The sequence below is a fragment of the Erwinia psidii genome (assembly GCF_003846135.1).
In the GTDB taxonomy this organism is placed as follows: Bacteria; Pseudomonadota; Gammaproteobacteria; order Enterobacterales; family Enterobacteriaceae; genus Erwinia; species Erwinia psidii.
Window position 1 is genome coordinate 1 of record NZ_RHHM01000013.1, and the last position, 113,948, is coordinate 113,948.

Genomic DNA, 113,948 nt, shown 5'->3' on the forward strand with positions numbered 1-113,948 from the left:
TGCTGAACCTCTTAACCCGGCGACCCGTAAGCCGTTGTTCCGTGTCAGTGGTGGCGCATTATAGGGAGTTTGTGACGACTGACAAGTGTTTATTATAAAAAATCTGGCAACCGCTGTTTTTTTACTCACAAACGTACTAAAGAGTCAGTTTTTCAAGCCTTTCGAAGCCATAGCGTTCTAAAACGGGCATTAATTGTACTGTTTGTTCGGTAATATCCATACAAAAAGCCAGATTATTGTCTCTCGACATCGCTTCTGGTGATGCATTTTCCAGTAGCCAGGCAGTACGGCGAGCGATTGCTGCGCCGGAGTCAACTAAACGAGTACCCGACGGTAATACCTGCTGCAGCTCTTCATTGAGCAGAGGAAAATGTGTGCACCCAAGCACAACCGTATCAGGCGGCTCTTTCATGCGCAGCCATGGCTGTAGGATACGTTTCACCTCATCCAACGGCACCGGCTTGCCTTGCAGTTTTGCTTCCGCCATCTCGACCAGCTCCGACGAACCCAGCATTTCGGTTTGACATTCACTGGCGAAACGCGACACAAGCTCGTGGGTATAAGCCCGCTTCACCGTACCACGAGTCGCCAACAGGCCTACTTTGCCGTTACGGGTCAGGCGGGCAGCAGGCTTAATAGCAGGCACCACGCCAACAACGGGGAAACCGAAGCGCTCACGCAGTGCTGGCAGCGTAACGGTACTGGCAGAATTACAGGCAATCACCACCAGCGCCAACGGGTAATGACGGGTTATAGCAGTAACGATCCCGACAACACGATCAACAATGAACGTTTCGCTTTTCTCTCCATAAGGGAAAGCGACGTTATCGAAGGCATAGATATAATGCAGATCCGGCAGTAGCTGCCGGATTTCGTCATAGACCGAAAGTCCACCAACACCGGAGTCAAAGACCAGTATGGTCGGACGTTTCTCAGAAGATGTAACTGCCGCTGAAGTAACACTTCCTTCGTGGAGTTTGATAGCCATAAACTGTCTCGTAATCATTATCAAACAGATTGACGATTCTACCACGAACGACCAGCCGGGATGTGAGCGAATAAGTAATGGCAGGATCACACAGGCTGACGCCGCGAGGTTTACGGTGCGGAAGGTAAAACCCTTATCGTAACGCTCCCCCAGATACTGGTAGCTGACACACCAGTCAAAACTAAAGGTGACATAATCCGACTGTTGCTTCACCTGCTGTTTTACACGACACAAGAGGATTATTTGGTAAGTACCATCAGGGGCAACGTGGCCATAAGAAACGGTATGGCTAACCGGGCAGTAGCGAATGCAACTGGCGCTTCCATGCCTTTAATGGTCGCTTTATTGATATTGTGATAACAGAATGTCGTCAGACCGCTGTCGATGAGGTCTGCAATATCATTACGATAAGCGGATAAACGCCAGCTAACCAGTCCTGTCAGGCCTCCCCCATACTGCCTGCTTTTCTCCGGTTTGAAATTGCGATTGCCGTTATCCTCACGCCACACTCGCACAGGTTCGGGGCTTGAAAGGCCGCCCAGGAAGCAAAGACGCTGTAGTTATCAATAAACTCCCATGCCACACTGGTTTACCAGATATAGCGGAAGCATTGCTGTCATTGCCACGCACGGTTCCTTCTGGCGTTACGCCAGCAAATACGTAATCTGTGGCAAAAACACCAGTAGTGTGCTGTTGATGACCTCCACTAGATAACCGCTCCTGATACCGCAACACTTTACAAAAGCCCTGTGGCACAAGGGATTGCCCGCCTTCCACAACAAAAGCCGATGCTATCAACGCTTCAAAGTTGTCGTCAGGATTAATGAAGCAATCACCACTTGTTACCCAGTGATCTAATTTAGCGTAATGGATGTTTGTCCCGGAAGTGTACTACTGCCAGTCAACGCCAACACGTAACGAGCCATAGCAACAGTATTTACTCTCTTGCAGTTTGTATTGCTGCACATCATCAAACGTGGTTCGAAGGCAAAACGCCCCAAACGCGGGTCATCATTCCAATCCCTGATGTGGCTGGCAATCAGCTGCATTGGATAAATATCACGGTTGAAAAGCAGCCCGACTGTAAAGCTGACGGGTATCAACCAGTCCACCAGGAATGCTTAAGCGTAGCGTACCTCGTCACAGGCCGTCCGATGCCCCCGAACAAAACCGCCGCGCCGTCATTGAACTGATGTTCGACCGCGTCATAAGGCGTCTTGCTCATAAAATGGCAACAACGTAGTCGCCTTTATACTGCGTTGTTTGACCGGTGGTCTGCTGTGTAGAACCCTACCATGGCGGGCAACTATTTGTTCCCCATCCGCGGTTAGCACAGCAGCCGGTTTATTCTGGCCAGTAATGCTGTTCGCATGCAGATCATACATGGCAGAGCGCGCGCCACAGGCATAATTGATACGTTGCGGGGCCTGCCGATCTCAGCACTATTCAGGCGGCTACCGTCAATCAGGGTAAGCAAACAGCGCGCATTGTTGTCCTGAGCGATGTCCGCACCAGATAAACGACGCATCACATCCGGCACGCTTTTGAATTGCCAGCGTTCAATCTCTTCACACGTAACAATAAAGGTCAGTGCCAACACGGAGGAGACAGGTTGAGCAAAGCGCTTAGCTGAAGAAACCAACGTGTTATCAGTATGCTGAGCGAAGCCGTTCTGCTCTTAAAAGGAAATTGCCGTTGCGCCGAACGCTAACAGTTTTATTTTGAACACACCGTCAAAAAGTGACGCAGCACGCACACAATAATCGTAAGGAATACGACCTCATATCGGCAATGCTTTGGACCTGAAATAACGCACGGTGCCAGAGCTGCCGCCATGCAAGCATCTGTAAAACCATCACCATGACATTTCACGTCGAGCCACGTCAGCCCAGCATTGCTATGGATCCCCTTCTGGTTTAACGGAATGTAGGACATCGATCTTATATTTAAAACTGACATAAATCCGGGGAGCAAATGTCCACAACACGCCACGGCGGGACAATGCTGGACATTGAGTGCTGAACACCTACAATGCGCCGGGCATAAAGGCCATCAACCTGAGGAATGATCATGACGCCCGAACAGCTGCCGACTGAAAAATACGACGCACAACTGATGCAAAAAGTCGCCCGTCTTGAGACCCTGATGACGCCATTTGCCGCGCCACAGGTTGAGGTATTTCGTTCACCCGTCAGCCACTATCGTATGCGGGCAGAATTTCGGATCTGGCACGATGGCGATGACCTTTACCACATTATTTTCGACCAGCAAACGCGCCAGCGGATTCGCGTGGACAGCTTCCCTGCTGCCAGCGAATTAATTAACCGTCTGATGCCCATACTGATTAATGCGTTACGCGATAATCATTTGCTGCGCCACAAGCTGTTCCAGATTGACTACCTTTCCACGATGAGCAACCAGGTGGTGGTGTCACTGCTTTATCACCGTCAGCTAACGGAAGAGTGGCAACAAGCCGCTGCTGCCCTGCGTAAAGAGCTTCGTGCACAGGGGTTTGATCTGCATCTGATTGGCCGTGCCACCAAAACCAAAATCTGTCTGGATCGGGATTTTGTCGAGGAATGCCTGCCGGTTGCCGGAAAGAATATTATCTATCGCCAGGTGGAAAACAGCTTTACCCAGCCAAATGCAGCAATGAATATTCAGATGCTGGAGTGGGCGCTGGAGGTAACAAAAAACGCCAGCGGCGATTTGCTGGAGCTTTATTGCGGCAACGGGAATTTTTCGTTGGCACTGGCGCGAAACTTCAGGCGCGTACTGGCTACAGAAATCGCCAAGCCTTCTGTTGCTTCAGCACAGTACAATATCGCCGTTAATAATATTGAAAACGTGCAGATTATCAGGATGGCAGCAGAGGAATTCACGCAGGCGATGAACGGCGAACGCACCTTCAACCGGCTGGAAGGAATCGATCTTAGCGCTTATGAATGTGAGACGATTTTTGTCGATCCCCCACGAAGCGGCCTGGATGCTGAAACGGTAAAGATGGTGCAGGCTTATCCACGCATACTTTATGTATCCTGCAACCCCCAAACGCTTTGTGAGAATCTGGCCACGCTATCAGAAACACATCAGATTTCGCGTCTGGCCCTGTTCGACCAGTTCCCCTATACCCATCATATGGAATGCGGTGTGTTATTGACGCGACGTTAATTGTTCGGGGGCGACGGCCATCGCCCCCGGACTACTCGCCTTTACGTGAACGCAGCTTCAGCCCGATCCAAAATACCAGCGCTACCATTAAAATGGTGGGTATAAAGTTCGAACCAAGGTCGGGATACTCAGCGCGAACAATCGCGCTGTAAAGCAGAATGCCTAACAGAAAAAATGCGGCCGCGACAGAAGGCATTCCTTCAGGCATGGAACGGTTAAGGTAGCGCTGATGCAGACACCATGCAGATAGCCCAAGCGCAATCATCGGAAACACAGAAAACGGCACCAGGGTACTAAAAAACACCGAAAACGTTCCGTTAATCGACAACCCGGTCAGAAATGCCAGTAACAGCGTACCTCTGTCACGGCCAGTAGCTAAATTCATATCACTGCCCTTTTATCATGGGATCCCAGCGTTACCGCCAGTCTCTCCTGTTCACGTCGATACCAGTAATAAGCCCCTTTTGAAATCATCCGTAGCTGTAACACAAGGCGTTCTTCCAGCTGGCGGCGCTGATCGGCATCAATATCCAGCGCTTCCGCACCGGCGTTAAAGACGATAATGACCATTGCTTCCGCCTGCGCTTCAGTAAAACTACGCGGCATACGGTTTTCAATTTCGAGGTAATCCGCCAGTTCGGCGATAAAATGTTGGATCTCACGGGCAACGGCGGCACGAAACGCGGCGGAAGTACCAGAACGCTCGCGAAGTAACAGACGGAAAACATTGGGATTGTCGCCAATAAACTCCATAAAGGTGGACACCGAAGTGCGAATAACGCTACCACCTTTAGCAATGCGCTGGCGGGCCTGACGCATCAATTGACGGAGCATCAACCCACCTTCATCCACCATCGTCAGTCCTAATTCATCCATATCACGAAAGTGACGATAAAATGATGTGGGCGCGATCCCCGCTTCCCTGGCAACTTCTCGCAGGCTGAGACTGGCAAAGCTCCGATCAGCACTTAACTGACTGAAGGCCGCTTCAATCAGCGAACGCCTTGTTCGTTCTTTTTGCTGCGCTCTGACGCCCATGTTTGTGCCTGTTTTGCCTGCCATAGTGGCACTATATCAAAAATTTCAGCGTACAGTGTCATCATCTTTGTGACGGCCTGTTAATCCTGGAATTTGATAAATGATAACAAAATAGACGGTTAGAATTGGGAAGTATCCGCCGAGATGTTAGAATAAAGTTGTGAAATTGTATAATAACCAGGACGTATTAGCATGCAACAGTCTTATGATTACGATGCTATTGTGATAGGTTCAGGCCCTGGCGGTGAAGGAGCTGCGATGGGCCTGGTGAAACAGGGAGCGCGCATCGCCGTAATTGAGCGTTATCACAATATCGGCGGCGGTTGTACCCACTGGGGAACTATCCCATCAAAAGCACTCCGTCACGCCGTTAGCCGCATCATTGAGTTCAATCAAAACCCTCTCTACAGCGATCACACGCATCTGCTACGCTCCTCTTTCGCAGACATTCTCAACCACACAGAAAATGTGATAAGCCAGCAGACCCGAATGCGCCAGGGCTTTTATGAGCGCAACCGCTGTGAGCTGTATCAGGGGGATGCGCGTTTTGTTGATGCGAATACCATTGAGGTTGAAACGCACGACGGCACCATTGAACGCCTGACCGCAGAAAAATTCGTGATCGCCTGTGGCTCCCGTCCCTATCGTCCCGTTGATGTGGATTTTACGCATCCACGCATTTACGACAGCGACTCAATCCTTAATCTACATCATGAGCCGGGCCATGTGATTATTTACGGTGCCGGTGTCATTGGCTGTGAGTATGCGTCCATTTTTCGGGGGTTGAACGTCAAGGTTGATTTAATCAACACCCGCGATCATCTGCTGGCCTTTCTTGATCAGGAGATTTCAGACTCGCTTTCATATCATTTCTGGAACAGCGGCGTGGTTATTCGCCATAACGAAGAGTATGAAAAAATTGAAGGCGTCAGCGATGGCGTGATCATGCATTTGAAATCCGGTAAGAAAGTGAAAGCCGACTGCCTGCTTTACGCCAATGGCCGTACCGGAAATACCGATTCACTCTCGCTGGAAAACGTCGGCCTGGAAGCAGACAGTCGGGGGCTGTTGAAGGTTAACAGCATGTACCAAACCGCACAGCCGCATATCTACGCGGTGGGCGACGTTATTGGTTATCCGAGCCTCGCTTCAGCCGCTTACGATCAGGGCCGCATCGCTGCTCAGGCGCTCATTAAAGGTGAGGCAAGCGCCCATCTTATCGAGGATATCCCGACCGGCATTTATACCATCCCTGAAATCAGCTCCGTCGGCAAAACCGAGCAGCAACTGACGGCAATGAAAGTGCCTTATGAGGTGGGACGCGCCCAGTTCAAGCATCTGGCTCGCGCACAAATTGTCGGCATGAACGTGGGAAGCCTGAAGATCCTTTTCCATCGCGAAACCAGGGAAATTCTGGGGATCCATTGCTTTGGCGAACGCGCGGCGGAGATCATTCACATTGGTCAGGCGATCATGGAGCAGAAAAATGGTGGTAACACGATTGAATATTTCGTTAATACCACCTTTAACTATCCAACCATGGCCGAAGCCTACCGTGTTGCCGCGTTAAACGGCCTAAACCGTCTGTTTTAGGCGGTTGGCCATGTAGTTTTGCATATGGTCACGAATGGCCTCTGCCAATTGCTCATAGCGGCTGCGTAGGGGCGAGCCAGGGCGATAAACCAGCGCGATGGTTCTCTGTGGTACCGGTTTGTAACACGGCAAATAGCAGATGCCATCGCGTACCCGCTCTTTTGGCACGGCCAACGCGGGTAACAGGGTGATACCACTCCCTGCCGCAACCATGTTACGCAGCGTTTCAAGGCTTGTTGCACGGAAATGCGTATCTTCATCCGCACCCGCCTGGAAGCAAAAGCCCATCGCCTGATCGCGCAGGCAGTGACCATCTTCCAACATGAGCAATTTTTCTCCGGCCAGGTCAGACATCGCTACGCGGTCGCGTTCGTGCCAGGGATGATCCTGGTAAATCGCCAGCTGCATCGGTTCATCGAACAATGGAACCTCAATAAACGATTCGGACTCTTTCACCAGCGCCAGAATGGCGCAGTCCAGCTTACCGCTGTCCAGTTGCGCCAACAGTTGCAGGGTCTGTGCTTCATGCAGATACATTTCCAGTTTGGGGAAAGTCTGGTGGAGCATTGGCACAATCTGCGGCAGCAGATAGGGCCCGACCGTTGGGATCAAACCTATATGCAATGGCCCGGACATGGCTTCGCCCTGCTGACTGGCCATCTCTTTGAGCACCTTAACTTCACGCAATATAGTACGGGCCTGGTCCACCAGCAGCAATCCCGCCTGAGTAAACAACACCTTGCGGCTGGTTCGCTCCAGCAACATCACACCCAGTTCATCTTCCAGTTTGCGGATCTGACCACTCAGTGTAGGCTGGCTGACATGGCAGGCATCCGCTGCCCGGCGGAAATGTCGATGTTCAGCCAGTGAAACCAGATACTCAAGATCACGAATGTTCATTTTATTCCTCCAAACCACGATAGTTCGTGGCGATAGATAGGATAGCAACCAACGATTATCCCTATCAAGCCTGGATAAAACTAACGCTTTTCGGGGAAAGCATCGTTTTGTGCATATTAACGGATATTTAATATTGAAAATTCAGTCAGATAAAACTGTCGTAACGACGCCCGTTTATACGCAGTAATGACATATGTTCACTCTGAGAAGGCATTCAAATAAACTTTTCACTGCTTTTGAGCATCTGATAGTGGCTGCAATGGTTGGAGAAATAAGCATTGTGGCCGTGCCAATGAGGATTGACGTCAAAACAAAAAGGGCTCATGAAAATCATGAACCCTGTGACTCATCACTGCATCAGCAACTGCATACAAAAGCGCGTTCCGCTTTTGTCACGCCAGACGTTTTTTCGCCTCGGTGATTGCCAGCCCAACCTGATGAGGTGATACGCCGCCTTTGGCGTTACGCTTATCAAGGCAGGACTGCAATGAAAGGAAGGGATAAACATCTTCATCGATGACGCTGCTAAACGTCTTCAGTACATCCAGCTCCAACGCTTCCAGCGCCACGCCCTGCTTAATGGCAGCCACCACCACTTCACCAACGATATGATGGGCCTCACGAAACGGAACACCTTTCGCGACCAGATAGTCAGCAAGCTCAGTGGCATTAGCATAACCTTGCTCTGCTGCTTCCTGGCAACGTGGGCGTTTCACCTGAATATCGTCAAGCACCAGCATCGCCATATGCAGGCAGTCGGACCAGCTATCCAGGGCATCAAACAGCCCTTCTTTGTCTTCCTGCATATCCTTGTTGTAGGCCAGCGGTAATCCTTTCAACGTCATCATCATACCGGTCAGCGCACCCTGTACGCGTCCACATTTACCCCGAATCAATTCCAGCGCATCCGGGTTTTTCTTCTGTGGCATAAGCGAAGAACCGGAAGTCACTCGATCGGACAGCTCAATAAAGCCTGACTCGCCGGTATTAAAGAAAATCAGGTCTTCGGCAAAGCGGGAGAGATGCACCATGCTGATAGCGGCAGCAGAGAGCAGTTCCAGTACATGGTCACGATCGGAAACGGTATCCAGGCTGTTACGGGTGGCAGTGGCAAAGCCAAGCCAGCCAGCCAGCTGCTCACGGTCAATTTCATAGGCTGTACCCGCCAGGGCTCCACAGCCCAACGGGCTGACGTCAAGACGCTTCAGTGCGTCCTCAAGACGACTTTCATCACGTGCCAGCATCTCAACATAGGCCAGACACCAATGGGCAAAGGTCACTGGCTGAGCACGTTGCAGGTGCGTATACCCCGGCATTACCGCATCCTGATTCGCTTCGGCGGTGGCAACCAGTGCCTGCTGAAGCTGACGCAATGCGATGAGCAGTTCGCTAACCTGAGCTTTACACCAGAGTTTAAGATCGGTCGCCACCTGATCGTTACGGCTACGGCCTGTATGCAATTTTTTACCCAGCGCACCGACTTTTTCAATCAGGCGGCTTTCAACATAGCTGTGAATATCCTCTGCATCACTTTCCAGAATCTGCTGTGGGTTGGCCCGCACATCTTCGAGCAGCACGTTCAATGCGCTTTCCAGCTGCTGCTGCTCCTCACTGGTCAGAACCTTGACCGTCACCAGCGCTTTGGACCAGGCGACAGACCCGACGATATCCTGCTCTGCCAGACGATAATCAAAGCGCAGCGAGTCGTTAAATTGTTTGAAACGTTGATCTGCTGCCTGAGTAAACCGTCCACCCCAAAGTGCCATGTCAGTGCTCCATTCGTTACAGAAAATAGTATTGATATTGTTGCGCAACTGGCAGGACGACACATCGCCGCCCTGCGTGACAGTTTATTTCTTTTCGTTCAGCGCGCGGATACGTGAAGAGAGGGAGAACAGACGGATAAAGCCGCCTGCATGGCGATGATCGTAAACGTCGTCTTCACCAAAGGTAGCAAACTCTTCAGAGTAAAGGCTGTTGGCTGATTTCTTCTGAATGGCGGTGACCTGGCCTTTATACAGTTGCAACACCACTTCGCCATTCACTTCAGTCGCCAGCGATTCAGCCGCTGCCTGTAGTGATTTACGCAACGGCGCAAACCAGCGACCGTCGTAAACCACATAGGACATCTCATGGCCAAGCTGCTCACGCCATTTGAAGCTGTCACGATCCAGAACCAGCTGCTCAACGGCACGTAATGCGTTAACCATGATGGTGCCGCCAGGGGTTTCGTAGCAGCCGCGGGACTTGATCCCCACCAGACGGTTTTCAACAATATCCACGCGGCCCACACCATGTTTTGCGCCGATCACGTTCAGTTTTTCCAGACACTGGAATGGGCTCAATTTCTCGCCGTTCACACCGACCACGCGACCTTTCTCCACGGAAACGGTCACCTGCTCAGGCTGATCCGGTGCTTCCAGTGGATCAACGGTCCACACCCAGCAATCTTTGTTTGGTGCGTTCCACGGGCTTTCCAGCACGCCACCTTCGGTGGAGATGTGCCAGGCGTTTTCATCACGGCTGTAGATTTTCTCAAGCGAGGCGGTGGTCGGAATATTGCGCTCTTTCAGGTAAGCCAATAACGCTTCACGGGAACGCAGGTTCCACTCACGCCACGGAGCCACCACTTTGAGCTGTGGAGCCAGCGCCGTGTAGGTGGTTTCGAAACGTACCTGATCGTTACCTTTACCGGTTGCGCCGTGGCACAGCGCATCAGCGCCCACTTTCAGCGCCAGCTCAACCTGGGCTTTAGCGATTACCGGACGTGCCATTGAGGTACCCAGCAGGTAAGTGCCTTCATACAGTGCGCCAGTTTGCAGCACCGGATAAACATACTCACTGATGAACTCTTCACGCAGATCAACCACGTGGCATTCAGATGCACCCGACTGAAGTGCTTTCTGCTCAACGCCTTCCAGATCGCTACGTTCCTGACCGATATCGGCCACAAAGGCAACCACGTCACAGCCACCGTAGTTCTCTTTCAGCCACGGGATAATCGCCGACGTATCCAGACCGCCGGAGTAAGCCAGAACGATTTTTTTGATGCTTTTGTCTTGCATTGTCTTTTCCTTGAACCGGTTAAGCGAGGATCCGGGTGCCAATCGACACACCGTTAAAAAGGGTTGGTAGCTGTTCTGCATGACGCCAGCTGGCGATATCCACCGGGCGTCCCAATGTACGGGCAGCGTCGAGGGCGGCATTCACTTTAACAATCATACCGTCGGTAATAATGCCCTGGGCGATCAGCTGCTCAGCTTTTGTTGCCGTCATCTCTTCGATGCGCTGACCTTTGCCATCAAGGATCCCACTGACATCTGACAGCAGGATCAAATCCGCCCCCAGAGTTGAAGCCAGTGCCGTTGCTGCCTGATCGGCATTCACGTTCATCAGCTTACCATCCTGCGTAATGCCAATGGAGCTGATCACCGGCAGAAAACCGGCCGTCAACAACGTGGTAATCAGCAGCGGAGAACCCGGAGTGGCCAGGCCAACATGGCCCAATTCTTCATCAAATTGCTCAACGTTAACGCTGCTGCCATCGCCAAGACACAAACCGACAGCATCGATACCATGTTTTTTCGACCAGGCCAGCAGTGTTTTATTCGCCGTGCCTGCCAGCGCACCGGTGATGATCTCGATCTGGTCGGCTGGCGTGACGCGCAGGCCATTTTTCTTTTTCACTGGCAGTGACAACTTTTTCATCAGTTCATCCACCAGGCAACCGCCGCCGTGGACAATCAGCAGCGGGCGCTGATGGGATTCACGCCAGGTGACCAGCGCGCCGAACAGTTTCTCCAGCGCCTCTTCACTGTCCAGCAGAACGCCACCGAGTTTAATAATTAATGGATTAGTCATTTGATTACTCGCTGATTATAAAAGTGACTGGGTTTCAGGGAAGCCAAAACGAATATTCAGACACTGTACGGCCTGCGACGACGCACCTTTCAACAGGTTATCTTCCGCAGAGACGACAATCAAATGCTCACCTTTCACCGCAAAGCCAATGTCGCAGAACGGCAGGCCCGCCACGCCCTTGATCGATGGCACACCGTTGTCATACACCCGCACCAGCGGTTTGTCGTGATAAGCGTTATGGAACGCCTCTGCGACGTCATCACAGGTAATACCCGCTTTCAGTCGGCAGGTGGTGGTCGCCAGAATACCGCGCGGGAAGTTACCGAGATGCGGAGTGAAGATCACCGGGATACCCAGGTGAGCGACAATTTCCGGCTGATGACGATGGGTGAAAATGCCGTAAGGTTGCAAGCTGACTTCGCAAAAACTGGTGGTCACAGAGGCTTTACGCCCTGCTCCGCTCACGCCACTGGTGGCGTTAATCACTGGCCACTGTGCTTCATTGAGCAGGTTCGCTTCAATCAACGGCCTGATCGCCAGCTGAGCCGCGGTAGGATAACAACCCGGAACGGCAATCAGCTGAGCATCTTTAATTTTTTCATGTTGCCATTCAGCCAGGCCATAAACGGCTTTTTCCAGCCACTCAGGATGCTGATGCGGAAAACCATAATAGTCAGTGAAGAAACGTTGTTCGTTGACACGAAAAGCACCTGACAGGTCGAACACCACACAGCCCGCCGCAAGAAATTCCGGGGCCAGATCGTGGCTAACCTCGTGCGCCGTTGCCAGAAAGACCACGTCCACTTTATCCGCGAAATCTGCCGCCTTACTCAGCGGTTGCAGGGGCAGATCGATGACCCCTTTCAGCTGGGGATGAAGATCAGAAAGTAATTTTCCTGCATCCGGGCTTTGCGCTGAAACAGCCAAAGCGGTTATGTTCACCTGTGGATGACGATTCAGGTAAGTGGCAAGCTCGACACCAGCATAGCCACTGGCACCAACAATCAGGGTATTCAACATCAGACTGACTACCTTATGACGGTCTTAAAGTATCGGGCCACAGCAATTTTGCTGGCCCTCACGTTGGGCGCTAAACTTGCCGGTCAGTTTCCGGTTTCCATCCTCACGCCGCTAATGTATTTTTATTCACTAATAATGCATGAATATCGATACTATCCTAACGCAAGGACTGTCAACAGTGAAGACAAAATTACCGCCTTTTATCGAGCTTTATCGTGAATTGATTGCGATACCATCCATCAGCGCAACCGATGTCTCTCTCGATCAGAGTAATGAAACTTTAATCAGTTTACTGGCTGGCTGGTTCCGCGATCTGGGCTTCACCGTGGAGGTGCAGCCTGTCCCCGGCACGCGCCATAAATTTAATATGCTTGCCAGAACCGGCAGCGGTGTCGGTGGCCTGCTGCTGGCCGGCCATACGGACACAGTGCCATTTGATGATGGTCGCTGGACGCGCGATCCCTTCATGCTGACCGAACATGACAACAAGTTGTACGGGCTTGGTACAGCCGACATGAAAGGCTTCTTCGCCTTCATTTTAGATTCCCTGCGCAATATTGACATTGAAAAGCTCTCCCGGCCGCTCTACATTCTGGCAACGGCAGATGAAGAAACAACAATGGCGGGGGCCAGATATTTCGCAGAAAGCACCGCCATTCGTCCTGATTGTGCGATCATTGGTGAACCCACTTCGTTAAAACCCGTCCGGGCGCACAAAGGACATCTGTCCAACGCCATCCGTATTCAGGGGCAGTCAGGCCACTCCAGCGATCCTTCGCGTGGTGTCAACGCGATTGAACTGATGCATGAATCAATCAGCGAGTTGATGGGCTTACGCAACACGCTAAAAGAACGTTATCACCATCCAGGCTTCGCTATCCCTTATCCAACCATGAACTTTGGCCATATTCACGGCGGCGACGCGGCTAACCGTATCTGCGCCTGCTGTGAACTGCATATGGATATTCGTCCGCTGCCGGGGCTGACGTTGAACGATCTGGATGGCTTACTACAGGAAGCGTTGGCACCGGTCAGCGCACGCTGGCCCGGCCGACTGACGGTCAGTCCGTTGCACCCGCCAATTCCCGGTTATGAATGCCCACCGGACCATCAACTGGTGAAAGTAGTTGAGAAACTGCTGGGGACGGAAACAGAGGTGGTGAACTACTGTACTGAGGCTCCCTTTATTCAGGCGCTGTGTCCCACATTGGTTTTAGGGCCAGGATCGATCGATCAGGCACACCAGCCTGATGAATATATTGATACTGCGTTCATTAAGCCAACGCGTAAGCTGATCGATCAAGTCGTGCAACATTTCTGCGGGAATTAGAAATATCCGGGGTGTTCTGCTATGAAAAAGCAGATTACCCCAACTTTTTCCCTTTCTTATTATAAGAAAAACTTATCCAAATTATGGATTTTTAAATTTCATAAATTCCCGTCAGTTAGCTGCAAGATAATGCAAACTTAAGTCATTTGACGAATCTAACCGAACGTGGCTTGATAAAAAGCAACGTTATGCCATTAACGGCACAATAAATTGACATACTCAGGAAATTTAATGATACAGGACAGTGCCAACTGCGGTGTTTCAATGAAAACTTACTGAATGTAAGTAAATAATGGCTAAGCAGTCGGCCCGTCGCCTGTAATCTGAAATGAAAAGAACATCAACAGGAAGGGTATCAGGGGCCATATGAACGAACAGTATTCCGCAATGCGAAGTAACGTCAGTATGCTTGGTAAACTACTGGGAGAGACCATCAAGAATGCACTGGGAGAAAACATTCTTGATCGGGTCGAAACCATCCGTAAACTTTCTAAATCATCACGTGCGGGAAATGACGCTCACCGCAAGGAGTTGCTGTCAACCCTGCAAAATCTTTCTAATGATGAGCTGCTACCAGTGGCACGTGCCTTTAGCCAGTTTCTTAACCTGACCAATGTTGCGGAGCAGTACCATACTATTTCACCTAAAGGTGAAGGTGCTAACCACCCTGAAATGCTGACCAGGACTTTTGAACGCCTTAAACAGCACCCCAATCTGACGGAAGAGAAAATCCGCGACGCCATCGCTTCTCTCTCACTTGAGCTGGTACTGACAGCACACCCGACAGAGATCACCCGCCGCACCCTGATCCACAAACTGGTTGAAGTAAACACGTGTTTAAAGCAACTCGATCACAACGATCTGTCGGATTACGATCGTTCGCTGATTATGCGCCGTCTGCGCCAGCTGGTGGCACAGGCATGGCATACTGATGAAATCCGTAAATACCGCCCGTCTCCGATTGACGAAGCCAAGTGGGGATTTGCGGTGGTGGAAAACAGCCTGTGGGAAGGGGTGCCGCACTTTCTGCGTGAGCTGAACGAGCAGGTTGAAACGTCATTTGGCGTCAAATTGCCCGTCGATTTTGTGCCCGTGCAATTCACCTCATGGATGGGTGGCGACCGTGATGGGAATCCAAACGTAACGGCAAAAATAACGCGTCATGTCATGCAACTGAGCCGCTGGAAGGCTACCGACCTGTTCCTGCGTGATATCGCTGTGCTGGTGTCGGAACTGTCAATGTCAGAATGTACCCCGGAAGTATGGGAACTCTGTGGCAATCCCGAAGCACAAGAGCCTTATCGTGAAATCATGAAAAAACTGCGAACGCAGTTGATGAACACCCAGACCTACCTGGAACAACGTCTGAAGGGTAAACACCCTTCCCGGCCAGCCGACCTGCTGATCGATAACGCTCAGCTATGGGATCCACTTTATGCCTGCTATCAGTCGCTACAGGCCTGTGGAATGGATATCATCGCCAACGGTCAGTTGCTCGACACACTGCGCCGCGTGAAGTGCTTTGGCGTACCGCTGGTGCGCATTGATATTCGTCAGGAAAGCACCCGGCACACGGAAGCTATCGCTGAAGTGACCCGCTACCTTGGGCTGGGCGATTACGCCAGCTGGGCGGAAGCCGATAAACAGGCTTTCCTGATCAGCGAACTGACCTCAAAAAGACCGCTATTACCGCGTAACTGGCAACCCAGTGCCGATACCCAGGAAGTGCTGGATACCTGCCGCGTTGCGGCTGAAGCACCAAAAGGATCGGTGGCGGCCTACGTGATATCAATGGCAAAAACGCCGTCCGATGTACTGGCGGTACATCTGTTGCTGAAGGAGGCAGGGATCACATTTGCCATGCCGGTTGTACCGCTGTTCGAAACCCTGGATGACCTCAACAACGCCAACGACGTAATGAGCCAGTTGCTCGGCATTGACTGGTATCGCGGCTTTATCCAGGGCAAGCAGATGGTGATGATTGGCTATTCTGATTCCGCCAAGGATGCCGGCGTCATGGCCGCCAGCTGGGCGCAATATCAGGCCCAGGACGCACTGATCAAAACCTGTGAGAAAGCCGGGATCGCATTGACGCTGTTCCACGGACGCGGCGGCACCATTGGTCGGGGTGGCGCGCCGGCGCATGCAGCGTTACTGTCTCAACCGCCAGGGAGCCTGAAAGGCGGCCTGCGTGTTACCGAGCAGGGCGAAATGATCCGCTTTAAATATGGCCTGCCGGAAGTGACGATCAGAAGCCTGTCGCTGTATACCGGTGCAATTCTTGAAGCAAACCTGTTGCCGCCGCCGGAGCCAAAGCCACAATGGCGTGACATTATGGACCAGCTGTCGACAGACTCCTGTGAGATGTACCGCGGATACGTGCGCGAACATAAAGACTTCGTGCCTTACTTCAGGTCGGCCACCCCGGAACAGGAGCTGGGCAAACTGCCGCTTGGCTCCCGACCGGCTAAACGTCGCCCAACCGGCGGTGTCGAGTCACTCCGCGCCATTCCGTGGATCTTTGCGTGGACACAGAACCGCCTGATGCTCCCCGCCTGGCTCGGCGCTGGTGCCGCATTACAGAAAGCGATGACGGCTGGTCATCAGGTTCAACTGGAAGCAATGTGTCACGACTGGCCGTTTTTCTCCACTCGTCTGGGAATGCTGGAGATGGTGTTCTCAAAGGCGGATATGTGGCTGGCGGAATATTACGATCAGCGGCTGGTTGATCCTTCATTGTGGCCGTTGGGCAAGCAGCTGCGCGACCAGCTGGATTCCGACATCAAGGCGGTACTGACTATCGCTAACGATTCGCATCTGATGGCAGACCAGCCGTGGATTGCAGAGTCTATCGCCCTGCGTAACGTCTATACCGATCCACTCAATGTTCTGCAGGCAGAACTACTGCACCGCTCCCGCCAGCAGGAAGCCAGCGGCAGTGAACCGGATGCCCGTGTCGAACAGGCGCTGATGGTAACCATTGCCGGCGTTGCGGCAGGGATGCGTAATACGGGTTAACAGATAAGCATTCGCCGCCACAGGCGATTTCATCAACACCAGGAAGGCCTCATCTGAGGCCTTCCTGGTTATCGCTAAACAACCTGCCGCGCACCGGACTCTCCTGCAATATGAATCAGTGAGACACCGCCGGACGAACGCCCAGTGTATGACAAATAGCGTAACTTAGTTCGGCGCGATTAAGCGTGTAAAAATGAAAGTCCTTCACCCCTTCCCGACTGAGGATTTTCACCATATCCATCGCCACATTAGCTCCCACCATTTTGCGGGTTTCAGGATCGTCATCCAGACCTTCGAACATACTGTTCATCCACCCCGGCACACGCACATTGGTCAGTGCGGCAAAACGCTGTAACTGCTTAAAATTTGACACCGGCAAAATGCCGGGCACAATTTCCACGTCAATTCCGGCGTTCACGCAGCGATCGCGGAAACGGAGATAGCCCTCAACATCAAAAAAGAACTGGGTAATGGCATGGTTAGCGCCGGCATCAATTTTGCGCCTGAGGTTGATCAGGTCAGCCTGAGCGCTTTTTGCCTCCGGGTGTACTTCAGGATAGGCCGCGACAGAAATGTCAAAGTCGCCCACCTCACGCAGCAGTGCGACCAGATCGGCACCATACATTCCGGGCTTACCTCCGTCTGAAGGCAGATCGCCGCGTAACGCCACAATGTGACGAATTCCGTTGTTCCAGTAATCCTGAGCAATAGCGCGCAATTCATCGCGAGTGGCATCAATGCAGGTCAGATGCGGCGCTGCTTCCAGCCCTGTACGATCTTTGATTCCTTTGATAATGCTGTGAGTACGATCACGCTCACCAGAGTTGGCGCCGTAGGTCACCGATACAAACTTCGGTTTCAGACTGCTGAGACGATCAATAGAAGCCCACAGGGTCTGTTCCATTTCGCTGGTACGGGGCGGAAAAAACTCAAAAGAAACGTTAATTTGCCCGTTCAGCTCGGCCAGACTTTGATTCAGCGCCTCGCGCTGGTTGGCATGGAAAAAACTCATGGCTTCCCTCCTCAATCGCACAGTGAATGACAGTCCAAAATGAACATCCATACGTTTAGACGTCCAGACATTCAAAGTGCAGGATGGCGGCTTTTTAGTCAATCGATAAATGATTAATGGCCGTGACAAATTCTCAACGAAGTTGAAATAAATTCACATGACGGGATGTTTTGTGAAGAGAAGAAACGGGCCGAAGGATCCCGGCCCTGAAAGACTTACAGTAAATGCGCCAGGCGATTAATATCCGACTGGATAGCACCGGCAGTGACGTCGCGCCCTGCTCCCGGCCCGCGGATCACCAGCGGGTTATCACGATACCAGCGGCTTTCAATGGCAAAAACATTATCACAAGGCAACAGAGAAGCCAGAGGATGATCATCACGGACCGCTTCCACACCTACACGGGCTTTGCCATTGGCATCAAACCGCGCCACATAGCGAAGCAACAGTCCCATTTCCTGCGCCGCTTCATAACGCTGCTTCATCTGTTCATTCAGCGCGTCGCTGTTTTCAAAGAAGTGATCGATGGATTCACCTTCACAATTTTTCGGCACCAACGATTCAACGCGCACCTGGCCGGGTTCAATGTCATAACCTGCTTCACGCGCCAGAATCACCAGCTTGCGCATCACATCCTGTCCCATCAGATCGACACGAGGATCGGGTTCTGTCAGGCCCTGCTGCCACGCCTGATCCACCAGTTCGGTGAAGGGCACCGTGCCGTCATATTGTAAAAACAGCCAGGAGAGCGTGCCGGAAAACACCCCGCTGATCGACAGGATACTGTCCCCGCTTTCACGCAGATCGCGTACCGTGTGATTTACCGGTAGCCCGGCACCCACGGTAGCGTTATAGAGCCACTGCCGGTTCGTTTTCGCGAAAGCATCCCTGATCTGTCGGTAGCGATCGCCACTGGCGGCACCGGCCAGTTTATTTGCGCCAATGACATGAAAACCGTGGCTGGCAAAATCCAGGTATTGCGCCGCCAGCTGCTCGCTGGCGGTAACATCCAACACCACCAGATCATCAAATGGGTGAGCACGCATCCACAGAAACAGGGTTTCTTCATCCCGTTCCTGCGCTTCATCTTCAAAAAAGGCCAGCGCCCGGCTGGCATCCAGCCCATCATAACTCAACAGACTACGGCGGCTGTCCACCACACCTGCCAGGATAAATTCAAAACCAGTGCGTGCAGAAAGCGAGCCCTGTTCGCGGGCAAACAGTTCCAGCCAGCGCGAACCGATATTTCCTTTGCCGAACAACACCAGACCAACCTGTTTCTCTGCACGGAATAGCGACTGATGCAGGCCACGCACCAGATGTTCTGTCGGACCGACGCGCAATACTGCGACCAGGCTTATCCCCTCTTCCGACTGCCAGATAAATTCTACGGGCTGATCCTGCAACTGCTGCCAGAAACGGTGACTGTGCAGCGGATTACGACAAACGCCTGCACCTACCAACGCCACCAGCGCCATCCCCTGACGCAGCTGCACACGACCCGGCATAGCCGCGTCCTGTAATAACGTCAGCGCGCTGCTAACCACTTCAGAGGTGTAGCAAAGCTGCAACAGATTGCGGTCAGGATGCACGCCGGTTGCCAGCGGGCGGATTTGCGCCCGTTTCAACAGATGATCGATTTCTTTGTACAACGCCGCGAAATCATGCTGCGGCGGAACCTGGAACTCAATCAGGCAGACATCATCATGACTGGTCACAATCCGCGCGCCGGTGCCTGAGGCCAATACACGTTCAATCCGGGTGGAGCCCTGTTCTGGCTGATAGCTACACCGTAGCTGCAAATCAATATCGCTAACTGAAACAGGTTGCAGTGTACGGGTGTGTAACACCGGTGCTGCCAGACGCGCCAGTTCGCTGGCTTCATCCAGACGCAGCAAAGGCAGCAGGCAGGCATCTTTGACCTTACGAGGATCCGCGCTGTAAACTCCGGCCACGTCGCTCCAGATGGTGACACGCGACACCCCCGCCAGTGCGCCGATCTGGGTTGCCGAGTAGTCGCTGCCATTTCGTCCCAACAACACCGTTTCACCCAGCACGTTCCGGCTGATAAAGCCGGTGACAACCAGACGCCGTCCCGGATATTGTGCCATTAACTGGTGTAGCAGCGGCCGGGATTGCTCCTCATCGACCTGCGGCTGGGCAGCCCGCTCAGCACACAGGAAATCACGCGCATCGAGCCAGCTTGCCGCGATATCCTGAGCGTTGAGCACCGCCGACATCAATCGTGCTGACCAGATTTCTCCGTGCCCCACCACGTCGGCATAGACCGCTTCAGTGATTTTGCCATCCAGTAGCGCCGCCAGTTTTTCAAGATCGTGGATAAAGGTGGTAATCAGCACTTCCGCCACATCAGCCAGCAGCAGACTGTTAATCAACTCACTGTGGTAGCGTCGCAGCGCCTGTTGGACCTGATGGGCAGAGAGCCGATCGCTCTGGCTCAGCTTCAACCAACTAATTAACTGATTGGTAGTGCTGCCAGCCGCTGAAACCACCATTACATCCCCAGGATGGCTGTATTCCGCCATAATTCCGGCGACACGAAGATAACATTTGGCGTCAGCAAGACTGCTGCCACCGAACTTATGCAACTGACGTGTTACTGCTACCGCTGCTGAGTGACTCATCCTTACCCCTCGGCCGCGATCCGAAATGCGTTATCCAGATCGGCGATCAAATCTTCGTGGTCTTCAATACCGACAGAAATGCGCAACAGCGTTTCTGAAATACCTGCCGCCGCACGCGCTTCAGCCGACATCCCTGCATGGGTCATGGTTGCCGTGTGAGAAATCAGGCTTTCCACTCCGCCCAGAGATTCGGCAAGGGTGAACAGTTGCAGCGCCTTCAGGAAGCAGCGTAATCGTTGCTCATCCCCATCCAGTTCAAAACTCAACATCGCACCAAAACCTTTTTGCTGTCGCAGCGCAAACTGATGGCCTGCGTTTTCCGGCAGAGAAGGATGATACAACTTTTTCACCATAGGCTGTTGCCTGAGATAGTCAACAATGGCCAGCGCGTTGCGTTGCGCCGCTGCCATGCGCGGTACCAGTGTTCGTAAGCCGCGAAGCAACAGATAGCTGTCGAAGGCCGCACCGGTCACACCAATATTGTTTGCCCACCATGCCAGTTCAGTGACCAGCGCCGGATCTTTCGCGATTACCGCGCCTGCCACCACATCAGAGTGACCATTCAGATATTTGGTGCAGGAATGCACAACCAGATCGGCACCCAGCGCCAGCGGATTTTGCAGTGCCGGACTGAGAAAGGTGTTATCCACCACGCTCAGCGCTCCGGCGTCACTGGCTGCCTGACAGATTGTCGCAATATCCACCACACGCAGCAGTGGATTGCTGGGGCTTTCGATCAGCACCAGCGCTGGTTTTTCTGCCAGTGCGTCTTTTAGCGCCGCCTCGTCGCCCTGGTCAACAAACTTCACCCGGTAAGCGCCGCGTTTGCTCAGACTGTCAAACAGACGATAGCTGCCACCATAGCAGTCGTGCGGCGCGATCAGCAGGTCACCCGGCTTCAGGAACACGGTACACACCAGGTGAATCGCAGACATACCGGTATTGGTCATCACCGCCCCGGCTCCCCCTTCCAGTGCAGCAAGCGCGCGCTGAACGACATCACGGGTAGGATTACCTCGCCGGGAATAGTCGTGTGCACGGGGCTGGTTGAAATCAGTGAAGTTATAAGTGCTGGAGAGATGGATGGGAGGGACAACGCAGCCATACTGTTCGTCATCATTCAAACCGCTGCGAACAGCGATTGTTGCCTGTTTACGCGTCATGGTGCATAAATTCCTGAAAGGGGATAATGAGAGTGTGTAAGCATATCAGCGCAAAAACAGACGTCAATACATCTGGACATCTAAATGTCTTTGCGTACAGATTGAGCAAACCGCCAATAAACGTTAATATTGTACCGTCAAAGCCAGCGGAAAGTACTGCGTGGCCAGTGTGAACAGCGCAAACGTCAGGCATAATTAGCTAAATTTTGGCATTTTCAATTTTAATGATAATTAAGGTAACCCATGGCTGAATGGAACGGCGAATATATCAGCCCTTACGCCGAACACGGTAAAAAGAGCGAGCAGGTCAAAAAAATCACGGTATCCATTCCGTTAAAGGTTCTGAAAATTCTGACCGATGAGCGCACCCGCCGACAGGTGAATAATTTGCGACATGCCACTAACAGTGAATTGCTGTGTGAAGCCTTTCTGCACGCCTTCACCGGACAACCTTTACCGGACGATGTTGATCTGCGCAAAGAACGTAGCGATGAAATACCAGAAGACGCAAAGGCAATTATGCGCCAGATGGGCGTAGACCCGGATACCTGGGAATACTGACGTGCAGAAAGCCGTCTGTTGAATATACGACAGCATAAAAAAACCCAGCCTGCGCTGGGTTTTTTTATCACATCCGAAACGTAAACCGTTTCTGACTGGCAGCTTACTTTTTGCCACCAGGGATGCTGAAACGCTTGTTGAAGCGATCAACACGACCGCCGGTAGCAACATCACGCTGCTTGCCGGTATAGAACGGGTGGCAGCTACCGCACACGTCCAGGTTCAGGTCACGACCCACCGTTGAGCGGGTTTTGATTTCGTTACCGCATGAACATTTAGCAGTAACTTCAACGTAATTTGGGTGAATACCTTTTTTCATGGGAAACCTCAGTAAAGGCCGTGTCGCTCTCCCGTGCCAGGAACAACCTGCACAGGCACCACACGAAGATTAAAATTCAGGTGTATGTGATACCACAACTAATAAGGTATCAACGGCGGCGAACTATACAGAAATTAACCGCCCACTGCAATCGAATCCGCACATTCCGGGCGACACGGTGTACACTGTGCCGCTTATCTTTTTATACGGATGAATTCATGCCCGTTGTTCAGGTCGCACTGCCCATCCCTCTTGCACGCAGCTTTGATTATCTGTTGCCATCACATCTGTCTGTCACCGGCCCAGGTGTACGCGTCAGTGTGCCTTTCGGCAACCGCAAAGCTATTGGCGTCGTCGTCGGACTTGCAGAGAACAGCGATCTGCCGCCCGAACAGCTAAAAACCGTATACGATGTGCTGGACGTCCGCTCACTTTATCCCCCCTCACTCTGGCGCATCCTGATATGGGCCGCTGATTATTATCATTATCCGCTGGGGGAAGTGCTGTTTCATGCCATTCCTGTTCTGCTTCGCCAGGGCAAACCGGCACAGGAAGCACCACTCTGGCAATGGGCTATCAGCGAAGCAGGAAAGGCAACCGCACTGGAAGAACTGAAGCGCACACCAAAACAGCAAAAAGCGCTGGCCGCACTGCGTCAGAAAAACCTCTATCGCCACGAAATTCGCCAGCATGATATCAGTGACGCAGTACTACAGGCGCTGCGAGCCAGAGGACTGTGTGATTTGCAGGCCGCCAACATCACTCGTGAAGACTGGCGCAACGGCTATACCGTGCAAGGAGAACGGCTGCGGCTCAATACGGAGCAAGCCACCGCGGTAGGTGCAATCCGCAGTGAGGACGACCATTTTGCTGCATGGTTACTTGCAGGCATCACCGGTTCAGGTAAAACAGAGGTCTACCTCAGCGTGCTGGAAAATGTTCTGGCAAAGGGAAATCAGGCATTGGTGCTGGTGCCAGAAATAGGGCTTACGCCACAGACCATTGCCCGTTTTCGCGAACGCTTCAACGCGCCAATTGATGTTCTGCATTCTGCGCTTAATGACAGTGAGCGACTGACGGTATGGCTACGCGCCTACCACGGCGAAACGGCCATCGTTATCGGTACACGCTCGGCACTGTTTACTCCCTTTGTGCGTCTGGGCGTCATTATCATTGATGAAGAGCACGACAGCTCTTATAAGCAGCAGGAAGGCTGGCGTTACCAGGCACGCGATCTGGCGGTGTTTCGGGCACAGCAGGAAGATATTCCTGTCGTCATGGGCACCGCAACACCTTCGCTTGAAACGCTGCACAATGTGCAGCGGGGCAAATACCGGCAGTTGAATCTGAGCAGGCGCGCCGGCAATGCGCGTATGGCAACCCAACAGCTTATCGATCTCAAAGGTGTCCGGCTACAGGGGGGCCTTTCTCCTGCTCTGCTAAAAAAAATGGACCAACATCTGAACGCGGACAATCAGGTGCTACTGTTTCTCAACCGCCGTGGTTTTTCCCCCGCCATGCTGTGCCATGAATGCGGCTGGATTGCAGAATGCCAGCGCTGCGATCGCTATTACACCCTCCATCAGCATCAACAGCAGTTGCGCTGTCATCATTGCGACAGCCAGCGGCCCATTCCGCATCAGTGTCCGCAATGTGGTTCGACACATCTTATGCCGGTTGGACTGGGAACAGAACAGCTGGAACAGAACCTGAACCAGCAGTTTCCCGGCGTGCCACTGACGCGTATTGACCGTGATACCACCAGCCGCAAAGGCGCACTTGAACAGCAACTGGCAGAGATTAACCGTGGTGGTGCACGTATTCTGGTGGGTACACAGATGTTGGCTAAGGGACACCATTTTCCCGACGTTACGTTGGTATCGTTGCTGGATGTGGATGGCGCGCTCTTTTCTGCTGATTTCCGATCTGCAGAACGTTTTGCCCAGCTTTATACCCAGGTCGCGGGGCGCGCTGGCAGGGCGGGCAAACAGGGTGACGTTGCGTTACAAACCCATCACCCGGAACACCCGCTACTGCAAACATTACTGCATCAGGGTTATGACGCCTTTGCTCAGCAGGCACTGGTTGAGCGCAACACCGTCTTCCTTCCTCCCTTTACCAGCCATGCGCTGTTTCGTTCGGAAGATCATGATAATCAGCAGTCGTCACGATTCCTGCAACAATTGCGAAACCTGCTGGAAGCCAGCCCAATGAAAGACGACACTTTCTGGTTGATGGGGCCGGTTCCCGCACTCCAGCCCAAACGCAGCGGACGTTATCGCTGGCAATTACTTCTCCAACACCCTTCGCGCGGACATTTGCAGCGCCTGATAAAATCGATGCTGCCCCTTATTGGGACGCTGCCACAGGCCAAAAAAGTCAAATGGACGCTGGATATCGATCCAACTGAAAGTTGAGACGCTTTTTTGTTGCAAAAAATCGCTGCGAGTGTGATCGAAAAAAGTCGCACTGGTCACAATTTTTATGCAAATTAAATTATGCCATCCGTTAGCATCCTTTCACTGTGTGAGGAGGGTCAACAGTAGTTTGTCAACAGCACTGTTGTTATCAGAATAATGATTGTCAGGTCAGCATTAGCTGGCGTCAGGAGAAAAGCGTTGGAGCAGAAGCAAGAGAGTGTGGGTGCCACCATGAGGGATGTGGCGGAAAAAGCGGGCGTATCTACGGCAACCGTTTCACGCACATTGATGAACCCGGATAAAGTCTCAGCTTCCACACGAAAAAAAGTAGAAGCAGCAGTTATTGCGGTTGGTTACTCTCCCCACAGCATGACGCGCAATGCCAGACGCAACGAGTCACGGGTGGTTCTGGTGATTGTCCCCGATATCTGCGATCCTTTTTTCAGTGAGATAATCCGGGGGATTGAACTGGTTGCAGCCGAACGAGGCTACCTGGTACTGATTGGCGATTGCGCCCATCAGAGACCTCATGAGCACGCCTTTCTGAACCTGATGACAAGCCGCCAGATTGACGGAGTGATAATCCTGGGTTCACAACTGCCTTTTGAAAGTAGTGTGGAAGCACGGCAAAATATGCCGCCAATGGTCATGGCGCACGAGTTCGCCCCGGAACTTGAGCTGCCGTCCGTGCATATTGACAATCTGACCGCAGCGTTTGAAGCGGTTAACCACCTGCTGAAGCTGGGCCACAGCCGCATTGCCTGCATTGCTGGCCCGCATCATATGCCGCTGTGTCATTATCGTCTGCAAGGGTATATTCAGGCGCTGCAACGCCATGGCATTGCGCTGGAACCACGCTATATTGTGCGGGGCGACTTCACTTTCGATGCCGGCTCCACCGCAATGAAACAACTGATGGCGCTACCTGCACCACCGGACGCCCTGTTTTGTCACAGCGACATCATGGCGCTGGGTGCAATGTCCCAGGCAAAAAATATGGGCTTGCGTGTGCCTCAGGATCTGTCTCTGATTGGTTTTGATGATATTGAACTGTCTCGCTACAGCGATCCGCAGTTGACCACCATCGTCCAACCAAGATTTAACATAGGCCGCGAGGCAATGAATCTGCTGCTTGAACAGTTGCAGGGGAAAATGGTCAGTACTGGCTCACGTCTGTTAGATTTTGAACTGAAAGTGCGTGGCAGTACGGCACCTTCGTTTCATGAGAGAGATTAACAGTATAAAAACAGACGCGGTTGCTCTGAAATTGACATTCAGCAGATTCTTAATGGCATCGCTGCTGGTCAAAGTTCCGGCCCTTGAGTAACATGGCGAACTGGCCGCCGGTACGCCAGCACTGATTTACTCTCCGGCCTCACTTTTTTCACTGTTTATTAGCGGAACGATAGTGGCACAAAAAGATTATGTAAGCCGCGGGCGTTCGACAGGGACGCAGCGTAAGAAAACCAAAGGTCGCACTAAAAAGCGTAGTGGTGGTTCAGGTGTATCAAAGATAATGGTGGTGCTTGCCGTAGCAGTGCTGGTGACCTTTGTCGGAGGATTGTGGTTTATCGCCCACCATAAAAAAGAAGAAACGGCGGTAATCCCGGATCACAAAACGCCAGGAAACGGCTTACCGCCTAAACCAGAAGAACGCTGGCGCTACATAAAAGAGCTGGAGAACCGCCAGATGGCGGTGCCAACCCCAACCGAGCCTTCTGCTGGGGGAGAAGTACATTCACAAACTCAACTTACCGACGAGCAGCGCCAGTTGCTGGAGCAGATGCAGGCGGATATGCGCCAGCAGCCTACGCAACTGAATGAAGTGCCGTGGAACGAACAGACGCCGGCACAGCGTCAGCAGACACTGCAACGTCAGCAAACGCTGCAACACCAGCAGCAACAAAGCGAGTTACAGCGCCAGTCGCGGCAACAACAACCCCATAGCCAGGCTCAGGCTCAGGCTCAGGCTCAGGCTCAGGCTCAGGCTCAGGCTCAGGCTCAGGCTCAGGCTCAGCAGACGCATATACTGCCGCAAAACCGAACGCAACAGGCAGCGCCAATCACGCGAGAGCCGACACATCAGCCCGTAGCCCAGCCGCACGCAGCGCCACAGCCAAAAGCAGAAACGCAACCGAAAGCAGAAATGCAACCGAAAGAGGTGGCAAAAGAGAAAATCTCACGCTGGATGGTACAATGTGGCTCGTTCAAAGGCACCGATCAGGCAGAATCTGTCCGTGCGCAGTTGGCCTTCGAAGGCTTTGAAAGTCGTATTACCACCGGTGGCGGCTGGAATCGTGTGGTCATCGGACCACTGAATAACCGCCCTGCCGCCGACAGCACGCTGAAAAGGCTGCGCGGTTCAGGCCACACAAATTGCATTCCCCTTGCTACCGGGGGTTGAAACCTCCCAAATCTGCCCCACATCTGTTGGCATAAACAAATCCCCGTAGCCATGCTGCGGGGAAATTTTTCTGACTGCAACAAGGGGTCTGCCCGTGACAACAATTGTAAGTGTACGACGCAACGGCCAGGTAGTAATTGGCGGTGATGGCCAGGCTACCCTCGGCAACACCGTAATGAAAGGCAACGTCAAAAAAGTGCGCCGTCTCTATAATGACAAAGTCATTGCCGGTTTTGCTGGCGGTACCGCAGATGCTTTTACCCTGTTTGAACTGTTTGAACGTAAGCTGGAAATGCATCAGGGCCATCTGGTAAAAGCAGCGGTTGAACTGGCGAAGGACTGGCGTACCGACCGCATGCTGCGCAAACTGGAGGCCCTTTTGGCCGTAGCCGACGAAAACGCGTCCCTGATCATCACCGGTAATGGCGACGTTATTCAGCCTGAAAACGACCTGATTGCCATCGGTTCCGGTGGGCCTTACGCACAGGCTGCGGCCCGTGCGCTACTGGAAAACACCGAAATCGGTGCGCGCGATATTGTCAAAAAAGCGCTGGGTATTGCAGGCGATATCTGCATCTATACCAACAACAATCTCACCATCGAAGAATTATCGTCTAAAGCATAAGGACTTAACTATGTCTGAAATGACTCCGCGCGAAATCGTCAGCGAGCTGAACAAATTTATCATTGGTCAGGATGGGGCCAAGCGCGCTGTCGCCATCGCCCTTCGCAACCGCTGGCGTCGTATGCAGCTGGATGAAGAATTGCGTCATGAGGTCACCCCTAAAAATATTTTGATGATTGGTCCGACAGGGGTGGGTAAAACCGAAATTGCCCGCCGTCTGGCAAAACTGGCTAACGCGCCTTTTATCAAAGTCGAAGCGACAAAGTTCACTGAAGTGGGCTATGTCGGTAAAGAAGTGGATTCGATCATCCGCGATTTGACGGACTCTGCGGTGAAAATGGTACGTTCTCAGGCCATTGAGAAAAATCGCTATCGCGCCGAAGAGATGGCCGAAGAGCGCATTCTTGACGCACTGATCCCACCGGCAAAAAACAACTGGGGCCAGGCTGAATCTCAGGCTGAGCCTTCTGCGGCCCGCCAGTCTTTCCGCAAAAAGCTGCGTGAAGGGGAACTGGACGATAAAGAGATTGAGATCGACCTGGCTGCCTCCCCTGTGGGGGTGGAAATCATGGCCCCTCCAGGTATGGAAGAGATGACCAGCCAGTTGCAATCGATGTTTCAGAATCTGGGCGGTCAGAAACAGAAGCCTCGCAAGCTTAAAATCAAAGATGCAATGAAGATACTGGTGGAAGAAGAAGCCGCCAAGCTGGTCAACCCTGAAGAACTTAAGCAGGAAGCGATCGATGCTGTTGAACAGCACGGTATCGTATTTATTGATGAGATCGATAAAGTCTGTAAGCGTGGTGAAAGCTCAGGTCCCGACGTTTCCCGTGAAGGCGTACAACGTGACCTGCTGCCGCTGGTGGAAGGATGCACCGTTTCCACCAAGCACGGTATGGTGAAAACTGACCATATTCTGTTTATCGCCTCCGGCGCATTCCAGGTCGCCAGCCCTTCCGACCTCATCCCGGAACTGCAGGGACGTCTGCCGATCCGTGTCGAGTTGCAGGCGTTGACCACTCACGACTTCGAACGCATTCTTATTGAGCCAAATGCCTCCGTTACCGTGCAATACAAAGCGCTGATGAAAACCGAAGGGGTGGATATTCACTTTACCGATAACGGTATCAGCAAGATTGCCGCAGCGGCATGGCAGGTTAATGAAACGGCTGAAAATATCGGTGCCCGCCGCCTGCATACGGTGCTTGAACGTCTGATGGAAGAGATTTCCTACGATGCCAGTGACCGTAACGGCGAGTCGATCACCATTGATGCGGACTACGTTGGTAAGCATCTGGATGAACTGGTCGCTGACGAAGATCTCAGCCGTTTTATCCTGTAATTTTTAGCCACATATGCCGGTCAATCACATGACCGGCGATATTTTCAAGCCACGACGTGCGACAACGGGTAATATACCGTGTTCCGCTCTACCGCTGTGTAGCCCGAAGCCATTGCATATTAAAGCAATCTCCTGTTGCACAAAATCATCGCTCTCTTTTTAGCTCTCCCAGCGCATTCAGGCCGCGGCTGGCTACAAATCGTTGCATTCATTAAGTGGTTTACGCTTATTCTCCGCACCAGCAACCGCTGTGATGACCACCACTACTGCCGGTATTAAGATCCTTGACGTGGATTAAGGCTTTATAAGGCACAGCGAGTATACTTTCCGGCATTCACCACGCTTATCATCTTCAGCCGGGGGACAACTTTATGACAGAAAATATCTACCCCATTACGGCTATCTCACCGTTTCGCGCCTGGCTGGAAAGTCTGCGGTTGCGTACGCTGCCTCTGGCCTGTGCTTCGGTGATCACAGGTTCAGCTCTGGCATGGTGGAGTGGACATTTCACGCTGTCCGTGGCCATCCTTGTTCTGCTCACTACTGCGCTGCTACAAATCCTGTCGAATCTTGCTAATGATTATGGCGATGCGCTGAAAGGTAGCGACACGCCGACGCGCATCGGTCCCTTGCGCGGGATGCAGAAAGGCGCAATCAGTCAGAAACAGATGCGCTTTGCCCTCGTAATTACAGCTGCACTGACCGTTGTGTCAGGCGTATCGCTGGTGGCTCGTTCCTGTCAGTCACTTAACGATATTCTGGGCTTTCTGGCAATGGGTGCGCTGGCTATCCTCGCCGCTATTACCTATACGGTGGGGAAGAAACCTTACGGCTATCTTGGACTTGGTGATGCGTCGGTGCTTATTTTTTTTGGCTGGCTGGGCGTGCTGGGCAGCTATTACTTGCAGACACACAGCTTCCAGACGGCGTTATTGTGGCCAGCCAGTGGTTGTGGACTACTGGCGGTTGCTGTCCTCAACGCCAATAATATGCGTGATATCGAAAATGACCGCCAGAACGGCAAATTCACGCTCGCGGTTCGGTTAGGGGCAACCAGAGCCCGCTACTATCATCTGCTGCTTCTGGCAGGCGCAATGCTGTGCTTCGCGCTGTTTGCTATAGTGAACTCACTAAACATGGCTGGCTGGTTATTCCTGCTGGCCGCTCCGTGGCTGTTCCGCCAGGGCCGTTATGTGCTGGAGCAACCCAGCGCGGTCGCCATGCGCCCCCTGCTGGTAACCACCGTCAAGACTGCCCTGCTGGTTAATGTGCTTTTTGCTGTCGGCCTTGTCGTCAACTAAACACAATCTACTTGACCCATCGCAATTTTTAGCAATTGATGGTTTTGCCAACAGCCAGCAGAAAGCGATATACTCCCACTTCCTGCGGCAAACAGACGAACCACTTATGAAATATGACACTTCCGAACTCTGCGACATCTATCATGAAGATGTAAACGTCGTTGAACCGCTCTTCTCAAACTTCGGGGGTCGCACCTCGTTTGGAGGGCAGATCATCACGGTAAAATGTTTCGAAGATAACGGGCTTCTCTACGATTTACTGGAGGAAAACGGGCGTGGTCGTGTTCTGTTAATCGACGGCGGTGGCTCGGTTCGCCGCGCGCTGGTCGATGCGTCACTGGCAAGGCTGGCGCTGCAAAATGAGTGGGAAGGTATCGTCGTGTACGGTTCAGTACGTCAGGTTGACGATCTGGAAGAGCTGGATATTGGCATTCAGGCCATTGCCGCAATTCCGGTAGGCGCCGCCGGTGAAGGTATTGGCGAAAGCGACATCAGGGTCAACTTTGGCGGCGTGACCTTTTTCTCCGGGGACCATCTCTACGCCGATAACACGGGAATTATCCTCTCCGAAGACCCCCTCGACATCGAATAAATTAAAACGGGTGCCGTGGGCACCCGCTTTTTTTCAGTCTGAATGACTCAGACCTCTTCCATTTTCCCCAACAGCGCACGCAAACGCTCCTGCCAGACATGCTGCTCTTCTTTCAGAGACTGGTTTTCACGCACCAGCGACTCACTGTTGCCTGCTGCCTGCTGTACCTGGTTATTCAGATTATTGTTCTGCTCTTTCAGCTCTTCAATTTCCATCTGCAGCAGAGTGATGGTATCAATCGCCTGCTGTACTTTCGCTTCCAGTTTTTCAAATACTTCAAATGACATGGTTGTAACCTCTTTCTAATCGCAAGCGTTGATGCTGTTACCCGCAACCCTGGGGGATTGACCAGTCTCTCACGGGTAACAACGATGCCCCGATTGTAAGTACCCCAGCACGGCAAGTCCAGCATCGAACCGACAGGGGGTGCAGTCTGTAACACTTTTCAGTCAAGACCTGGTGAATGTAACATTTGACCACAATCAAAGTGAGTTTATTGTTAATAAAAAGATAAAAAATTAAACAGGAAAATCAGAACGACCTTTTCCAAACTGGTAAAAGACGCGAAAACGCTCATTTTTTTGACGCAGAGCACAAGTTTTGATTTCGCTATTTCTCGTTTATGCTCGTTAACGATAAATTCACAACAAGCCTACAAATAATCAGGGCCACTCAGGGAATGAGATAAAACGCAGTTCAACATTTAACCTCGCCTTCAGGAAACGCCAACATGACTCAAATAACAAGCACGCTCAAAGGGCAGTGCATCGCAGAATTCCTGGGAGTCGGTACCATTATTTTCTTTGGTGCTGGCTGTGTCGCCGCAACAAAACTGGCCGGGGCGGTTCTCGGACTGTGGGAGATTAGCATCATCTGGGGGATTGCCGTTGCTATGGCTATCTATCTCAGTGCTGCCATTTCCGGTGCGCATTTAAACCCAGCCGTCACTATCGCACTTTGTATTTTCGCTAATTTCGAAGCCCGTAAAGTCGTACCCTATATTCTGGCGCAAATTGCCGGTGCCTTCTGTTCAGCCGCTTTGGTTTACGGACTCTATCATAACCTGTTTCTGGATTACGAACAGGCGCATCACATTGTTCGTGGCAGCGTGGAAAGTCTTGAACTTGCTGGGGTTTTCTCGACTTATCCTAACGCGCACATCAGCGTCGGCCAGGCTTTCCTGGTTGAAGCAGTCATCACCGCCGTGATGCTGGGGCTGATTATGGCCCTGACTGATGACGGTAACGGCTTGCCGCGTGGCCCGATGGCCCCTCTGCTTGTCGGCCTGTTAATTGCCATCATCGGTGGCGCCACCGGCCCACTGACTGGTTTCGCACTGAACCCTGCCCGTGATTTTGGACCTAAACTCTTTGAATGGCTGGCTGGCTGGGGCAATGTTGCTTTCACCGGTGGCCGTGACATTCCGTATTTCCTTGTGCCAATTTTTGGCCCAATCGTCGGTGCCAGCGTTGGTGCGTTCGGCTACCGCATGTTGATTTCCCGCAACCTGCCAGGTGCGGTTGCAGTAGTAGAGAAAGAAGATAAGACGATAGCGCGTGCTGAGCAGCATAAAGCGTAAAGGCTAACCTTTTGAATCATCAGGAAGGATTTATGACCACAGAAAAAAAATATATAGTCGCGCTCGATCAGGGTACAACCAGCTCCCGTGCTGTTGTACTGGATCATGATTCCAATATTGTGGCAGTTTCACAGCGTGAATTTCAGCAAATCTATCCCAAACCAGGCTGGGTCGAGCATGACCCAATGGACATCTGGGCATCACAGAGTTCCACGCTGGTCGAAGTGCTGGCGCATGCCGATATCCGTTCCGACGAAATCGCCGCGCTCGGCATCACTAACCAACGTGAGACCGCCATCGTCTGGGACAAAGAAACCGGTAAACCTGTATATAACGCTATCGTCTGGCAGGATCCACGTACCGCTGATTACTGTGCAAAACTGAAAAAAGAGGGACTCGAAGAATATATTCAGAGCACCACGGGGTTAGTTATCAACCCTTACTTCTCTGGAACCAAGGTGAAGTGGATCCTCGATAACGTCGAAGGCGCCCGCGAGCGTGCTAAACGTGGCGAACTGCTGTTTGGTACCGTTGACTGCTGGCTGGTGTGGAAAATGACCCAGGGGCGTGTTCATATCACAGATTATACCAACGCCTCGCGTACCATGATGTTCAATATCCACAAGCTGGAATGGGATCAGCGTATGCTGGATATCCTGGATATCCCACGCGAAATGTTGCCAGAAGTGAAGTCGTCTTCTGAAGTATATGGTCAGACTAACATCGGTGGCAAAGGTGGTACGCGCATACCTATCTCAGGTATTGCAGGGGATCAGCAGGCGGCACTTTATGGTCAGATGTGTGTTCAGCCCGGCATGGCGAAGAATACCTACGGTACCGGCTGCTTTATGTTGATGAATACCGGGACTGAAGCGGTAGCATCAACTCATGGCCTGCTGACCACTATCGCCTGTGGTCCACGTGGTGAAGTAAACTATGCGCTCGAAGGGGCTGTGTTTATCGGTGGGGCATCCATTCAGTGGTTACGTGATGAGATGAAATTGATTGGTGATTCCACCGATTCTGAATACTTCGCGATGAAAGTGAAAGACAGCAACGGCGTATATGTGGTTCCTGCGTTCACGGGTTTAGGTGCACCTTACTGGGACCCGTATGCGCGCGGTGCGATTTTCGGCCTGACACGCGGTGCAAATGCTAACCACATTATTCGCGCCACCCTGGAGTCGATTGCCTATCAGACGCGTGATGTACTGGAAGCGATGCAGAATGATGCTGATACCCGCCTGCAATCGCTGCGCGTGGACGGCGGTGCGGTCGCCAACAACTTCCTGATGCAGTTCCAGTCCGATATCCTTGGCACCCGCGTTGAACGTCCTGAAGTCCGCGAAGTAACGGCATTAGGTGCAGCTTACCTCGCTGGTTTGGCCGTTGGCTTCTGGAAAGATCTGGACGAAGTGCGTGAGAAAGCCGTTATCGAGCGTGAGTTCCGCCCTGGCATCGAAAGCTCAGAACGTAACTTCCGCTATGCCGGCTGGAAAAAAGCCGTTGCCCGTGCCCAGGCATGGGAAGAGCAGGACGACGCATAAACGATGTACCCCGCCCGTGATGATGGTCATCACGGGCGTTTTCCTCCCTTTTGGCTCCTGTGATAAACTCCCCCGCCCAATCTCCTCTCCAGGGCAAACCATGAAAAGAGAACTCGCCATTGAATTTTCACGCGTCACAGAAGCTGCGGCGCTGGCAGGGTATAAGTGGCTGGGACGCGGTGATAAAAATGCCGCCGACGATGCAGCTGTTCACGCCATGCGTATCATGCTTAATAAAGTGGATATCAACGGCCAGATCGTTATTGGCGAGGGGGAAATTGATGAAGCCCCAATGCTGTATATCGGTGAAAAGGTCGGCACGGGCAAAGGTGACAATGTGGATATTGCCGTTGACCCGATTGAAGGCACAAGAATGACCGCCATGGGACAGGCGAATGCATTAGCCGTACTGGCCGTGGGTGATAAAGGAAGTTTCCTGAATGCGCCTGATATGTACATGGAGAAGCTGATTGTCGGACCTGGCGCAAAAGGCGTCATCGATCTGACTCAACCATTGGATAAAAATCTGCAACGGATCGCTAAAGCGTTGCAAAAACCACTCACGGAATTAACGGTTACCCTGTTGGCAAAACCCCGCCACGATCTGGTTATCGCGCAACTGAAGCAGTTAGGCGTTCGCATTTTTGCTATTCCAGATGGCGATGTGGCCGCCTCCCTGCTGACCAGTATGCCAGACAGTGAAGTGGATGTACTTTACGGCATCGGTGGTGCGCCAGAAGGGGTGATTTCAGCTGCGGCAATCCGCGCACTGGATGGCGATATGCAGGGGCGGCTGTTAGCACGTCACGACGTAAAAGGTGACACACCTGAAAATCGGGCGATGGGTGAGCAGGAGTTACGACGCTGTGCGGAAATGGGCATAACCGCAGGCAAGGTACTACAACTGGATGAAATGGCACGTAACGATAATGTCATCTTCTCGGCCACCGGCATAACCAGCGGCGATCTGCTGAAAGGTATTACCCGCGGCGGCAATCTGGCCACCACAGAAACATTATTGATTCGTGGCAAATCCCGCACCATTCGTCGTATACAGTCAGTTCATTATCTCGACCGCAAAGACGTAAGCCTCCATCCCTATATTCTCTGAACATGACAGGCATGACAAAGCGCTGTCATACCTGTCAGTTTTTGCCCTGAAAATTTTTGCTAACACCGCAGATTCAGCGAACGCACCCTGTGACAATGTGGGAAATGCAAAAGAGCTTCAGCCAGCGTGGCGGGGCAGTATGGGCGCTGATGCAACGGGTGGCGGCGTGATAATTTGTTCATATGAGCTTTATGGTCAATGGTCACTGGAAAAATACCGCACCAGTAGCGAAGATAGGCAGCAAGTTCCCCTGAACCGACTAAGGAGTTGTTATGGCCGAATGGGTTAATGCCACTATTAAAGAAGTGAAAAACTGGACAGACAGTTTATTCAGTCTTATCGTCACTGCCCCCATAGACCCTTTTATCGCCGGTCAGTTTGCCAAACTGGCACTGGAAACAGAGGGGGAACGCATTCAGCGCGCCTACTCTTTTGTTAACGCCCCAACGAATGAGCATCTGGAATTTTATATCGTCAACGTCCCGCAAGGAAAACTCAGCCCTTATTTGCACCAGTTGCAACCCGGTCAGCAGGTGATGATCACCAAAGCATCTGCTGGTTTCTTCGTACTGGATGAAATCCCGCCATGCCAGACGCTGTGGATGTTGGCCACCGGCACCGCGATTGGGCCTTATCTGTCAATATTGCAGGAAGGGAAAGACCTGGAACGCTTTGAAAATATTGTGCTAATCCATGCCGCGCGCTACGCCCAGGATCTGAGCTACCTGCCGCTGATGCAGGAATTGCAACAACGTTATAAAGGTAAGCTGCGCATTCAGACGGTGGTCAGCCGGGAAGAGGTTGTCGGATCGCTTACCGGACGTGTCCCGGCACTGATTGCCAGCGGCCAGCTTGAAGCCGCTGTCGGGTTGCCAATTGAAGCAAAACAGAGCCACATCATGCTGTGTGGCAACCCACAAATGGTAAGGGATACCCAGCAGTTGCTAAAAGATAGCCGCCAGATGCGCAAGCACCTCAAACGTAAACCGGGCCATATTACCAGCGAGCACTACTGGTAATCTGGCGTTCTTCGTTTGGGGTAATTAACCCGACAGGCAGCCGTGCCAAAGCGATTATCTCCTCTGGTGCCGGGTAACACGCCCAGTTCCAGAGTCATCGTCACCAGAATCAACGTAGGGAGAAAACGGCCAGCCACTCCCTGCCAGTTTGTTGGCAACATCTCCCAGTTACCCGCCATCATCATCCAGGCCGCAATCAACAGAAATCCCCAATACCCCGGCTTATTGCGGTCATGGAGACGCTTCACCACCACAGCACTGGTTGGCCACAGCAAGCTGACCACGCAAAATGCCGCCGTCTGAGCACTCATCCACTCGTTGGCAGCAAGCATAAACAGCACCACCAACAGCACCAGCCACAACACCAGCCAGATCCAGAAATCGCGCCGTCCGAGCCTACCCCGATATGAAAAACACCACGCTTGTAAGGTCATTTTTTATCTCCCGGAACTGCGTCAGGCTTTGACTTTGCCAGTCATTGTCCGCTCTAATCTTCAGTTAAATGGACAGGTCAGGGCAGATTAAAATGAAAAAATCGCTTTTCACGGGCATGATGTTACTCAGCTTACTGACTGCGGCGCTAGCCGATGCTGACACTCAGGATCGGGCTGAACATATGCTCACCGCGCCCTATCTTTTGCCAGGAGCACCTACCTTTGATATGAATATCGGCAAGTTTCGCGAAAAGTATAATGCCTGCAATCCCACCTTGCAGATCCCTGAATACCGGGTAATCGACAACCGTGACGATAAAAGTAATCTGAACCGTGCCGCCAGCAAGATCAACGAAAATATCTACTCCTCAACCGCGCTTGAGCCAGGCACAGGAAAGATCAAAACGTTACAGATCACCTGGCTGCCCATCCCAGGCCCGGAAGAAAAAAGCAGTCGCGATACGGCACGCGCCTACATGGCGGCGCTGGAGCGTTTTTTTGAACCAACGCTCAATGAGGAACAAAGCCTTAAACGGCTGGACGATCTGCTTAACCGGGGAAAAGGGTTACGTTATTTTGCCCAGAGTGAAGGCGCTGTGCGCTACGTCATCGCAGATAACGGTGACAAGGGGCTGACCTTTGCTATTGAGCCGGTTAAGCTTGCCATGGTCAATGAATGACTTTCTCCCAAAGATGACGAAAAGCAAAGCCTTAAAAAGTTTTCATCTCTATACTGTCTGGCAGGTAACGCTGCTCAGGCAGACTAATTTAACCGTAGCGCAGTAAGCGTGGAGGAAATAATGCGACATCCGCTAGTAATGGGTAACTGGAAGCTGAACGGCAGCAAGCACATGGTCAATGAACTGATCGCGGGTCTGCGTACCGAGCTGAGCAGCATTGATGGCTGCGATGTGGCCATTGCCCCGCCGATCATGTATCTGGATCAGGCAAAACACGCCATTGCAGGTAGCCATATTGCGCCCGGCGCACAAAACGTTGATGTGAATCTGTCTGGCGCTTTCACGGGTGAAATTTCTGCTGAAATGCTGAAGGATATTGGCGCAAAATACATCATCATCGGCCACTCTGAGCGTCGTACTTATCATAAAGAGAGCGACGAACTGATCGCCAAAAAATTTGCCGTGCTGAAAGAAGCAGGCCTGATCCCGGTATTTTGCATTGGTGAAACTGAAGCCGAAAATGAAGCCGGTAAAACGGAAGAAGTTTGTGCCCGTCAGATCGATGCGGTGCTCAGTACTCAGGGCGCGGAAGCCTTCAATGGCGTAGTTATCGCTTATGAACCCGTCTGGGCTATCGGTACAGGCAAATCAGCAACGCCTGCCCAGGCACAGGCGGTACACAAATTCATTCGCGACCATATCGCGAAAAAAGACGCCAGCGTGGCGGCGCAGGTCATCATTCAGTATGGCGGTTCAGTGAATGATAAAAACGCAGCTGAACTGTTTGCACAGCCGGACATTGATGGCGCGCTGGTTGGCGGCGCGTCGCTGAAGGCAGATGCTTTTGCAGCCATTGTGAAAGCGGCAGCGGCGGCTAAAAACGCCTGATCCGTTCTCCCTGCACCGTTTGCGGTGCAGGGTTTTAGTGCTTCACCAACACGCCTCTTCCTGTGCTTTTCATCTTACCGCGTTGCTTTCAAACCCACCTTACGACCTAAGGGTTACGCTCAATACCAGGCCACAGCGCCAATTTTACGCATACCGATCCACGGTACCCTAAACCCGCATTTTCCTTGCAATATGAACATCCTGTGTCCCACTGGCAGTTCAGTCACCACCGCAGCCAGACGGCAACTTCCCGGTAAATCATCCCAAACAGAACCTGTGGCCCTGGCGTAACCTGCACCATTTGCGGAGCGGGATAGCTCAGTGAACTGCCGCACGTTTCGCGGACACCAGAAAATTAATCACTTAGGGCGATAGTGAACTCGATTCAGCATCAGAACCTAAGCTGTTACACTTTTCAGACATCCGTTTTCACTATCTGTAACTTCATGATTAATCTATTTTATTATGCCAACTCACTCATTTTCCAACCGCCATTATTACCCTTATTGATTTGGTTTGATTCTTCATTCTCATTTTTAATATTTAAACAATTTTTTAATTTACTCATAACAATGGTATATTTTCTGACAGCCTGACTGGTTGCAAAATCATCCATGCCTGGGATATGGAGCCGCAGCCAGCTATCCCCTTATATTCAGCGAGACAGCCTGACTTACTTCTTTGAGAGCTGTGCTGTATCACCTGCTTAACATGTTGATTCATCAACATATGGAGATGTCGCCCCATGCGAAAATCAGCCGAAAACCTTAGCCAGGCCTCCGTACAGAACCAGGAAAAAGACGTCGATGTACTCCTGATCGGCGGCGGGATCATGAGCGCAACTCTGGGTGCTTACTTACAGGAACTGGAGCCAGGCTGGCATATCAATATGGTTGAGCGCCTTGAGGACGTCTCAGGTGAAAGCTCCAACGGCTGGAACAATGCAGGCACAGGACATGCCGCGCTGGCAGAAATGAACTATACGCCGGAAAACAGCGACGGCACCGTCGATATTCAGAAAGCAGTTAACATTAACGAAGCCTTTCAGCTATCCAGACAGTTCTGGGCACATCAGGTGCAGAAAGGCATGTTGAACAATCCGCCCAGTTTTATCAAAAGCGTCCCGCATATGAGTTTTGTCTGGGGTGACGACAATATCCGTTTTCTGAAGAAACGTTTCAGTGCCCTGCAAAAGAGTACCCTGTTCCGGGGGATGGAATACTCTGAAGATGCGGAGCAAATCAGAAAATGGGTACCATTGATGATGGAAGGTCGTGATGCAGAGCAACGTGTGGCCGCTACCCGCATCTGCGCTGGGACCGACGTTAACTTTGGCGAAATCACACGCCAGCTTATTGCCTCCATGCAAAAAAGCTCTCGCTTCACTCTACAAACCCGCCATGAAGTACGTCGTTTCAAACGCAACCAGGACGGCAGCTGGAACGTCAGTCTTGCCGACCTGAAGAATAGCGGTAAAGAAAAGACCCTGCGTGCGAAATATATTTTTATTGGCGCCGGTGGTGCAGCCCTGACGCTGTTGCAGGGCACCAACATTCCTGAAGCGAAAAATTATGCAGGTTTCCCGGTCGGCGGCGAGTTTCTGGTCACTGATAATCCACAGCTGGTGCAACGTCATATGGCGAAGGTTTATGGTAAAGCCTCCGTCGGCGCTCCACCAATGTCGGTGCCACATCTGGATACTCGCATACTGGATGGTAAACAGGTGCTGCTGTTTGGCCCATTTGCGACCTTCTCTACCCGGTTCCTGAAACAGGGCTCGCTGTGGGATATGTTTGGCTCAATCACCCCAACCAACCTTATGCCAATGGTGCACGTTGGGCTGGGCAACGTTGATTTGATCAAATATCTGATAGGCCAGGTGATGCTGACCGATGATGCACGTCTTAAAGCATTGCAGGAATATTTTCCTGAAGCGCAGAAAGAGGACTGGCAGCGAGTTAAAGCTGGCCAGCGGGTGCAGATCATCAAGAAAGATGAGAAAAAAGGCGGCGTGCTTAAACTGGGAACAGAAGTGGTCACGTCTGAGGATGGCAGCATTTCTGCCCTGTTGGGTGCCTCTCCGGGCGCGTCTACTGCTGCGCCAATCATGCTCGACCTGATGAATAAAGTCTTTAAGGATAAATTCCACAGTGACGAATGGCAGTCAAAGCTGAAAGCGATTATTCCTTCTTACGGTCAGAAACTGAACGGTAATGTCGCTGCCACCGAGCATGAGCAGGCGGAAACCAGCCGTATTCTGCAACTTGACTATATCCCTTCCTCTGCGGCTAACGATGAAAGCACGGATGAGGACGCGGCAGCGATCGGTAAATAATGTCTGTTACTGTCTGAAAAGGGTGGCCAGCCACCCTCTTTTTACTACCGTACCGGTTCGCTAATCAACGCAATCAGTGGAAACGGATCGTTTCCACCAGCATCCATACCGTGGTGGCCACCAGCGACAGTGCCATGCAGGTATTGAACAGACGCAATTTCCACGGTATCTGCAAATGACGCCCCATCCGGTCCCCCATCACTGCCCAAACCAGAATGCAGGGTAAATTGAGTGCCATAAAGCCCACCGCCACCGCCAGAATGCCATTGCTTGAGGTGTACATCAGGGCAACATTGACAGCCATCAGCCACGCCTTAGGATTTACAGCCTGAAACAGCGCGCCACCCAGTAAGGTCATGGGACGGGCCTTTTCCTGCATTTCAGGTGCGCCTGAGCGAAAAATTTTCCAGGACAGCCACAGCAAATAAATACAGCCCAGTATTGCCAGCGGCAATCGGACCGCACCCATCCACTGAAGTAACACATCTAACATCACGCCCGCTATGGCAGTCTGAATCGCACAGCCAAACAAAATCCCCATGACCATTGGCCATGTTCTTCGCATACCAAAATTAACGCCTGAGGTTGCCAGCATCAGATTGTTAGGGCCTGGCGTGATCGACATAACCGTTACATAACTGAAAAAAGAGGGATCGAGCATCATAGTTGTCCTGATGGAGAGAGGTAATATCAGGATACCGATTGGCAACCGATGGAAACAGATTCAAAAAAACACTATTGTTATGGGTACAGTATTGTTTTTATCCAAACTGTACCCATTCCCGGAGGAACAATTGTGTCCATTATCGAACCGCAGGATCCCACACGCTATCAGCAGCTGGCCATTGCGCTGGCTGAGGCTATTCACTGCGGGACTTATCCTCCCGGTAGCCGCCTCCCCGCCATTCGCCGCTGTGCCAGTCATCATCAGGTCAGTGTTAATACCGTACTGGCGGCTTACCGGATACTCGAAGATCGCGGGCTGATCGAAGCACGACCACAGTCCGGCTATTATGTGCGTGGCGTGCTGCCATCAATCAAAGCAGCCAACCGTCTTCAGTCCACAGTGCACTCATTGGGCAGCGAGAAGCTGGATCTTATTGAAACAGTTTTTGCCGCACAAAATCACCCCGACTACACCAACATCTCCCTCGCCTGCCCACAGAACAGTGATTTTTTTCCTACGGCAAAAATTGCCCGCATTATGTCTTCTCTGGTACGCCGGGAACCGATACTGATTGGCCGCTATGCGCTGCCGCCCGGCAGTCTGCGACTTCGCAGGGAAATTGCACGACGGGCGTTGGATCTCGGTATGGTACTGACTGCGGAAGATGTCACGCTCACCCACGGCTGTATGGAGGCGCTACAGCTGGCGCTCCGAACCGTCACTAAACCAGGCGACTGCGTTGGTGTGGAAACCCCAACCTATTTCTATCTGTTCCCACTCCTCGCCAGTCTGGGACTGAGCGTACTGGAAATTCCCACCGACCCCCAGCATGGCCTGTCGCTGGATGCGCTGGAACTGGTGTTACAAGAAAAACGCATACAGGCGCTGGTTGCCATGCCGACCGCGCAAAATCCGTTGGGCTGTACCATGAAACTGGCCGACAAAAAGCGCCTGGCAACGCTGGTGAATCACTACCAGATCCCGCTGATTGAAGATGGCCTGTATTGTGAGCTGCAATTCGGCTGGCCACTCTCACCGGCGGTAAAAGCCTTTGATAGCGATGGCTGGATCATTCACTGCACCAGTTTCACCAAAACCATTGCGCCTGATTTTCATATTGGCTGGACGGCAGCCGGGCGTTTTCATGAAAAACTGGCGCGACTTAAATCGGTTTCCACCATGGCAGAATCTCGGCTGCTTTCCGAAACGCTGGGGCATTTTCTGGAGTCGGGCGGCTATGATCATCATCTGCGCAACCTGCGCCGACGCTACGCAGCCCAGATGGATGAAGCACGCGGCCTGATCGCCCGTCATTTTCCCAGAGGGACACGGGCCACTCAGCCCGGCGGTGGGTTCGTGTTCTGGGTTGAACTGCCCGGCCATATCGATTGTGTCGCCCTGTTTCATCGTCTGTTGCAGGAAAAAATCTGCCTGACGCCCGGTGCGCTTTATACACTCAGTGAACGCGGTAAAAGCGCGATGCGCCTGAGCTGCTGCTATCCGTTTGACGATCGCTACAGTTGGGCACTGAAAAGAACCGGTGCACTGGCATGTGAAATGAGCGGAATAGCAGCAGGCATTGGCTGATGCTCAGGGCGTGCCGTTGCGCCCCCAGTTTACGTAACCTTTTCTTTCGGTCAGCCGTTCATAATAGTCGCGAACCGCAGGCAGGCAGGGATGATCCAATGGCGTCTCGTACCAGCGGTTAACGGACAGGCCGACAGGAATGTCCGCAAGTGAAAAGGTACTCCCCGCGACATATGCACCGGTGCGTTCCAGTTGCTGGTTGAGGATAGCCATGGTGTAAGACCATCCTTTACAGGCAGCGGCCAGCAGACGCGGATCCTGATGCGCGGGTGAATGGCGGACCAGCGACATAAAGGCATACCGCCACGACGTATTCAGCTCGGTCGCCTGCCAGTCAATCCACTGATCGACCGGCGCACGCAAACGGGGAGCGTCAGGATACAGCCAGTCACCGCCGTATGCATTCGCCAGATAGCGGATAATGGCATTGGACTCCCACATAATAAAATCGTCGTCCTGAATAACCGGGATCATCGCGTTGGGATTCATCGCTTTAAAAGCCGGCTCCTGCGGTGATTTGAACCCTTCACCCCAGTCATCACGCCGACAGATAATATCCAGCTCGTCGCACAGCCACAGCACTTTTCTGACATTGATCGATGAGTCTCTTCCTAATATCTTCAGCATAATATCGTCACTTTATTTCAGGCTCAGGCTATTAATAACCAACCTTCGCCGCACTGACAATAGCAAGGAGACTCACGATGGCGCGATTACGTGCTTTTAAACAGGTTGATGTTTTCACCTCTTCTCCACTGAACGGTAACCCGCTCGCGGTAGTGCTTGATGCCACCGGCTTAAGCGATGAACAGATGAAAGCCATTGCCCGCTGGACAAATCTGTCGGAAACCACTTTTGTGCTGCCAGCCGACGATCCGACCGCCGACTATCGGGTGCGAATCTTTACCCCTGAACTTGAGCTGCCATTTGCCGGACATCCAACGCTTGGTACAGCACACGCCCTGCTGGAAGCAGGAATGACGCCGCAGCACCCCGGTAAAATCATTCAGCAATGCGGGCATGGCCTGGTGAGCGTAAGAATTTCTGAGGATAACGATCTTGCCTTCGCGGCACCGGAGGCGACGCTGACCGAATTCCGCGATATGCCTCTGGACAGCGCACTGAACAGTGATAGGTGGGAAACCCGTCTGCCAGTCATGGTGGCAGATATGGGTATCCGCTGGCTGCTGGTGCCGATGATATCAGCCGACGCAGTGCTGGCAATTCAGGCCAACGCGGTCGAGTTGGAGCGGCTGACACGTAAAGCGCATGTTAACGGAGTGATGCCGTTTGGGCCATTACACAGTGGAAACGAACACTATGAAGTGCGTGGCCTGTTCACAGAAAAAGGCACGTTGATTGAAGATCCCGTCACGGGTAGCGCCAACGCCTGTCTGGCCCGTTATCTTCAGGCTCAGGGGATCAAACCTGAGTATCGCGTCCGCCAGGGTACAGCGCTGCAACGTGCCGGTCGCCTGAGCGTCACCAGTGATGCCGACGGCGTGTGGATTGGCGGCAAAACGGTCACGGTGATCGACGGCACTGTCAGCATCTGAATTTGCTAAAAACGGTGAGCCGCCGCTGGTAAACGGGTGAAGGCAAGGACAGTCGTTGCATTTTGCAATATTGGTTCTTCTTGCCTTCAGCTGATGAGCATAAATCTGCGTATTTGTTTTGCTGCATCCCTCGCAGAATTTTTGATACCGTTGTCACGCCTCCTATCCTGGGGAAATAGCTGAATTTTACATGCCAGACCTGACTGATGGCTTTTTTTGCTTTCCAGTTCATCAATTTTTCCGTAAAGACCCGTAACTCACCTTTTTCAATACCGCGATGTTCGCTTTTCCGCCTGAATTAAAAAACCTCGCCGGACGAGCCAACCAGCATCAAAGGTTCAATGCCTGCCCCTTTCTCAGAAAACACATATTCTTTTCCGGGATCACGGAGCGCTACAGTTAGCCTGTCAGAAATAATGCTTTGCTGAAAATGGGAACGGACGCTCTCCACATGCATATGTCACAACCAGGTCCGGCGGCTGAATCTGGCATGCAGTTAATAAGCTAAGCCTCTGTTTCTTAATCGGATGGCGTTTCCTTTTCTTACAAGCGTCAAAAACGCATAGCCTGCCCCGATAATCCTTGCCGCAATCTGGCGAGGCAGGTGCACAGGTCTGAGGCATGACTGAGCAGTGCGATGCGACATTACGTAAACCGATCGGCAGGTTATAATTTGCTTACGGTCCACTCCTGAAGAAAACGAAGAAGGTTTCATGACGGAAAAAAAAACGACAGATGTACAGCACTCCGAAGAGAAACCACTGATTAATATCAAAACGGGAAATCAAGCCGTCGACAAATCGATTGGTCGCATTTCAACCCTGGCCACCCGGTTCAAGGCGAACCACGCCGTGGCCCATTTTATCCGTGCGGGAGAACGCTTTAACGACCGGCTGGGTAGCCAGTTTGGTGCTGCCATCACCTATTTCTCCTTTCTCTCCCTGATACCAATCCTGATGGTGTCCTTTGCCGCCGTGGGCTTCGTGCTGGCGTCTAATCAGAATTTGTTGACGGAGCTGATTAATAAGATCGTCAACAGCATCAGCGATCCTGGCCTTGCCTCAACGCTGAAAAATACGGTAAACACCGCCGTACAACAGCGAACAACGGTTGGCCTGACCGGCCTGCTTATTGCGCTCTATTCAGGGATCAGCTGGATGGGTAATCTGCGTGAGGCTATTCGCGCGCAATCACGTGATGTTTGGGAACGTAACGAGCAGGACAAAGAGAAACTCTGGTTTAAGTATTCCCGTGACTTTATTTCGCTGACGGGTCTGGTGACGGCACTCATTGTGACGCTCTCCCTGACATCCATTGCCGGGGCTGCTCAGGCAACCATTGTCCGTGCGTTGGGATTAGATGGCATTGAGTGGCTGCGTCCGGCAATGACGCTGATTGCACTGTCGATATCGGTTCTGGCTAATTATCTGCTTTTTCTGTGGATTTTCTGGATATTGCCTCGCCATAAACCCCGCAAGAAAGCATTGTTACGGGGTACTCTGCTTGCCGCTGTGGGGTTCGAAACGATCAAATTTATCATGACGTTAACGCTGCCGAAACTGGCTTCTTCGCCATCAGGTGCAGCATTCGGCTCAGTTCTGGGGCTGATGGCATTTTTCTATTTCTTTGCGCGTTTAACACTGTTTTGTGCCGCATGGATTGCCACGGCAAAGTACGCTGACGACAAACCGATGGCATCAGCCACAATAAAACGCTAAGCCGTTACGATTTCAGAATACTGCAACTGTGGTCCTGTAGCTCTTCTGCAGAACCACGGTTCATTGACAGTAAATCGCGCTTAATGACCATCAGTACACGGCGTCCATCAGGCAACACGGCAACAGCGATACCATATTTATACATCTCTTCCCGGGCACCGGGCAGTTCGTTAGCGACGTGAATAAACGGGCTGGTCTTCTGCATCTCATCGCCACTCATCGTCCTGACCTGATACTGGTGTTCTCCCAACTGTTCAGACTGCCACGTGCCGTTCAGTGTCGAAGACAGACTGTCCAGACGCTGGCGAATGTCTCGCCGCAGACAGGAAATATGGATATGTAGCTGGTTCTGCGTTCTGCCGCGCAGTGAATTGACCGTTAAAGATACGGCGCTGTCGTTTATCGGCTGGCCACGTTTTTCTGCCATGTAATGGCGGGCACGCCAGGCCTCAGCAAAAAAATTGGAGGTAGCAGGATGCAGTAATTTCGGGCTTTCAATACCGGTGATCTTTTGAACCGGGATCAGCAAAAATTGCAGTGGCCCGGTGCGATCTTTCAGCAGCACGTAATCATAACGGAGATCAACCAGGCGGCATGGCGTAGGATCATGATTCTTCTGCTGATTCGGCACACATTTCTGACTGACTATATTCCATAAGGCATCCGCGCTGGTTTTATGACTTAGCGCAACAGAGGCGCAGCCCGCTGTCACCACAACCCCAACTAATGCCACTACGATGAGGGTATGCTTTTGCCCCTGCATGTCTGAAACCTCTGAGCTTTGTTCGCCCACAATGTAAACCGATCAGTATAGAAGATCATTTCAAATAATATATCCTGGTGATTGATGAAATAATGGTTACGAAGATGTGGCAGACAGCAAAACATCAGGCCGGGTTGATGCCCGGCCCTGGTAGAAAATCTCGTGTTCAGCGCTGCATTGCCTGATCGTAGGTGCCACCATCGGCAAAATGCGTTTTCTGTGCTTTGCTCCAGCCTCCAAACTTAGCATCGTCGATAGTAAACAGCTTCACCGGTGCGAAAGTGCTGGCGTATTTTTTTGCCACCGCGGGATCGCGGGGACGATAATAATTTTTGGCCGCAATCTCCTGCCCTTCAGGCGAGTAGAGATACTTCAGGTATGCTTCGGCAACTTTACGGGTGTCACGCTCGTCCACCACTTTATCCACCACCGACACAGTAGGCTCCGCAAGGATGGATTCGCCTGGCGTGACAATTTCAAACTGATCTTTACCCAGTTTATTCACCGCCAGATAGGCTTCATTCTCCCAGGCAATCAGCACATCCCCGATCCCACGCTCCACAAAGGTATTCGTGGCACCTCTTGCGCCGGAATCCTGGACTTCGACATTTTTAAACAGCGCCTTAATGTAAGCCTGAGCTTTAGTCGTATCGCCCTTATTTTTATCCATCGCCCAGCCCCAGGCAGCCAGATAATTCCAGCGTGCGCCACCGGAGGTTTTTGGATTAGGCGTAATAACGGATACGCCTGGTTTGGTGAGATCCTGCCAGTCGTGTATTTGCTTGGGATTACCCTTGCGAACAAGAAATACGATAGTGGAGGTATAGGGAGCGGAGTTATCCGGCAGGCGCTTGATCCAGTTTTTATCAATACGCCCACGGTCAGCAATCGCATCCACGTCAGATTGCAGCGCCAGTGTCACTACGTCGGCGCGGATACCATTGATTACCGACGTGGCCTGTTTGCCGGACCCACCATGTGACTGGCGGATCACCACATTGTCACCGGTTTCCTGCTTATAGTGTGCGCTGAACGCCTTGTTATACTGCTCGTACAGCTCACGGGTTGGATCGTAAGACACATTTAACAGCTGGATATCCTTCGCCAGAACACTGGTTGAAGCCAGCAACAGGGTCAACCCCACACTCCACTTATTCATCTCACTCACGCTCCCAGAGTCTATTTGTTAAGACGAGCGTGACATAAACTCTTTTACGTTTTAAAGAATTAAAAAGTAGCCTTAATAGCTGAATGGAATAACAGTTGGCGTAAAAAAGGCACTCGACTTCAGTGCCTTGATTTATCTCAGTAAAGTTTCTTAGCCGTTTCCAGCCAGTCACCTTTAAACGGACGCTTCATGTTTTCAATGGCATCAATAATGTCATGATGCACCATTTTTTCGTTCTGAATGCCCACACAACGGCCGCCATACCCCTGTAACAGCAGCTCAATAGAATAAGCCCCCATCCGGGAAGCCAGAATCCGGTCATAGGCTACCGGCGCACCGCCTCGCTGAATATGACCGAGAACGGTGGCACGAGTCTCACGTTTTGTCTCAGATTCAATATATTTAGCCAGTTCGTCGATATCACAAATGTGCTCGGTTATCGCCACAATAGCGTGTTTTTTCCCTTTCGCGATACCCGCTTTGATTTCCTCCACCAGTTCTTCACGGGTGTAGGGGATCTCAGGCAGCACAATAAACTCACAGCCACCGGCAATCGCCGCCGCCAGCGTCAAATCGCCACAATAGCGTCCCATCACTTCCACAATAGAAATACGCTGGTGAGAAGAAGAAGTATCCCGCAGCCGGTCAATTGCTTCCACCACGGTTTCCAGCGCGGTGAAATAGCCGATGGTGTAGTCAGTCCCTGCAACGTCATTATCGATAGTGCCGGGCAAACCAATGCATGGGAACCCCATTTCGGTCAGACGCTTAGCACCCATATAGGAGCCATCACCACCAATAACCACCAGCGCATCAATACCGCGCTTTTTCATGTTCTCAATGGCAACAGCACGGACAGATTCTTCACGGAACTCAGGGAAACGGGCCGAACCAAGAAAGGTCCCACCGCGGTTGATCATATCCGATACGCTGTAGCGATCCAGATTCATCATGCGGTCTTCATACAGTCCCATATAGCCATCATAAATTCCAAAAACTTCCAAATTTTCACTCAATGCGGCGCGGACAACTCCCCGGATGGCTGCATTCATGCCGGGAGCGTCACCACCACTTGTCAGTACACCGATTTTTTTAATCATCACAACCTCTGAACTTGTTAATGCAAATTTAAAAATTCTTAACGACGCGGGGAAGCAGTAGACGCGAACGATTTTACGAACTGATAATGGTAATAGTATAACAAAGCCTGTGAGCTGAATTGATTCAGGTCAGTGAACATTCCGCTATTTTCTTCCCCTTCTCATTCCCGGCAATAAGGAAATGAAACACGCATTTAACTGGAATCTTAACGCATATGATGCGATTCGGAAACGACCGAGCAAGGGTCCTGGTGAATAGTAATATCTGCGCCGGGGAAACCTGCCAGCAACGCTTGCTCAACTTCCTCCGCAATGCGATGAGCATGGAGTAATGGCAGGTTATCATCCAGTTCCAGATGTAATTGAATAAAGCGGGTTGGACCAGACTGGCGAGTACGAATATCATGTGCGCCCTGCACACCTGGCCAACTGGAGACAATGTGCTTAATCTCCTGCTGATCTTCCTCTGACAGTGCTCTGTCGAGCAGTGACTGCACAGCGTCATAGCCCATACGTAGCGCACTGTAGAGGATCCAGACAGCAATACCCAGTGCAAAAAGTGCATCAGCACGCCTGAAGCCATACCAACTGAGCGCCAGCCCCAGCAAAATTGCACCATTCATGATCACGTCAGACTGGTAATGTAGCATGTCGGCACGAACTGCCTGGCTGCGGGTACGTCGCACAACCCAACGCTGAAAAGTCACCAGTATCAGTGTGGAAAACAGCGCTAACAGGGTCACCACAATCCCGACCAGAGGAGCACGTATTTCATTGGGTGAAGTAATGTGTTGTAAACCCGTCAGGAAAAGGAACAGCGCCGAACCGGAAATAAACATACTTTGTGCCAGCGCGGCCAGAGATTCTGCTTTACCGTGACCGAAAGTGTGCTCGTCGTCAGCAGGCTGAAGAGAGTAGCGCACCACCAAAAGATTGGTCAGAGAAGCAGCAATATCTACCAGTGAGTCCACCAGCGACGCCAACAGACCGACAGAGCCGGTATACCACCAGGCAAAAATTTTCACTAACAGTAAGAGTGAGGCCAGCGTGGTTGCCGCCACTGCGGCCGAATTCACCAAACGCGCATAGTGTTGTTCCATGTCCTGCTCCGTTTACTACAGAACAATCAGTATACTGTATTTCGCATCCTGATATGGCCCCGAAACAAAAGTCAAAAAACCGTTTTTTATAAACCGCTTTAATTAATGATTACCCCGTTCAGAACACAACTCATCGGCGCAGAACTCCCGCTTATATCGCCCCCTCGGTTTATTCTGCTTTAATACCTTTACCTGTTGATTTCGCTAATTCATGGCAATCATCACAAACTATCGTCGACAGTAGTCTGCCCCTCCAGTCAGACCATGTTTACTATCCGTCACGCCTTTGCCTGTTACAGGTCTTTTCAGATTCAGTCAGAATCCTGTTATTATTTTTTGAGGATACACATAGATATACTGTAACCCTCATTCCCGTACTGTTATACCTCATCACTTTTCGCCTCATCTAAAACTTTCTTCACCGCTGTCAGCACAGATGAAACCGAAATATCATTGACGCGTTTTCCTTCATGAATCATGATATTTCTTACACCAACCGGATACCAGCGAAGATATTTCTCTGGCCGGGACTCAAATAACGCAACCACCGGAATATTTAATGCGCAGGAGAGATGCACGGGCGCGCTGTCAGCCGATACCGTCAGCTGAAGATGCGTCATCGCCGCTGTCAGGTCTGGTAAAGTCGGCGTTGATACGCGACATACATTTGCCATATTGTCCCACCCCTCAGGGAATATCTCTTCAGGTGAATGAAATACGACCACCTCATAAAACACTGCCAACGCGTCCGCCAGCGACTTCCATTTATCCCAGTCCCAGCTCCTTTCATAACTGTTATTCGAGACAAACAGCCCAACCCTGCACCTCTGTTTATCCCTGAACAGGTTATGCCATTTTATTTTAAGATCGCTGTGTGGGTAAACACGTAATGAAAGCACTTCAGGGATAGCCAACTCGGGAACGAGTTTATAGCCAGATAATGCCTCATGCATCATGGGTCTTGTTTCAACATGGGACCGTTTCCTGTCGTCGAACTCGGTATCAGCATTGTGCCAGCGACAATCAGGAACATTTAATTGTTTAGCGAAATTGATTGCGTTTTTATTCATTCCACCATTTGGTATAACAACCAAATCAAACTTAATTTTTCGCAACCTTAATATCAAACAAAGCCTGTCTGTCAAAGAATTGAAAAAACCCTCCCTGGGATTTTTACTTCTGTTCTTCGAATAAATATATTGGTGAACGACATTAACATCAGGATTATTATCAAGCACTGGAGCATTGTATTTATTAGCCAGAACATGGATTTCCGCCTGTGGCCAACGCACTCGTAAGGAGTGTAGAAATGGTGTTGTGCAAACCATGTCACCCAGAAAATCAATGCGGATAACCAAAATCCGTTGTATTTTTGCCTCGCCCATCAACCCCCCAAAAAAACCAAAGCACCGTATATTATGGAAGATTACTGAAGCCATCCGTCAAGATCACGAAAATTAAATTTCTTCTATCGAAAAAATCGGTAAATTTATTATTTTTGTAAGAAAAAACAATAAAATGAAACAAAAAATGAATTTTATTCTGTAAATAAAAGCATTCAGGCCTGAAAATGAAAACTTATTCCGATTAGCCTCAATACGTTGGCCTCATCATGAAATATAAACCGACTAAAACAGGCTGTCTTTGAAGAATTCCCCACGGGCTGATGAACCGTCCAACTTTCACTTCCCACTTAAAAAACATGGAGCTGATATTAAAAAAAACCAGCCATAGCGCTGTCTTCGGGGAGTGAGCCGTTGCGTTCAACACGGGGCACGACTAACGTTTTACCATCGTAGAGAAGGGCTGGCGTTGAAAACGAGTAAATCTTACCGGCCAGCGTTAGTTGTTTCTGACTGATTAAGCGGCCATCGTGTGGAGCGTTTTCGGAACACCACAGCAGTCCGCCGACGATAACCATGCGTCACAGGAACATCGTAAGTTTTCGGAGCTACCACTCATACTTAACAGCCGTGTCGATTTGCATAATCTATCCTCTGTTGAATCCAGTGCTGATCGCGCGGGTCATCACCATACGGGATATCGCGGTACCAGTGCCCCCACCGTGGATCAGCTGTTCCCGCCCGGCATTACGCCCAGCCAGCTCCACGTAACAATATTTCTTCTGGTATTCCGGCAACAACGCCCGTTGCACCGTAATTAAAATTACCAAAATTTTGGTAGCTGGCTCCTTGCTGTTTATAGTCCCACGGCCCCTTATTGCGAATCTGCTGGTAAAACCAGTAATAAACAGGCGGTGTAGCCATGTTGCAGGGCATGCCACGATAGCGGGCTTCCTGAAGATTTTTTGCTATCAATGAGAAGCCCCTGGAGGCATAAGCGGGATTACAGCCATGATATTGTGTCTTCCTGACGAAATTGATAAGCGAAACTGACCTTATCAAATATGGTGGAAAATGGCATCTCTGCAAACCAAAAGCCCCGCAATCGCGGGGCTTGTTGTTGGTGGTTACATCCACATAGTTTGTTGGCCAGATAGCAAGGGATGCGGCCTGACGGCATTTATCTCACCCGGCTTAACAATGTAACGCTGCACCGAATCAAACGTGATAAATGTGGCGCTGCAATTCACGTTCTGGCACTGGTGATAACGCTCTTTGGTCGTGTCGGTCATATAACGGCTTGTGCGTGCGTGGGCGGCAAGCTGGCACAACGGGCAATGAAACATATCACGCACCTCAATGGTTTGAGTGATGCGTTAATTCCACCCAATAAATACTTACATAACAGAAAGATAAACAACAATTACAGTTCATCATTTTCCGCATTGCAATCCATATCAGACAGCTTAACCTCAGCTCTGAGCACGTCGTGCAGCCACTATTATTCAGATTGTGAGTTATCCACTGATTAGCCATGCCTGCTCTTACATGACGCGCTTTTGTGCCTGAAGGGCGGAGGAAGATGGACGGAGGTTGCAACGCTGAAATCAGCGCAGATAACAGGCTGCAGGGTTATCTTTTTGAAAACTAAAAACGATAAAAAGCGAACCATGCCTGTTTATGAGGAACTGGAGAACAAGCTAAAGAGGAGGCCTTCGCGTACCTTGCGCCTGACTGCCTGCACAACGCCGTCGCGCTGAATCCTTTTAACGGTAAAGTGACATTATAGATTCCCTCTCTGAGCGTTCACATTCAGAGAATTTTAAAACCGCTCCACACCGTTACAATTTTTTCTAAGTGGCTGTATTTGCTTAGATTGAGAGGTAAGTCATTGATAAAAAAAACCCCGCATCATGCGGGGGAAGACAGGGATGGTGTCTATGGCAAGGAAACAGGGATACGGTATTACTGACTACTATCGATACTGCCCGCTTCATATAGCGCTGAAGCCTGCTGCATATTTGCCAGTTTGCGCATTTCATCAATACGCTGCTGGTGTTTGTGGTTCAGGACATCCTGCTGAGTTGGTGTCAGAAGGTGGTACATCTGGTTTCGTACACGAGCTATCTCAACCTGACGGTCAATTTCCTTCAGTGCCAGGCTGTCCAACTGTGCTTTGTAGGCGGCTTCGTTAAATTTATCTGCAATAATCATGTCATGCAGATATTCTAAATCGTTAATACTTATGGAAGAACACTTATGGCGAGCCTGTTGCATCAAATCTCGCATTTGCTGGCGCTGCTGTTCGGAAAGATGGATCCCATCAAACATGTGACTCTGTGGGATATAGGTCATATTGCGTGACACCGCGTCGTCATGATGCATCTTGTCAGCCGTCGTCACTTTTGCGCCGCACGCGCCAGATGAGCCTATCATCAGCGTGGGTATCACAACGGCGGCGGTAACTATGCGCATCGCTTACTCCGGGTTTGGTTTCCACTTTCCGATTCAACGCGAGCCAGTCTACGGAGCCAGCTGAAAACATGCGTCAGGCGGTGTAAAACTACGTAAAGTCATGGATTGACGGTATTCGTTCACGGTATTTTGCCTGCGGAGGGCAATAAAAATGCATAAAATCCTGTTGGTTGACGATGACCGCGAATTGACTTCGCTGCTGAAAGAATTACTTGAAATGGAAGGCTTTGATGTACTGGTCGCCAGCGATGGTGAACAAGCGCTGGGCCTGCTGGACAGTACGGTTGACCTGCTATTGCTTGACGTAATGATGCCAAAGAAAAACGGCATTGATACCTTAAAAGAACTCCGTCAGCACCACCAGACGCCGGTCATTATGCTTACTGCCCGCGGTAGCGAGCTGGATCGTGTTTTGGGGTTGGAACTGGGTGCCGATGACTATCTGCCTAAACCGTTTAACGATCGTGAGCTTGTGGCGCGCATACGCGCTATTTTGCGCCGTTCGAACTGGAGCGAGCAGCAACAGCATGACAGCAGCTCTCCAACCCTTGAGGTGGATCACCTGAGCCTGAATCCGGGTCGCCAGGAAGCCAGCTTTGATAACCAGACGCTGGAACTGACCGGGACTGAGTTTACGCTGCTTTATTTGCTGGCACAGCATCTGGGGCAGGTTGTGTCTCGTGAGCATCTCAGCCAGGAAGTATTGGGTAAACGCTTAACGCCGTTTGATCGCGCAATTGATATGCATATTTCCAATTTGCGCCGCAAACTTCCCGATCGTAAAGATGGTCACCCATGGTTTAAAACACTGCGTGGGCGAGGCTATCTGATGGTTTCCGCGACATGATTTCAAGCCTTACCACCCGCATCTTCGCCATTTTTTGGCTGACACTGGCACTGGTGCTGATGCTGGTTTTAATGGTGCCCAAACTGGATACACGCCAGATGACGCCGCTTCTGGATAACGAGCAGCGTCAGGGCATCATGATTGAACAGCACGTTGAGGCGGAGCTGGTTCAGGACCCGCCGAATGATTTGATGTGGTGGCGCCGGTTATTCCGTGCCATTGACAAATGGGCACCTCCGGGCCAGCGCCTGCTATTGGTGACCAGCGAAGGCAGGGTGATTGGCGCACAACACAATGAAATGCAGGTTATCCGTAATTTTATTGGTCAGTCCGACAATGCCGATCATCCGCAGAAAAAGAAATACGGCAGAATAGAAATGATTGGCCCCTTCTCGGTCCGTGACGGAGAAGATAACTATCAGCTCTATTTGATCCGTCCGGCGGGCAGCACACAGCTCGACTTTATCAACTTGCTGTTTGACCGCCCCCTGCTGTTACTGATGGTTACTATGCTGATCAGCTCACCTTTGCTGTTATGGCTGGCATGGAGTCTGGCGAAACCGGCGCGCAAGCTGAAACACGCAGCAGATGATGTCGCCGCAGGTAACTTACGTCAGCGGCCTGAGCTGGAATCGGGTCCACAGGAGTTTATGGCGGCGGGTGCCAGTTTCAACCAGATGGTCAGCGCTCTGGAAAGGATGATGACCGGCCAACAGCGTTTACTGTCCGATATCTCTCACGAATTACGCACGCCACTTACCCGCCTGCAACTGGCTACAGCACTGATGCGCCGCCGTCAGGGTGAAGGCAAAGAACTGCAACGTATTGAGACAGAAGCCCAGCGGCTGGATGGCATGATTAACGATCTGTTAGTTCTCTCGCGGACGCAGCACAAAAACGCGCTGGTCAGTGAGGCGATGAAAGCCAGCCAGCTGTGGTCAGGGGTGCTGGACGATGCACAGTTTGAAGCGGAACAGATGGGGAAAGTGCTGGAAATCCCTTATCCCCCAGGACCATGGCCACTGTACGGTAACCCAAATGCCCTGGACAGCGCCCTGGAAAATATTGTCCGCAATGCGCTGCGCTACTCCTGGTCAAAAATCATGGTGAGCTTCTCAGTAGATAAACAAGGGATCACCATTCATGTCGATGATGATGGCCCAGGTGTCAGCGCTGAAGATCGTGAGCAAATTTTTCGGCCCTTTTATCGTACGGATGAAGCGCGCGACCGCGAATCAGGCGGTACTGGGCTTGGACTGGCGATTGTCGATACGGCTATCCAGCAGCATCATGGCTGGGTGAAAGCCGATGACAGCCCGCTTGGCGGTTTGCGACTGACAATCTGGCTGCCACTCTATACCAGCAACAACTGATCTTTGCTATGCTGCGGCCCTTGATGATGAGGGCCGCTGTCGATGTTGAATATCGTTTTATTTGAACCTGAAATTCCCCCTAATACCGGTAATATCATTCGCCTTTGCGCCAACACTGGCTTTCTGCTCCATCTGATAGAACCATTGGGTTTCGCCTGGGACGACAAGCGTCTGCGCCGTGCCGGACTTGATTACCATGAATTTACCGCTATTCAGCGCCATGTTGACTACAATGCGTTTATCGAGAAGGAAGCGCCCGAACGGCTGTTTGCTTTGACGACCAAAGGCACACCCGCACACAGTGCGGTCAGTTATCAGGCAGGGGATTATCTGCTTTTCGGGCCGGAAACACGTGGACTGCCTGACAGCGTATTAAATGCGCTGCCTGCTCAACAGAAAATCCGCATTCCCATGCTGCCAAACAGCCGCAGCATGAACCTGTCAAATGCAGTATCAGTAGTGGTATATGAGGCATGGCGGCAGTTAGATTATGGCGGTGCGTTGATTAAAACGGGTTAAATCCCGTCCCCGAACTCAAAGCCTGCCACCATGCCATTGAAGTGCTGATCCATATCCATTGACGGTTTGTCGCTGTTCGGTTTACCGACAATGCGCGCCGGAACACCCGCAGCAGTGGTATGAGGTGGCACAGGTTGCAGGACCACAGAGCCTGCACCGATTTTCGCTCCACAGCCAATCTCAATATTGCCAAGAATTTTGGCACCGGCACCAATCATCACGCCTTCACGGATTTTGGGATGGCGATCGCCCGACGTTTTACCCGTACCACCCAGCGTCACCGATTGTAAAATCGACACATCATCTTCAATCACCGCCGTTTCACCGACCACAATACCGGTAGCATGATCGAGCATAATGCCACGACCAATTTTTGCTGCCGGATGGATATCCACAGCAAAAGAGACAGAAACTTCATTTTGCAGATAGATTGCCAATGCCCGGCGCCCTTCATTCCACAGCCAGTGACCAATACGATAGGCCTGCAAGGCATGAAAGCCTTTCAGATACAGCAGGGGCGTGGAATATTTATCAATGGCGGGGTCACGCTGACGCACAGCCTGGATATCACATGCTGCCGACGTAATCATTGAAGGATCTTGCTGATAGGCTTCCTGCACAATCTCACGAATAGCAATGGCAGGCATAATGGGGTTGGCCAGTTTATTGGCCAACATGTAACTCAGTGCGCTGCCCAGATCGTCATGTTTTAACAACGTGGCGTGGTAAAAACTGGCCAGCATTGGTTCGCAGTCCGCAAGGGCCCACGCTTCCGCTTTAATATACTTCCAGACCAGTTCAGGCTCTACACACGGCATGACATCTTCCCCCTAAAATATAGCCTCCGTGAAACACCGAAAGCTACGACGCCGGGCATCCCTGTCTCAGCTGGCGCTGTTTTCATCTTTCCTGGCGCGTCCAAGTAAGCTCAATGCTGCATCCCGTGCATTTTTTTCGCAATACAATACCTGATAAATCTGCTCGGTTATTGGCATTTCCACGCCACAGCGGGCTGCCAGCGCCTTAACTTCTTTGGTATTTCGAAAACCTTCAACCACCTGGCCTATATTGTTCTGCGCCGTTTCCACGTCAATTCCCTGCCCCAGCATCATGCCAAAACGGCGATTACGGGACTGGTTATCAGTGCAGGTAAGCACCAGATCGCCCAGACCCGCCATGCCCATAAAGGTGCTCGGGTCTGCACCCAGCGCTGCTCCCAGACGGGTCATCTCCGCCAGACCGCGGGTTATCAACGCCGTTCTTGCGTTTGCGCCAAAACCGATGCCATCAGAAATACCGGCACCAATTGCAATCACGTTTTTTACCGCGCCACCCAACTGGACACCCGTGAAGTCAGGATTGTTATAAACACGAAAGCTCTTACCACAGTGCAATAACGTTTGCAGCTCTTGCGCAAACCCAATATCCGTTGCCGCCAGTGCGATAGCGGTAGGCAGGCCTGCCGCCAGCTCTTTAGCAAAGGTTGGCCCTGAAATCACCGCCAGCGGGATCCCCTCACCAAGAATTTCGCGAGCCACGTCCTGCAACAACCGGCCCGTTTCTTTTTCCAGGCCTTTGGTAGCCCAGACAATGCGTGAGTCTGCTCGCAGATGCGGCCTGATTTGCTGTAACACATCACCAAACACATGGCTGGGAACGACCACCAGCAGGTCACGGCTGGCGGCAATAGCCGTCGCCAGATCGAGTTCAATGCGCAGAGAATCAGGAAAGGTGACATCAGGCAGAAAAGCAATATTACAGCGATCGGCCTGTAACCGTGCCTGATGTTGTGGGTTATGGCCCCACATCACCACCTGATGACCATTACGTGCCAGCGTGATGGCCAAAGCGGTGCCATAAGATCCGGCACCGATAACGCTCATTGACGCATTAGCCTGTGGCATTACGCATCCTGCTGCGGTGCGTCACCTTCACTTACCTGCTGCTGAAGATAGTTCATAAACAGTGCATCAAAGTTGACCGGGGCCAGATTCAGCTGCGGGAAAGTACCACGAGAAACCAGGCTGGTAATGCATTCGCGTGCATAGGGGAAAAGGATATTCGGGCAATATGCACCGAGACAATGTGCCATCTGGTTGCCTTCAATGCCAGATACAGAGAAGATACCTGCCTGCTGCACTTCGCACAGAAACGCCGTTTCTTCACCCACGGTCGCGGTTACCGTGACACGAAGAACGACTTCAAAGACGTCATCAGCCAGCTGACTTGAAGCAGTATCCAGATCCAGTTTGACTTCTGGCTCCCATTCTTTCTGAAAAATCTGGGGGGCATTAGGTGCTTCAAACGAGACATCTTTAGTGTAAATACGCTGAATCTGGAAAGACATCTCGGTGTTGTTTTGTTCTGACATGTTACGTAATCCTATGTGTTAAACAATCCGTTAATTCGTAAGCTGGCCGTTTTATTTTAATAGCGGGTCCAGGCCCTGGCGGCCATCAAGTGCATAGAGGTCGTCACAGCCACCGATGTGTTGAGCATCAATAAAAATCTGTGGGACCGTCGTGCGGCCACTTCGGTTAATCATCTCTTCGCGCCTGGCGGCATCACTGTCAATAGCAATTTCCTGATACTTAACGCCTTTCTGACTTAACAGCGCTTTTGCACGGTGACAAAAAGGACAGGTCGCTTTGGTATAGATTTCAACATTAGCCATGTTGTAACTCCGAATTTTACTTGCCTCGCACCAGTGGAAGATTTTCACCATTCCATCCTGATACGCCATCTTTGAGAACAAAAACCCGCCCGAAGCCGGCCGTATTAAGCTGAGCAGCAGAATCGATAGCAGAAGTGCCGGTTGCGCAGACCACAATCACTGGCTGGGCTTTATGCTTTTCCAGCTCACCAAAGCTGCCTTTTTTGATATCAGCAGCCAGCAAGTTAATGGCATTAGAAATATGGCCTTTACGGAAGTCATCGCGTGAACGCACATCAACCACCACACCGTTTTCTTTGTTAATTAAGTAGGTTGCTTCACCACGGCTGATTGTTTTCACTTTGGAAAACATACCCTTAACAGTAGTCACGATCACTAAAACCAACAGCGCAACCCACGCCAGACTGAGGATGGTATGGTTGCCTGCAAACTGCATAATATCTTGCATGAGGGGTAACAGCTCCCGAAGCGGGTTAATAAGCTAAAACAAGGCTTCTGAGTATACCTACCACTGCGGTCATGTACAGTCGTGAAGCGGCTGGAGTTCTGTTTTCTGGGGCAGATCTGCAAAAAAAATTGCCTTAAGTGCAAATCACCAGTCGGCCTTGCGACAGCCACCTTATTGTTTGGTTATTTGTTGCACAATATTTCTTCGCGGGACAGGCCATTTTGCTTCACCCCTCCCATACCCTCACCGGGAGTCTGTCATTAATGGAAACGCAAAAGCCGTTGAGATAGCTGGTAAGCGGCTGTTCATCGTGAAATAATCCTGGACCTATGAGGCAAAACGCGACAGTTTCACTTCTCCGAACCCAGGGTAATGGATCAGCCAGCGGCGCTCCATCGCATCTTGCCGTGTTCATTCTTTCCAGCTGCATGCTTTGCGCTGGATTACTGCTGCCCGTCGCCAGCCAGGCTGCCGAAGACAATAAATCTGAACTGAAAAGCATTCAGCAGAATATTGCCGTTAAAGAAAAAAGCGTCCAGTTACAGAAGCAGCAACGTACCAAACTGCTTAATCAGCTACAAAGTCAGGAAAAAATCATCGCTCAGGCCAGCCGTCAATTGCACGAAACGCAATTGACCCTTTCCGGCCTGAACAAAGCGATCGCGTCTCTGACCGCGTCAATCAACGCATTACAGGATCAACAGGATCGCCAGCAAAAACTGCTGGCCGGGCAACTTGATGCGGCTTTCCGTCAGGGTCAACACAGCGGGCTACAACTCATACTCAGTGGTGAGGAAAGTCAGCGCAGTGAACGTATTCTGGCCTATTTCGGTTACCTTAATGCAGCGCGGCAAAAATCCATCGACGAGCTGAAAAAAACCCGCAGCGACCTTTCAGCACAGAAAGCGACGCGGGTAGAAAAACAGGCGCAACAGCAATCACTACTGATTCAGCAGCAGGATCAGCAGCAAAAACTGGAAGGCGCTCGCGTTGCCCGCAAGAAAACGCTCACCGTACTGGAGTCATCGCTGGAAAAAGATCAGGCCCAGTTAACAGAGATGCGGCAAAACGAGAGCCGTTTGCAGGACAAAATTGCCAAAGCAGAGCGGGAAGCCCGTGCACGCGCTGAAAAAGAAGCCAGGGATGCACAGCGTATTCGTGACCGCGAAAGCCAGGCAAAGAGCAAGGGCAGCACCTATAAACCTACTGAAGGTGAGCGCTCGCTTATGGCACGTACCGGCGGTCTGGGGCGGCCTTCGGGACAGGCGCTGTGGCCGGTACATGGCAGGATAGAGCATCGTTTCGGTGAGCAGCTCCAGGGTGAATTACGCTGGAAAGGGCTGGTCATTAATGCCCCGGAAGGTACGGAAGTAAAAGCCATTGCCGACGGGCGTGTGCTAATGGCCGACTGGCTGCAAGGTTACGGCCTGGTGGTGGTCATTGAGCACGGTAAAGGCGATATGAGCCTGTATGGCTACAACCAAAGTGCGCTGGTGAGCGTGGGTTCTCAGGTCCGGGCCGGACAGCCTGTCGCGCTGGTGGGAACCAGCGGTGGCAGGGGTACCCCGTCACTCTATTTTGAAATCCGCCGCCAGGGACAGGCCGTCAATCCACTACCGTGGTTGGGAAGGTAACTTTTGTCACATTTCCGTAAAATCAGCAGCTTACTGTCAGGCCTGCTCATGGTCTGTACAGCGCATGCTGGCAAACTCGCTATTGTTATCGATGATTTTGGCTACCGACCGACACAGGAAAATCAGGTATTACAAATGCCTCCGGCCATTTCCGTTGCGGTATTACCCAATGCCCCCTACGCCCGGGAAATGGCGACCAAAGCACATCAGCGCGGTCATGAAGTGCTGATCCATCTGCCCATGGCTCCGCTCAGCAAGCAGCCGCTGGAAAAAGATACGTTGCGACCGGACATGTCGGGCGGCGAAATTGAGCGAATTATTCGCGAAGCCACCGGCAGGGTACCGTTTGCTGTCGGGCTGAACAACCATATGGGCAGCGCCATGACGTCCAGCTTGTCAGGCATGCAAAAAGTGATGCAGGCACTTGATAATTATAACCTTTACTTTCTGGACAGCATGACCATCGGCAACAGCCAGTCTTCCCGCGCCGCACAGGGGACGCGAGTAAAAGTGATAAAACGTCGGGTGTTCCTTGACGACACGCAGAATGAAGCCGACATCCGTCAACAGTTTTTGCGCGCCGTGCGCCTTGCCCAGCGCGATGGCTCCGCAATTGCTATTGGCCATCCTCATCCATCGACGGTGAACGTTTTACAGCAAATGTTGCCGAGGCTTCCGGCGGATATTACATTGGTTCGCCCAAGTCAGTTGCTTAATGAGCCACAGAGCCGCCAGCAGAGTTCACCACCGCCGCAGGGCAAACCGCTGCCGTCCGGCAATGCTTTCCACGGCGTGAAAGATTGCCCGGTCAACGTTGGTCCTGTGCCCGCAACACAGGCATTTTCCGTGGTTGCAGATAGTCTTTCCCACAGTGCGATGGTTCAGTATTTTTCCACCCATTTCTCCGGTCTGAGCATCGGAGCCGGGAAAACGCCTTGACGTCGTGTGGGTGACGAAACAGATATGGAAGCAGCATGATGGCGCATAAGACAATAAAAATCCTGTTACTGGATACGGGAAATGAATGGGGAGGCGGTACCAACAGTATGCTGGAATTACTGAAGCGTATTGACCGTAGCCGGTTTGCCGTCCAGTGCTGCTTTTATCATAATTACCGCCGGGGCCAGGACGAACCACTTGAACAGGTGCTGAACGCGCTGGATATTCCGGTGATCTTTATTCCCCAGCGCCGCCAACCGCTCTGGGCGAAAGTGGCCAAAGAGCTGTTACGTTCACTGGTATTCTTCCATCGCGATTCGCGGCAAAAGGTTACCCATTTTGTCGACAGCCTGTGGCGAATCAAGCCAAATGCGCTAAAGATTCGCCAGCTTCTTGTGCAACATGATGTTGATTTGTTGTACATGAACAACCAGCCTGGCTCAAACGCCGAAGGTTACCTGGCCACCGATAAACTGCCCGTCGCCGTTGTGCAGCACTGTCGGATAGAGCCGGTTCTCAATGCCGGTCTGGTACGCATGGTTAACCAGCGGGCTGATGCGATCATCGCGGTCTCCAGCGGCGTGCATAAAGTTCTGCTGGAACAGGGCGTTGCGGCGGAAAAATGCGTTACCGTGTTTAATGCTATCGATATCCGGCAAACCTTGCCCGTTCGCGAAACCATGCGCGAACAATTACTGATTGTGCCGCCGGAAACCTTTGTATTTGGCAGTATCGGTTCATTAATTACCAGAAAATCGCACCATCATACCCTGCAGGCGCTGGAAAAATTCGCCACCGCATTCCCTGAAGCCGACTGGAGAATGGTGATCCTTGGTGAAGGCCCGCAACACAACGCACTACAACAGCAGGCACAGTCATCAGGCATTGCTAACCGCGTGATGTTTACCGGCTTTCGCAGTAATCCAATGGATTATCTCGCTGCTTTTGACGTGTTTATTCTGGCATCCAAAAGTGAGGGGCTTCCCCGTGTGATACTGGAAGCGATGCTGTTGAAAACGGCGGTGATTGGTTCACGGGTGACGGGAACCGCCGAACTTATCGCGCACAACAGAACCGGCCTGCTGTATGATTACGGTGATATTCAGTCCCTGTTTGAACAGATGAAAACACTGTGGCTTGATGCCACGATGCGCCAGCAACTGATATTGCAGGCGAACAGCCGCGTTAAAGAATGCTATGCCATTGAGCATTATGTCTCGGGCGTGGAAACTATTTTGCAGAATGCGACTAATGGGAAGCCATCGCATGTTTGAATTTTTGAATCCCCGATTCCGCCACGTTCGCGCACGTCATAATCTCTCCTATCAGCAAAAACACGTGCAGGGCAGTATCGCAGTTACCTCAATCATGATCCCCTGTACCGGTGCAGATTATGTTGAAGAAGCGTTGCTGAGCGCACTTTTTGCTTCCCGCTTTGCCAGCGAGGCGCAGGAGATTGTGATTGTGACCGATCAACCGGCAGAGCAGTTTGGCACACTGCCCGCGAAAACACGTGTTGTCACGCTGGATGTTCCCTGTCGCGAAGAGAGCTATCGCTACAAACAAATTTACCGCAGCCGACTGGTTAAGCTTCAGACACCCTTGCAGGCGCGCACGGAAGGGATTCTGATGATCGATTCTGACCTGAATCTGCTAAAAATGCCCGTCATCAATATGTTGGACAGCCACCTCTATTCCAGCTTTCGCCAGGGTAAGATGATTGCCAAGCTGATGGCTGCCCCCGAACAAAATCGTCCGGCGTACTACCGCAACGCGGTCCGTCCGTTTATCGTCGATCATGTCAACGGCGCGTTTCTTGCTGCCACCCGTCAAACCTGGCAGCGCATTTGCCCACTGTGGCTGACACTGTTTCAGGATACCTGGGAACTGATGGACGATTCTCAGCCCCCCACCGATCAGCTACCGCTGGCGGCCCTGCTGGATTTACTGGATCTGAAAACCGTTAATCTGGGTGACTGGATGAACTGGCCGGTGTCAAAAAAAATCGGTGGCGCCAGTGCAACCATACCGCAGGACGTGGTTGGGGCTCATGGTGGTTTCCCGCTCTCTGAATGGCAAAAATACCTTGAGTCACCCGCCGCGTCCCTGACGTTCAAAGGTCAGGATTACACGCGAAAAGTCCGTTATCTGACCGATGCAGAAAAAAACAGACGCTGAAGCTGCATCACATTTGCTTCAGGAGTCATCCGGCTGGCTGCGGCCTGTTGAGATGTTATGATGAAAGGTATCAGCGCGTGAAACCTCCCGTTTCACCCACACTTTTTAAAGGTTCAAGCTTATGATTATCGTCACTGGCGGCGCAGGGTTTATTGGAAGTAATATCGTCAAAGCGCTGAATGACCAGGGTCACACCGATATTCTGGTGGTCGACAACCTGAAAGATGGCACCAAATTTGCCAATCTGGTGGATCTGGACATCGCAGACTATATGGATAAAGAAGATTTTCTCATCGCGATACTTGCTGATGAAGATTTCGGTGATGTTGAGGCAGTGTTTCACGAAGGCGCGTGCTCTGCCACCACGGAGTGGGATGGCAAGTACATGATGGACAATAATTATCAGTACTCAAAAGAGCTGTTACATTACTGTCTCGAACGTCAAATTCCTTTCCTGTATGCCTCTTCCGCTGCCACTTACGGTGGGCGTAATGATAACTTTATTGAAGAACGCCAGTTTGAAGAACCGCTGAATGTGTATGGCTATTCAAAGATGCTGTTCGATCACTATGTCCGCCAAATCCTGCCAGAGGCAGAATCACAGGTGTGTGGCTTTCGCTACTTTAATGTTTACGGCCCGCGTGAAGGCCATAAAGGCAGTATGGCCAGCGTCGCTTTCCACCTGAATACCCAGTTGAACAATGGTGAAAATCCAAAACTGTTTGAAGGCAGCGATAATTTCAAACGTGATTTTATCTATGTGGAAGATGTGGCGGCGGTGAATCTGTGGTTCTGGCAAAACCGTGTTTCAGGCATATTCAACTGTGGTACCGGGCGGGCAGAATCTTTCCAGGAAGTGGCCGACGCGGCGCTAAAATTCCACCAGAAAGGGGAAATCGAATACATCCCTTTCCCGGAAAAACTGAAAGGCCGCTATCAGGCTTTTACGCTGGCAGATCAAACCAAACTGCGTGCAGCAGGCTACGATAAATCGTTTAAAACCGTAGCAGAAGGCGTGGCAGAGTATATGGTCTGGCTGAACCGCAACGCGTGAGCAGGCACATCCGGTAATGAAAATTCTGGTAATCGGCCCCTCATGGGTTGGCGACATGATGATGTCGCAGAGTCTCTACCGCACGCTTAAATCAACGCATCCTGAGGCGGTGATCGACGTCATGGCACCGGCATGGTGTCGTCCATTACTGTCACGCATGCCGGAAGTGAATGCCGCCCTGCCCATGCCACTTGGCCACGGCGCTCTGGCGTTGGGCGAACGCCACCGTCTGGGAAAAGCGCTACGTGATAAAGGCTATGATCGCGCTTATGTGCTGCCCGGCTCATTTAAATCCGCTTTAGTTCCCTTTTTTGCCAACATCAAAATCCGTACCGGCTGGCGCGGAGAGATGCGCTATGGGCTGCTGAATGATATGCGGGTATTGGATAAAACGGCTTTTCCGCTGATGGTACAGCGCTATGTTGCGCTGGCTTATGACAGGCAGCAAATTGCCAGCGCAACAGACCTGCCACAGCCGCTGCTGTGGCCCGCGCTACAGGTCAGCGAAGAAGAGAAGCAGAAGACGGCCACTGACTTCAGTCTGGCGGTGGAAAGACCCGCGATCGGCTTCTGTCCCGGTGCCGAATTTGGTCCCGCCAAACGCTGGCCACACTATCACTATGCTACGCTGGCGCGGATATTGATCGAGGATGGCTATCAGATTGTGTTGTTTGGCTCAGAAAAGGACAGGGAAACAGGGGGACAGATCCTGCAAAACCTGCCGGAAGAGAGCCGTCAGCACTGTCGTAACCTTGCTGGCGACACCACACTGGAGCAGGCAGTGATTCTGTTGGCTCACTGTCATGCCGTTATTAGCAATGATTCCGGCCTGATGCACATTGCCGCCGCGCTAAATCGCCCTCTGGTCGCGCTTTATGGCCCCAGCAGCCCTGATTTCACGCCGCCGCTCGGCCATGATGTCCGCGTTATCCGCCTGATTACTGGCTACCACAAGGTGCGAAAAGGTGAAGCGGCAGAGGGCTACCATCAGAGCCTGATCGATATTCAACCCGATCGTGTCGTTGCTGAACTGGCGACATTGCTGAATAAAAATCAGGGGGATCCATGCAGGTCCTGATCGTTAAAACGTCCTCAATGGGTGATGTGCTCCATACTCTGCCCGCCCTCACAGACGCCATGCAGGCTATACCGCAGATCCGTTTTGACTGGGTTGTGGAGGAAGGCTTCGCGCAAATCCCCGCCTGGCATCCGGCGGTGGATCGGGTTATTCCGGTTGCGATACGTCGCTGGCGCAAACACTGGTTTGGCAGCGAAGTACGTGAGCAACGCTTTCTGTTTAAGCGTGAGCTTCAGTCACGCCAGTATGATCTGGTCATTGATGCCCAGGGCTTAATCAAAAGTGCCGCGCTGGTAACCCGCCTCGCCAAAGGCATCAAACACGGGCAGGACAGCCGTAGCGCCCGCGAACCTTTTGCCAGCTGGTGGTACGACAAGCGCCATGAAATCAACAAGCAACAACATGCCGTACAACGCACACGGGAACTGTTCGCGAAAAGTCTTGGTTATCCGCTGCCAACAGACCAGGGAAATTATGCCATCGCCGGGCATTTCCTGACCCAACCGCCTGCCGATGCCGGGCGCTATCTGGTCTTTCTTCACGCCACTACGCGGGCGGCAAAGCACTGGCCCGAAGAAAGCTGGCGCAAGCTGACGGAGCTGCTGCAATCCAGCGGCCTGAAGATAAAACTGCCGTGGGGAACCGAACACGAGCACCAACGGGCGCTCAGACTGGCAGAGGGATTTGACTGTGTTGACGTATTGCCTAAGCTGACGCTGGAGCAGGTGGCCCGGACCTTAGCCGGAGCAAAAGCCGTGGTGTCGGTCGATACCGGACTGAGCCATCTGACAGCAGCGTTAAATCGCCCTAACATTACGCTCTATGGGCCGACCGATCCTGGTCTGATCGGTGGATATGGTAAAAATCAGCTCGTACTGCGCCCGGCAACAGGCAATAATATGGCTGATATTTTGCCAGAGACGGTGCTCGAGCATCTCCGCCCGTTGATCGTGATAAACTAAAAACCGATGACAACACCTTGCCTGAGCATCCTCATCGCCGCACACAACTGCGGCGATTATCTTGTGGGGACGTTAGACAGCATCGTCGCATCACTGGGCGGAGCACTGACACGCACCGAGATTGTAATTGTTAACGATGCCTCCACGGATAATACGCAGGCGATCATTGACGACTACATGCAGCGGCTTCCCATCCTGCATAGTTTCCGCACTGACTACCGCAATGTTGGCAAGGTCCGCAATTATGCCGTCCGGCAGGCCCGTGGAGAGTATATCCTGATGGTCGATGGGGATGACCGTTTGCTGCCGGGCGCGTTGCAGAACAGGTTGCACACCTTGCTGACGCACAGCCCGGATATTCTGCTGAGTAAAATTATCGAAGTACGCCCCGGAGCACCGCTTCCGCAATGGCTGCCCGGCGAATTTACAGAACTGAGTAAAAATGACGCCATCGAACGTTTTCTTATTCACCGTGACTTCCAGGCCCATTTCATCGGTCAGTTCTTTACCAGAACGCTGCTGCAACAACATGCTTTTCCTGACTTCATTTGCTATGAAGATACCTGGCTGTTTCCGCTACTGCTGACATACAGTAAGAAGACGCTGTTTACTCACCATGGCTTTTATCTCTACCGTAAGCACCCGCACAGCCTGTCAGCGGCAATCGATCAACATAAAATCACCTGCCTTATCGCCGCAACGCAAAACATGGACAACGTGTTGCCGGAGCAGTTTGAACATCTGATCACCTGTCACTGGCTGGATATTGCCAATCGCTACCATTCAACACTTCGCGGCACCGCTCAGGGTACGCTGGTGAAAGAGCGTATCGCCAGAATCAGCCTGCTGCGCTTTCTGTTAAACAGGAAGATCAGGATGAGTTTCAAAAGAAAGATGCTGGCCGTGAGAAAGCTGGCGCTGTAACCGCGCAGATCCCCAGCCTGTTAACGGTACGCCATCTTATTACGGCATCGCAGCGACTGAAGATTTGATCGCGCGGTCTGACTTGAAAGCGGCATATTCCGCAAGGGTCATGCCACGCGTGCGGCTCTGTAGCCAGGTGAAAAGTACGTTGAGATCGTCATAAAGTTGCTCGATATCGGCTTCGGTTTTAAAGGTTGGACTGCCATCAGGCATAAATTCAGATGAATGAAGCATAAATTCGACATAATCTGCACCGGATCCAAGCGATTTCTCCGCAACATCGATCATTTGTGCCACATTGCCCCCGACAGGACGCAGCCAGTGCACGGAAGGACTGCGCTTTTTTCCACGCAGGCTGTCATAACCCCGTTTAAAAAAGTTCATCAGTGCCGAGTGTCGGTAATGAATACTCATGGGCACTTCCAACAGTGATGACTGCCCGGCGCGTGAAATATCATCAGTATCAATATAATAGGCCGCACGCGGGAAACGACTGTAATCCGTTCCACCCTTGCCCTGTGGCGCACCGGGCGAGTATTGCCAGTTCACACCTGGCGTCACGGAGCAGTCAACCTGATAGCCGAATTCAATTAATAACTGAGCATAATATTCATTAAATGCCCATCGCCCGGCGCGATGGCTACGCATTTTTGTATTAAAGGTCTGTTCCAACAACTGCGTCATAAACGCGACTTTTTTACGCATTTCCTCGTGGGGGTACTCAATCAAATAGGGCTGAAACTGCCAGTCATTTTCAGTTAGCTGACAGGCCGGTGGGCTGTTCCAGGCGTGCAGGTGCATTCCCACTTCACCGGTGTTGCGGGCGATAACATCACGGGCAAACTCAATGTAAACGGGGTCGACAGCCATTTCATAGTTGGTCAGCCAGGTCGGTTTAAAAGCATACTGTTCACAAACCTGTTGGAAACGGGCGAGAAATGACGCGTTTCGGGTCGTAACATGCCCCGAACGGTTACGCCAGAGATTGTCGCCTTCTGTATCAATGGTGATTAAAAATGCTGGTTTGCTCATGCCGGTTTCAGGCTCCATGATGACCTTGTGAGCATGTTACGCAGCCCTCTGATGAGACGCAAAAAGATTTGCAAAGAGGGTAAATAGTGGACCAGCCAGAATAGCACTTTCTTTATTAATTTTTTAAGATAACCTCAACGGTTAACGCGGTTTAAGGTCGATAGCTTGATAATATCAACACACCACAATCAACCAGCACAGGACATGGATTTGTCTGAACAGATAAGGAAATAGTGAGTTGTATTGAGTGCGGCAGGGAAAGAGCATCTTCCCGCAAGAAAATGCCTCTGTTAAAGGGTGAAAAATTGTCCAATCGTATTTTGATGATCATTGATGGCCTGCCCGGCGGAGGCGCTGAGAAAGTGGTCCTCACGCTGGCACGGGGATTGATTGAGCGCGGCCATCGCGTTTCGCTATTTTCACTGAGAGACGTGTGTGATTACCCCATTCCTGATGGCCTGCACTATCTGGTTATCAAAGATGATTGCAGGAAACCCTGGCGAAAACTGACGGAGCTTAGCCGTCGTGCCGCATTACTTAATCAGGCTATCATGGCTACCGAGGAGGAGAGGGGGCGCTTTGACCTGGTGGTTTCTCATCTGCATAAAACGGACAGAATTGTCAGACGCTGCCCAGCACTCACCCCCTCAAAAACCTGGTTCTGTCTGCACGGGGTTTTCTCCGCATCCTACCTGGCACAGCGTAAAGGCTTTTCGTTATGGTTAAAAAAGGCCAAAACCAGAAAGGTTTATCAACATCGTAATGTGCTGGGCGTATCACAATATGTCATTGACGATCTTAAGCAGGCTTTTGGTGTTAATCCTGCCCGTGAGGTGGTTATTTTCAACCCATTTGATTTCGATGCCGTGCTCCAGCAGTCGCTAAAACCATGCAAAATGGCCGGGCAGGATTATCTGGTCCATGTAGGGCGCTTTCACCAGACTAAGCGCCACGATCGTTTACTACGTGCCTATGCCAAAAGTGGCCTGACGGCTCCACTGGTGCTGATTGGCCAGGGAAGCGACGACGTAAAAGTAAAACTGAACAAGCTGGCGCTGGAGCTGGATATTAGTGAAAGGGTCTTATTTAGAGGTTTCACCAGCAATCCTTATCCCTGGATCCGCAATGCCCGTATGCTGGTTGTCAGTTCAGACAGCGAAGGTTTTGGTAATGTGCTGGTTGAAGCGTTAATTTGTCACACTCCCGTCGTCAGTACTCGCTGTCCCGGTGGGCCGACCACTATTCTGACCGGCGATCTTGCCCGTGGGCTGGCAGAGATGAATGATGATTCACTGGCCGCCACCATGAGGGAGATTTGGGAGAATCCCCCTGACGTGACCAAACTTAATCTTGAGCCTTACAGCGTTGAGAGAATATGTCAGCAATATCTTGATTTGAATAAAAAAACTAAAATCTCTGCCCACGTTATTGGCCAGAGAGCACCATTATGACAGCCTGGGGCTTTCTGCAAAATGATGTGCACCATAATGAACATCACACTTTTCTTTCATCATGATTTAAGGTTTTAGCCCATGATAACGGCGGTAATAGGGAACGGATATCAAAGGTTAGTGACAAACATGTGCAAGATATTAACACTTGCCGGCTGGGATGATGACCGGGGAAATGTCGTGTCGCTCAGGGAGAACAGAGCGTGAATTATGTGTTGTTATTTTTGCTTCTGCTGCCTGTGAAGCTGCTGAAGAAGCTGGGCAAAAAGAAATCGTCACGCAATCTGGTGATCCAGACGGCAAAAATTGGGGACTTTATTAATATCACTCCCCTGTTGAAACACCTTAAGCACAGCGATGCCCTGCTGAGTCGTTCGGTTGCGCCACTGGCCAGGCATGATGCCACGCTGGAGGAAATATTCTATATCGAAGATTACAAAGGCAGCATGTTCAACAAGCTCAAGCTGGCTTTCGCCCTGATAAATCGTTACGACAGCATCTATCTGTTGCATCCTGACAGTCTGAACCTGTTCTGTGCGGCTATGTGTAATGCCTCTGACAAACAGTTTATCTCTACCTACCGCAGAAAATGGTATCACGCTCTTTTCTACGCCACGGCTAACGGCATTGTTGAACACAGCAGAACGTCCCTGACGCTGGAAAGTTATCTCCGGCTTGCCGAACGTACTCTGGACAGAAACAGCTATCCAAAGCACGCGACATTTCCACTTTATCAGCCGCAAAATCCGCCAGAAGAGTTATACCGCTCTGACATGATTAAAATTGGTATCAGTATTTCGGCAGGCAATCAGGCCAAGACGATCCCGGCTGCGATATGGAAAACCCTCTTTGAACGACTGAGTTCGCTGCCCTGCCTGTTTTATGTTTTTGGTACCGCCAGTGAAAGCCCGTGGCTGCAACAGCTCTACAATGTGCTGGATGACAGCCACAATATCGTCAATATGATCGGTAAAATACCCCTTGAAGAACTGCCATACGCGATTGGCAAAATGGACTTTTATATCGCGTCGGATTCCGGCAATGTCTACATCGCTGACTCGCAAAATGTGCCGGTGATCCTGATCTATGGCCCCTGTAGCATTGAGGAACAGCGACCCTTAGGTGAGGTGCTGCTGATTGGGCCGGATCATATTGCCCCGTCATCATTTATTTTTCAGGCACCCTATAAATTTGTTTATCCGGCGGAGAAGCTTTTTGCACTTGATACGCGAAAACTGGATGATATTTATGACTTTATTCATGCACGCAGCACGCCACTTCTGACTGTAAAGAAGATATGAGCATCAAGCCGCATAATGAAACCTCAGCGCCGCCATTGAGCATGACTGCACCAGCCTGTGACGCGGCTGATGAGTCTGTGCTGGCGCATCGCCACGCCGGACCGACTCCTCCGAAAGCCAGGCAACATGCGTAATGTCAGTTATCGGCGCCATTATCTTAAAATTATCAACATGCCGGGGAGTCATTGCCGCCCGTTTTACCGGCAACATGCCAGGTTTGATGCCGCGGAATACGCGAGAAATTCGTCCGTGGTATCCTTTATTGCTCCGGCTGTGTAATCTCTGATAATGGCATCAACATAATGCACGCAAGTGCCGCCTTTCCCCACAACAGCGTTTCCCTTACAATCGGTCCATCTGACTTTGAGACCTAATGAGCATGCCCACTCCTCTGCCAATTTCCACTGCTTTTGTGCCGCATAAAATTCTGCTGATAAAACTTCGCCACCACGGAGATATGCTGCTGACCACGCCGGTGATCAATGCACTGCGTCAGCATTATCCTTCCGCCAGCATTGATGTTCTGCTCTATGACGAAACCCGCCCGATGTTGCAGGCCAACCCGGCGATCCACCGACTGCATATTATCGATCGTAACTGGAAGAAAGAGGGTAGCTGGCAGCATATCCGGCACGAAGTGGGACTGGTACAGACGGTTCGCCAGCAGCACTACGATCTGGTGATAAACCTGGCGGACCAGTGGCGCAGTGCAATCCTTACGCAGCTTTCAGGAGCAACCTTCAGAATCGGGTTTGACTTTCGCAAGCGGCAGAATGTCCTGTGGCGTCTGGCCCATACTCACCTTATTTCCACCGCGGATCACAACGAGCTGCACACGGTGGAACAGAATCTGGCCGCCCTCGCGCCACTGGGCATTCCCCTGACCCACTTCCCGGCCTCAATGCATTACAGTGACAGTGACTGGCAGCAAACGCTAAATATACTGGAAAAACAGCACACGTCACCTGAACGCTGTATCGTGATCCAGCCAACCTCTCGCTGGATGTTTAAATGCTGGGAAGATGACAAAGTAGCCGGGCTTATCGATGCTCTGGCAACGTCAGGCTATGAAATCGTCCTGACGGCCGCGCCGGACAAAAAAGAGCAGGCGATGATCGATAATATTCTTTCCCTCTGCCACCACCGCAACGTCATTTCGCTGGCCGGTAAGCTGACGATCCCCCAACTGGCTGCGTTGATCGATCACGCCCGTCTGTTTATTGGCGTTGACTCAGCACCTATGCATATGGCTGCCGCGCTGAACACCCCCTGTATCGCCCTGTTTGGTCCAACCAAACTGAAACAGTGGCGTCCGTGGGGAGAGAATAACCAGGTTATCTGGGCCGGTGACTTTGCGTCGCTGCCGTTGCCAGACAGCATTGATACCAATACAGAAACCCGTTATCTCTCGGCAATTCCGCTTGATGAAGTGGTCAAAGCGGCAAGGAAATATCTGGATGAATAAAGTTCGACTGGCAATAGTACGGCAGAAATACCGACCCGACGGCGGCGCCGAGCGATTTATCGCACGCGCGCTGGAAGCCCTTGACGATGACAGTCTGCAACTGAACATCATTACCCGTAGCTGGCAAGGTGAACAAAAGCCGGGCTGGCGTCTGCATATCTGTAATCCCAAAAAATGGGGGCGGATCTCACGCGAACGCGGTTTTGCCGTGGCAGCCCGTACCTGCTGGCAGCGTGAACAGTTTGATATTGTGCAAAGCCACGAACGCATCGCCGGTTGTGATATTTTCCGGGCCGGGGATGGCGTGCACCGCGTCTGGCTGGAGCAACGGGCTCGCGTTATCTCCCCTTTCCAGCGTATGTTAACCAGCGTCAGCGGCTATCACCGCTACGTGATGGCAGCGGAAGAGGAGATGTTTCGCTCGCCCGCACTGAAAAAAATCATCTGCAATTCGCTGATGGTAAAAAACGACATCATGCGATGCTTCCAGGTGCCGGAAGAAAAGTTTGCGGTCATTTATAACGCCATCGACTCGCAGCGCTTTACGCCAGCCACCACAGAGCAGCGACAGCAGTCCCGTGAAAAGCTGGGATTGGCGCCTGACAGCAAAGTGTTTATCTATGTGGGTTCCGGCTTCGAACGCAAGGGACTGAAAGCCAGTATTTCCGCGCTGGCCGCCACCGATGCACACCTGCTGGTCGTTGGGCAGGACAAGCAGCAGTCGCAATATCTCAGCCTCGCCCGCAGCCTGGGATGTGAAAACCGCGTGCATTTCCTCGGCGTGCAGAACAACGTCATCCCGTTTTATCACGCCGCCGACGGCCTGATTTTGCCAACACTGTATGATCCCTTTCCTAATGTTATTCTGGAGGCGATGGCCTGCGGCCTGCCGGTGATCACCAGCTTCACCTGTGGCGGCGCCGAATTTATTGTCAATGGTGAACAGGGCTATGTCTGCGATGCGCTGGATATTTCGTCGCTCACTGCGGCAGCGATGGCAATTCCGTTGAGAAGCGCCGACAGCCACATGGGCGATGCTGCCCGCTTGCGTATCCTGCCTTACTCACCACAACAACTGGCAGGTGAGCTTCATGCGCTTTATCAACAAGTATTGCAACACACCTGATAAGTAGTGTGAGCAGGAAAGAGTATCTGCTAACATGCCGCATTGTTTCTCTTTTTCGGCATGCTCTGGCGTCAGTCTCTGTGCGCTGTTTTAAAAATTGTGATGACAACACTTTATACCGTCCTGCTGTATCTCATTCAGCCTTTGATTTGGCTCCGGCTCTGGCTACGGGGCCGCAAAGCCCCTGCCTATCGTAAACGCTGGGCGGAACGCTATGGCTATTGTGCAGGCAAAGTTAAGCCGGACGGCATTTTGCTGCATTCTGTTTCAGTCGGAGAAACGCTGGCTGCCGTACCGCTGGTGCGGGCATTACGTCACCGTTATCCCGCCATGCCCATCACCGTGACAACCATGACGCCAACCGGCTCCGAGCGTGCGGCGTCGGCCTTTGGCAAGGACGTGCATCACGTCTATCTTCCTTACGATCTGCCAGGCTCAATGAAACGCTTTCTCGATAATGTTGCTCCACGCCTGGTGATCATCATGGAAACCGAACTGTGGCCTAATATGATCGCTGAGCTTCACGCACGCAACATTCCGCTGGTGATAGCCAACGCCCGCCTGTCAGAGCGCTCGGCCAGAGGCTATAAAAAACTCGGCAAGTTTATGCAACGCCTGTTACGACAGATAACCCTGATTGCCGCGCAAAATACGGAAGACGGTGAGCGTTTTATCGATCTGGGTCTGAAACGTTCTCAGCTGACTATCACCGGTAGCCTGAAGTTCGATATTTCGGTGACGCCCGAGCTGGCAGCCCGTGCCGTGGCGCTGCGTCGTCAGTGGGCACCCCGACGTCCGGTGTGGATCGCCACCAGCACTCACGATGGTGAAGAAAGTATCATTCTGGATGCTCACCGCAGATTGCTGGAACGTTTTCCCACCCTGCTGCTGATTCTGGTCCCCCGTCACCCGGAACGTTTTTCCACCGCCCGCGAGATGACGCAAAAAAGTGGCTTCAGCTTTATTTTGCGTAGCAGTGGAGAGATCCCCTCAGGCAGTACGCAGGTGGTGATTGGCGATACAATGGGTGAACTGATGTTGCTGTATGGCATTGCCGATCTGGCCTTTGTCGGCGGCAGCCTGGTGGAACGTGGCGGCCACAACCCACTGGAGGCCGCAGCACATGCCATTCCGGTACTGATGGGGCCACACACCTTTAACTTCAAAGATATCTGCGCCAGGCTCTCGCAGGCGGACGGGCTGATCACTGTCACCGACGTCCGCTCTCTGGATAAAGAGATTGGTAACCTGCTGACGGATGAAGACTATCGACTTTATTATGGCCGCCATGCCGTTGAAGTGCTTCATCAAAACCAGGGGGCGCTACAGCGTCTGCTACAGTTACTTGAACCCTATCTGCCACAGCGGAATCACTGAATGACATCACGCCAACCGCTCTCCGTCGTGCTGATCGCCAGAGATGCAGCAGACCTGTTGCCGGAATGCCTGGAGTCGGTCAGCTGGGCCGATGAGATTGTGTTGCTTGATTCCGGTAGCACTGACGGTACGCCACAGATTGCCACACGTCATGGTGCAAAAGTGTATCACTCCACCGAATGGCACGGCTATGGCAGGCAACGTCAGCTGGCGCAACGCTACGCCAGCCATCGGATGATTTTAATGATCGATACCGATGAACGCGTTACGCCACCACTGAGGCAGGCCATCGAAGCCGTGCTGGAGCAGCCTGCCTGCGATAATGTTTACAGCCTGGGACGTCGTAATCTGTTTCTCGGCCGCTTTATGCGCCACAGTGGATGGTATCCCGATCGGGTAAACCGTCTTTATCCGGCGACGTTCCACTATAACGACCATCAGGTTCACGAATCGCTCGACACCAGAGGGACGAAGATAACGGCATTGAGCGGTGATTTACTGCATCTGACCTGCCGCGATTTTTCTGCGTTTCAGTGGAAACAGTTCGCCTATGCGGAAGCCTGGGCAAAACAGCGTTATCAGCAGGGAAAACGTTGCGGTATCCTTTCTGTTTTTGCGCATACGCTCGGCGCATTTTTCAAGACGTTGATTTTACGGGCGGGTTTTCTTGACGGTAAGCAGGGCTGGCTGCTGGCGGTGGTTAACGCCCAATACACGTTCAACAAGTACGCGGCACTCTGGGCACTGCATAACGCCACTCACGCCTCAGGCAAGGGCCATCAATGAGCACAAAAGCAATTTATCCCGGAACCTTCGATCCAATCACCAACGGCCACCTGGATATCGTCACCCGCGCCGCGCTGATGTTCGATCATATCGTGCTGGCAATTGCCGCCAGCCCCGGAAAAAAACCGCTGTTTTCACTGGATGAACGTGTCGCTCTCGCCCGTGAGGTGGTGACGCACTTACCCAACGTGGAAGTCATGGGCTTTCGTGATTTGATGGCAAACTTTGCCCGTAGCCAGCAGGCCAATATACTGGTGCGCGGTCTGCGTGGGGTGTCAGATTTCGAATATGAAATGCAGCTGGCGCAAATGAATCGCCATCTCCATTCCGGGCTGGAAAGTGTGTTTCTGATGCCGACGGAAAAATATGCCTTTATCTCTTCGTCGCTGGTGAAAGAAGTGGCACGCCATCAGGGCGATGTCAGTGCGTTTTTACCCGCTACGGTGCATACCGCCCTGCTGGCGAAACTGTAACCTTCCGTATTTATTTCTGGCAGGTGGGGCAAAAAAAGGTACTACGCTGGGCATGCTTGCTACTGAGCACAGGCGTGGCACAAACCCGACATGGCTCTCCGGCCCGACCATAAACCTGCAATTGCTGGGCAAAATACCCCGGCTTACCATCCGTCTGGAGAAAATCCCGCAGCGTAGTGCCACCCTGTTCAATGGAACGCAGCAGCACCGCCTTAATGGTGTTAACCAGCAACGCTGCCTCTTCATTATTCAGCGCCATCGCCGGACGATCGGGATGGATACCGGCAGCAAACAGTGATTCACTGGCATAAATGTTACCCACACCCACCACCAGCTTGTTATCCATCAGCCAGGGTTTTATGGGCGTACGTTTGCCCCGTGACTTATTAAACAGATATGCGGCATTAAAGGTTTCGCTGAGTGGTTCCGGCCCCAGGTGAGCCAGCACGTTACTGGTGGCAAGATCGTTGCTCCACAGCCAGGCACCAAAACGGCGGGGATCGGTATAACGCAGGACTTTTCCGTTACTCATCACCAGATCTACATGGTCATGTTTCGCTGGCGGCACCTCTTCAGTTAAAACGCGCAGGCTACCGGACATTCCCAGATGAATGATAATCCAGCCTGTTGGCAGCTCCAGCAGCAGATACTTTGCCCGTCGCTGCACGCTGAGCACCGGCTGATCGCTGAGACGGTGAATTTCATCGGATACCGGCCAGCGCAGACGACCATTGCGGACAATCGCATGTAAAATAGTGGCGCCGGCAAGGTGCGGTTCGATCCCACGTCGGCTGGTTTCTACCTCAGGTAATTCCGGCATTGTAATGGCCCAACTGTTTTAGTTTTTTACAAAAGAAAAAACCCCGCCGGAGCGAGGTTTTCGTCTGCAAATATCAATTACTTGATTTTTGCTTCTTTGTAGAGCACATGCTGACGGATAACGGGATCGTATTTCTTCAGTTCCAGTTTTTCCGGCTTAGTACGCTTGTTCTTCGTGGTGGTATAGAAGTGACCTGTACCAGCAGAGGAAACCAGCTTGATCTTCTCACGAATACCTTTAGCCATGTTTCAGTTCCTTACCTTAGTACTTCTCACCGCGGGTACGCAGATCGGCCAAAACCGTCTCAATACCCTTCTTATCGATTACGCGCATGCCTTTGGCAGATACACGCAGTGTAACAAAACGCTTTTCGCTCTCAACCCAGAAACGGTGAGAATGCAGGTTAGGCAGAAAACGGCGTTTCGTCGCGTTCATTGCGTGGGAACGGTTGTTACCCGTTACCGGACGCTTGCCAGTTACTTGGCAGACTCGTGACATGTCTATTCTCCAAAAATCAAATCAGCTCGAGCTTTAAAAATAAGGTCCTGGCCGCCTCGTCAGGCTCTTAGCCTATCCAGGCGAGTTCTATGTGAACCCGCTGAGCAGGCCCAAATGCCAAACCCGAGATTCTCAAAGGTGGCGTAGTATACGCCCTGCGGGGCTGGTGCTCAAGTCCCGAACAGATAAAGATCCCTGAGGATCGCGCAAAATTGCTGCATTCAGTCATTAAACGCCCGCCCCAGAACGAGGTTCCGGCATTAAATCCATCCTTTTTCAGCAAAAGAGACGTACTCACCATGGCCAATAACCAGATGATCCAACACCCGAATATTGAGTAACTGGCAGGCAGAAACAATCTTCCGGGTAACCATCCTGTCCGCTTTGCTGGGCCGGGAAATTCCCGAGGGGTGATTATGGGCGAGGATCAATGCCGCCGCATTGTGTTTTAACGCCTCGCGGACGATCTCTCGGGGATGAACCTCAACACTGCTGATGGTGCCGGCAAACATCTCACTGTGATGAAGCATCTGATGCTGGTTATTGAGAAAGACCACCACAAAGATTTCCCGCTCGCGGTGCGCCAGCATACTTCTCAGGTAGCTGAGGATATCTTCCGCGCTCTCCACAGAGAGATGCTCCAGCACTTCATTACAGCTAAAATAGCGCCGCCCCAGTTCAGCAATGGCATTCAGCTGCGCATACTTTGCATCGCCTATACCTTTAATATGGTCAAAAGCCGCTTTTCCCGCCGTCATTAATTGATACAGCGATCCGAATTCGTCAATCAGTTGCCGCGCCAGGGCCATAACATGTACGCCGTTTGCGCCGGTACGCAAAAAAATTGCCAGCAACTCCACATCCGTCAGCGACCTTGCGCCGCCTTGCAGCAGCTTTTCACGCGGTGGGGTAGTCAGCCATTTCTCTTCCATCTGTGCAATCTCCTTTTCCTTCCCACAGTAAAACATGGCATTATATACAGTGTTTTTCTATTTATTTTATTCCACTTTCAGGGCTGTCTCGCAAAGGCCACCCGGTGCAGAAAGGCCGTGAGGCCGCAATATGGTAAAATAGACAAATTGTGACGTCAGACAGCGCGTCGTCAGATTTAACGGAGCAGGCACAGCATGGCGGGATTAACCGGCAAAAAGATTGTTCTGGGCGTAAGCGGTGGGATTGCCGCCTACAAAACCCCGGAACTGGTCAGACGCCTTCGGGACCGGGGCGCTGAAGTACGGGTAGTGATGACCGAAGCGGCAAAAGCGTTTATTACTCCCCTGAGTTTGCAGGCGGTTTCTGGCTATCCGGTTTACGATGATTTGTTAGATCCGGCAGCTGAAGCCGCGATGGGGCATATCGAACTGGGGAAATGGGCCGATCTGGTGGTGCTTGCACCTGCCACGGCGGACCTTATCGCCCGCCTGACCGCGGGTATGGCAAATGACCTGGTCACCACGATTTGTCTCGCTACCGCGGCACCTGTCGCGGTGGTTCCGGCCATGAACCAGCAAATGTACCGGGCGACCGCCACCCGGCATAACCTGCAGGTGCTTGCCGAACGTGACGTGATGATTTGGGGACCAGACACCGGCAGCCAGGCCTGTGGTGATACCGGCCCGGGACGCATGTTGGACCCGCTGGTCATTGTGGAGAATGCTGTCAACTGGGCTTTACCCGTCAACGACCTGCAACATCTCAATATTATGATTACTGCGGGTCCCACCCGTGAGGCTCTCGACCCGGTACGATTCATTAGTAATCACAGCTCAGGTAAGATGGGCTTTGCTATTGCTGCTGCCGCCGCGAAGCGGGGGGCAAATGTGACCCTGATTGCCGGTCCGGTTAGTGTAAGCACCCCGCCGGGCGTCAGGCGTGTTGACACCGTAACGGCGACAGACATGCATCAGGCGGTGATGGGCGGTGTGCACCATCAACATATTTTTATCGCTACCGCCGCCGTGGCGGACTATCGGGCAGCGGAAATTGCATCCGAAAAAATCAAAAAACAGGGCGATGAAATAACCCTCAAGCTGGTCAAAAATCCCGATATTGTGGCTGATGTGGCGTCGATGCAGGAAGACCGGCCCTATGTGGTGGGATTTGCGGCGGAAACCCAGAATGTGGAAGAATACGCCCAACAAAAAAGAAGGCAAAAGAATCTTGATTTAATCTGTGCCAATGATGTGTCGCAAGCAGGGCAAGGCTTCAACAGTGACAGCAATGCCCTGCATCTTTTTTGGCAGGAAGGAGAGAAGAATTTACCGTTAAGCGATAAGTCTCTTCTTGGCCAACAGTTACTGGATGAGATAGTCAGCCGTTATGATGAAAAAAATCGACGTTAAGATTTTGGACCCGCGTGTGGGCGAGGTTTTTCCTCTGCCTGCTTATGCTACCTCAGGCTCTGCGGGTCTGGACCTGCGAGCCTGCCTTAATGAGGCTGTCGTTCTGACAGCGGGCGCTACCACGCTTATCCCCACCGGAATTGCCATCCACATCGCCGATCCACAGCTGGCGGCGGTGATCCTTCCCCGTTCCGGGCTGGGGCATAAACATGGCGTAGTGCTGGGTAACCTGGTAGGGTTAATTGACTCTGATTACCAGGGACAGCTTATGGTGTCCGTCTGGAACCGTAGCCAGGAGGCCTTCACCATTGAACCCGGGGAACGCATTGCCCAGATGGTTTTTGTGCCGGTGGTACAGGCAGAGTTCAATCTGGTAAACGATTTTGACGCCAGCGACCGTGGTGACGGTGGCTTTGGTCACTCAGGTCGTCAGTAGCAATCGGCCTTCCGATCAGCGATTCAACCTACTCTTATTTTCGCCGTAAGCATTTTGTTCACCGCCGTCAGGTGGGCATTTGCCGGTTCAAAGTGATATCTCAGGGGTCGTTCAGGACATGGCAGAAGAAAAAAGCGCGAAAAGGAATCGTCGCGAGGAAATACTCCAGGCGCTGGCACTGATGCTGGAGTCAAGCGATGGCAGCCAGCGCATCACCACCGCCAAGCTGGCCGCAAACGTCGGCGTTTCGGAAGCGGCACTTTATCGTCACTTTCCCAGTAAAACCCGCATGTTTGACAGTCTTATCGAGTTTATCGAAGACAGCCTGATTACGCGCATCAATCTGATTTTAAAAGACGAAAAAGAGACATTGCCACGTCTGCGTCTGATTATCCAACTGCTGCTGGGCTTCGGTGAGCGTAATCCGGGTTTGACACGCATCCTGACCGGTCATGCGCTGATGTTCGAACAGGACCGTTTACAGGGGCGGATCAATCAGCTGTTTGAACGTATTGAACTCCAGATCCGGCAGGTCCTGCGCGAGCAGAAAATGCGTGACGGTGAAGGTTTTAAAACTGATGAAACGCTGCTTGCCAGTCAGTTGCTGGCATTTTGTGAAGGGATGCTGTCGCGTTTTGTGCGTTCGGAGTTCCGTTATCGTCCAACGGTTGATTTCGATACGCGCTGGGCATTGCTGGCTTTGCAGCTGGTTTGAATGGCGGTTAAATGCGGGCCAGTCTCAGGCGCTGGCCCACATAAATCAGATACCAAACTCCTGCCGGTAAGCACGAACCGCAGCCAGATGGTCCGCCAGTTCGGGCTTCTCCTCCAGCCAGGTCATCAGCTCATGCAGCGTGATAATTGAAATCACTTTACAGCCGTAATCGCGCTCCACTTCCTGGATTGCAGACACCTTGTCTCGCCCGCGCTCCTGCCTGTCGAGGGAAATCAGCACCCCGGCGAGCGAGGCGTGATGCGCGGTGATAATCTCCATGGATTCACGGATCGCGGTTCCGGCGGTAATGACATCATCCACCAGCATAATACGTCCCTGAAGCGGACTACCAACCAGGGTACCGCCTTCGCCGTGAGTTTTCGCCTCCTTACGGTTAAAACAGTAAGGCACATCACGGTCATGGTGATCGGCCAGCGCGACGGCGGTGGTCGTTGCAATCGGGATACCTTTGTAAGCAGGACCAAATATCAGATCAAAATTAATACTGGAATCCACCAGCGCCTGAGCGTAAAAACGCCCAAGGAGTGCCAGATCGCGGCCCGTATTAAACAGGCCAGCGTTAAAGAAATAAGGGCTTTTACGCCCTGATTTCAACGTGAATTCACCAAATTTCAGCACCTGCCTGTTGATGGCGAATTCGATAAACTGGCGCTGCCAGGCTTTCATGTCTTCTTCCTCAGTCAGTTATAAAAAAGGCGACTCTCAGGTGACTTACCAGACCCCACCACAACGGGTTTAATACATTTAAAACAGTAAGTTACAGAGTCGCATTGGTTCTAAAAAGTGCTCTTTAATGCTGGTTGGTGGTCACTATATGGACATTCCCGCAATAGGATTAAAAGCTACAGCATCCTGCAAAAAGTCCGGCGCAAAGTGCGCATAGGTCATTGTCTGCTGTATGTTCGCGTGCCCCAGAATCCTTTGCAATGTGATGATGTTTCCACCGTTCATCATAAAGTGCGTGGCGAAAGTATGTCGTAAAACATGAACAGCCTGGCCTGCTGGCAGGTCTGGCTTCATCTCCTTCAGTGTGGCCCGGACAGTAGCATATACAGGCCGAAATAGCGCCCCTGACTCCCTCCCCTTTTTTACTACCTCCTCCAGTTCAGCTGAAATCGGTACGGTGCGACGTTTACCATTTTTGGTTTTCATGAATATCACTTTACTGCCAATGATATGTTCAGCTTTGAGGCTTGCCACTTCACCCCATCGCCCACCAGTTGCCAGGCACAACATCACAGCCTTCCGTTCGTCACCGTGCAGGCGTTGTAACAATTCGACAATCTCTGCCGCTGAAAGAAATGACATATCAGACTGAGGCTCTTTAAAAGCTTTTATCTGTTTGAATGGATTAGCTGAGTGGTATTCTGCTGCATTAATTAACTTGGTAAACATACCACTCATAATTGCATGGTGTCGGTTTACACTTGAAGGCTTCAGCCCCCTGCTTAGCATTTGCACCCGGTAATCTGTGATCGCTTTTTTTGTCAGTTGATCGGCCCTGATGAGGCCCATCCCTTTCATGTCGGAAATAATTGTGGTTAATCTTGATTTTTCCTTTTCACCCCGCCCGTGCATTTTCCCGTGATAAATCCACCACAGGTCAAGCAACTCAGTAAGTTTTCGGCGATCTGCGGGTTTTTCCAGCCACTTTTTATTGTGAAAATTAACAATAATGTGGCGCTCGAAAATCTGCGCTTCACCTTTTGTACTAAATTTTCGCCGGATCCGTTTCCCTACGGAACCCTGCGGCCTAACGTCCACTTCATAACGACCATCATCAAGTTTCTTAATCGACATAAGAAAACCCTCCGATGATTTCTGACACTTTATAAGTATGTGATTTTTGTTTCTGGAAGCAGCAATTCGATACATTGCACTCGCTACACTGATAAGCAATGTGAATGGTTAGCCAGTCTTTTTGCCTGAGGGCTGCGAGATTGTTTCTTCTGGCCCAGAGTGTGCGAGAACCGGTGCAATTTGTCCGGTTTCCGGGTCTGTTTCATCAAACATGAACCAGTCGCGGTATTTTCGGAATCGGGGATTCCTTAGTAATTTCACTACAGCATCATGAGAAATTGAGGACTTACCATTCTCATACCCCACATAAGTAACGTAATTAATTCCAGTCATATCAGCAACCTCCCTCTTTTTTAACCGTTCAGACTCACGTATTAGCTTCAATTTTTCACAAATCCGGATTGACATAATGAATCAGATCTCTTATTTTTAATTCGAAAAGAAATACCTCATTCACCGTTAGGTAGCTCTAAAGAGAGCGAGTTGGTGAAAAGGGACCACAACGGAGAATAGCAAATGCAGGAAGAAGCTAAAACTCTTGACGAGCATGAAGCACAGGAAGTAGCTGAAAATCCTGATGGGCAGGAAGCATCGAAAGGCATAACAAAAACCCGCAAGCGGGAAATGGTTCGCTTGTCAGAAAGCCCTTCAGACCTTCTGTCAAAAGAAGGGTTTGCAATGTATGTAGGCAAAACCACCAACGCCGTTGTATGCATGGCTAAAGCCGGTAAGCTGCCCGCGTTCTACATGGCTGACCCGTTAAAGCCTGGTGGCTATGCAGAGCTGTGGATTAACCGCAGGGAATGGGACAAATACGCCGCCCAGTTAGTGGAAAGTGCACCGGAAGAATGGCACTACTGGAAAAACCGCATCAGTGCGAACAAGCCTGGGAGATCCCGCCAAACAAACCAAGGGGGCGAACAGTGAGAAAGCACTATATCTGGCTCTTATGGATGGGGCTTTAGTTATGGGAACAACAAAAGAACTTGTCTTCGACATGATGCTGATAATTTTACTCATCTGTATGGGGGTAATTTCAGTAGCCGCGACGGTTAAGTTTGTAGCCACTTTTGTTTTCTGACGTAATAACTAAAAATGGCAGGATCCGATGATGCGAAAAGATTATTCACAGCGCTTACATTCAGAAATTATTTCGGGTGTGATTCAGGTCAGCAAGAATATTTATATCTGTTCCGGTTTCACGATCCGAAAATCGCCACGAAATGCCCTGAACAATCGCAACACTTATTTAATCACAAAGTATGCTGAAAACAGCAATAACTATTATGGGCGTGACTTTTCGCTGTCTGAGGCCTGCAATACCGTGCGCAGGATTATAAAACATGGACGACTCATTTCTTTTTGATGATTTACTACTGGCTTTCTGGCTGCTGGTTTTTTCCTGGGTATTTTTAACATCCGCACAGGCAATAATTCGTGACCATTGCCACCGTGTTAATCTGAAAAATAAATTCAAATCAGGAGGCATGGAAAATGAAAGGCTTCTACGCAGAACAGGTAAATAAATTACTTCAGGACTATTATTTTAATCTGGAAAACAATTCTGTCGGACGTGAGTCCCATTACGGCGTATTAGCCAGCGGACTTCAGCAGCTGTACGGCTTTGCCTTTTGTTCTGGCGATAATGAAACCATTAATTCTCTACGCCCAACTATCAATGCTGTATTTAATGGTGAAATACCAAAGCCTGTTTACCACGAAGCAACAGTGTCGTGATAGGTCTTCAGTCTAAAATTTCAATATTAGTAGGTGTCGTCATGTGTGGTCCTGCGTTAAATGAAAGTAAGGAAGAATATGACCGGATATATAGTGATTTCCGATTAATAACGGGAGAGCAATTATCCGGAAGAATGGACCCGACCAGGGCAAGAGAGGTATGGAGGGTTGTTTTACCACAAGCCGATCTGGCGGTTCTTGGCGATGTTCTCGCAGATGTTTTTTTCGGACTCTCCCGAAACAGACAACCATAAATCATTCCTTTTTGTAGTGGGTAGTCACGCCGCTCGCTTCTTGCCGGAAGGCGGCATAACGAAAATACCACAAAACCATGCGCCGGGCATGGATAAAACCCGGCACTTATCCGGGGCACTACTTACGAGTGGTGCGCCTGATAAGCAGCAGTGATGGAGGTAAAATCATGCGTACCGGACAGGATAAAACGTTATCGGGCCGTCAGATGTTTCTTGAACAGCGCGCCCGTTTGCAGTCGGGGCTTAAGGTCTCCCGCACCTGCAAAACAGCCGATCGTTATGACCTGCTGGGAGAAGACCAGCGTAAGGTTATTTTTATTCTTGCTAACGAAGCTGCTGCACGTTTTCAGGGATTGCCACAGCTGACGCGGGAACGCCTGAGAGCAGGCTTTGACGATTTAAGCGAGCAGGAGCGCAGGTCGTTGATGCTGGGCATCAAGCGCCTGGCGGAGCTGGCAACAGCGTTACCGTGGGAATTCCCGGACTATGCTGCGCCCTGCCTTGAAATTCAGGCGTCACGCGAATCATCACCACCCGCACCGGAAGGCGCAGCGAATTAACCACTGAATGATTAACCGGCAGTCAGGCGCATCATCGCGCCGGGCTTCCTGCACCCTGGAGAAAGCAATATGAAACACGTAATGATTGATATTGAAGCCATGGATAACAAGCCAACTGCGGCGATTGCGTCTATTGCTGCGGCAATCTTTGACCCAATGTCAGGTGCAGTTTCCGCCTCAATGTACCGGCGCATTGCTATTGAAAGCAGTGAGGCATTCGGCGGAACGCTGGGCGCTGAAACAATCAAATGGTGGTTTAAGCAGTCGGGAGAAGTACGAGCGGAAGTAATCAAAGAAGGGGGTTACTCCCTCCCTGTAGCTCCTGGTGAATTAAATATGTTTATCCTGGAATATTGTGATCTGGCGAGCGTGAAAGTTTGGGCGCGCGGCACTGATTACGATATGCCGATTATCTATAACGCACTGCGCGCTGTAGAGTTAAAACCGGTCTGGAATTTCTGGAATGTCCGCGATGTCAGAACTGTTGAAGATGTTGCACTTACTGTCTGTGGGTATGCCTCAAATCGGCTTGTTGACCCTGAAAAACATAACGCTGCCGCTGATGTGTGGAATCAGATCGCCCAGCTCTCAGACAACCTGAAAAGCCTCGCAGCAAAAGAGGCTACGGGGGCGGTATTATGATCCGCTCCCTTCTCAAGTGGCCCGGTGGCAAAAGCCGCGTTATGCCTGAACTGCTGCCGCATTTACCAAAGGCTGATTGCCTGATTGAGCCTTTTGTTGGCGGGGCTTCTGTGTTCCTCAACACGGACTATCGCCGCTATATTCTTGCGGATATCAACCCGGACCTGATCTGTCTTTATCGTGAGGTTAAAAACCACCCTGACACGCTGATTGATATTGCGTGCGCGCTGTTTGTCTGGGGTAACTCTAAAGAGGCGTATTTGCGCAACCGCGAGATATTCAACAACATGTCAGGCGTGCTTGATGTTTATCGCGCTGCGTTGTTTCTCTATCTCAACCGCCACGGCTACAACGGCGTGGTGCGCTATAACCAGAGCGGTGGTTATAACGTGCCGTTTGGTCAGCACAAAACCGCGCCTTACTTCCCGGAAGCGGAGATCCGCCAGTTTGCCGAGAAGGCCAACGACACCAAAGCGATTTTCCTGTGTGGCTCATTTCAAAATACACTCAAAGTGATAGTTGGGGCGGATGAGGCCATTTACTGCGATCCCCCGTATCTTCCTGCCAGCGAAACCGCCAATTTCACCCAATACCACACCGAGCCATTCACCGAAAAGCACCACCGCCAGTTAGCGGCGGAGTTGCTGGAAGTGAACCGAAAATATGGCGCGCCGGTTGTCATTTCCAACAGTGCCACCGAAACCACCCGCGAGATTTACCACCGCTTCCGCCTGCATGAAATCGACGTGCAACGCTCTGTTAGCGCTGACGCCAGCAACCGGCAGAAGGCCAAAGAAGTGATCGGCACTTTGGGCATCGTTGAGGGATGCCCGGCAGGTAGGTGCGGACACTGTGAGAGCAGCAGGGAGTGCTTGGGTATTGATAACGAAGAAACATGCTGAGGGCTTTTTGATGGCGAGCTTGATTGAATTTTTAGAGGCGGTTGGTTTGGAAAATGTGACCGTTCAGCCTCTTCACCAGTGTATGGACGGCATATCCATGAATAAAAATGGTGAAGCCAAAGTTGCATTTTTTACCCGCGAAATTTTCCCTACTGACGTGATCGGAAAAATACGCCGGACAGCATTCATTGTCTGGATGGACACCGAAAAGTTTGATGCAGCATTTAAAAAGACAAAGGGGAAATGAGAATGGAACGGCTCGCTAACTCCGCCTGGATAGCTATAGATCCTTCGAGTGAATCAATGGATTCAACGACACATGCAGTGATTTATCGCATCAATGATCGCTGGAAGCTACACGATTTTTGGGTTGTTAATTTTAAAGCGTTCATCTTAGATGCTCATGTCCGTATCAGCGACTCGATCATATGTGGCAGTGCCAGAGAGGCATGTAACATCAAGCCGGGGGCAGTCATCCAGGTGCGTCAGATCACTGAAGAACAAGGTGGAGAGCTTCCATTCTGATGACTGCCTACTACAACGAAATCGATCCCTTCGCCACGCAATATCTTCGCAACCTTATTGATGCCGGGCTTATCGCTTCCGGCGTAGTTGATACCCGTTCTGTTGAGGATGTAACCCCAAATGACCTTAAAGGATTCTCACAAGTCCACCTGTTCGCAGGCTTTGGAGGCTGGCCCCGCGCCTTGCGCGTCGCAGGATGGCCAGATGATCGCCCAGTATGGACAGCAAGTTGCCCATGCCAACCTTTCAGCCAGGCAGGCGAAGGAAAGCAATTTGATGATGAGCGGCACTTATGGCCCGCCGTTCATTGGCTTGCAGGCCAGCAACGCCCTGTCGTTATATTTGGCGAACAGTCTTCAAGCAAAGATGCAGAAGTCTGGATCGACCTTGTACAAACTGACATGGAAAGTTTGGGCTATGCCTTCGGGGCGTCGGCGTTTCCGTCTGCGGGCGTCGGTGCGCCGCACATCCGGGAGCGTACTTACTGGCTGGCCGACTCCAACCGCGAGCAATACGAAGAACGCTTATCAGGATGCCGAGAAGGTGATCGCCAGGAAGCTGGCCGGTCGGCAGTCGAACTTGCAGGACTTTGCTTGTCTTGCGGGCTGGCCCACCCCTGCGGCGAGGGATGGAAAGGGCGGGTATCAGGGGGGAAGGATGCGGCACGGGAAGCTGTCAACGGATACGCTGGATGTGACAGCGCAGATAGCAGGCCCGGCCCGGTTAACGGATTCTGGGGATCTGCTGACTGGCTCTTTTGCAGAGATGGAAAGTGGAGGCCAGTTAAACCCGGCCTTAAGCCTCTGGTTAATGGGGTTCCCTCCAGAGTGGGAAAACTACGCGCCAGCGGAAACGCCGTAAATATCTATGCAGCAGCAACCTTCTTAAAAGCCTACATGGAGATCGCGCAATGACCACGGGCTTCCGTGGCCGCTACGAGCCATCACCGCCGCCACCTTATCCGGGTAGTGCACCGGATAATACACGGTACGATTACGAATGGCAGAAGCCAAAATCTGCCATTTTTGTTGATAAGACTCCTGTTGTTGATCTCGTTGAGCTGGGTCAAGAGCAAGAGTTTTTGTCGTGGGTGAAACTCACGCTTGCGCCGCTTCCCCGATTTATCCGTCTGCGCCTGTCCTCCCGCATTGACAGCATTCACACCATGAAGGGCAGGCACATCGCCCGTCTGGCGTTGCGCGATATCATCCGCAGGGATCTGCCCCCCATCAACAGGGTGAATGAGCAATACGCCATAGCGATGACCAGTGAGGCAAAATCTCAAAGCGAGACCGCATTCAGTGAGTTAAATCCGCTTTATCACACATTTAACACTTTGCATGGCCTGGTTGAGCGTTTCAACCACCTGCCAGACTTCACGCCGGAAGACGTGGAATTACTGGCGCAGGATATTGCGATCTATATGCAGGCCGTACTGAGTGATGTTCATGACACCGCGAAACCATTGAACGATCGGCAATACGCTGGCTGTCTCTATAAAGAAGCGGCGCACCTCGCACAAGTCTTCTTTGTCGTCCCGCCTGCATGGAATAAATATTGTCGGGGCAGGCTTTTTATTGATGATGCCGTAACCGGTATTCACAAAATGCGCGATGAGCGTTACTGGCACCGCAGCCTGAAAAAGTACGCCACTCGCTGGCGTGAGCACCTGCATATTGCCTTTGGTGATGTGAAGCGGGGAGCTGCACCGTATTGCAGCAAACATCACGTTGATGAGTGGGACACCAGACGCAAACGCAGCCGTGTGATCATGTCCCGCCTTGAGCTGGAAGATCAGGACACCAAAGAGCGCATTTCGCTTATTGAGCAGATCGATAAGAGCATATCCAACCCGGCATTGCGCCGCGTTGAACTCATGACCCGCATCGGCGGCTTTGAAAAAGTCGCCACCGAAAGCGGCTATTCAGGCCAGTTTTTTACCCTGACAGCACCGTCTAAGTATCATGCCTTTACCATGTTCGGGCATCGTAATGCCAGATGGAACGGTGCCAGCCCCAGAGCAACTCAGCGCTACCTTAACCGGGTATGGCAGAAGATCCGCGCCGAGCTGGCCCGCCGTGAAATCCCGGTCTTTGGCCTGCGTGTTGCCGAACCTCACCATGATGGTACGCCGCACTGGCACGGTCTGCTGTTCTCTTTGCCTGAGCATTCCGCCGAACTGCTGGAAGTCATGGAAGACTACGCCACCCGTGAAGATGCAGAAGAGTTACGGGGCCAGCACGGCAGTGAGCCACGTTTCAAAATGAAACCTATCGATCAGGAAATCGGCAGCGCCACTGGCTACGTGGTGAAGTACATCAGCAAAAATATTGATGGCTACGCGCTTGACGGTGAAACCGACGACGAAACCAACAGGCCGCTGAAAGAAACCGCCAGACACGCCACCGCATGGGCATCGTGCTGGGGTATCCGTCAGTTTCAGTTTCTGGGTGGTGCGCCAGTATCTGTCTGGCGTGAGCTGCGCAGGTTCCGCAATCAGGAACAGGCAGACAGGATTAACCCGCTTTTTTCTGAGCTACATCGCGCGGCAGATGCTGGCGACTGGCAGCAGTATACCCAGTTACAGGGTGGTCCACTGGTTTCCCGCCGTGGTCTGCCTTTGCGCATCTGGTATCAGCCCAAAGAAGAACCCAATGATTACGGTGAGTATCTGGATCTTATCAAAGGTCTGGTTATGCCCCAGACCTCGCTGCCTCCCGTTCAAACCCGGCTTCACTCTTACTGCATTGTGCGTAAGAAAGCGGAAATTTCAGATGACGCAGGTCAGGCCGTTGACCTTGATTTTGACCTTCGGGGCGCGTCTGCGCCCTCTAGGACTCGTGTCAATAACTGTACCGAGGTTAAAAAACGAACAAATTTAGCGCCCGGATCACCGTCATCAATGACAGTGCCAGATGAGCGGGAAGGGCCGGAACAGTTTGAGATCGGTCAGTTGACCCAGGAACAGCGAAAACAGGTACGTGAAAGCCTTCATAACCACAAACCGCAGCGGCAGAAATCGCCTGCTGATGAGTTTGAGTGGCTGGCATACGCCATTACGGGTGGCAGTTGTTCAGATTACGAGCGCGAACGCGCGGAAAGTTACCTCAGAACAGCGAGGGCGATCAGACAGCAAGAGCAGGTTTTATCACCGGCAATTGCTGGTCTGACGGGGCTGGTTCAGTCATGGGCGCAGGTCAAGAAAGTGCAGATCAGTAAGCCGCAGGCCATGCAGCTGGCGCGCGGTAGTGAGGTCACGGTGCTGGATACGGCGTATCGGGCACATCCGGTGACAGGTGAATTGATTGTAACCGGTGTTGATAAGTCGTGGCGTAAGACCCTGGCAAACCACAAAGCCAGCGAACTGATTGGTCGCTGGAAGAAAATAAACCAGAAGGAAATGCATGATGAACAACAAACTGACAAATGAGCGCATTAGGCGCCGTATTGCCGAAATTGAAGACATTCGTTCAGCAAGTCGTGATTTTTGGGGTGGAGATTATGACTACCCTGAAAATTTGGAGCTTCTGGCGCTTCGTGAGATCCAACAATGTCGAAAAGTATTACAAAACACATCGGTGGAACAACCGCAGATTGTGTTACCGGCCATTCCGGCAGGTCGGGCGCGTATTGGTGGTTGCGACTGGCTGGACTGGAATGAACTCAGCCGCCTGGGGCTTATTCGCCGTATTAATACTGAGGTTCTCCACCCGGTTGGGCTGGCGTTATTTCGGGATCCCGAAAGCGGTCATTCACCGGGAGTTTTGATTTCCCCAGATGGCACCTGGACTTCTGCGGCAGAAATTATTAAAGGCAGAAAACCTTAGTCATTTAACCCGGTGCAGTCATCAATGGCTGTGCTGGCCATACCGTCACGCAAAGGCATTTTTGACTGTGTCAGCTGAAGGCGGTACCGCAAAGACAAATGCATCTTTGCTGCAGCCGCGTCATTTATAACTATGGAGTCCTGAGTATGGGATATTTAGGGAGTAAAGCAGCCTCCGGCGCGTATCAGACGATAATCGCTCAGATGCCGCCGCATGATACCTATATCGAAACGCATCTGGGGAGTGGTGCCGTTATGCTGCGTAAGCCGCCAGCACTGCGTAATATTGGCATCGATCTTGATTGTGAAGCATTAAAAAACTTTGCTTTTACCCATCAAATGGCGCACGTCAGCCTGATCAATCATGATGCGGTTGAATATCTGGAATCGTTTGACTTTTCAGCTGCTGGCCGCGTCCTAATCTATGCCGATCCGCCATATCTCCATGAAACCCGCACCAGTCGCGCCCGATACCGTTATGAATATACCGTTGCCGATCATGAGAGGCTGCTATGTTGTCTGCTGGCGTTGCCAAAAAACGTCAGTGTTATCCTGTCCGGTTACCCATCGCGGCTGTATGACCAGACGCTGACCGGCTGGCGTGGTCGTGAGTTTCAGGCTATGACGCGCGGTGGAGTCAGGACAGAAAAACTCTGGATGAATTACGCGCCTGGCGCAGCGTACAGCGCGGATTTTGCGGGTGAAAGCTACATTGAACGGCAGCGCATCAAACGAAAGGCCGCCCGCTGGGCGGCAAAATATCGTCAGTTGCCGCCCGGTGAGCAGCTGGCGATCATGACTGAATTACTCAGCGATCATGGCAGCCCGGAACTGTAGTCTATTGCCTGGTCAGCCTTCTGGCTACCATCCAGCCAACCATCGCACCAAGAACGGCCAGTACCAGCGTACCGATGAAGAAGATTTCAAAGTTTGCAGACATCTGATCTTCGCCATGTATGGGGCCAACAAAGGTTTGACTGATAAACGGCATCAGCAGGTACATTAAACCCGCGCCACATATCGACCCGGCCAGCGTGGAGAGCGTTATTTTGAGTATTCTCATATCATTTTCCAGAACCAGATTTCCTTAGCATTGGCAAAACTCGACCAGAGTCCGTCTATGCTCAGACCCCACTGGATACGAAAGTAACTGAGTTTCGTTGTCAGCCGGTCACCGTTCCAGAGATCGATGTGATCTCCGCTGCGGTTAAGAAGACTTTCATTTCCCCGCCGCCAGTAGTCCTTAAAGAAGATGATCCCGTGCTGATTTTTGAGCACCTTCTCAAAATTATCAGCACTGACTTTCACCATCGGGAAAACGCCCGGTATGCTGGCGCTTCTGAGGGCGTTAGCCAGTTCTTCAGCACGCAGTACATGCCCTTCGCTTTTGGGGTGCAGCCAGCAGAACTGTACCCGCAACTTAGTCACGTCATACCCACATCGCGTCAGTGCTGTGCCAATGCGTATTGCACACTGATCATCAAAAGCTTTATGCCCGTCCTGACGACGACAAGGATTTTCATCACCCTTAACTTCGGGGTGGGCATTCCATAACGCTGAAAAAGTCATACTCATATGCAGTCCTTTACAAGAGAAAATGTCACTATAATCACAAAAATTCAGCCATGCCAGACTCATTAAAATTGCTGCACAATAGTGCACAAATTTGCACAATTTTTTTGAAGCTGTTTATGCCCTTTCTGCCCTGTGTCTGCACGGTCTGGCCCCGGATCGGCAAATGCACAAAAAACGGAGCGAATGTCGCGCACAGGTGACGGGGGAACAGCCCACGCAGCGGGGGCATGGCATGGGGTTTACCCCGTATACTGTAATTCGGGCGATTCTCTGGCTGTTTCAGGGGGGTTTCGGGCAATCTGGTGTCCGGTAACGCTCAGAGATGTACAGCCGTCAGCGTGGCGCTGGTGCGCTGATTAATGAATGGGAAATTGGAGGTTCTAATGTTAGATGATGACCGCGAGGAGGCACTCATGAGTGAGTGGTCGCTGGGCGATTATGATAATGGCGAAAACGGGTGCCCACACTGCGGGCGTCATCGACTATGTATCTGCCCGAACGGAAAACACCGATGCGAAAAATGCAACTGGTCGCCGGAAATTAATGACTATGTGCCTGTAGAGTAGAGCCGCGCTGACTGCGCGGCGGTTGGCTGGCTATTCGGTTTTGAGCAGGGCGTAAGGATTGAAGCGGATCACGTCCTGTCCCAGCCAGTCGTTGACATGCTTCAGTGCTTCCATAACCGGCATCAGTTCATTGATGGCAAAGACGCGCGCGGCTTTTTCAACGTCGCCAAACGATCCTTTCTCACCAGGCATGGCACCCATAAGCTGCGGTGGCACGCGGTGGGCGGCAAGGATATCGTCGCGCGTAACGGATTTGATATTGAGGAATTCATCTTTTGCAGAGATCTGGCTGAACGGCATCAGCTGTACACCATCCTTACCACCGCCCGGCGCATGGATCAGCACGTTTTTGAATGCGCCTTTTCCTCTGGCCTCCGACAGGGTTTTTTGCACCACCTTTATGCTTTCCTGGTCAACCTGCGCCGCGCCCACATAGAGGATGCAGCCAGCGTGCGATCCGTTGTCGTAATAGAGTTTACGGAACTTATCGGCGGAGTGTGACAGGCTGGCAGAAAGCAGCGCGCCCATATATTCCGGCATCCCGTAGATCTCCTGGTGAATATCAGGATTCATTACATGGCAGACCTCACCCGCTTTAAACATGTACTCATCCTTCCACTGACGGATAAACCAGTACGTGTCCAGATCGCTGCCGCGACGCGCATACTTGGCAGGAACATGGCGCAAGGTCAGCGGCTCATTCAGGCGGTTACGGCGTCGCTCCAGATAGCAATTACCGAAAACAAACCAGTCCAGTACGAAAGCGGAAAATGCCTGACGGCTCAATAGCGGATGGGGAATATAGCACCCAGTCAGTGCATTGCGTTTAAAGTAAAGCGCCGACTGATGCCATGACGCCTGGCCGAAAGAACGGGCCAGCCCGTACCAGTCAACCGGCGTCTCAAAGTATCGGCCATTATCGGCGCAGTACATGTTATCCAGCAGATCATAACCGTCCGTTACCGGGTACGGGCCGTCGAACGTGAAGGCGCTGAGTGCCGGATCGCCCCTGAGCACTCCCGCCATGTCAGTCTGGCCGGAACAGCCATTTTTGACAGTGTGAGCGTTGTTATACCTGCGCTTCTTCATCAGAACTCCATAGCAAACCCGCCGCTGCCACTCTCCTGGCCCAGCGGTTCGTTAATAATGGCGAGCATGTTCGCCCAGGCTAAGTCGCCGTGGCTCACGCCGCGCGAGCGGTCAGTGTCATAGGTGATGAATCCGCCTGGTGTTTTCACTTTGCGAACGGAGTTGAACGCGTTGATCAGGGCACGCTCGCTGTGATCATATTCCCAGCGCCCGGCGCGGATCAGCTGTAGCATTTTCAGCACCAGGGCGCGCTTTGACGTCATTGACATGGTGTAAGGCATTGCCACCGGGAAAAACTTCTTCACTATCTGATACACGGCCTCTCCGTTACCGCCCGTCACGTCAATGCCTACATGCTGTACGTTGTATTTGAAGGTGAACTTTTCGATAACTTTCGCCTGTTCTTCAAACTCAAGGCCGCGCACCTGTTCCGTTTCGACGGTGCGAAATTTACCTCCCGGAACCAGTGGCGGCACCACAACGCAAATCGCGCCGCTGTCACCGTTGCCGCTGCTGCCGTTAGCGTCATAGCCAATCCATACCGGGCGATCACCCATCGGCCTCGACGCAAAAGGTTTCCAGTCCGGCCATTCGTCATAACCATCAGCCCCGCAGCCAATCAGGGCATTAAGGTTGAAGGCAGACTCGCCATCGCGAACGAACTCGCACATGTACAGGTTGCGGAATTCATCCTCGCTGTTTTCGTCCTGGATTTCTTCGAGGTCGGTATACTCCCAGCCGTTTTCTATCACATCCTTAAGGGTGACAATCTGGCGCCAGGTTTTATCCGGGCACAGCAGCCCGCTGTTCAGCGTTTTCCAGCCCACATCAAAGGCTTTACGCTGTGCCTTCGGGCGTTTCTCATTCCAGCGGTCGCCCGTCCAGAACGGGTAAGCCTCATGGGTTTCGCCTGACGGCGTGGAAAAATAGGTACGCGTCAGCCCCTTCAGCGTTGCCATCGCACCAGCCACTTTGCGTAGCTTGGTGAAATTGCTCACCCAGAAGAATTCGTCAAACTTCAGGTTGCCGGTGTACGACTGCGCCGTGGCGGCAGAGGTGCCGAGGAAATGTAACTCAGCACCGTTACTCAGTACGATTTTGTCGCCACCTTTAAGCTCAACGTCCACCTCTTCCGCCACCTTCTGAATGAACCCCCTGAACTGGTGTGCCTGACGACGGGATGCGGACAGAAATATCTGGTTGCGCTGATACGGGTATTGCACATCGTCGCGCAGCGCATCAAGCAACGCTTCTCGTGCAAAGTACCAGGTCGCGCCAATCTGGCGGGACTTCAGTATCATGCGGTTTCGGTGGTGGCGTTGTTCATACCAGCCGCGTTGATGCCACGAAAGGGAATCAAGTATTTTCTCCCGCAGCGCAACGGTCTGTTCTTCGGTGAAGTGGTTTTTCAGCTTGCGTTTGCGCGGCTTTTTACCTGCGTCAGCCCCTGCCGGTTGTACGTCAGACAGCTTTTTCAGTTGCCGGGTAAGCAGGTCAATCTCTTTAAAGTCTCCCCCGGTCTTGTTTGTCTTGTCCGTAAGCTGAATGAGGCGGGCATCCATCGACTGGCTGACGCGCTGGATCGGGGGCGTCTGGTCCCATTCATCGCGTTTCTTCCATGCGTAAATGGTGTTCTGATTAATTCCCATCAGGCGCGCAATTTCCGCTGGCGGATAGCCCTGCCAGTAAAGTTGTTTTGCCCGCTGTCGTACAAAGGCATCCTGTATCATCGGCCCTCCACCGTTTATGGAGTGAAGGTTACCCCGCGCGCGATCCCGCTACCGCCCCCTTTATGGTCTGGCCTTCCTCCGACAACAAAACCTCGTTGAGACAGCTGGTTACGCTCTGCCATCATTGCCGTACAGAAACCACTCAACAGGATTATCGACATGGCCAGCGCAGCTAAACCCGCCCGTAAGAAATTCCGCGTTGCCGTCTCCGGCCCGACAATTGATGGACGCGAGATAAGTAGTAATGACCTTTTTGCGATGGCGGAAGCATACGACCCCTCCGTATACGGGGCTGTGGTTGATATTGAGCATTATCTTTCTATGTCCCCGGACAGCACATTCAGTGCCGTGGGGCATGTAACATCGCTTTCTGCTGAAGCTATTTCAGACGGCGCGTTAAAGGGCAGGACAGGGCTTTATGCAGAGATTGAACCTTCGCCCCGAATGAAACAAATGATCGATGACGGGAAGAAGACTTATACCAGTATTGTTATTGATCCTAATTTTGCGGCGACCGGAAAGCCTTACCTTCGTGGTCTGGCTATGACTGATACGCCTGCAAGCCTTGGTACCGAGCGGCTTAAATTTGCCGCGCAGCAGTTCCAGTCCATTCAGCGATTTAATCAGAAGTCCGGTGATGACGCGCTATTTACCGAAGCCATTGAGGCTGAAGTTGTAGAACTGGCTGAACAGCGAAGCGATGAGGGCAAGCAGTGGTTCAGCCGCGTTATGGGGATTATCGGCAAAGGCCGTAAATCTGAAAGCGAACAGTTCAGCCAGGTGCATGACGCGGTGGAGAACGTCGCTCAGTCCCATGCCGATCTGCTGGACAACTTCAACGACCTGAGCCACGCCCGCGAACAGGACAGCCAGACCATCCAGAAGCTGACCGCAGACCTTGCCGCGCTGACCAGCAGGCTGGGGAGTGAGGATAACAACTTCTCTCAGCGCCAGCCTGCCAGCGGCGGTAACAACAGCGTACAGCAAGCCGATTTCTGAATAACCGTTAAGCGAGATACGAGCACATGGAAAACTCAACCCGTAGGCTTTATAACCAGTACATTGCCCGTCAGGCCCTGCTTAACAGCGTACAGCCCGGCGACGTGGCGCAGGCTTTCAGCGTGGATCCATCCGTTCAGCAGCGCCTTGAAGCCGCAGCAATGGAAAGCGATGAATTTCTCAAGAATATTAACGTCTTCGGTGTGAAGGCGCAGGAAGGCCAGAAAATCCTGATTGGCAGCAAAGGTCCAGTCGCCAGCACCAACGACAGCAGCGATGGCTCTGCACGTCGCCAGCCGGTAGACAATCACTCAAAAGAGCCAAATAAATACCGCTGCCGCAAAGTGAACTATGATTCCGCCGTCAGCTATGCGCAGCTTGATGCGTGGTCAATGCAGCCAAATTTTCAGGCGTTGATCAGCCAGGCTAATGCCCGACAGATTGCCCTTGACCGCATCATGATCGGATTTAACGGCACTTCTTATGCTGAGAAATCTGACCGTGTAGCGAATCCGCTGTTGCAGGATTGTGGCACTGGCTGGCTGCAAAAAATCCGTAATGACGCCGAATACCGTATCATCAAAGGCGTTACGCTGACCTCGCGTGATGAAGATAACAAGGTTGTGGCTAAGGGAACTTACGGCAATATCGACGCCGCCATTTTCGACGCCAAAAACAGCCTGCTTGATCCCTGGCACCGCAAAGCACCCGATCTGGTTGTAATCATGGCCTCTGACCTGCTGACAGCCAGCAACTTCCCGAAACTCAACGCACTGAGTCAGACCAACCCAAACAGCGAGCTAATCGCCGGTCAGCTTATTGTCAGTCAGGAGCGCGTGGGTGGACTGCCAACCTTCTTTGCACCTTACTTTCCGTCTGACGGCGCACTGATCACCTCGTTCAAAAACCTGTCTGTGTATTACCAGCTGGGCGCGCTGCGTCGCAGCATTATCGAAGAGCCACATTACAACCGTATCGCAACCTACCAGTCATCTAATGACGATCACGTTGTTGAAGACTACGGCAAGGTGGCGTTTATCGATGGTATTCAGTTTGCCCAGGCCGAACCGGTAGGCGAGTGACAGAAGCGGCGGGGAGAAATGACGATGTTAACACCGGCACAACGACACTTTCAGAAGGTCATGGCAGAACGCCGGGGGCAGGCGGATGAAGAATCCGATTTCCAGCGCACCGCGCATGAGCAAATTCTGCATCGCCTGCGCCTGGACCTGTCCCGCCTTAGCGGCGTGCAGTCCGAAGAAACCAAAGCCGAAATGAAGAAAGCCATGCTGCCTGAATACGAGGGATGGATTGACGGCACGCTCGACGGCGACAGCGGGCGGGAGGATGAAGTCATTACCCGGCTGATGGTCTGGGCGATTGACTGTCGTGATCATGCGCTGGCGATGCAGCTGGGACGCTACGTGGTACGCCACGGACTGACACTGCCGGATAACTTCAACCGCACGGCAGCAACATTCCTGGCCGAAGAAATGAGCAAACCAGTGCTGACGCTTGCCGCCGCCGATGCCGACGCTGATTTATCAGACAGTACAGCAACGCTTGATGAAGTGGCGGACATTGTTGCCGACAGCGATATGCCGGATGTGGTGCGCGCCAAGTTGTGCAAGGCTCGTGCGCTGGCCCGCCGTGGTACGACTGATGTAACAACCAAAGCTGAAGCGCTGGCGCTGTTCCGTGAGGCGCTGACGCGCAACCCCAACGCCGGGGTGAAAAAAGAGATCGCCACGCTTGCCCGTGAAGTTAAGAAACTGTCTGCGGAGGATGGCACGGATAAAGGGGAAGCGGCCAGCATCGACAAAACTGACGGTACTGCCGGGTCTGTTCCTGAAAAGGCCACCGCCAGCGCAGCGGCTAAAACGTCTGTACGTAAAACCACGACTAAGACGGCAACAGGCAAAGCGGCAACCCGCAAACCTGCCAGCCAGAAAAAGAATTAACGACTTCGGCCCCGTCCGACAGGCGGCGCGGGTGGATATCTGCCCGTATTCGGTCTTTTGACCACCCGCCCACCGCCTGATTTATGGGAGATAAGTGCATGAGCAGCCTTGTGGCAAACAAGCGCGTATTGCCTGCCGGGAGTGATACCCCCGATGTTGATGATGGTGACGCCACCGTCAGCGCCGGGGACTTCTGGCCGGTGATTAAGTTGAGCGATCTCCGTCTGGCCGCGCGCATCACCGGGGGTATCACCACGTCCAGGCTGATGCATGTCACCACGGAAGCGGTAGCCCATGTCACCGCGCAGTTGCTGGACTGGCGTGCCGGTCAGGTCAAAGCAGGTTTTCACACGTTGGAAGATGTGCCTTCAGCCCTGCCATCAGGTGAGATGGAAAAGCTGATGATCAACGGTGAAAACGTGAAGGTGTACCGCTTCCGACGTGCGGTCTATTCGATTGCCAGGGCGCTGGTCCTTGAGGGCTATCGCGATGTTGATACCACGGCGAAAGGCGACAAAGACGCCACCGCGCTTGACCTGCAACGGGATGATCTCTGGCGGGATGCCCGCTGGAGTATCGCTGATATTCGCGGCGCGCCGCGACTCTATGCGGAGCTGTGCTGATGAAGGTTAAAGCGTTACAGGGGGATACGGTGGATTTGCTTTGCTGGCGTCACTACGGCACCACGCAGGGCGTGACCGAAAAAGTATTATCTGCCAATCCCGGACTGAGCCAGCAGGTTTTTCTGGATACCGGACAGGAGATCGAGCTGCCGGAAATCACCCGCAGCACAAAACGGGAGACAGTGCAGCTATGGGATTAGGTTTTTTTCAGCGTCTGAATGACTGGCTGACGTTCACCATGTCAGCGTTGGTAACGGGCATCGGTGTAATGACATTAAGCGAAAAAATAGCGCTGGCCGGGCTGCTGATCGGGATAGTTTTTGGTCTCCGTGGCTGGCTTTATCGGGCACGCATTGAACGCGGCCAGCAGCGTCGCAACGATCTGATTAATCAGATTCTGCTACAGGCGGAACGCCATCCGCTCAGCGCTGCCGACAGGCGCGCACTTTCACTGCTGCAACAGGATGCCCCGGAAGATGAAAAAGCCTGTTAGAAAATGTGCGATTGCGGTCATCGTCGCGCTGGGCGCCACGCTCAGCCCCGCCACGTTGCGCACCTCACAGGAAGCTCAGCAGAAGATAGCGGCCTGGGAAGACTGCCGTAAAACCCCCTACTACTGCCCCACCGGCGTGCTGACGGTCGGGATTGGCTCAACAGGTGGGGTTGAAAACCGCGAATACAGCGACAGTGAAATTGCCGGTCGCTGGGTTAACGATCTGACGCGGGCAGAAAACTGTATTAACCAGAATTTTGAGGCGGCGTATATGTCACAGTCAGCGTTTGAGGCGATGACCGATGCGGCGCTTAACGTAGGTTGTACCGGCCTGATGTGGTTCACCAACGGGCAGGGACGAAAACAGCGCACCACTATCTGGAAGAATGCCCGGTCACATGACTGGCAGGCGATGTGCAACCGCCTGACGGACTTTGTTAACAGCGCAGGTCAGCGCAGTCAGGGGTTGGTTAACCGAAGAACGGATTTCAAAGCCTGGTGCCTGCGTGATATGGAGAACACCCGGTGAAACCGGCACTGACGGTAGCCGTAATGCTCTGTGGTCTGGCCGTCTGGTGGTTCAGCCAGCAGCGTTATATGGCCGGGTATAGCAAGGCTGATGCTGAGTGGTCGCTGAAATGGAAACAGCGTGATGCGGATGATGCCACAGCGCTGGCTGAACGCCAGCGCTGTGGCCAGAAAAGAAGAGCAACGCCGACAGGGGGAAATTGATGAGATCAGAAAACAGGCCAGCCAGCAGCTTGCTGACACTCAGGCTGATGCCGATCGCGCCCGCGCTGCTTCTCGTGGGTTGCACGACAGGGCCGGTAAACTCGCCAGGCAGCTGGCAGAACGTGAGCGCGCCTGCGGTGCCGGTACTCCCGGCAGAAGCCAGGCAGAAACCAGCGGAGCCGCATTGCTTGCCGACCTGTTCCGCCGCGCTGATGAGCGCGCGGGAGAGCTGGCAGGAGAGGCTGACAAGGCAAGAGCCAGAGGGCTGGCCTGCGAAGCTGCCTATGATTCAATCAGCCGACTGAGGTAATACCATGCTGAAAGCAGATTCTCTGCGCGAAATGCTGACCCGCGCAAACAAATGGTGCAGGGCCAACCCTGAAGCCTTCACCGTGTTTGTGGAAGAGGGAAACATTGAAACGACCGGCGAAACACCGTCATTCATGTACCGTTATACCCTGGTGTTGTTTGTGATGAATTTTGCCGGTGATATTGATGATTTCACCCTGCCGCTGATGGCATGGCTCTGGAACAACCAGCCCTGCCTGCTGCTGAACCCGGAGAAGAACCGGGACATTAAATTTACGACGCTTATTAACAACGATGACACCGCCGATATTCTCTTTGAAATGCCGCTTCGCGAGCGGGTAAAAGTCTCCCTGGATGAAAACGGCATACCCCGCGCGGAGCATTTGCCGGAACCCAGACCGCGCATCCCGTCAGCGGACGGAGACTGGAGCACTGTCTTTGACGATGCCACATGGGAGGCTGCATGAATCAGGATATCTTCCGTGAGCTGGATCAGGTGTTCAGCGACATCCTGTCAGGCACCTCGCAGGCCGGACGTATCCGCACCGCGCGTGCTGTCGGGCAGGCGCTGAAACGCAGCCAGCAACAGCGTATCAGAGCGCAGAAAAATCCCGGAGGATCGGCGTATCCTGCACGCCGCCGCAGGGTGCTGCGCTCACAGCAGGGTATTGTTTTTATCTGGCAGGGTGAGATCCGACGCCTGAAGAACTGGCACGGTGGCCGGGGAAAGTACGGGCGCACCCTGACAGGCTTTGACGAGGAACGCAACGCCATTCGCACATTCTACCGCAGCGATATCGAACGCTATATCGAAATCAACATGCAGTCAGTGCGCCACAGCACCACAAAGAAAGTGCCGATGTTTCAGCGGTTACGAGGTTATCGCTTTCTCAAAGTGCGCGCTGATGCAGGCGGCACTAACGTTGGCTTTGATGGCGTGGCCGCACGTATTGCCCGTGTCCACCAGTACGGCCAGCGCGATCAGGTCGGGCCGGGTGCTTTTGCTAAATATCCGGTACGTGAGCTGCTGGGCTTTACCGCTGGCGATGAGCGGATGATTACGGAACAGGTGATTAACAGCCTGGGGAGCGTCGCACGGTGAACGCTGAACTGATCCGCCTGCTGGAAAATATTCTTCGTGGCGGCGTTGTTATTGCCGTTGATGAAGAGAGCTGGCGAGTGCGTGTGCAAAGCGGCGAACTTCAGACCGACTGGCTACGCTGGAACGCCACACGCGCCGGGGTGTTCAGTATCTGGGTGCCGCCTTCAGTCGGTGAGCAGGTCTTGCTGGGCTGTATTGGTGGCAACCCTGAAACGGCAGTCATTATCTGCAGTCTGTACAGCAACGCTAACCCTGCACCGGGCAGCAGCCTGAAAGAGATGGTGCTGACAGCGCCAGACGGTGTCTCTTTCCGCTATGACGCACAGGCCGGTGCACTGGAAGCGCAGGGTATAAAGACCGCACATATCAAAGCCTCTGCCAGCGTCACGCTTGAAACGCCGGTGGTGGAATGCACCGACCATCTGAAAGTGCGGACGTTCGAACTGACGGAAGGCGGCACGATGAAGGGTAATATCACTCATTCTGACGGATCGCTTTCGTCTAACGGCAAGGTGCTGCACACGCACAAGCACCCAGGCGACAGCGGCGGCACTACAGGGACACCGTTATGACAGTCCGTTATACCGGCATGAACCCGGACGGCACCGGCCTGCTTACCGACAACGATCAGCTGTGGAATTCCGTGCGCGACATCCTGACCACACCGCTGGCAAGCCGGGTAATGCGCCGGGATTACGGCAGTCTGATCCCCGATTTGCTGGATGCCCCTCAGAACGAAGTGACGCGCCTGCAATGTATGAGCGCCGCCGCGATTGCGCTTACGCAGTGGGAGCCGCGCATCGCCCTGAGCGGCATCAGTATTAGCTATTCAAAAGATGGCGCTGTTACCGCTGAACTGAGCGGCATCATTACCGAAACCATGCAGGCGGCGGGCAGCGTGTTGACGCTCAGGAGTGGCAGCAATGGCAACGGTTGATTTATCGCAGCTACCACAGCCGCAAATTATTGAAGTACTGGACTTTGAAGCCATTCTCAGCGAGGTAAAAGCAGCGATGGTTGCAGCATTTCCGCAGGCACAGCAGGCATCTGTTACTGCCGCGCTGGAGCTGGAATCTGAACCGCTGAACATCATAGCGCAGGTGATCGCCTACCGCGAAATGGTGCTCAGGCAACGAATTAATGACGGCGCAGCAGCGTGTATGTTGAGCCACGCGGTTTCATCCGATCTGGATAACCTCGCGGGCAACCTTGACACCGAACGTCTGATTATTACCCCGGCAACGGCAACCACCGATGCGGTAACGGAGAGTGACAGCGCATTACGATTGCGCGCGCAGGCGTCGTTTGACGGACTGAGCGTCGCCGGGCCGAGCGGCGCATATGAATATTTTGCCCGCAGCGCCAGCGGCCAGGTGGCGGATGCGAACGCAACCAGTCCGTCACCCGCCGTAGTGGTGGTTTCCGTGCTGTCCTCCGAAGGAGACGGTACGGCCAGCGATGAGCTGCTGGCAACGGTAAATCAGGCGCTTTCTGCTGATGACAGGCGTCCTGTCGGTGATCGCCTGATCGTACAGTCTGCGGAAATCGTGAATTATCAGATAGACGCGCTGCTGTATTTCTACCCCGGCCCGGAGTCCGAGCCAATCCATACCGCCGCGCAGGCCGCGCTCCAGTCATGGCTGAGCCAACAGGGCAGGATTGGCCGCGGCGTTGCGCGCTCTGCCATCATCGCAGCACTGCATGTTCAGGGCGTGCAGCGCGTGGAGTTGCTGGAGCCTGCCAGCGATATTGTGATTGCCGATACGCAGGCGGCACGCTGTGAGTCCTTCACGATTACGGAAGGTGGTACCGATGAATAGTCAGATACTGCCGCCTTCATCCAGCGACTTTATGCGTTGCACCACTCAGGCCACGGAACGGCTAACCGATATCCCCGTCGATCTGCGCAAGCTGTGGCATACGAAAGATTGTCCTGTCGATCTGCTGCCGTATCTTGCGTGGGCGCTGTCCGTTGACCGCTGGGATAAGAACTGGTCAGAACAGACTAAGCGGCAGGTGATTAAAGCCTCCTGGCTGGTTCACCGCCAGAAGGGCACCATTGCAGCACTGAGGCGGGTTGTGGAACCCTTTGGCTATCTGCTGAGGGTGATCGAGTGGTGGCAAAGTGATGAGGAGCCGGGAACCTTCCGGCTTGAAATCGGTATTCAGGAACAGGGGATAACCGAGGAAACCTGGTCCGAACTGGAGCGGCTGATTGACGATGCCAAACCCCGCAGCCGCCACCTGAAAGGGCTGTCCCTTTCGCTGCAATCTTCGGGGGCGTTTCATACAGGTGCTGGGTGCTGCCTGGGCGATACGCTGACCGTGTACCCTTACTTTCCTGAAACTACAGCCGTGGGCGGTCACAGTTACACCGGCGCGGCAGTCCATTTAACTGACATCGTGGAGGTCACAGGTGGCAACTAAATATTTTGCCCTGTTAACATCCGTCGGAGCGGCAAAGCTGGCGAATGCTGCCGCGCTGGGAGAACAGCTGGAAATTACCTCAATGGCCGTGGGCGATGGGGCCGGTGAGTTGCCGATGCCGGATGCTGCACAAACCACGCTGGTAAATGAATTACGGCGCGGCCCGCTTAATACACTGAGCGTTGATCCGGATAATACCAACCAGATAATTGCAGAACAGGTGATCCCGGATAGCGCCGGAGGGTGGTGGATACGCGAAATTGGCCTGTATGATTCGTCGGGCGATCTGATTGCCATAGCCAACTGTGCGGAAACCTACAAACCACAGCTACAGGAGGGCAGCGGGCGTGTTCAGGTTATTCGTATGATCCTGATCGTCAGCAGCACCGACGCGATCACGCTGAAAATCGATCCCTCTGTCGTACTGGCAACCCGCCAGTATACGGATAATGCCCTGACTACGGCTCTGAATAATCTGAATCTTAACGATGCAGCCAGAATGGGCGTGGCAACAGCGGCGCAAATGGCCGAGGGAACGGCAACCGATCTGCTGCCAAGCGTGGCAGCGGTGATGGGACTGTTCAGCAAAGGCCCGTTTACTGCCAATGACTATGTGCGCATTCCCGATGTACCGGGTGGATTAATTATTCAGTTTGCTACGGTGAGATCGGGCGCATCCGGTGCCTGTGCCTGGACACACCCGATCCCGTTTCCTGGTGCAAGGCTTGCCGCATGGGGTATTTGCCATCGTACTAACGTTAGCGGTACCGACTCCCCGACAATCTCATTTGATGATATCTCTGACGTAACGCCAAAAACGGTCACTAACTTTAACCTGCGCGTCAATGGCGCGGCAGGCGCGTATTCTGCCTGTGTAATGGCCCTGGGGTACTGATATGACACAAGCTTATTTTTCACCCTCACTGAAATCATTTATTCCGGCAGCATGGAAAGATGATGGCACCTATGATGACGTAACATGGCCGTCAGATGTGGTTGCGGCAACCGATGAAGAAGTTGAAAATTACTGGAAGCAAACGCCCCCCGAAGGAAAACGGCTGGGTTGTGTTAACGAACGTCCGGTGTGGATTGACGAACCGACATTAACTCCTGAACAACAGACTGAACTGGCTGAACAACAAAAGGGTGTGTTGCGGGCAGAAGCACAGGCAACGGTCAGCCTGTGGCAGACGGAACTTCAGCTTGGCATTATCAGCGATGAAGATAAGGCTCGTCTGATTGCGTGGATGAAATATATTCAGGCGCTGAATGCGGTTGATATTACTACCGCTCCTGATATTGACTGGCCGGTCAAACCTGCATAGTCCCTCGTACCGTCATACAACGTCAGCTCTGACCATGTTGGCCATACGCATTCAGCACGGTTAATCGGGACGTTCTCAGATGAAAAAAAAGCGGGCCCGCTGCCCGCTTCCGTGAAGGTCTCCCCGTCAAAATAACCCTGCCAGGTTGTCACTGGCTGAATTGTAAGCCAAGATTGTTTTGTCTTTCAGACCTGAAAGCAAATCACCAACGGACGAGGCTTGCAGCCGCTCGCGCAGGTCTTCATCGCAGCGCTGAAAGTTGATCGAGAATGTTATTTTTTTCGCTTTCCCGTAGCGGTCAAACTCCGTATGCGTGGCCTGTAGCCCGGTCAGTACATACATCCCGTAAATCTGCCCCGCACCGCTGATGAGTGGCCAGGGACGCCCGGTGTATGCCTGCGTTGCAAGCACGGTGAGCGACACGTCACCACCCGTAATTTCAGGGTAAAGCACTCCGTCAAGGTTGATCTGCGTCTCCCCCGCGCCAATGTACTGCCATTTTGCCGATCGGTTAATGCGGTCATTTTTGACGTGCCGCCACGCCAGAGAGTGCCGCAACTGCTGATACGGCAGCGTTTTCAGCTCAAATACAAACATCCCGAATATCATCATCATAATATTGCCTCCTTAATCCCTGTCTCTGAAGCTGCTGCGGCTGAGTCGTTCACGCCGGGCCAGCTCCGCGTTGACCGCATCGGCGGCAATCCGGCCAATTTCGCGGGCGTCCTGTCGATCAACACCGTGAAGATGCACGTGAATTTCCCCCGTAAAGCCGCCTGCGGTAATCGGCGTACTGCTGGCGCTGCGGCTGACGGGCGGAAGTTGCGCCTGTTTGACGGGCAGCGATGCCGCAACCACGGTAGGCCGTGCGCTTAACCCGTTGTTTCTGACCGTGCTGGCCAGCCGCGATTCCTGCCACTCCCCACGGACGGCCAGCGCACGCGGCAGGTTTTTAAACACAATATCGCCAGGACCGATTTTCTTCGTGTTGTCGGCTGTGGCTCTGGTGTTGCTGTCAATATTCTCTAAACGGCGCATAGCGCCGCTATCGCCGGTCAGCAGTGATGTGAGCTGCGGTGCTCCGGGCGGGGTGGTATTTACGTTATTATTTATCCCTGTAGAGACGGGCGACCAGCTCCACCCCTTTTGCACCATTTTTTTCTGTTGCGGATCCCATTCCCACATCACAGGGGCTTTTTTAAGACTTTCAGCCTTCAGACGTGCAGCTTCCAGACCGGAAGGTATAAGGTCGAGTTTTTCCAGGATCCAGCCGATCCCTTCCATGAGGGTAGTCAGCGGCAGCAGCAGTAACTGAAGTGCGCTCCCCAAGACTTTACCGAACGTTTCCCCTGCTGATGCACATTTATCGAGAGATTCACGGCTACTTTCAACAGGCGGAAACAGTTTTACAAACCATTCCCAGACTTTGCCAACAGCATCACTGATTGCAGAGAAGGCTAACGAGAGAGCAAAAAAAGCGTCACGAAATGGAAACAGTTGCTGGATGACCCCACTGATAAAACCAGTGAAAAAGGCTTTTATTGGCTCCCAGAATCGCCAGATTAGTAGCCCGGCAGCGATGAACGCCGCGCCAATAAGCCCAATGGGACTGAGCAGGAATGAAAGCGTGGTACCGAGTACGGAAACCGCCGTTGTGATCAAGCTCCATAAGGCTGGCAGTCCCGTCAGGCGCAGGGCCAGCATCCCCATACTCTTAGCCAGCGCTCCCAACGCGGCACCGGGTGCCAGAAACGTCCCCATCAGCCCGGCGCGCATGGCGGGCATGATTGCAGATACCCCGCGCATTTTTCCGGCCAGTGTGCCAAGAACTGCCCCCCATCCGCGCACGCCTGCCATTACCGGGCCGGAAGCGGTTCCAAGCGTTCTGAGGGTGGCAATTGTTCCGGTTATCCCCCTGCCGCCCGTCAGCAGGGCAAAGCCTAACTGAAGTTTAGCCAGCGGCCCCAGCAGCAGGCCAATCGCCAGCGATATGCCGCCAATGGCGACGGTCAGGGCCAGAACGCTTCCACCAACGAGCACCAGTGATTTGGTCAGTTCAGGATTTTTATCAACCCAGCCTTTCATAGCCGTTATGATGGTGGTGAACGATTTCGCCAGCTGACGAAGCGGCCCGTCAAGCGTATCGCTGACCGCAATACGAAAACCCTCCCAAGCGCTGGTTAGCTGCATCAGATCGCCCGGCAGATTGTCAGTCATGGTCCGCGCAACTTTCTGACTCTCTTTATTTTTATGCGCTCCCGATATCCCCTCATACAGGTCACTAAGATAGCCATCACCCGCGCCCTCAATGATGGCCTGAAGGCCAACGAAGCCCTGTTCACCCGCAATATCCTTGAGGAAGCTGATTTTTGCAGGCCCGGTATATTTCGCCATTTTCTGCTGTAGCTCCAGCAGCAGTTCAAAAGGCTTCTTCATTTCACCCGTTGCATTCACTGACTCAACGCCCAGCTCATGCATCGCCTTTTTACCTGCCGGGGTTTGCACAGCCAGCCGTGAAAGGCTGCGTCTCAGCGCCGTACCTGCATCGCCGCCTTTAATCCCCATACGTGCCAGTGCGCCGGTAAGCGTGGCGGTTTCCTCCAGGCTGAAACCCATCGCCTTTGCCACCGGTCCGGTGTACTTCATGGTTTCGCCAAGCTCGCGCAGGTTTGTATTGGTGCGGGTGAATGCACCCGTAAGCACGTCGCTGACGCGATCCATTTCCGATGCGGCAAGGCCAAACTGTGAAAGGATATTGGTGCCGATATCCGCCGTTTCGCCCAGGTCCAGATCGCCCGCCAGCGCCATATCAAGCACACCTGGCAGAGCAGCACGAACGGACGCTGGCGTAAACCCTGCCATCGCAAGGAACGACTGTCCGCGTGCGGCATCCGTAGTGGTAAATGCGGTTTCAGCACCCAGTTTTTTTGCCTGCTCCCGCAGGGCTGAAAAATCAGACGAGTTTTTATCGATCCGGGTCAGTGCCTGAACGCGCGACATTTCCTTGTTGAAGCTCAGCGCCGGAGCCAGAAAACGCCCGCCTGCGTAACCGGCAGCGGTGGCACCCGTAACCGCAATCGTGCCGCCGCCGCGCAGCTTACCTGCCGTTTGTTGCACCCGGTCATAACGTGCGCGTGCCTGCGTAACCGCTGCCAGCTGGCGGCGCTGGCGCTCCAGCGTCTGGTTATACTGTTCGGTGCGGCGAATGGCGCTCTGAATAGTCCTGTCGCTGCCGACCAGCGAAACGCCGTGGCTCCGCAGCGCCTGTGAGGCGGCGCGAAGCTTAACCATTTCCTGAGTGCGTGTGGCGTTAAGTCGCTCCAGCTTTGCGGCCAGCGCCGCCATGTGTGCTTTCTGTTTCTCTGTAAGCTGAGTGCCTTCCTGCTGCGCCTTACTCAGGCCGTTAAACGCACGGCTGGTTTCATCAATCTTGCGGGAAGTCTTTTGGACACTGTCGCGCAAACGGTTGAACGTGCGGGACTGGCTGTCCAGATCTTTAATGCTGGACTGCGTTTTTTTGAGGGATTCAGACAAACCGCCCGCACTCTGGCGGGCGGCACTGACCGGGCGGGTGAGTTTATCAATCGCGCTGAACACGACGCGGATATTAAGGCTTTTCACTGTCACTGGCTCCACTTCGGACAGCCGCCCGCTCACGCCAGGCTATGACTTCGCCCAGTTCCATCGTGAAGACTTCAGAGGGCGGCCAGTTGAAAACAACCGCGATATCAGCGACCAGATCGTCGATCAGGTCAAACCGCAGGAGTGTTACTGATTCTCCGTCTCCGCCTCGTTCGATGCTCCAGACCCCGCAGGCGTCAAAAAAGGGACGAGCGCTTCTGACAGGCTGACGAAATCACGGGTATCCATTTCATTGATTTCGGTCTGTTTGAGGCGTGGTGACGTGACGCGGGTCAGCAGCACTGCCACCGAATCCACATCCATATTCAGCACGTTGACCAGCTTCAGCCCGCGCAGGGAGCCAGCCTGTCTGATCTCATCGTTGATAGCAACCTGTGAGATTGTCTCATTATCACGAACGATTGGTTTCGCCAGCGTAATGGTGTTATCGGTTTTACTGTTCATGGTTAAATGCTCCGGGCGGCACCTGTGCGCCGCCACTTATCAGGTTAATCAGTTACCCATACCCAGCGCAGAGGTAATACGGTCAGGATAGATATTGCTGCCGTCTTTTTTGTAGATAAAGTTCAGCAGGTCAAACTCAAACAGCGGCTTATCGTCGATGGTGAGCCTGTAATAAGTGTTCTTCATGGTGTAGCTGACGGAAGTATCTTCTCCCTGCTTGCTTTCGCCGCCGTCCATTTCGGTGATGCGACCGCGCAGTTCGACCTCAACCAGCAGGCCTTCGCCATCGGTGTAATACTCCCCGGCGAAGCGGAATCGGGTTTCATCAATATCCCCGCAGTAGTTCAGCAGCAGCGACTGAACCAGCCCGCCAACCACCATCGTGGTATCCAGCGCGCCACTGTCCAGACCGAGATCCACCGCAGCGGAGCCAATCATCCCGCCCGCCTGAAAATCTTCAGTCTTGCGCGTCAGCTTTGGCAGCGTCACCGAGGTGACTTTGCCGATGCAGTTGCTGCCGTTCACAAAGCAGGTGAACAGGCGCAGTTTATGAGGAACCGCCATTTATGCACCTCCCAGCGAAGAGAACGCCGATTCAAAGTATTCATCGGTAAAGGTCTGATACAGCGTCAGATCTTCCAGCGGCGGAACCGGCGTATATTTATAACGAATGCGCAATTTTCCCTGGCGCAGATCGGTAGTGCCGTTATCCTCAATATCAAACCAGCATTCACCGCCAATCAGCCTCCCTGATGTGACCAGGGCAGAAATCTTCCCGCTGATACCGCTAACCACGTCCTTGACGTTGGCCGGGGTCAGCGGCTCGTCAGCGGCTTCAAACTGCGCTTCTGCAATGCTGTCAGCCAGAATCTGGGCGGTGCGGGTATAAACCTCAAAGAGGTAATCACTGGTTTCTGTGGTGCGGTTGCCCCAGAACCGGAAGCCGTTACGCTTGATAAGCGTCGTTACCTCCTTGTTGTTCAGCTCGTTCGCGTCGCTGTCTTCAGCCTGAAGCGACCAGAAAACATCCTGTGAAATACCCAGCACGTTGCTGACCGCCACGTTAGACAGCGATTTATGCCAGCCCTGGTCGTTATCAATCAGCGCCCGCAGGCCGCACGCATAGGCCGGAGCCGGAAAGGCTTCATTCACGCCGGTGAGCGGGTTGTACGCGATAAAATCCGGCCAGATAAGCATCAGTTCGCGGTATGCAAATTTTGCCCGGTACGCGATGGCCTCTTTCATCGTTTTGCAGTCATGGCACCCGGCATAGACAAACGCCCGCAGGTTCTGGGCAATCACGCACAGCGCGGAGGTCACTTCTTCCGTATCGTAGCCTGGTGCTGCCAGAATACGCGGGCGATAGCCCGCCTTCTGTTCCGCCGTCAGAAAAGCGTACATGCCGGTATAGCTGCCGTCGTCTGCCGTGCCGCCCATGATGAGCTGCGACTGTGTTTTACCGCCTTCCTCATCCGTTGCTGCCGCCACGCGCACAACGATCACCTTCGGGCTGGTCTGGTCAGCGATGGCTTTCAGCGTTTTGTACAGGGAGCCGGTTTTACCCGCCTTACCCAGCACGTTGTTCACCCGCGTCAATAGTACGGGGGTATTCAGGGGAAAGGTTTCCGCGTCGGCATCATCCGCCACGGCGACAACCCCAATAACACTGGAATCAATGTCATTGATAGCCGTCACCAGGTCGGTATTCTCCCGGACGCGTACACCGTGGAAACGTGTCTCTGACATGTTCACCACCATTATGTTGTTGAGTTCACCCTCATAATCCCCCAGTTCTGCCGTCCACTCACGCTATTACGGGCCTGGCCGGACGGTGACAAC

120 protein-coding genes and 2 pseudogenes are annotated in these 113,948 nt (G+C 52.4%); 71 read left to right on the forward strand and 51 right to left on the reverse strand.

What is annotated here, in order from left to right; translation table 11 throughout:
* Positions 1–136: 136 nt before the first annotated feature.
* From murI to EB241_RS15430, 3 genes are all read right to left on the reverse strand, one after another.
* Positions 137–988, reverse strand: a complete 852-nt coding sequence (gene murI, locus EB241_RS15420; RefSeq protein WP_124234138.1) for a glutamate racemase — start codon at positions 986–988, stop codon at positions 137–139.
* A 239-nt stretch (positions 989–1,227) separates the two neighbouring features.
* Complete coding sequence (locus EB241_RS15425) at positions 1,228–1,497, reverse strand: TonB-dependent receptor domain-containing protein (RefSeq protein WP_158612417.1); 270 nt, start codon at positions 1,495–1,497, stop codon at positions 1,228–1,230.
* Between the two features lie 818 nt (positions 1,498–2,315).
* Positions 2,316–2,630 carry a hypothetical protein gene (locus EB241_RS15430; protein WP_124234009.1) on the reverse strand — a complete coding sequence of 105 codons (315 nt, stop codon included), beginning with the start codon at positions 2,628–2,630 and terminating at the stop codon, positions 2,316–2,318.
* A gap of 428 nt (positions 2,631–3,058) precedes the next feature.
* Between EB241_RS15430 and trmA the strand changes: the two genes are divergently transcribed.
* A complete protein-coding gene (trmA, locus tag EB241_RS15435) occupies positions 3,059–4,159 on the forward strand; it encodes a tRNA (uridine(54)-C5)-methyltransferase TrmA (RefSeq protein ID WP_124234010.1) in 1,101 nt (366 codons plus the stop codon).
* A 31-nt stretch (positions 4,160–4,190) separates the two neighbouring features.
* Here the strand turns inward: trmA and EB241_RS15440 are convergent, their stop codons facing one another.
* Positions 4,191–4,544, reverse strand: a complete 354-nt coding sequence (locus EB241_RS15440; RefSeq protein WP_124234011.1) for a YijD family membrane protein — start codon at positions 4,542–4,544, stop codon at positions 4,191–4,193.
* Positions 4,541–5,197 (reverse strand): HTH-type transcriptional repressor FabR, encoded by a 657-nt coding sequence (gene fabR / locus EB241_RS15445; protein WP_124234012.1) that lies wholly within the window; start codon positions 5,195–5,197, stop codon positions 4,541–4,543. Before fabR ends, EB241_RS15440 begins: the two co-directional genes overlap by 4 nt.
* A gap of 192 nt (positions 5,198–5,389) precedes the next feature.
* Between fabR and sthA the strand changes: the two genes are divergently transcribed.
* Positions 5,390–6,790 carry a Si-specific NAD(P)(+) transhydrogenase gene (gene sthA, locus EB241_RS15450; RefSeq protein ID WP_124234013.1) on the forward strand — a complete coding sequence of 467 codons (1,401 nt, stop codon included), beginning with the start codon at positions 5,390–5,392 and terminating at the stop codon, positions 6,788–6,790.
* Here sthA and oxyR read toward each other — a convergent pair.
* From oxyR to argC, 5 genes are all read right to left on the reverse strand, one after another.
* Complete coding sequence (gene oxyR, locus EB241_RS15455; protein WP_124234014.1) at positions 6,773–7,690, reverse strand: DNA-binding transcriptional regulator OxyR; 918 nt, start codon at positions 7,688–7,690, stop codon at positions 6,773–6,775. The genes sthA and oxyR overlap by 18 nt on opposite strands.
* 392 nt (positions 7,691–8,082) lie before the next feature.
* Positions 8,083–9,456 carry an argininosuccinate lyase gene (argH, locus tag EB241_RS15460; RefSeq protein ID WP_124234015.1) on the reverse strand — a complete coding sequence of 458 codons (1,374 nt, stop codon included), beginning with the start codon at positions 9,454–9,456 and terminating at the stop codon, positions 8,083–8,085.
* An 84-nt stretch (positions 9,457–9,540) separates the two neighbouring features.
* Entirely contained in the window at positions 9,541–10,755 is a 1,215-nt protein-coding gene (locus EB241_RS15465; protein ID WP_124234016.1) for an argininosuccinate synthase, read from the reverse strand.
* Positions 10,756–10,774: 19 nt separating this feature from the next.
* The gene (argB, locus tag EB241_RS15470) at positions 10,775–11,551 is read right to left on the reverse strand and encodes an acetylglutamate kinase (RefSeq protein WP_124234017.1); all 777 of its coding nucleotides are present in this window, start codon (positions 11,549–11,551) and stop codon (positions 10,775–10,777) included.
* Positions 11,552–11,566: 15 nt separating this feature from the next.
* Entirely contained in the window at positions 11,567–12,571 is a 1,005-nt protein-coding gene (argC, locus tag EB241_RS15475) for an N-acetyl-gamma-glutamyl-phosphate reductase (RefSeq protein ID WP_124234018.1), read from the reverse strand.
* Between the two features lie 178 nt (positions 12,572–12,749).
* On the opposite strand from argC, the gene argE reads away from it, so the two are divergent.
* Both argE and ppc read left to right on the forward strand, forming a co-directional pair.
* Complete coding sequence (gene argE, locus EB241_RS15480) at positions 12,750–13,901, forward strand: acetylornithine deacetylase (RefSeq protein ID WP_124234019.1); 1,152 nt, start codon at positions 12,750–12,752, stop codon at positions 13,899–13,901.
* A 366-nt stretch (positions 13,902–14,267) separates the two neighbouring features.
* Entirely contained in the window at positions 14,268–16,919 is a 2,652-nt protein-coding gene (gene ppc / locus EB241_RS15485) for a phosphoenolpyruvate carboxylase (protein WP_124234020.1), read from the forward strand.
* 115 nt (positions 16,920–17,034) lie between these two features.
* Here ppc and metF read toward each other — a convergent pair whose 3' ends face one another.
* The 3 genes from metF to metB form a co-directional block, all read right to left on the reverse strand.
* On the reverse strand, positions 17,035–17,931 hold the full coding sequence (metF, locus tag EB241_RS15490; RefSeq protein WP_124234021.1) for a methylenetetrahydrofolate reductase: 897 nt from the start codon (positions 17,929–17,931) through the stop codon (positions 17,035–17,037).
* A gap of 215 nt (positions 17,932–18,146) precedes the next feature.
* Positions 18,147–20,576, reverse strand: a complete 2,430-nt coding sequence (locus EB241_RS15495; RefSeq protein ID WP_124234022.1) for a bifunctional aspartate kinase/homoserine dehydrogenase II — start codon at positions 20,574–20,576, stop codon at positions 18,147–18,149.
* 2 nt (positions 20,577–20,578) lie between these two features.
* Positions 20,579–21,739 (reverse strand): cystathionine gamma-synthase, encoded by a 1,161-nt coding sequence (gene metB / locus EB241_RS15500; RefSeq protein WP_124234023.1) that lies wholly within the window; start codon positions 21,737–21,739, stop codon positions 20,579–20,581.
* 243 nt (positions 21,740–21,982) lie between these two features.
* Here metB and metJ point away from each other — a divergent pair, with 243 nt between their 5' ends.
* Positions 21,983–22,300: a met regulon transcriptional regulator MetJ gene (metJ, locus tag EB241_RS15510; RefSeq protein WP_124234025.1), complete on the forward strand. Its 318-nt coding sequence runs from the start codon at positions 21,983–21,985 to the stop codon at positions 22,298–22,300.
* A 103-nt stretch (positions 22,301–22,403) separates the two neighbouring features.
* Here the strand turns inward: metJ and rpmE are convergent, their stop codons facing one another.
* A complete protein-coding gene (gene rpmE / locus EB241_RS15515; RefSeq protein WP_124234026.1) occupies positions 22,404–22,619 on the reverse strand; it encodes a 50S ribosomal protein L31 in 216 nt (71 codons plus the stop codon).
* Positions 22,620–22,837: 218 nt separating this feature from the next.
* Here rpmE and priA point away from each other — a divergent pair, with 218 nt between their 5' ends.
* From priA to rraA, 7 genes are all read left to right on the forward strand, one after another.
* Complete coding sequence (gene priA, locus EB241_RS15520) at positions 22,838–25,036, forward strand: primosomal protein N' (RefSeq protein WP_124234027.1); 2,199 nt, start codon at positions 22,838–22,840, stop codon at positions 25,034–25,036.
* A gap of 201 nt (positions 25,037–25,237) precedes the next feature.
* Positions 25,238–26,275 carry a DNA-binding transcriptional regulator CytR gene (gene cytR / locus EB241_RS15525; protein ID WP_124234028.1) on the forward strand — a complete coding sequence of 346 codons (1,038 nt, stop codon included), beginning with the start codon at positions 25,238–25,240 and terminating at the stop codon, positions 26,273–26,275.
* A 172-nt stretch (positions 26,276–26,447) separates the two neighbouring features.
* A complete protein-coding gene (gene ftsN, locus EB241_RS15530) occupies positions 26,448–27,443 on the forward strand; it encodes a cell division protein FtsN (RefSeq protein WP_124234029.1) in 996 nt (331 codons plus the stop codon).
* Positions 27,444–27,537: 94 nt separating this feature from the next.
* Positions 27,538–28,068: an ATP-dependent protease subunit HslV gene (gene hslV, locus EB241_RS15535; RefSeq protein ID WP_124234030.1), complete on the forward strand. Its 531-nt coding sequence runs from the start codon at positions 27,538–27,540 to the stop codon at positions 28,066–28,068.
* Positions 28,069–28,078: 10 nt separating this feature from the next.
* Positions 28,079–29,410, forward strand: coding sequence for an HslU--HslV peptidase ATPase subunit (gene hslU, locus EB241_RS15540; protein ID WP_124234031.1), 1,332 nt, complete (start codon positions 28,079–28,081; stop codon positions 29,408–29,410).
* A gap of 371 nt (positions 29,411–29,781) precedes the next feature.
* The gene (locus EB241_RS15545; protein ID WP_199737375.1) at positions 29,782–30,711 is read left to right on the forward strand and encodes a 1,4-dihydroxy-2-naphthoate polyprenyltransferase; all 930 of its coding nucleotides are present in this window, start codon (positions 29,782–29,784) and stop codon (positions 30,709–30,711) included.
* A 106-nt stretch (positions 30,712–30,817) separates the two neighbouring features.
* Positions 30,818–31,303, forward strand: coding sequence for a ribonuclease E activity regulator RraA (gene rraA / locus EB241_RS15550; RefSeq protein WP_124234032.1), 486 nt, complete (start codon positions 30,818–30,820; stop codon positions 31,301–31,303).
* Between the two features lie 47 nt (positions 31,304–31,350).
* Here rraA and zapB read toward each other — a convergent pair whose 3' ends face one another.
* Positions 31,351–31,590, reverse strand: coding sequence for a cell division protein ZapB (gene zapB / locus EB241_RS15555; protein ID WP_124234033.1), 240 nt, complete (start codon positions 31,588–31,590; stop codon positions 31,351–31,353).
* Between the two features lie 443 nt (positions 31,591–32,033).
* Between zapB and EB241_RS15560 the strand changes: the two genes are divergently transcribed.
* The 4 genes from EB241_RS15560 to fpr all read left to right on the forward strand — a co-directional run bounded on the left by EB241_RS15560 (position 32,034) and on the right by fpr (position 36,559).
* Positions 32,034–32,882, forward strand: a complete 849-nt coding sequence (locus tag EB241_RS15560) for an MIP/aquaporin family protein (RefSeq protein ID WP_124234034.1) — start codon at positions 32,034–32,036, stop codon at positions 32,880–32,882.
* 32 nt (positions 32,883–32,914) lie between these two features.
* Positions 32,915–34,429 (forward strand): glycerol kinase GlpK, encoded by a 1,515-nt coding sequence (glpK, locus tag EB241_RS15565; RefSeq protein WP_124234035.1) that lies wholly within the window; start codon positions 32,915–32,917, stop codon positions 34,427–34,429.
* Positions 34,430–34,529: 100 nt separating this feature from the next.
* Complete coding sequence (gene glpX, locus EB241_RS15570) at positions 34,530–35,540, forward strand: class II fructose-bisphosphatase (protein ID WP_124234036.1); 1,011 nt, start codon at positions 34,530–34,532, stop codon at positions 35,538–35,540.
* Between the two features lie 272 nt (positions 35,541–35,812).
* Positions 35,813–36,559, forward strand: coding sequence for a ferredoxin--NADP(+) reductase (gene fpr / locus EB241_RS15575; protein WP_124234037.1), 747 nt, complete (start codon positions 35,813–35,815; stop codon positions 36,557–36,559).
* Here fpr and EB241_RS15580 read toward each other — a convergent pair.
* Positions 36,550–36,993, reverse strand: coding sequence for a DUF805 domain-containing protein (locus EB241_RS15580; protein ID WP_124234038.1), 444 nt, complete (start codon positions 36,991–36,993; stop codon positions 36,550–36,552). The genes fpr and EB241_RS15580 overlap by 10 nt on opposite strands.
* Positions 36,994–37,085: 92 nt before the next feature.
* Between EB241_RS15580 and EB241_RS15585 the strand changes: the two genes are divergently transcribed.
* Both EB241_RS15585 and tpiA read left to right on the forward strand, forming a co-directional pair.
* The gene (locus EB241_RS15585; RefSeq protein WP_124234039.1) at positions 37,086–37,673 is read left to right on the forward strand and encodes a DUF1454 family protein; all 588 of its coding nucleotides are present in this window, start codon (positions 37,086–37,088) and stop codon (positions 37,671–37,673) included.
* Between the two features lie 120 nt (positions 37,674–37,793).
* The gene (tpiA, locus tag EB241_RS15590; protein WP_124234040.1) at positions 37,794–38,561 is read left to right on the forward strand and encodes a triose-phosphate isomerase; all 768 of its coding nucleotides are present in this window, start codon (positions 37,794–37,796) and stop codon (positions 38,559–38,561) included.
* A 463-nt stretch (positions 38,562–39,024) separates the two neighbouring features.
* Here the strand turns inward: tpiA and EB241_RS20965 are convergent, their stop codons facing one another.
* On the reverse strand, positions 39,025–39,177 hold the full coding sequence (locus EB241_RS20965; protein WP_158612418.1) for a hypothetical protein: 153 nt from the start codon (positions 39,175–39,177) through the stop codon (positions 39,025–39,027).
* A gap of 129 nt (positions 39,178–39,306) precedes the next feature.
* Here EB241_RS20965 and mqo point away from each other — a divergent pair, with 129 nt between their 5' ends.
* The gene (gene mqo / locus EB241_RS15595; RefSeq protein WP_124234041.1) at positions 39,307–40,896 is read left to right on the forward strand and encodes a malate dehydrogenase (quinone); all 1,590 of its coding nucleotides are present in this window, start codon (positions 39,307–39,309) and stop codon (positions 40,894–40,896) included.
* 73 nt (positions 40,897–40,969) lie between these two features.
* Here the strand turns inward: mqo and EB241_RS15600 are convergent, their stop codons facing one another.
* Positions 40,970–41,557: a LysE family translocator gene (locus EB241_RS15600; protein WP_124234140.1), complete on the reverse strand. Its 588-nt coding sequence runs from the start codon at positions 41,555–41,557 to the stop codon at positions 40,970–40,972.
* A gap of 135 nt (positions 41,558–41,692) precedes the next feature.
* Here EB241_RS15600 and EB241_RS15605 point away from each other — a divergent pair, with 135 nt between their 5' ends.
* Positions 41,693–43,150, forward strand: a complete 1,458-nt coding sequence (locus EB241_RS15605; RefSeq protein WP_124234042.1) for an aminotransferase-like domain-containing protein — start codon at positions 41,693–41,695, stop codon at positions 43,148–43,150.
* A 3-nt stretch (positions 43,151–43,153) separates the two neighbouring features.
* Here EB241_RS15605 and EB241_RS15610 read toward each other — a convergent pair whose 3' ends face one another.
* Positions 43,154–43,777: a glutathione S-transferase family protein gene (locus tag EB241_RS15610; RefSeq protein WP_124234043.1), complete on the reverse strand. Its 624-nt coding sequence runs from the start codon at positions 43,775–43,777 to the stop codon at positions 43,154–43,156.
* A 77-nt stretch (positions 43,778–43,854) separates the two neighbouring features.
* Between EB241_RS15610 and EB241_RS15615 the strand changes: the two genes are divergently transcribed.
* A complete protein-coding gene (locus EB241_RS15615) occupies positions 43,855–44,706 on the forward strand; it encodes a PhzF family phenazine biosynthesis protein (protein WP_124234044.1) in 852 nt (283 codons plus the stop codon).
* Here EB241_RS15615 and EB241_RS15620 read toward each other — a convergent pair.
* Complete coding sequence (locus EB241_RS15620; protein ID WP_124234045.1) at positions 44,696–44,938, reverse strand: hypothetical protein; 243 nt, start codon at positions 44,936–44,938, stop codon at positions 44,696–44,698. The two genes, EB241_RS15615 and EB241_RS15620, sit on opposite strands and share 11 nt — an antisense overlap.
* A 481-nt stretch (positions 44,939–45,419) precedes the next feature.
* Between EB241_RS15620 and yhjD the strand changes: the two genes are divergently transcribed.
* A complete protein-coding gene (gene yhjD / locus EB241_RS15625; RefSeq protein ID WP_124234046.1) occupies positions 45,420–46,424 on the forward strand; it encodes an inner membrane protein YhjD in 1,005 nt (334 codons plus the stop codon).
* 4 nt (positions 46,425–46,428) lie between these two features.
* Here yhjD and EB241_RS15630 read toward each other — a convergent pair whose 3' ends face one another.
* The 7 genes from EB241_RS15630 to EB241_RS15660 all read right to left on the reverse strand — a co-directional run bounded on the left by EB241_RS15630 (position 46,429) and on the right by EB241_RS15660 (position 53,244).
* Complete coding sequence (locus tag EB241_RS15630) at positions 46,429–47,187, reverse strand: CDP-diacylglycerol diphosphatase (RefSeq protein WP_124234047.1); 759 nt, start codon at positions 47,185–47,187, stop codon at positions 46,429–46,431.
* Between the two features lie 166 nt (positions 47,188–47,353).
* Positions 47,354–48,346 carry a sulfate ABC transporter substrate-binding protein gene (locus EB241_RS15635; RefSeq protein WP_124234048.1) on the reverse strand — a complete coding sequence of 331 codons (993 nt, stop codon included), beginning with the start codon at positions 48,344–48,346 and terminating at the stop codon, positions 47,354–47,356.
* Positions 48,347–48,492: 146 nt separating this feature from the next.
* Complete coding sequence (gene pfkA, locus EB241_RS15640) at positions 48,493–49,455, reverse strand: 6-phosphofructokinase (RefSeq protein ID WP_124234049.1); 963 nt, start codon at positions 49,453–49,455, stop codon at positions 48,493–48,495.
* A 206-nt stretch (positions 49,456–49,661) separates the two neighbouring features.
* Positions 49,662–50,555 carry a CDF family cation-efflux transporter FieF gene (gene fieF / locus EB241_RS15645; RefSeq protein ID WP_124234050.1) on the reverse strand — a complete coding sequence of 298 codons (894 nt, stop codon included), beginning with the start codon at positions 50,553–50,555 and terminating at the stop codon, positions 49,662–49,664.
* A 380-nt stretch (positions 50,556–50,935) separates the two neighbouring features.
* Positions 50,936–51,925, reverse strand: coding sequence for a glycosyltransferase family 9 protein (locus tag EB241_RS15650; protein WP_124234141.1), 990 nt, complete (start codon positions 51,923–51,925; stop codon positions 50,936–50,938).
* A gap of 720 nt (positions 51,926–52,645) precedes the next feature.
* Entirely contained in the window at positions 52,646–52,873 is a 228-nt protein-coding gene (locus EB241_RS21585; RefSeq protein ID WP_233592622.1) for a polymorphic toxin type 44 domain-containing protein, read from the reverse strand.
* A gap of 152 nt (positions 52,874–53,025) precedes the next feature.
* A complete protein-coding gene (locus tag EB241_RS15660; RefSeq protein ID WP_124234051.1) occupies positions 53,026–53,244 on the reverse strand; it encodes a DNA-binding transcriptional regulator in 219 nt (72 codons plus the stop codon).
* Between the two features lie 207 nt (positions 53,245–53,451).
* Here EB241_RS15660 and EB241_RS22070 point away from each other — a divergent pair.
* Positions 53,452–53,625: pseudogene (locus EB241_RS22070) on the forward strand (site-specific integrase); the annotation flags it as partial.
* Between the two features lie 238 nt (positions 53,626–53,863).
* Here the strand turns inward: EB241_RS22070 and cpxP are convergent.
* A complete protein-coding gene (gene cpxP, locus EB241_RS15670; RefSeq protein ID WP_124234052.1) occupies positions 53,864–54,373 on the reverse strand; it encodes a cell-envelope stress modulator CpxP in 510 nt (169 codons plus the stop codon).
* 151 nt (positions 54,374–54,524) lie between these two features.
* Between cpxP and cpxR the strand changes: the two genes are divergently transcribed.
* The 3 genes from cpxR to trmL are packed head-to-tail and all read left to right on the forward strand — an operon-like array spanning position 54,525 to position 57,112.
* Positions 54,525–55,220: an envelope stress response regulator transcription factor CpxR gene (cpxR, locus tag EB241_RS15675; RefSeq protein ID WP_124234053.1), complete on the forward strand. Its 696-nt coding sequence runs from the start codon at positions 54,525–54,527 to the stop codon at positions 55,218–55,220.
* On the forward strand, positions 55,217–56,593 hold the full coding sequence (gene cpxA / locus EB241_RS15680; protein ID WP_124234054.1) for an envelope stress sensor histidine kinase CpxA: 1,377 nt from the start codon (positions 55,217–55,219) through the stop codon (positions 56,591–56,593). The genes cpxR and cpxA overlap by 4 nt, the downstream gene beginning before the upstream one ends.
* A 42-nt stretch (positions 56,594–56,635) precedes the next feature.
* Positions 56,636–57,112: a tRNA (uridine(34)/cytosine(34)/5-carboxymethylaminomethyluridine(34)-2'-O)-methyltransferase TrmL gene (trmL, locus tag EB241_RS15685; RefSeq protein ID WP_124234055.1), complete on the forward strand. Its 477-nt coding sequence runs from the start codon at positions 56,636–56,638 to the stop codon at positions 57,110–57,112.
* On the opposite strand, the gene cysE is transcribed toward trmL, so the two are convergent.
* The 5 genes from cysE to EB241_RS15710 all read right to left on the reverse strand — a co-directional run bounded on the left by cysE (position 57,109) and on the right by EB241_RS15710 (position 60,234).
* Complete coding sequence (cysE, locus tag EB241_RS15690) at positions 57,109–57,930, reverse strand: serine O-acetyltransferase (RefSeq protein ID WP_124234056.1); 822 nt, start codon at positions 57,928–57,930, stop codon at positions 57,109–57,111. The genes trmL and cysE overlap by 4 nt on opposite strands.
* Before the next feature lie 66 nt (positions 57,931–57,996).
* Positions 57,997–59,016, reverse strand: coding sequence for an NAD(P)H-dependent glycerol-3-phosphate dehydrogenase (gene gpsA / locus EB241_RS15695; RefSeq protein ID WP_124234057.1), 1,020 nt, complete (start codon positions 59,014–59,016; stop codon positions 57,997–57,999).
* Positions 59,016–59,483 (reverse strand): protein-export chaperone SecB, encoded by a 468-nt coding sequence (gene secB / locus EB241_RS15700; protein ID WP_124234058.1) that lies wholly within the window; start codon positions 59,481–59,483, stop codon positions 59,016–59,018. Before secB ends, gpsA begins: the two co-directional genes overlap by 1 nt.
* 51 nt (positions 59,484–59,534) lie before the next feature.
* Positions 59,535–59,786: a glutaredoxin 3 gene (grxC, locus tag EB241_RS15705; RefSeq protein ID WP_124234059.1), complete on the reverse strand. Its 252-nt coding sequence runs from the start codon at positions 59,784–59,786 to the stop codon at positions 59,535–59,537.
* A 16-nt stretch (positions 59,787–59,802) separates the two neighbouring features.
* Positions 59,803–60,234, reverse strand: a complete 432-nt coding sequence (locus EB241_RS15710; RefSeq protein WP_124234060.1) for a rhodanese-like domain-containing protein — start codon at positions 60,232–60,234, stop codon at positions 59,803–59,805.
* Positions 60,235–60,563: 329 nt separating this feature from the next.
* Here EB241_RS15710 and envC point away from each other — a divergent pair, with 329 nt between their 5' ends.
* The 8 genes from envC to EB241_RS15750 all read left to right on the forward strand — a co-directional run bounded on the left by envC (position 60,564) and on the right by EB241_RS15750 (position 69,003).
* Positions 60,564–61,868: a murein hydrolase activator EnvC gene (gene envC, locus EB241_RS15715; RefSeq protein WP_124234061.1), complete on the forward strand. Its 1,305-nt coding sequence runs from the start codon at positions 60,564–60,566 to the stop codon at positions 61,866–61,868.
* Between the two features lie 48 nt (positions 61,869–61,916).
* On the forward strand, positions 61,917–62,807 hold the full coding sequence (locus tag EB241_RS15720) for a divergent polysaccharide deacetylase family protein (protein WP_124234062.1): 891 nt from the start codon (positions 61,917–61,919) through the stop codon (positions 62,805–62,807).
* Positions 62,808–62,845: 38 nt separating this feature from the next.
* Positions 62,846–64,081: a glycosyltransferase gene (locus EB241_RS15725; protein ID WP_124234142.1), complete on the forward strand. Its 1,236-nt coding sequence runs from the start codon at positions 62,846–62,848 to the stop codon at positions 64,079–64,081.
* The gene (locus EB241_RS15730; protein ID WP_124234063.1) at positions 64,074–64,985 is read left to right on the forward strand and encodes a hypothetical protein; all 912 of its coding nucleotides are present in this window, start codon (positions 64,074–64,076) and stop codon (positions 64,983–64,985) included. Before EB241_RS15725 ends, EB241_RS15730 begins: the two co-directional genes overlap by 8 nt.
* Positions 64,986–65,106: 121 nt before the next feature.
* A complete protein-coding gene (gene rfaD, locus EB241_RS15735) occupies positions 65,107–66,039 on the forward strand; it encodes an ADP-glyceromanno-heptose 6-epimerase (protein ID WP_124234064.1) in 933 nt (310 codons plus the stop codon).
* Positions 66,040–66,055: 16 nt separating this feature from the next.
* The gene (gene rfaF, locus EB241_RS15740) at positions 66,056–67,117 is read left to right on the forward strand and encodes an ADP-heptose--LPS heptosyltransferase RfaF (protein ID WP_124234065.1); all 1,062 of its coding nucleotides are present in this window, start codon (positions 66,056–66,058) and stop codon (positions 67,115–67,117) included.
* Entirely contained in the window at positions 67,105–68,079 is a 975-nt protein-coding gene (rfaC, locus tag EB241_RS15745; protein WP_124234066.1) for a lipopolysaccharide heptosyltransferase RfaC, read from the forward strand. The genes rfaF and rfaC overlap by 13 nt, the downstream gene beginning before the upstream one ends.
* 6 nt (positions 68,080–68,085) lie before the next feature.
* Positions 68,086–69,003, forward strand: coding sequence for a glycosyltransferase family 2 protein (locus tag EB241_RS15750; RefSeq protein ID WP_124234067.1), 918 nt, complete (start codon positions 68,086–68,088; stop codon positions 69,001–69,003).
* A gap of 39 nt (positions 69,004–69,042) precedes the next feature.
* Here EB241_RS15750 and EB241_RS15755 read toward each other — a convergent pair whose 3' ends face one another.
* Complete coding sequence (locus EB241_RS15755) at positions 69,043–70,035, reverse strand: polysaccharide deacetylase family protein (RefSeq protein ID WP_124234068.1); 993 nt, start codon at positions 70,033–70,035, stop codon at positions 69,043–69,045.
* A gap of 305 nt (positions 70,036–70,340) precedes the next feature.
* Here EB241_RS15755 and EB241_RS15760 point away from each other — a divergent pair, with 305 nt between their 5' ends.
* The 7 genes from EB241_RS15760 (at position 70,341) to coaD (ending at position 78,014) form a co-directional block, all read left to right on the forward strand.
* Entirely contained in the window at positions 70,341–71,486 is a 1,146-nt protein-coding gene (locus EB241_RS15760) for a glycosyltransferase (protein WP_233592623.1), read from the forward strand.
* Positions 71,487–71,689: 203 nt separating this feature from the next.
* Positions 71,690–72,787 (forward strand): glycosyltransferase family 9 protein, encoded by a 1,098-nt coding sequence (locus EB241_RS15765; RefSeq protein ID WP_124234069.1) that lies wholly within the window; start codon positions 71,690–71,692, stop codon positions 72,785–72,787.
* Between the two features lie 379 nt (positions 72,788–73,166).
* Positions 73,167–74,252: a putative lipopolysaccharide heptosyltransferase III gene (gene rfaQ, locus EB241_RS15770; protein ID WP_124234144.1), complete on the forward strand. Its 1,086-nt coding sequence runs from the start codon at positions 73,167–73,169 to the stop codon at positions 74,250–74,252.
* On the forward strand, positions 74,245–75,378 hold the full coding sequence (locus EB241_RS15775) for a glycosyltransferase family 4 protein (RefSeq protein ID WP_124234070.1): 1,134 nt from the start codon (positions 74,245–74,247) through the stop codon (positions 75,376–75,378). The genes rfaQ and EB241_RS15775 overlap by 8 nt, the downstream gene beginning before the upstream one ends.
* 102 nt (positions 75,379–75,480) lie before the next feature.
* Positions 75,481–76,755, forward strand: a complete 1,275-nt coding sequence (gene waaA / locus EB241_RS15780) for a lipid IV(A) 3-deoxy-D-manno-octulosonic acid transferase (RefSeq protein ID WP_124234145.1) — start codon at positions 75,481–75,483, stop codon at positions 76,753–76,755.
* Entirely contained in the window at positions 76,756–77,541 is a 786-nt protein-coding gene (locus tag EB241_RS15785; protein ID WP_124234071.1) for a glycosyltransferase family 2 protein, read from the forward strand.
* The gene (gene coaD, locus EB241_RS15790; protein ID WP_124234072.1) at positions 77,538–78,014 is read left to right on the forward strand and encodes a pantetheine-phosphate adenylyltransferase; all 477 of its coding nucleotides are present in this window, start codon (positions 77,538–77,540) and stop codon (positions 78,012–78,014) included. Before EB241_RS15785 ends, coaD begins: the two co-directional genes overlap by 4 nt.
* A 10-nt stretch (positions 78,015–78,024) precedes the next feature.
* On the opposite strand, the gene mutM is transcribed toward coaD, so the two are convergent.
* The 4 genes from mutM to radC all read right to left on the reverse strand — a co-directional run bounded on the left by mutM (position 78,025) and on the right by radC (position 80,264).
* On the reverse strand, positions 78,025–78,834 hold the full coding sequence (gene mutM, locus EB241_RS15795) for a bifunctional DNA-formamidopyrimidine glycosylase/DNA-(apurinic or apyrimidinic site) lyase (RefSeq protein ID WP_124234073.1): 810 nt from the start codon (positions 78,832–78,834) through the stop codon (positions 78,025–78,027).
* Between the two features lie 77 nt (positions 78,835–78,911).
* A complete protein-coding gene (gene rpmG / locus EB241_RS15800; RefSeq protein WP_124234074.1) occupies positions 78,912–79,079 on the reverse strand; it encodes a 50S ribosomal protein L33 in 168 nt (55 codons plus the stop codon).
* A gap of 16 nt (positions 79,080–79,095) precedes the next feature.
* Positions 79,096–79,332: a 50S ribosomal protein L28 gene (rpmB, locus tag EB241_RS15805; RefSeq protein WP_004154798.1), complete on the reverse strand. Its 237-nt coding sequence runs from the start codon at positions 79,330–79,332 to the stop codon at positions 79,096–79,098.
* A 260-nt stretch (positions 79,333–79,592) separates the two neighbouring features.
* Positions 79,593–80,264: a RadC family protein gene (radC, locus tag EB241_RS15810; protein ID WP_124234075.1), complete on the reverse strand. Its 672-nt coding sequence runs from the start codon at positions 80,262–80,264 to the stop codon at positions 79,593–79,595.
* Positions 80,265–80,459: 195 nt separating this feature from the next.
* Between radC and coaBC the strand changes: the two genes are divergently transcribed.
* The 3 genes from coaBC (at position 80,460) to slmA (ending at position 82,825) form a co-directional block, all read left to right on the forward strand.
* A complete protein-coding gene (coaBC, locus tag EB241_RS15815) occupies positions 80,460–81,674 on the forward strand; it encodes a bifunctional phosphopantothenoylcysteine decarboxylase/phosphopantothenate--cysteine ligase CoaBC (RefSeq protein ID WP_124234076.1) in 1,215 nt (404 codons plus the stop codon).
* A complete protein-coding gene (dut, locus tag EB241_RS15820) occupies positions 81,652–82,110 on the forward strand; it encodes a dUTP diphosphatase (protein ID WP_124234077.1) in 459 nt (152 codons plus the stop codon). The genes coaBC and dut overlap by 23 nt, the downstream gene beginning before the upstream one ends.
* Before the next feature lie 118 nt (positions 82,111–82,228).
* Positions 82,229–82,825, forward strand: coding sequence for a nucleoid occlusion factor SlmA (gene slmA / locus EB241_RS15825; RefSeq protein WP_124234078.1), 597 nt, complete (start codon positions 82,229–82,231; stop codon positions 82,823–82,825).
* Positions 82,826–82,870: 45 nt separating this feature from the next.
* Here the strand turns inward: slmA and pyrE are convergent, their stop codons facing one another.
* The 3 genes from pyrE to EB241_RS15840 all read right to left on the reverse strand — a co-directional run bounded on the left by pyrE (position 82,871) and on the right by EB241_RS15840 (position 85,054).
* The gene (pyrE, locus tag EB241_RS15830; protein ID WP_124234079.1) at positions 82,871–83,512 is read right to left on the reverse strand and encodes an orotate phosphoribosyltransferase; all 642 of its coding nucleotides are present in this window, start codon (positions 83,510–83,512) and stop codon (positions 82,871–82,873) included.
* Positions 83,513–83,656: 144 nt separating this feature from the next.
* Positions 83,657–84,646 carry a phage integrase gene (locus EB241_RS15835; protein WP_124234080.1) on the reverse strand — a complete coding sequence of 330 codons (990 nt, stop codon included), beginning with the start codon at positions 84,644–84,646 and terminating at the stop codon, positions 83,657–83,659.
* A gap of 108 nt (positions 84,647–84,754) precedes the next feature.
* Positions 84,755–85,054, reverse strand: coding sequence for a helix-turn-helix transcriptional regulator (locus EB241_RS15840; RefSeq protein WP_124234081.1), 300 nt, complete (start codon positions 85,052–85,054; stop codon positions 84,755–84,757).
* Positions 85,055–85,162: 108 nt separating this feature from the next.
* Between EB241_RS15840 and EB241_RS15845 the strand changes: the two genes are divergently transcribed.
* The 11 genes from EB241_RS15845 to EB241_RS15905 all read left to right on the forward strand — a co-directional run bounded on the left by EB241_RS15845 (position 85,163) and on the right by EB241_RS15905 (position 93,929).
* Complete coding sequence (locus EB241_RS15845; RefSeq protein WP_124234082.1) at positions 85,163–85,573, forward strand: Cox family DNA-binding protein; 411 nt, start codon at positions 85,163–85,165, stop codon at positions 85,571–85,573.
* 567 nt (positions 85,574–86,140) lie between these two features.
* Positions 86,141–86,383 carry a hypothetical protein gene (locus EB241_RS15855; RefSeq protein ID WP_124234083.1) on the forward strand — a complete coding sequence of 81 codons (243 nt, stop codon included), beginning with the start codon at positions 86,141–86,143 and terminating at the stop codon, positions 86,381–86,383.
* A gap of 421 nt (positions 86,384–86,804) precedes the next feature.
* On the forward strand, positions 86,805–87,197 hold the full coding sequence (locus tag EB241_RS15860; protein ID WP_124234084.1) for a hypothetical protein: 393 nt from the start codon (positions 86,805–86,807) through the stop codon (positions 87,195–87,197).
* Between the two features lie 81 nt (positions 87,198–87,278).
* Complete coding sequence (locus EB241_RS15865; protein ID WP_158612419.1) at positions 87,279–87,839, forward strand: 3'-5' exonuclease; 561 nt, start codon at positions 87,279–87,281, stop codon at positions 87,837–87,839.
* Positions 87,836–88,741 carry a DNA adenine methylase gene (locus EB241_RS15870; protein ID WP_233592624.1) on the forward strand — a complete coding sequence of 302 codons (906 nt, stop codon included), beginning with the start codon at positions 87,836–87,838 and terminating at the stop codon, positions 88,739–88,741. The genes EB241_RS15865 and EB241_RS15870 overlap by 4 nt, the downstream gene beginning before the upstream one ends.
* Before the next feature lie 10 nt (positions 88,742–88,751).
* Positions 88,752–88,988, forward strand: coding sequence for a hypothetical protein (locus EB241_RS15875; protein ID WP_124234086.1), 237 nt, complete (start codon positions 88,752–88,754; stop codon positions 88,986–88,988).
* A gap of 2 nt (positions 88,989–88,990) precedes the next feature.
* On the forward strand, positions 88,991–89,266 hold the full coding sequence (locus EB241_RS15880) for a hypothetical protein (RefSeq protein ID WP_124234087.1): 276 nt from the start codon (positions 88,991–88,993) through the stop codon (positions 89,264–89,266).
* Positions 89,266–90,180, forward strand: coding sequence for a DNA cytosine methyltransferase (locus EB241_RS15885; RefSeq protein WP_124234088.1), 915 nt, complete (start codon positions 89,266–89,268; stop codon positions 90,178–90,180). The genes EB241_RS15880 and EB241_RS15885 overlap by 1 nt, the downstream gene beginning before the upstream one ends.
* On the forward strand, positions 90,177–92,696 hold the full coding sequence (locus tag EB241_RS15890) for a replication endonuclease (protein ID WP_124234089.1): 2,520 nt from the start codon (positions 90,177–90,179) through the stop codon (positions 92,694–92,696). Before EB241_RS15885 ends, EB241_RS15890 begins: the two co-directional genes overlap by 4 nt.
* Entirely contained in the window at positions 92,671–93,093 is a 423-nt protein-coding gene (locus tag EB241_RS21595; RefSeq protein WP_233592625.1) for a DUF7415 domain-containing protein, read from the forward strand. Before EB241_RS15890 ends, EB241_RS21595 begins: the two co-directional genes overlap by 26 nt.
* 146 nt (positions 93,094–93,239) lie before the next feature.
* The gene (locus EB241_RS15905; protein WP_124234090.1) at positions 93,240–93,929 is read left to right on the forward strand and encodes a DNA adenine methylase; all 690 of its coding nucleotides are present in this window, start codon (positions 93,240–93,242) and stop codon (positions 93,927–93,929) included.
* A gap of 1 nt (position 93,930) precedes the next feature.
* Here EB241_RS15905 and EB241_RS15910 read toward each other — a convergent pair whose 3' ends face one another.
* From EB241_RS15910 to EB241_RS15930, 4 genes are all read right to left on the reverse strand, one after another.
* Positions 93,931–94,155: a hypothetical protein gene (locus EB241_RS15910; RefSeq protein ID WP_124234091.1), complete on the reverse strand. Its 225-nt coding sequence runs from the start codon at positions 94,153–94,155 to the stop codon at positions 93,931–93,933.
* Complete coding sequence (locus EB241_RS15915; protein ID WP_199737376.1) at positions 94,152–94,667, reverse strand: T6SS effector amidase Tae4 family protein; 516 nt, start codon at positions 94,665–94,667, stop codon at positions 94,152–94,154. The genes EB241_RS15910 and EB241_RS15915 overlap by 4 nt, the downstream gene beginning before the upstream one ends.
* 596 nt (positions 94,668–95,263) lie before the next feature.
* Positions 95,264–96,322 carry a phage portal protein gene (locus EB241_RS15925; protein ID WP_124234092.1) on the reverse strand — a complete coding sequence of 353 codons (1,059 nt, stop codon included), beginning with the start codon at positions 96,320–96,322 and terminating at the stop codon, positions 95,264–95,266.
* The gene (locus EB241_RS15930) at positions 96,322–98,052 is read right to left on the reverse strand and encodes a terminase large subunit domain-containing protein (RefSeq protein ID WP_124234093.1); all 1,731 of its coding nucleotides are present in this window, start codon (positions 98,050–98,052) and stop codon (positions 96,322–96,324) included. The genes EB241_RS15925 and EB241_RS15930 overlap by 1 nt, the downstream gene beginning before the upstream one ends.
* A gap of 159 nt (positions 98,053–98,211) precedes the next feature.
* Here EB241_RS15930 and EB241_RS15935 point away from each other — a divergent pair, with 159 nt between their 5' ends.
* The 16 genes and pseudogenes from EB241_RS15935 (at position 98,212) to EB241_RS16010 (ending at position 108,023) form a co-directional block, all read left to right on the forward strand.
* Complete coding sequence (locus EB241_RS15935) at positions 98,212–99,051, forward strand: GPO family capsid scaffolding protein (protein WP_124234094.1); 840 nt, start codon at positions 98,212–98,214, stop codon at positions 99,049–99,051.
* A gap of 26 nt (positions 99,052–99,077) precedes the next feature.
* Positions 99,078–100,133 carry a phage major capsid protein, P2 family gene (locus EB241_RS15940; RefSeq protein WP_124234095.1) on the forward strand — a complete coding sequence of 352 codons (1,056 nt, stop codon included), beginning with the start codon at positions 99,078–99,080 and terminating at the stop codon, positions 100,131–100,133.
* 24 nt (positions 100,134–100,157) lie between these two features.
* Positions 100,158–101,012, forward strand: coding sequence for a phage terminase small subunit (gene gpM / locus EB241_RS15945; RefSeq protein WP_124234150.1), 855 nt, complete (start codon positions 100,158–100,160; stop codon positions 101,010–101,012).
* Positions 101,013–101,110: 98 nt separating this feature from the next.
* Positions 101,111–101,635, forward strand: a complete 525-nt coding sequence (locus EB241_RS15950) for a head completion/stabilization protein (RefSeq protein WP_124234096.1) — start codon at positions 101,111–101,113, stop codon at positions 101,633–101,635.
* Entirely contained in the window at positions 101,635–101,835 is a 201-nt protein-coding gene (locus EB241_RS15955; RefSeq protein WP_124234097.1) for a tail protein X, read from the forward strand. The genes EB241_RS15950 and EB241_RS15955 overlap by 1 nt, the downstream gene beginning before the upstream one ends.
* Positions 101,826–102,128, forward strand: coding sequence for a phage tail protein (locus EB241_RS15960; protein ID WP_124234098.1), 303 nt, complete (start codon positions 101,826–101,828; stop codon positions 102,126–102,128). Before EB241_RS15955 ends, EB241_RS15960 begins: the two co-directional genes overlap by 10 nt.
* Positions 102,112–102,657 carry a lysozyme gene (locus EB241_RS15965; RefSeq protein WP_124234099.1) on the forward strand — a complete coding sequence of 182 codons (546 nt, stop codon included), beginning with the start codon at positions 102,112–102,114 and terminating at the stop codon, positions 102,655–102,657. Before EB241_RS15960 ends, EB241_RS15965 begins: the two co-directional genes overlap by 17 nt.
* 23 nt (positions 102,658–102,680) lie before the next feature.
* A pseudogene (locus EB241_RS15970) lies at positions 102,681–103,170 on the forward strand (DUF2514 family protein).
* A gap of 4 nt (positions 103,171–103,174) precedes the next feature.
* Complete coding sequence (locus tag EB241_RS15975; RefSeq protein WP_124234100.1) at positions 103,175–103,636, forward strand: phage tail protein; 462 nt, start codon at positions 103,175–103,177, stop codon at positions 103,634–103,636.
* Positions 103,633–104,271, forward strand: coding sequence for a phage virion morphogenesis protein (locus EB241_RS15980; protein ID WP_124234101.1), 639 nt, complete (start codon positions 103,633–103,635; stop codon positions 104,269–104,271). Before EB241_RS15975 ends, EB241_RS15980 begins: the two co-directional genes overlap by 4 nt.
* The gene (locus EB241_RS15985; protein WP_124234102.1) at positions 104,268–104,843 is read left to right on the forward strand and encodes a phage baseplate assembly protein V; all 576 of its coding nucleotides are present in this window, start codon (positions 104,268–104,270) and stop codon (positions 104,841–104,843) included. Before EB241_RS15980 ends, EB241_RS15985 begins: the two co-directional genes overlap by 4 nt.
* Positions 104,840–105,208 (forward strand): GPW/gp25 family protein, encoded by a 369-nt coding sequence (locus EB241_RS15990; RefSeq protein ID WP_124234103.1) that lies wholly within the window; start codon positions 104,840–104,842, stop codon positions 105,206–105,208. Before EB241_RS15985 ends, EB241_RS15990 begins: the two co-directional genes overlap by 4 nt.
* Positions 105,195–106,091, forward strand: coding sequence for a baseplate assembly protein (locus EB241_RS15995; RefSeq protein WP_124234104.1), 897 nt, complete (start codon positions 105,195–105,197; stop codon positions 106,089–106,091). The genes EB241_RS15990 and EB241_RS15995 overlap by 14 nt, the downstream gene beginning before the upstream one ends.
* The gene (locus EB241_RS16000) at positions 106,084–106,698 is read left to right on the forward strand and encodes a phage tail protein I (protein ID WP_124234105.1); all 615 of its coding nucleotides are present in this window, start codon (positions 106,084–106,086) and stop codon (positions 106,696–106,698) included. The genes EB241_RS15995 and EB241_RS16000 overlap by 8 nt, the downstream gene beginning before the upstream one ends.
* On the forward strand, positions 106,688–107,593 hold the full coding sequence (locus EB241_RS16005; RefSeq protein ID WP_124234106.1) for a phage tail protein: 906 nt from the start codon (positions 106,688–106,690) through the stop codon (positions 107,591–107,593). The genes EB241_RS16000 and EB241_RS16005 overlap by 11 nt, the downstream gene beginning before the upstream one ends.
* A 1-nt stretch (position 107,594) precedes the next feature.
* Positions 107,595–108,023 carry a tail fiber assembly protein gene (locus EB241_RS16010; RefSeq protein WP_124234107.1) on the forward strand — a complete coding sequence of 143 codons (429 nt, stop codon included), beginning with the start codon at positions 107,595–107,597 and terminating at the stop codon, positions 108,021–108,023.
* A gap of 126 nt (positions 108,024–108,149) precedes the next feature.
* On the opposite strand, the gene EB241_RS16015 is transcribed toward EB241_RS16010, so the two are convergent.
* The 6 genes from EB241_RS16015 to EB241_RS16040 are packed head-to-tail and all read right to left on the reverse strand — an operon-like array spanning position 108,150 to position 113,855.
* On the reverse strand, positions 108,150–108,638 hold the full coding sequence (locus EB241_RS16015) for a phage tail protein (protein WP_124234108.1): 489 nt from the start codon (positions 108,636–108,638) through the stop codon (positions 108,150–108,152).
* A gap of 12 nt (positions 108,639–108,650) precedes the next feature.
* Positions 108,651–111,644, reverse strand: a complete 2,994-nt coding sequence (locus EB241_RS16020; RefSeq protein ID WP_124234109.1) for a phage tail tape measure protein — start codon at positions 111,642–111,644, stop codon at positions 108,651–108,653.
* A complete protein-coding gene (locus EB241_RS16025) occupies positions 111,631–111,786 on the reverse strand; it encodes a GpE family phage tail protein (protein WP_032424037.1) in 156 nt (51 codons plus the stop codon). Before EB241_RS16025 ends, EB241_RS16020 begins: the two co-directional genes overlap by 14 nt.
* 5 nt (positions 111,787–111,791) lie before the next feature.
* Positions 111,792–112,109 (reverse strand): phage tail assembly protein, encoded by a 318-nt coding sequence (locus EB241_RS16030; protein ID WP_124234110.1) that lies wholly within the window; start codon positions 112,107–112,109, stop codon positions 111,792–111,794.
* A 48-nt stretch (positions 112,110–112,157) separates the two neighbouring features.
* Positions 112,158–112,673: a phage major tail tube protein gene (locus EB241_RS16035; RefSeq protein ID WP_124234111.1), complete on the reverse strand. Its 516-nt coding sequence runs from the start codon at positions 112,671–112,673 to the stop codon at positions 112,158–112,160.
* A complete protein-coding gene (locus tag EB241_RS16040) occupies positions 112,674–113,855 on the reverse strand; it encodes a phage tail sheath subtilisin-like domain-containing protein (protein ID WP_124234112.1) in 1,182 nt (393 codons plus the stop codon).
* Positions 113,856–113,948 lie beyond the last annotated feature (93 nt).

Excerpts from the sequence above, each read along its gene's own strand:
- EB241_RS15630 (WP_124234047.1), bottom strand. The coding sequence starts at position 47,187 with ATGCAGGGGCAAAAGCATACCCTCATCGTAGTGGCATTAGTTGGGGTT.
- cpxP (WP_124234052.1), bottom strand. The coding sequence starts at position 54,373 with ATGCGCATAGTTACCGCCGCCGTTGTGATACCCACGCTGATGATAGGC.
- EB241_RS15960 (WP_124234098.1), top strand. The coding sequence starts at position 101,826 with ATGGGATTAGGTTTTTTTCAGCGTCTGAATGACTGGCTGACGTTCACC.
- coaD (WP_124234072.1), top strand. The coding sequence starts at position 77,538 with ATGAGCACAAAAGCAATTTATCCCGGAACCTTCGATCCAATCACCAAC.
- EB241_RS15785 (WP_124234071.1), top strand. The coding sequence starts at position 76,756 with ATGACATCACGCCAACCGCTCTCCGTCGTGCTGATCGCCAGAGATGCA.
- pyrE (WP_124234079.1), bottom strand. The coding sequence starts at position 83,512 with ATGAAAGCCTGGCAGCGCCAGTTTATCGAATTCGCCATCAACAGGCAG.
- EB241_RS15890 (WP_124234089.1), top strand. The coding sequence starts at position 90,177 with ATGACCACGGGCTTCCGTGGCCGCTACGAGCCATCACCGCCGCCACCT.
- EB241_RS15965 (WP_124234099.1), top strand. The coding sequence starts at position 102,112 with ATGAAAAAGCCTGTTAGAAAATGTGCGATTGCGGTCATCGTCGCGCTG.
- EB241_RS15885 (WP_124234088.1), top strand. The coding sequence starts at position 89,266 with ATGACTGCCTACTACAACGAAATCGATCCCTTCGCCACGCAATATCTT.
- EB241_RS15755 (WP_124234068.1), bottom strand. The coding sequence starts at position 70,035 with ATGAGCAAACCAGCATTTTTAATCACCATTGATACAGAAGGCGACAAT.
- EB241_RS15560 (WP_124234034.1), top strand. The coding sequence starts at position 32,034 with ATGACTCAAATAACAAGCACGCTCAAAGGGCAGTGCATCGCAGAATTC.
- yhjD (WP_124234046.1), top strand. The coding sequence starts at position 45,420 with ATGACGGAAAAAAAAACGACAGATGTACAGCACTCCGAAGAGAAACCA.
- EB241_RS15750 (WP_124234067.1), top strand. The coding sequence starts at position 68,086 with ATGACAACACCTTGCCTGAGCATCCTCATCGCCGCACACAACTGCGGC.
- EB241_RS15855 (WP_124234083.1), top strand. The coding sequence starts at position 86,141 with ATGAAAGGCTTCTACGCAGAACAGGTAAATAAATTACTTCAGGACTAT.
- rpmB (WP_004154798.1), bottom strand. The coding sequence starts at position 79,332 with ATGTCACGAGTCTGCCAAGTAACTGGCAAGCGTCCGGTAACGGGTAAC.
- EB241_RS15725 (WP_124234142.1), top strand. The coding sequence starts at position 62,846 with ATGGCGCATAAGACAATAAAAATCCTGTTACTGGATACGGGAAATGAA.
- EB241_RS15990 (WP_124234103.1), top strand. The coding sequence starts at position 104,840 with ATGACAGTCCGTTATACCGGCATGAACCCGGACGGCACCGGCCTGCTT.
- EB241_RS15925 (WP_124234092.1), bottom strand. The coding sequence starts at position 96,322 with ATGAAGAAGCGCAGGTATAACAACGCTCACACTGTCAAAAATGGCTGT.
- EB241_RS15730 (WP_124234063.1), top strand. The coding sequence starts at position 64,074 with ATGTTTGAATTTTTGAATCCCCGATTCCGCCACGTTCGCGCACGTCAT.
- EB241_RS16015 (WP_124234108.1), bottom strand. The coding sequence starts at position 108,638 with ATGATGATGATATTCGGGATGTTTGTATTTGAGCTGAAAACGCTGCCG.
- EB241_RS15860 (WP_124234084.1), top strand. The coding sequence starts at position 86,805 with ATGCGTACCGGACAGGATAAAACGTTATCGGGCCGTCAGATGTTTCTT.
- grxC (WP_124234059.1), bottom strand. The coding sequence starts at position 59,786 with ATGGCTAATGTTGAAATCTATACCAAAGCGACCTGTCCTTTTTGTCAC.
- oxyR (WP_124234014.1), bottom strand. The coding sequence starts at position 7,690 with ATGAACATTCGTGATCTTGAGTATCTGGTTTCACTGGCTGAACATCGA.
- EB241_RS15840 (WP_124234081.1), bottom strand. The coding sequence starts at position 85,054 with ATGTCAATCCGGATTTGTGAAAAATTGAAGCTAATACGTGAGTCTGAA.
- waaA (WP_124234145.1), top strand. The coding sequence starts at position 75,481 with ATGACAACACTTTATACCGTCCTGCTGTATCTCATTCAGCCTTTGATT.
- EB241_RS15610 (WP_124234043.1), bottom strand. The coding sequence starts at position 43,777 with ATGCTGAAGATATTAGGAAGAGACTCATCGATCAATGTCAGAAAAGTG.
- rpmG (WP_124234074.1), bottom strand. The coding sequence starts at position 79,079 with ATGGCTAAAGGTATTCGTGAGAAGATCAAGCTGGTTTCCTCTGCTGGT.
- argH (WP_124234015.1), bottom strand. The coding sequence starts at position 9,456 with ATGGCACTTTGGGGTGGACGGTTTACTCAGGCAGCAGATCAACGTTTC.
- EB241_RS15620 (WP_124234045.1), bottom strand. The coding sequence starts at position 44,938 with ATGAACTGGAAAGCAAAAAAAGCCATCAGTCAGGTCTGGCATGTAAAA.
- EB241_RS15615 (WP_124234044.1), top strand. The coding sequence starts at position 43,855 with ATGGCGCGATTACGTGCTTTTAAACAGGTTGATGTTTTCACCTCTTCT.
- EB241_RS15875 (WP_124234086.1), top strand. The coding sequence starts at position 88,752 with ATGGCGAGCTTGATTGAATTTTTAGAGGCGGTTGGTTTGGAAAATGTG.
- EB241_RS15930 (WP_124234093.1), bottom strand. The coding sequence starts at position 98,052 with ATGATACAGGATGCCTTTGTACGACAGCGGGCAAAACAACTTTACTGG.
- envC (WP_124234061.1), top strand. The coding sequence starts at position 60,564 with ATGAGGCAAAACGCGACAGTTTCACTTCTCCGAACCCAGGGTAATGGA.
- trmL (WP_124234055.1), top strand. The coding sequence starts at position 56,636 with ATGTTGAATATCGTTTTATTTGAACCTGAAATTCCCCCTAATACCGGT.
- EB241_RS16010 (WP_124234107.1), top strand. The coding sequence starts at position 107,595 with ATGACACAAGCTTATTTTTCACCCTCACTGAAATCATTTATTCCGGCA.
- cpxR (WP_124234053.1), top strand. The coding sequence starts at position 54,525 with ATGCATAAAATCCTGTTGGTTGACGATGACCGCGAATTGACTTCGCTG.
- metJ (WP_124234025.1), top strand. The coding sequence starts at position 21,983 with ATGGCTGAATGGAACGGCGAATATATCAGCCCTTACGCCGAACACGGT.
- radC (WP_124234075.1), bottom strand. The coding sequence starts at position 80,264 with ATGGAAGAGAAATGGCTGACTACCCCACCGCGTGAAAAGCTGCTGCAA.
- EB241_RS15910 (WP_124234091.1), bottom strand. The coding sequence starts at position 94,155 with ATGAGAATACTCAAAATAACGCTCTCCACGCTGGCCGGGTCGATATGT.
- EB241_RS15950 (WP_124234096.1), top strand. The coding sequence starts at position 101,111 with ATGAGCAGCCTTGTGGCAAACAAGCGCGTATTGCCTGCCGGGAGTGAT.
- EB241_RS15465 (WP_124234016.1), bottom strand. The coding sequence starts at position 10,755 with ATGCAAGACAAAAGCATCAAAAAAATCGTTCTGGCTTACTCCGGCGGT.
- secB (WP_124234058.1), bottom strand. The coding sequence starts at position 59,483 with ATGTCAGAACAAAACAACACCGAGATGTCTTTCCAGATTCAGCGTATT.
- EB241_RS15600 (WP_124234140.1), bottom strand. The coding sequence starts at position 41,557 with ATGCTCGATCCCTCTTTTTTCAGTTATGTAACGGTTATGTCGATCACG.
- mqo (WP_124234041.1), top strand. The coding sequence starts at position 39,307 with ATGCGAAAATCAGCCGAAAACCTTAGCCAGGCCTCCGTACAGAACCAG.
- hslU (WP_124234031.1), top strand. The coding sequence starts at position 28,079 with ATGTCTGAAATGACTCCGCGCGAAATCGTCAGCGAGCTGAACAAATTT.
- glpX (WP_124234036.1), top strand. The coding sequence starts at position 34,530 with ATGAAAAGAGAACTCGCCATTGAATTTTCACGCGTCACAGAAGCTGCG.
- dut (WP_124234077.1), top strand. The coding sequence starts at position 81,652 with ATGATGAAAAAAATCGACGTTAAGATTTTGGACCCGCGTGTGGGCGAG.
- rraA (WP_124234032.1), top strand. The coding sequence starts at position 30,818 with ATGAAATATGACACTTCCGAACTCTGCGACATCTATCATGAAGATGTA.
- EB241_RS15870 (WP_233592624.1), top strand. The coding sequence starts at position 87,836 with ATGATCCGCTCCCTTCTCAAGTGGCCCGGTGGCAAAAGCCGCGTTATG.
- EB241_RS15845 (WP_124234082.1), top strand. The coding sequence starts at position 85,163 with ATGCAGGAAGAAGCTAAAACTCTTGACGAGCATGAAGCACAGGAAGTA.
- EB241_RS15720 (WP_124234062.1), top strand. The coding sequence starts at position 61,917 with ATGGTCTGTACAGCGCATGCTGGCAAACTCGCTATTGTTATCGATGAT.
- EB241_RS15935 (WP_124234094.1), top strand. The coding sequence starts at position 98,212 with ATGGCCAGCGCAGCTAAACCCGCCCGTAAGAAATTCCGCGTTGCCGTC.
- EB241_RS15905 (WP_124234090.1), top strand. The coding sequence starts at position 93,240 with ATGGGATATTTAGGGAGTAAAGCAGCCTCCGGCGCGTATCAGACGATA.
- priA (WP_124234027.1), top strand. The coding sequence starts at position 22,838 with ATGCCCGTTGTTCAGGTCGCACTGCCCATCCCTCTTGCACGCAGCTTT.
- cpxA (WP_124234054.1), top strand. The coding sequence starts at position 55,217 with ATGATTTCAAGCCTTACCACCCGCATCTTCGCCATTTTTTGGCTGACA.
- EB241_RS15955 (WP_124234097.1), top strand. The coding sequence starts at position 101,635 with ATGAAGGTTAAAGCGTTACAGGGGGATACGGTGGATTTGCTTTGCTGG.
- EB241_RS16040 (WP_124234112.1), bottom strand. The coding sequence starts at position 113,855 with ATGTCAGAGACACGTTTCCACGGTGTACGCGTCCGGGAGAATACCGAC.
- metF (WP_124234021.1), bottom strand. The coding sequence starts at position 17,931 with ATGAGTTTTTTCCATGCCAACCAGCGCGAGGCGCTGAATCAAAGTCTG.
- argB (WP_124234017.1), bottom strand. The coding sequence starts at position 11,551 with ATGACTAATCCATTAATTATTAAACTCGGTGGCGTTCTGCTGGACAGT.
- EB241_RS15835 (WP_124234080.1), bottom strand. The coding sequence starts at position 84,646 with ATGTCGATTAAGAAACTTGATGATGGTCGTTATGAAGTGGACGTTAGG.
- glpK (WP_124234035.1), top strand. The coding sequence starts at position 32,915 with ATGACCACAGAAAAAAAATATATAGTCGCGCTCGATCAGGGTACAACC.
- EB241_RS15440 (WP_124234011.1), bottom strand. The coding sequence starts at position 4,544 with ATGAATTTAGCTACTGGCCGTGACAGAGGTACGCTGTTACTGGCATTT.
- EB241_RS15545 (WP_199737375.1), top strand. The coding sequence starts at position 29,782 with ATGACAGAAAATATCTACCCCATTACGGCTATCTCACCGTTTCGCGCC.
- gpsA (WP_124234057.1), bottom strand. The coding sequence starts at position 59,016 with ATGCCACAGGCTAATGCGTCAATGAGCGTTATCGGTGCCGGATCTTAT.
- metB (WP_124234023.1), bottom strand. The coding sequence starts at position 21,739 with ATGACGCGTAAACAGGCAACAATCGCTGTTCGCAGCGGTTTGAATGAT.
- mutM (WP_124234073.1), bottom strand. The coding sequence starts at position 78,834 with ATGCCGGAATTACCTGAGGTAGAAACCAGCCGACGTGGGATCGAACCG.
- murI (WP_124234138.1), bottom strand. The coding sequence starts at position 988 with ATGGCTATCAAACTCCACGAAGGAAGTGTTACTTCAGCGGCAGTTACA.
- gpM (WP_124234150.1), top strand. The coding sequence starts at position 100,158 with ATGTTAACACCGGCACAACGACACTTTCAGAAGGTCATGGCAGAACGC.
- argC (WP_124234018.1), bottom strand. The coding sequence starts at position 12,571 with ATGTTGAATACCCTGATTGTTGGTGCCAGTGGCTATGCTGGTGTCGAG.
- rfaD (WP_124234064.1), top strand. The coding sequence starts at position 65,107 with ATGATTATCGTCACTGGCGGCGCAGGGTTTATTGGAAGTAATATCGTC.
- EB241_RS15880 (WP_124234087.1), top strand. The coding sequence starts at position 88,991 with ATGGAACGGCTCGCTAACTCCGCCTGGATAGCTATAGATCCTTCGAGT.
- rfaF (WP_124234065.1), top strand. The coding sequence starts at position 66,056 with ATGAAAATTCTGGTAATCGGCCCCTCATGGGTTGGCGACATGATGATG.
- trmA (WP_124234010.1), top strand. The coding sequence starts at position 3,059 with ATGACGCCCGAACAGCTGCCGACTGAAAAATACGACGCACAACTGATG.
- fabR (WP_124234012.1), bottom strand. The coding sequence starts at position 5,197 with ATGGGCGTCAGAGCGCAGCAAAAAGAACGAACAAGGCGTTCGCTGATT.
- rfaC (WP_124234066.1), top strand. The coding sequence starts at position 67,105 with ATGCAGGTCCTGATCGTTAAAACGTCCTCAATGGGTGATGTGCTCCAT.
- EB241_RS15495 (WP_124234022.1), bottom strand. The coding sequence starts at position 20,576 with ATGAGTCACTCAGCAGCGGTAGCAGTAACACGTCAGTTGCATAAGTTC.
- tpiA (WP_124234040.1), top strand. The coding sequence starts at position 37,794 with ATGCGACATCCGCTAGTAATGGGTAACTGGAAGCTGAACGGCAGCAAG.
- fieF (WP_124234050.1), bottom strand. The coding sequence starts at position 50,555 with ATGGAACAACACTATGCGCGTTTGGTGAATTCGGCCGCAGTGGCGGCA.
- EB241_RS15585 (WP_124234039.1), top strand. The coding sequence starts at position 37,086 with ATGAAAAAATCGCTTTTCACGGGCATGATGTTACTCAGCTTACTGACT.
- EB241_RS15940 (WP_124234095.1), top strand. The coding sequence starts at position 99,078 with ATGGAAAACTCAACCCGTAGGCTTTATAACCAGTACATTGCCCGTCAG.
- zapB (WP_124234033.1), bottom strand. The coding sequence starts at position 31,590 with ATGTCATTTGAAGTATTTGAAAAACTGGAAGCGAAAGTACAGCAGGCG.
- EB241_RS15915 (WP_199737376.1), bottom strand. The coding sequence starts at position 94,667 with ATGAGTATGACTTTTTCAGCGTTATGGAATGCCCACCCCGAAGTTAAG.
- EB241_RS16035 (WP_124234111.1), bottom strand. The coding sequence starts at position 112,673 with ATGGCGGTTCCTCATAAACTGCGCCTGTTCACCTGCTTTGTGAACGGC.
- EB241_RS15995 (WP_124234104.1), top strand. The coding sequence starts at position 105,195 with ATGGCAACGGTTGATTTATCGCAGCTACCACAGCCGCAAATTATTGAA.
- rpmE (WP_124234026.1), bottom strand. The coding sequence starts at position 22,619 with ATGAAAAAAGGTATTCACCCAAATTACGTTGAAGTTACTGCTAAATGT.
- fpr (WP_124234037.1), top strand. The coding sequence starts at position 35,813 with ATGGCCGAATGGGTTAATGCCACTATTAAAGAAGTGAAAAACTGGACA.
- EB241_RS15710 (WP_124234060.1), bottom strand. The coding sequence starts at position 60,234 with ATGCAAGATATTATGCAGTTTGCAGGCAACCATACCATCCTCAGTCTG.
- EB241_RS16030 (WP_124234110.1), bottom strand. The coding sequence starts at position 112,109 with ATGAACAGTAAAACCGATAACACCATTACGCTGGCGAAACCAATCGTT.
- slmA (WP_124234078.1), top strand. The coding sequence starts at position 82,229 with ATGGCAGAAGAAAAAAGCGCGAAAAGGAATCGTCGCGAGGAAATACTC.
- rfaQ (WP_124234144.1), top strand. The coding sequence starts at position 73,167 with ATGCCCACTCCTCTGCCAATTTCCACTGCTTTTGTGCCGCATAAAATT.
- EB241_RS15660 (WP_124234051.1), bottom strand. The coding sequence starts at position 53,244 with ATGTTTCATTGCCCGTTGTGCCAGCTTGCCGCCCACGCACGCACAAGC.
- EB241_RS15865 (WP_158612419.1), top strand. The coding sequence starts at position 87,279 with ATGATTGATATTGAAGCCATGGATAACAAGCCAACTGCGGCGATTGCG.
- sthA (WP_124234013.1), top strand. The coding sequence starts at position 5,390 with ATGCAACAGTCTTATGATTACGATGCTATTGTGATAGGTTCAGGCCCT.
- EB241_RS15975 (WP_124234100.1), top strand. The coding sequence starts at position 103,175 with ATGCTGAAAGCAGATTCTCTGCGCGAAATGCTGACCCGCGCAAACAAA.
- EB241_RS15980 (WP_124234101.1), top strand. The coding sequence starts at position 103,633 with ATGAATCAGGATATCTTCCGTGAGCTGGATCAGGTGTTCAGCGACATC.
- EB241_RS15580 (WP_124234038.1), bottom strand. The coding sequence starts at position 36,993 with ATGACCTTACAAGCGTGGTGTTTTTCATATCGGGGTAGGCTCGGACGG.
- EB241_RS20965 (WP_158612418.1), bottom strand. The coding sequence starts at position 39,177 with ATGGATGATTTTGCAACCAGTCAGGCTGTCAGAAAATATACCATTGTT.
- EB241_RS15775 (WP_124234070.1), top strand. The coding sequence starts at position 74,245 with ATGAATAAAGTTCGACTGGCAATAGTACGGCAGAAATACCGACCCGAC.
- EB241_RS15635 (WP_124234048.1), bottom strand. The coding sequence starts at position 48,346 with ATGAATAAGTGGAGTGTGGGGTTGACCCTGTTGCTGGCTTCAACCAGT.
- pfkA (WP_124234049.1), bottom strand. The coding sequence starts at position 49,455 with ATGATTAAAAAAATCGGTGTACTGACAAGTGGTGGTGACGCTCCCGGC.
- EB241_RS21595 (WP_233592625.1), top strand. The coding sequence starts at position 92,671 with ATGATGAACAACAAACTGACAAATGAGCGCATTAGGCGCCGTATTGCC.
- ppc (WP_124234020.1), top strand. The coding sequence starts at position 14,268 with ATGAACGAACAGTATTCCGCAATGCGAAGTAACGTCAGTATGCTTGGT.
- EB241_RS16000 (WP_124234105.1), top strand. The coding sequence starts at position 106,084 with ATGAATAGTCAGATACTGCCGCCTTCATCCAGCGACTTTATGCGTTGC.
- cysE (WP_124234056.1), bottom strand. The coding sequence starts at position 57,930 with ATGCCGTGTGTAGAGCCTGAACTGGTCTGGAAGTATATTAAAGCGGAA.
- coaBC (WP_124234076.1), top strand. The coding sequence starts at position 80,460 with ATGGCGGGATTAACCGGCAAAAAGATTGTTCTGGGCGTAAGCGGTGGG.